This is a genomic window from Glaciecola sp. 2405UD65-10, from assembly GCF_048820975.1.
In the GTDB taxonomy this organism is placed as follows: Bacteria; Pseudomonadota; Gammaproteobacteria; order Enterobacterales; family Alteromonadaceae; genus Glaciecola.
Genome location: NZ_JBMEUF010000001.1, coordinates 2,133,846 through 2,249,188 on the forward strand (window position 1 = coordinate 2,133,846; position 115,343 = coordinate 2,249,188).

88 protein-coding genes and 2 pseudogenes (2 of these 90 cut by a window edge) are annotated in these 115,343 nt (G+C 40.4%); 37 read left to right on the forward strand and 53 right to left on the reverse strand.

Translation table 11 applies throughout. From position 1 onward, the window contains the following. Positions 1-270, forward strand: the end of a protein-coding gene (locus ACOI22_RS09570) for an acyltransferase family protein (RefSeq protein WP_420671799.1). Its footprint begins 1,017 nt before the window's first position; only the last 270 of its 1,287 coding nucleotides appear in the window; its start codon lies off the left edge, out of view; it ends in the stop codon at positions 268-270. An 85-nt stretch (positions 271-355) separates the two neighbouring features. On the opposite strand, the pseudogene ACOI22_RS09575 reads toward ACOI22_RS09570, so the two are convergent. Next, positions 356-502, reverse strand: a pseudogene (locus tag ACOI22_RS09575) (alpha/beta fold hydrolase); the annotation flags it as partial. 267 nt (positions 503-769) lie between these two features. Here ACOI22_RS09575 and ACOI22_RS09580 point away from each other — a divergent pair. Continuing rightward, positions 770-2,719 carry a putative bifunctional diguanylate cyclase/phosphodiesterase gene (locus ACOI22_RS09580; protein WP_420671800.1) on the forward strand — a complete coding sequence of 650 codons (1,950 nt, stop codon included), beginning with the start codon at positions 770-772 and terminating at the stop codon, positions 2,717-2,719. A gap of 19 nt (positions 2,720-2,738) precedes the next feature. Here ACOI22_RS09580 and ACOI22_RS09585 read toward each other — a convergent pair whose 3' ends face one another. Next, positions 2,739-2,951 (reverse strand): hypothetical protein, encoded by a 213-nt coding sequence (locus tag ACOI22_RS09585; RefSeq protein ID WP_420671801.1) that lies wholly within the window; start codon positions 2,949-2,951, stop codon positions 2,739-2,741. Positions 2,952-3,541: 590 nt separating this feature from the next. Here ACOI22_RS09585 and ACOI22_RS09590 point away from each other — a divergent pair. The 3 genes from ACOI22_RS09590 (at position 3,542) to ACOI22_RS09600 (ending at position 6,118) form a co-directional block, all read left to right on the forward strand. Further along, complete coding sequence (locus tag ACOI22_RS09590) at positions 3,542-3,688, forward strand: hypothetical protein (protein ID WP_420671802.1); 147 nt, start codon at positions 3,542-3,544, stop codon at positions 3,686-3,688. Positions 3,689-4,048: 360 nt separating this feature from the next. Continuing rightward, positions 4,049-5,275, forward strand: a complete 1,227-nt coding sequence (locus ACOI22_RS09595; protein ID WP_420671803.1) for a hypothetical protein — start codon at positions 4,049-4,051, stop codon at positions 5,273-5,275. A 93-nt stretch (positions 5,276-5,368) separates the two neighbouring features. After that, positions 5,369-6,118, forward strand: a complete 750-nt coding sequence (locus ACOI22_RS09600; RefSeq protein ID WP_420671804.1) for a hypothetical protein — start codon at positions 5,369-5,371, stop codon at positions 6,116-6,118. Between the two features lie 281 nt (positions 6,119-6,399). Here ACOI22_RS09600 and ACOI22_RS09605 read toward each other — a convergent pair whose 3' ends face one another. From ACOI22_RS09605 to ACOI22_RS09640, 8 genes are all read right to left on the reverse strand, one after another. Continuing rightward, positions 6,400-7,905: a DUF5677 domain-containing protein gene (locus ACOI22_RS09605; protein ID WP_420671805.1), complete on the reverse strand. Its 1,506-nt coding sequence runs from the start codon at positions 7,903-7,905 to the stop codon at positions 6,400-6,402. A gap of 91 nt (positions 7,906-7,996) precedes the next feature. Further along, positions 7,997-8,809, reverse strand: coding sequence for a potassium channel family protein (locus ACOI22_RS09610; RefSeq protein WP_420671806.1), 813 nt, complete (start codon positions 8,807-8,809; stop codon positions 7,997-7,999). 55 nt (positions 8,810-8,864) lie between these two features. Next, positions 8,865-11,891 carry a type I restriction endonuclease subunit R gene (locus ACOI22_RS09615; protein WP_420671807.1) on the reverse strand — a complete coding sequence of 1,009 codons (3,027 nt, stop codon included), beginning with the start codon at positions 11,889-11,891 and terminating at the stop codon, positions 8,865-8,867. 9 nt (positions 11,892-11,900) lie between these two features. Then, complete coding sequence (locus tag ACOI22_RS09620) at positions 11,901-13,046, reverse strand: DUF4268 domain-containing protein (protein ID WP_420671808.1); 1,146 nt, start codon at positions 13,044-13,046, stop codon at positions 11,901-11,903. Between the two features lie 13 nt (positions 13,047-13,059). Then, positions 13,060-14,376, reverse strand: coding sequence for a restriction endonuclease subunit S (locus ACOI22_RS09625; protein WP_420671809.1), 1,317 nt, complete (start codon positions 14,374-14,376; stop codon positions 13,060-13,062). Then, a complete protein-coding gene (locus ACOI22_RS09630) occupies positions 14,376-16,823 on the reverse strand; it encodes a type I restriction-modification system subunit M (RefSeq protein WP_420671810.1) in 2,448 nt (815 codons plus the stop codon). The genes ACOI22_RS09625 and ACOI22_RS09630 overlap by 1 nt, the downstream gene beginning before the upstream one ends. Before the next feature lie 113 nt (positions 16,824-16,936). Further along, positions 16,937-17,551 carry a hypothetical protein gene (locus ACOI22_RS09635; protein WP_420671811.1) on the reverse strand — a complete coding sequence of 205 codons (615 nt, stop codon included), beginning with the start codon at positions 17,549-17,551 and terminating at the stop codon, positions 16,937-16,939. A 276-nt stretch (positions 17,552-17,827) separates the two neighbouring features. Further along, on the reverse strand, positions 17,828-18,034 hold the full coding sequence (locus ACOI22_RS09640) for a helix-turn-helix domain-containing protein (RefSeq protein ID WP_420671812.1): 207 nt from the start codon (positions 18,032-18,034) through the stop codon (positions 17,828-17,830). 123 nt (positions 18,035-18,157) lie between these two features. Here ACOI22_RS09640 and ACOI22_RS09645 point away from each other — a divergent pair, with 123 nt between their 5' ends. The 4 genes from ACOI22_RS09645 (at position 18,158) to ACOI22_RS09660 (ending at position 22,237) form a co-directional block, all read left to right on the forward strand. Beyond that, positions 18,158-18,685: a hypothetical protein gene (locus ACOI22_RS09645; RefSeq protein ID WP_420671813.1), complete on the forward strand. Its 528-nt coding sequence runs from the start codon at positions 18,158-18,160 to the stop codon at positions 18,683-18,685. After that, on the forward strand, positions 18,676-20,067 hold the full coding sequence (locus tag ACOI22_RS09650; protein WP_420671814.1) for a DEAD/DEAH box helicase: 1,392 nt from the start codon (positions 18,676-18,678) through the stop codon (positions 20,065-20,067). The genes ACOI22_RS09645 and ACOI22_RS09650 overlap by 10 nt, the downstream gene beginning before the upstream one ends. A 173-nt stretch (positions 20,068-20,240) precedes the next feature. Further along, positions 20,241-21,197, forward strand: a complete 957-nt coding sequence (locus ACOI22_RS09655; protein WP_420671815.1) for a hypothetical protein — start codon at positions 20,241-20,243, stop codon at positions 21,195-21,197. Between the two features lie 71 nt (positions 21,198-21,268). Continuing rightward, a complete protein-coding gene (locus tag ACOI22_RS09660) occupies positions 21,269-22,237 on the forward strand; it encodes a hypothetical protein (protein ID WP_420671816.1) in 969 nt (322 codons plus the stop codon). Positions 22,238-22,437: 200 nt separating this feature from the next. Here ACOI22_RS09660 and bcp read toward each other — a convergent pair whose 3' ends face one another. From bcp to ACOI22_RS09690, 6 genes and pseudogenes are all read right to left on the reverse strand, one after another. Next, positions 22,438-22,902, reverse strand: coding sequence for a thioredoxin-dependent thiol peroxidase (bcp, locus tag ACOI22_RS09665; protein ID WP_420671817.1), 465 nt, complete (start codon positions 22,900-22,902; stop codon positions 22,438-22,440). Between the two features lie 121 nt (positions 22,903-23,023). Beyond that, positions 23,024-23,518 (reverse strand): hypothetical protein, encoded by a 495-nt coding sequence (locus ACOI22_RS09670; protein ID WP_420671818.1) that lies wholly within the window; start codon positions 23,516-23,518, stop codon positions 23,024-23,026. Beyond that, the gene (locus ACOI22_RS09675) at positions 23,518-25,719 is read right to left on the reverse strand and encodes a hypothetical protein (RefSeq protein ID WP_420671819.1); all 2,202 of its coding nucleotides are present in this window, start codon (positions 25,717-25,719) and stop codon (positions 23,518-23,520) included. Before ACOI22_RS09675 ends, ACOI22_RS09670 begins: the two co-directional genes overlap by 1 nt. Next, positions 25,716-28,100: a hypothetical protein gene (locus ACOI22_RS09680; protein ID WP_420671820.1), complete on the reverse strand. Its 2,385-nt coding sequence runs from the start codon at positions 28,098-28,100 to the stop codon at positions 25,716-25,718. Before ACOI22_RS09680 ends, ACOI22_RS09675 begins: the two co-directional genes overlap by 4 nt. Positions 28,101-28,104: 4 nt before the next feature. Next, positions 28,105-29,496: a tyrosine-type recombinase/integrase gene (locus ACOI22_RS09685; RefSeq protein ID WP_420671821.1), complete on the reverse strand. Its 1,392-nt coding sequence runs from the start codon at positions 29,494-29,496 to the stop codon at positions 28,105-28,107. 90 nt (positions 29,497-29,586) lie between these two features. After that, a pseudogene (locus tag ACOI22_RS09690) lies at positions 29,587-30,393 on the reverse strand (SMP-30/gluconolactonase/LRE family protein); the annotation flags it as partial. 480 nt (positions 30,394-30,873) lie between these two features. Here ACOI22_RS09690 and ACOI22_RS09695 point away from each other — a divergent pair. Then, the gene (locus tag ACOI22_RS09695; protein ID WP_420671822.1) at positions 30,874-31,425 is read left to right on the forward strand and encodes a prepilin-type N-terminal cleavage/methylation domain-containing protein; all 552 of its coding nucleotides are present in this window, start codon (positions 30,874-30,876) and stop codon (positions 31,423-31,425) included. A 394-nt stretch (positions 31,426-31,819) separates the two neighbouring features. Next, positions 31,820-32,992, forward strand: coding sequence for a dipeptide epimerase (locus tag ACOI22_RS09700; protein WP_420671823.1), 1,173 nt, complete (start codon positions 31,820-31,822; stop codon positions 32,990-32,992). On the opposite strand, the gene ACOI22_RS09705 is transcribed toward ACOI22_RS09700, so the two are convergent. Further along, positions 32,979-33,827: a MurR/RpiR family transcriptional regulator gene (locus tag ACOI22_RS09705; RefSeq protein ID WP_420671824.1), complete on the reverse strand. Its 849-nt coding sequence runs from the start codon at positions 33,825-33,827 to the stop codon at positions 32,979-32,981. The genes ACOI22_RS09700 and ACOI22_RS09705 overlap by 14 nt on opposite strands. A gap of 163 nt (positions 33,828-33,990) precedes the next feature. On the opposite strand from ACOI22_RS09705, the gene ACOI22_RS09710 reads away from it, so the two are divergent. From ACOI22_RS09710 to ACOI22_RS09720, 3 genes are all read left to right on the forward strand, one after another. After that, on the forward strand, positions 33,991-35,322 hold the full coding sequence (locus tag ACOI22_RS09710; RefSeq protein ID WP_420671825.1) for a M14 family zinc carboxypeptidase: 1,332 nt from the start codon (positions 33,991-33,993) through the stop codon (positions 35,320-35,322). A 372-nt stretch (positions 35,323-35,694) separates the two neighbouring features. Beyond that, the gene (locus ACOI22_RS09715; protein ID WP_420671826.1) at positions 35,695-38,724 is read left to right on the forward strand and encodes a carboxypeptidase regulatory-like domain-containing protein; all 3,030 of its coding nucleotides are present in this window, start codon (positions 35,695-35,697) and stop codon (positions 38,722-38,724) included. Positions 38,725-38,964: 240 nt separating this feature from the next. Then, a complete protein-coding gene (locus tag ACOI22_RS09720; RefSeq protein WP_420671827.1) occupies positions 38,965-39,885 on the forward strand; it encodes a patatin-like phospholipase family protein in 921 nt (306 codons plus the stop codon). A gap of 57 nt (positions 39,886-39,942) precedes the next feature. Here ACOI22_RS09720 and ACOI22_RS09725 read toward each other — a convergent pair whose 3' ends face one another. After that, entirely contained in the window at positions 39,943-40,383 is a 441-nt protein-coding gene (locus ACOI22_RS09725) for a hypothetical protein (protein WP_420671828.1), read from the reverse strand. Positions 40,384-40,596: 213 nt separating this feature from the next. Between ACOI22_RS09725 and ACOI22_RS09730 the strand changes: the two genes are divergently transcribed. Both ACOI22_RS09730 and ACOI22_RS09735 read left to right on the forward strand, forming a co-directional pair. Beyond that, positions 40,597-41,535 (forward strand): hypothetical protein, encoded by a 939-nt coding sequence (locus ACOI22_RS09730; RefSeq protein ID WP_420671829.1) that lies wholly within the window; start codon positions 40,597-40,599, stop codon positions 41,533-41,535. Positions 41,536-42,254: 719 nt separating this feature from the next. Beyond that, on the forward strand, positions 42,255-43,154 hold the full coding sequence (locus ACOI22_RS09735; protein ID WP_420671830.1) for a hypothetical protein: 900 nt from the start codon (positions 42,255-42,257) through the stop codon (positions 43,152-43,154). Positions 43,155-43,223: 69 nt separating this feature from the next. Here ACOI22_RS09735 and ACOI22_RS09740 read toward each other — a convergent pair whose 3' ends face one another. Beyond that, positions 43,224-43,412, reverse strand: a complete 189-nt coding sequence (locus ACOI22_RS09740; RefSeq protein WP_420671831.1) for a hypothetical protein — start codon at positions 43,410-43,412, stop codon at positions 43,224-43,226. Between the two features lie 380 nt (positions 43,413-43,792). Between ACOI22_RS09740 and ACOI22_RS09745 the strand changes: the two genes are divergently transcribed. After that, positions 43,793-44,857, forward strand: a complete 1,065-nt coding sequence (locus tag ACOI22_RS09745; protein WP_420671832.1) for a hypothetical protein — start codon at positions 43,793-43,795, stop codon at positions 44,855-44,857. 97 nt (positions 44,858-44,954) lie between these two features. On the opposite strand, the gene ACOI22_RS09750 is transcribed toward ACOI22_RS09745, so the two are convergent. The 12 genes from ACOI22_RS09750 to ACOI22_RS09805 all read right to left on the reverse strand — a co-directional run bounded on the left by ACOI22_RS09750 (position 44,955) and on the right by ACOI22_RS09805 (position 60,594). Continuing rightward, positions 44,955-46,217, reverse strand: coding sequence for a hypothetical protein (locus tag ACOI22_RS09750; protein WP_420671833.1), 1,263 nt, complete (start codon positions 46,215-46,217; stop codon positions 44,955-44,957). 18 nt (positions 46,218-46,235) lie between these two features. Beyond that, entirely contained in the window at positions 46,236-46,898 is a 663-nt protein-coding gene (locus ACOI22_RS09755) for a hypothetical protein (protein ID WP_420671834.1), read from the reverse strand. Positions 46,899-46,955: 57 nt separating this feature from the next. After that, positions 46,956-50,255: a type I restriction endonuclease subunit R gene (locus tag ACOI22_RS09760; protein WP_420671835.1), complete on the reverse strand. Its 3,300-nt coding sequence runs from the start codon at positions 50,253-50,255 to the stop codon at positions 46,956-46,958. Positions 50,256-50,264: 9 nt separating this feature from the next. Next, entirely contained in the window at positions 50,265-51,752 is a 1,488-nt protein-coding gene (locus tag ACOI22_RS09765; protein ID WP_420671836.1) for a hypothetical protein, read from the reverse strand. After that, positions 51,745-53,121 carry a restriction endonuclease subunit S gene (locus tag ACOI22_RS09770; protein WP_420671837.1) on the reverse strand — a complete coding sequence of 459 codons (1,377 nt, stop codon included), beginning with the start codon at positions 53,119-53,121 and terminating at the stop codon, positions 51,745-51,747. Before ACOI22_RS09770 ends, ACOI22_RS09765 begins: the two co-directional genes overlap by 8 nt. Continuing rightward, positions 53,111-54,697, reverse strand: coding sequence for a type I restriction-modification system subunit M (locus ACOI22_RS09775; RefSeq protein WP_420671838.1), 1,587 nt, complete (start codon positions 54,695-54,697; stop codon positions 53,111-53,113). The genes ACOI22_RS09770 and ACOI22_RS09775 overlap by 11 nt, the downstream gene beginning before the upstream one ends. 226 nt (positions 54,698-54,923) lie before the next feature. Continuing rightward, positions 54,924-56,765, reverse strand: a complete 1,842-nt coding sequence (glmS, locus tag ACOI22_RS09780) for a glutamine--fructose-6-phosphate transaminase (isomerizing) (RefSeq protein WP_420671839.1) — start codon at positions 56,763-56,765, stop codon at positions 54,924-54,926. A gap of 15 nt (positions 56,766-56,780) precedes the next feature. Beyond that, positions 56,781-58,145 carry a bifunctional UDP-N-acetylglucosamine diphosphorylase/glucosamine-1-phosphate N-acetyltransferase GlmU gene (gene glmU, locus ACOI22_RS09785; protein WP_420671840.1) on the reverse strand — a complete coding sequence of 455 codons (1,365 nt, stop codon included), beginning with the start codon at positions 58,143-58,145 and terminating at the stop codon, positions 56,781-56,783. Positions 58,146-58,242: 97 nt separating this feature from the next. Next, a complete protein-coding gene (locus tag ACOI22_RS09790; RefSeq protein ID WP_420671841.1) occupies positions 58,243-59,127 on the reverse strand; it encodes a DMT family transporter in 885 nt (294 codons plus the stop codon). Beyond that, positions 59,124-59,609 carry a methylated-DNA--[protein]-cysteine S-methyltransferase gene (locus ACOI22_RS09795; RefSeq protein ID WP_420671842.1) on the reverse strand — a complete coding sequence of 162 codons (486 nt, stop codon included), beginning with the start codon at positions 59,607-59,609 and terminating at the stop codon, positions 59,124-59,126. The genes ACOI22_RS09790 and ACOI22_RS09795 overlap by 4 nt, the downstream gene beginning before the upstream one ends. Further along, the gene (locus tag ACOI22_RS09800) at positions 59,609-60,418 is read right to left on the reverse strand and encodes a DNA-3-methyladenine glycosylase 2 (RefSeq protein ID WP_420671843.1); all 810 of its coding nucleotides are present in this window, start codon (positions 60,416-60,418) and stop codon (positions 59,609-59,611) included. Before ACOI22_RS09800 ends, ACOI22_RS09795 begins: the two co-directional genes overlap by 1 nt. Further along, a complete protein-coding gene (locus ACOI22_RS09805) occupies positions 60,415-60,594 on the reverse strand; it encodes an Ada metal-binding domain-containing protein (protein WP_420671844.1) in 180 nt (59 codons plus the stop codon). Before ACOI22_RS09805 ends, ACOI22_RS09800 begins: the two co-directional genes overlap by 4 nt. A gap of 188 nt (positions 60,595-60,782) precedes the next feature. Between ACOI22_RS09805 and ACOI22_RS09810 the strand changes: the two genes are divergently transcribed. Then, the gene (locus ACOI22_RS09810) at positions 60,783-61,925 is read left to right on the forward strand and encodes a serine hydrolase domain-containing protein (protein ID WP_420671845.1); all 1,143 of its coding nucleotides are present in this window, start codon (positions 60,783-60,785) and stop codon (positions 61,923-61,925) included. 76 nt (positions 61,926-62,001) lie between these two features. Next, the gene (locus ACOI22_RS09815; protein ID WP_420671846.1) at positions 62,002-63,219 is read left to right on the forward strand and encodes a GGDEF domain-containing protein; all 1,218 of its coding nucleotides are present in this window, start codon (positions 62,002-62,004) and stop codon (positions 63,217-63,219) included. 33 nt (positions 63,220-63,252) lie between these two features. On the opposite strand, the gene speA is transcribed toward ACOI22_RS09815, so the two are convergent. Continuing rightward, on the reverse strand, positions 63,253-65,196 hold the full coding sequence (speA, locus tag ACOI22_RS09820) for a biosynthetic arginine decarboxylase (protein WP_420671847.1): 1,944 nt from the start codon (positions 65,194-65,196) through the stop codon (positions 63,253-63,255). Positions 65,197-65,420: 224 nt separating this feature from the next. On the opposite strand from speA, the gene ACOI22_RS09825 reads away from it, so the two are divergent. Beyond that, positions 65,421-66,395, forward strand: a complete 975-nt coding sequence (locus ACOI22_RS09825) for a diguanylate cyclase domain-containing protein (RefSeq protein ID WP_420671848.1) — start codon at positions 65,421-65,423, stop codon at positions 66,393-66,395. Between the two features lie 13 nt (positions 66,396-66,408). Here ACOI22_RS09825 and ACOI22_RS09830 read toward each other — a convergent pair whose 3' ends face one another. The 3 genes from ACOI22_RS09830 to ACOI22_RS09840 form a co-directional block, all read right to left on the reverse strand. Next, positions 66,409-68,052 carry an L-lactate permease gene (locus ACOI22_RS09830; RefSeq protein WP_420671849.1) on the reverse strand — a complete coding sequence of 548 codons (1,644 nt, stop codon included), beginning with the start codon at positions 68,050-68,052 and terminating at the stop codon, positions 66,409-66,411. 73 nt (positions 68,053-68,125) lie between these two features. Continuing rightward, complete coding sequence (locus tag ACOI22_RS09835; protein WP_420671850.1) at positions 68,126-71,188, reverse strand: efflux RND transporter permease subunit; 3,063 nt, start codon at positions 71,186-71,188, stop codon at positions 68,126-68,128. Next, on the reverse strand, positions 71,188-72,234 hold the full coding sequence (locus ACOI22_RS09840) for an efflux RND transporter periplasmic adaptor subunit (protein WP_420671851.1): 1,047 nt from the start codon (positions 72,232-72,234) through the stop codon (positions 71,188-71,190). Before ACOI22_RS09840 ends, ACOI22_RS09835 begins: the two co-directional genes overlap by 1 nt. Before the next feature lie 139 nt (positions 72,235-72,373). Between ACOI22_RS09840 and ACOI22_RS09845 the strand changes: the two genes are divergently transcribed. After that, positions 72,374-72,949 carry a TetR/AcrR family transcriptional regulator gene (locus ACOI22_RS09845; RefSeq protein ID WP_420671852.1) on the forward strand — a complete coding sequence of 192 codons (576 nt, stop codon included), beginning with the start codon at positions 72,374-72,376 and terminating at the stop codon, positions 72,947-72,949. Positions 72,950-72,957: 8 nt separating this feature from the next. On the opposite strand, the gene ACOI22_RS09850 is transcribed toward ACOI22_RS09845, so the two are convergent. Then, positions 72,958-74,112 carry a 1-acyl-sn-glycerol-3-phosphate acyltransferase gene (locus ACOI22_RS09850; protein ID WP_420671853.1) on the reverse strand — a complete coding sequence of 385 codons (1,155 nt, stop codon included), beginning with the start codon at positions 74,110-74,112 and terminating at the stop codon, positions 72,958-72,960. 440 nt (positions 74,113-74,552) lie between these two features. Between ACOI22_RS09850 and ACOI22_RS09855 the strand changes: the two genes are divergently transcribed. After that, positions 74,553-75,788, forward strand: a complete 1,236-nt coding sequence (locus ACOI22_RS09855) for a GGDEF domain-containing protein (protein WP_420671854.1) — start codon at positions 74,553-74,555, stop codon at positions 75,786-75,788. 171 nt (positions 75,789-75,959) lie between these two features. Then, on the forward strand, positions 75,960-78,197 hold the full coding sequence (locus ACOI22_RS09860; RefSeq protein ID WP_420671855.1) for an ATPase, T2SS/T4P/T4SS family: 2,238 nt from the start codon (positions 75,960-75,962) through the stop codon (positions 78,195-78,197). Positions 78,198-78,200: 3 nt separating this feature from the next. Here the strand turns inward: ACOI22_RS09860 and ACOI22_RS09865 are convergent, their stop codons facing one another. The 5 genes from ACOI22_RS09865 to ACOI22_RS09885 all read right to left on the reverse strand — a co-directional run bounded on the left by ACOI22_RS09865 (position 78,201) and on the right by ACOI22_RS09885 (position 85,044). Then, entirely contained in the window at positions 78,201-79,133 is a 933-nt protein-coding gene (locus ACOI22_RS09865; RefSeq protein ID WP_420671856.1) for a hypothetical protein, read from the reverse strand. Positions 79,134-79,241: 108 nt separating this feature from the next. Next, positions 79,242-80,936 carry an amino acid ABC transporter ATP-binding/permease protein gene (locus ACOI22_RS09870; protein ID WP_420671857.1) on the reverse strand — a complete coding sequence of 565 codons (1,695 nt, stop codon included), beginning with the start codon at positions 80,934-80,936 and terminating at the stop codon, positions 79,242-79,244. After that, a complete protein-coding gene (cydD, locus tag ACOI22_RS09875; RefSeq protein ID WP_420671858.1) occupies positions 80,933-82,639 on the reverse strand; it encodes a thiol reductant ABC exporter subunit CydD in 1,707 nt (568 codons plus the stop codon). Before cydD ends, ACOI22_RS09870 begins: the two co-directional genes overlap by 4 nt. Positions 82,640-82,642: 3 nt before the next feature. Continuing rightward, on the reverse strand, positions 82,643-83,644 hold the full coding sequence (gene cydB, locus ACOI22_RS09880) for a cytochrome d ubiquinol oxidase subunit II (RefSeq protein ID WP_420671859.1): 1,002 nt from the start codon (positions 83,642-83,644) through the stop codon (positions 82,643-82,645). Positions 83,645-83,646: 2 nt separating this feature from the next. After that, positions 83,647-85,044, reverse strand: coding sequence for a cytochrome ubiquinol oxidase subunit I (locus ACOI22_RS09885; protein ID WP_420671860.1), 1,398 nt, complete (start codon positions 85,042-85,044; stop codon positions 83,647-83,649). Between the two features lie 481 nt (positions 85,045-85,525). Between ACOI22_RS09885 and ACOI22_RS09890 the strand changes: the two genes are divergently transcribed. The 4 genes from ACOI22_RS09890 to ACOI22_RS09905 are packed head-to-tail and all read left to right on the forward strand — an operon-like array spanning position 85,526 to position 90,428. Further along, positions 85,526-88,072 (forward strand): efflux RND transporter permease subunit, encoded by a 2,547-nt coding sequence (locus tag ACOI22_RS09890; protein ID WP_420671861.1) that lies wholly within the window; start codon positions 85,526-85,528, stop codon positions 88,070-88,072. Continuing rightward, positions 88,072-88,890, forward strand: coding sequence for an outer membrane lipoprotein-sorting protein (locus tag ACOI22_RS09895; RefSeq protein WP_420671862.1), 819 nt, complete (start codon positions 88,072-88,074; stop codon positions 88,888-88,890). The genes ACOI22_RS09890 and ACOI22_RS09895 overlap by 1 nt, the downstream gene beginning before the upstream one ends. Continuing rightward, positions 88,890-90,191 carry a hypothetical protein gene (locus tag ACOI22_RS09900; protein WP_420671863.1) on the forward strand — a complete coding sequence of 434 codons (1,302 nt, stop codon included), beginning with the start codon at positions 88,890-88,892 and terminating at the stop codon, positions 90,189-90,191. The genes ACOI22_RS09895 and ACOI22_RS09900 overlap by 1 nt, the downstream gene beginning before the upstream one ends. A gap of 27 nt (positions 90,192-90,218) precedes the next feature. Further along, positions 90,219-90,428, forward strand: coding sequence for a YgaP family membrane protein (locus ACOI22_RS09905; protein WP_420671864.1), 210 nt, complete (start codon positions 90,219-90,221; stop codon positions 90,426-90,428). Between the two features lie 18 nt (positions 90,429-90,446). On the opposite strand, the gene rutR is transcribed toward ACOI22_RS09905, so the two are convergent. Next, on the reverse strand, positions 90,447-91,118 hold the full coding sequence (rutR, locus tag ACOI22_RS09910; protein WP_420671865.1) for an HTH-type transcriptional regulator RutR: 672 nt from the start codon (positions 91,116-91,118) through the stop codon (positions 90,447-90,449). A gap of 311 nt (positions 91,119-91,429) precedes the next feature. On the opposite strand from rutR, the gene rutA reads away from it, so the two are divergent. From rutA to ACOI22_RS09945, 7 genes are all read left to right on the forward strand, one after another. Beyond that, positions 91,430-92,515, forward strand: coding sequence for a pyrimidine utilization protein A (gene rutA, locus ACOI22_RS09915; protein ID WP_420671866.1), 1,086 nt, complete (start codon positions 91,430-91,432; stop codon positions 92,513-92,515). Beyond that, on the forward strand, positions 92,515-93,240 hold the full coding sequence (rutB, locus tag ACOI22_RS09920) for a pyrimidine utilization protein B (protein ID WP_420671867.1): 726 nt from the start codon (positions 92,515-92,517) through the stop codon (positions 93,238-93,240). Before rutA ends, rutB begins: the two co-directional genes overlap by 1 nt. A gap of 50 nt (positions 93,241-93,290) precedes the next feature. Then, the gene (rutC, locus tag ACOI22_RS09925) at positions 93,291-93,674 is read left to right on the forward strand and encodes a pyrimidine utilization protein C (RefSeq protein ID WP_420671868.1); all 384 of its coding nucleotides are present in this window, start codon (positions 93,291-93,293) and stop codon (positions 93,672-93,674) included. Between the two features lie 67 nt (positions 93,675-93,741). Beyond that, positions 93,742-94,515: a pyrimidine utilization protein D gene (gene rutD, locus ACOI22_RS09930; protein WP_420671869.1), complete on the forward strand. Its 774-nt coding sequence runs from the start codon at positions 93,742-93,744 to the stop codon at positions 94,513-94,515. 35 nt (positions 94,516-94,550) lie between these two features. After that, positions 94,551-95,141 (forward strand): malonic semialdehyde reductase, encoded by a 591-nt coding sequence (locus ACOI22_RS09935; protein WP_420671870.1) that lies wholly within the window; start codon positions 94,551-94,553, stop codon positions 95,139-95,141. Between the two features lie 34 nt (positions 95,142-95,175). Continuing rightward, positions 95,176-95,694 carry a flavin reductase gene (locus ACOI22_RS09940; RefSeq protein WP_420671871.1) on the forward strand — a complete coding sequence of 173 codons (519 nt, stop codon included), beginning with the start codon at positions 95,176-95,178 and terminating at the stop codon, positions 95,692-95,694. Positions 95,695-95,856: 162 nt separating this feature from the next. Beyond that, a complete protein-coding gene (locus ACOI22_RS09945) occupies positions 95,857-97,347 on the forward strand; it encodes a CoA-acylating methylmalonate-semialdehyde dehydrogenase (protein ID WP_420671872.1) in 1,491 nt (496 codons plus the stop codon). Between the two features lie 153 nt (positions 97,348-97,500). On the opposite strand, the gene ACOI22_RS09950 is transcribed toward ACOI22_RS09945, so the two are convergent. Next, a complete protein-coding gene (locus tag ACOI22_RS09950; RefSeq protein ID WP_420671873.1) occupies positions 97,501-98,805 on the reverse strand; it encodes a sigma-54 interaction domain-containing protein in 1,305 nt (434 codons plus the stop codon). Between the two features lie 197 nt (positions 98,806-99,002). Here ACOI22_RS09950 and ACOI22_RS09955 point away from each other — a divergent pair, with 197 nt between their 5' ends. After that, complete coding sequence (locus ACOI22_RS09955) at positions 99,003-99,623, forward strand: Tll0287-like domain-containing protein (protein ID WP_420671874.1); 621 nt, start codon at positions 99,003-99,005, stop codon at positions 99,621-99,623. A gap of 11 nt (positions 99,624-99,634) precedes the next feature. On the opposite strand, the gene ACOI22_RS09960 is transcribed toward ACOI22_RS09955, so the two are convergent. From ACOI22_RS09960 to ACOI22_RS10005, 10 genes are all read right to left on the reverse strand, one after another. Continuing rightward, complete coding sequence (locus tag ACOI22_RS09960) at positions 99,635-99,802, reverse strand: hypothetical protein (RefSeq protein ID WP_420671875.1); 168 nt, start codon at positions 99,800-99,802, stop codon at positions 99,635-99,637. A gap of 288 nt (positions 99,803-100,090) precedes the next feature. After that, the gene (locus ACOI22_RS09965; RefSeq protein WP_420671876.1) at positions 100,091-101,161 is read right to left on the reverse strand and encodes an SO_0444 family Cu/Zn efflux transporter; all 1,071 of its coding nucleotides are present in this window, start codon (positions 101,159-101,161) and stop codon (positions 100,091-100,093) included. Beyond that, a complete protein-coding gene (locus tag ACOI22_RS09970) occupies positions 101,148-101,579 on the reverse strand; it encodes a MerR family transcriptional regulator (RefSeq protein WP_420671877.1) in 432 nt (143 codons plus the stop codon). The genes ACOI22_RS09965 and ACOI22_RS09970 overlap by 14 nt, the downstream gene beginning before the upstream one ends. Positions 101,580-101,649: 70 nt before the next feature. Continuing rightward, on the reverse strand, positions 101,650-105,630 hold the full coding sequence (locus ACOI22_RS09975; protein WP_420671878.1) for an EAL domain-containing protein: 3,981 nt from the start codon (positions 105,628-105,630) through the stop codon (positions 101,650-101,652). A 182-nt stretch (positions 105,631-105,812) separates the two neighbouring features. Continuing rightward, a complete protein-coding gene (locus tag ACOI22_RS09980) occupies positions 105,813-106,229 on the reverse strand; it encodes a malate synthase (protein WP_420671879.1) in 417 nt (138 codons plus the stop codon). Positions 106,230-106,739: 510 nt separating this feature from the next. After that, positions 106,740-108,314: a hypothetical protein gene (locus ACOI22_RS09985; RefSeq protein ID WP_420671880.1), complete on the reverse strand. Its 1,575-nt coding sequence runs from the start codon at positions 108,312-108,314 to the stop codon at positions 106,740-106,742. 272 nt (positions 108,315-108,586) lie between these two features. Then, positions 108,587-109,384 carry a hypothetical protein gene (locus ACOI22_RS09990; RefSeq protein ID WP_420671881.1) on the reverse strand — a complete coding sequence of 266 codons (798 nt, stop codon included), beginning with the start codon at positions 109,382-109,384 and terminating at the stop codon, positions 108,587-108,589. 430 nt (positions 109,385-109,814) lie between these two features. Further along, entirely contained in the window at positions 109,815-110,621 is an 807-nt protein-coding gene (locus ACOI22_RS09995; RefSeq protein WP_420672354.1) for a UDP-2,3-diacylglucosamine diphosphatase, read from the reverse strand. Positions 110,622-110,777: 156 nt separating this feature from the next. Next, positions 110,778-111,461 carry a CPBP family intramembrane glutamic endopeptidase gene (locus ACOI22_RS10000; RefSeq protein WP_420671882.1) on the reverse strand — a complete coding sequence of 228 codons (684 nt, stop codon included), beginning with the start codon at positions 111,459-111,461 and terminating at the stop codon, positions 110,778-110,780. Between the two features lie 89 nt (positions 111,462-111,550). Next, complete coding sequence (locus tag ACOI22_RS10005) at positions 111,551-112,318, reverse strand: exodeoxyribonuclease III (RefSeq protein WP_420671883.1); 768 nt, start codon at positions 112,316-112,318, stop codon at positions 111,551-111,553. Positions 112,319-112,645: 327 nt separating this feature from the next. Between ACOI22_RS10005 and ACOI22_RS10010 the strand changes: the two genes are divergently transcribed. Then, positions 112,646-114,715, forward strand: a complete 2,070-nt coding sequence (locus ACOI22_RS10010) for an EAL domain-containing protein (protein WP_420671884.1) — start codon at positions 112,646-112,648, stop codon at positions 114,713-114,715. A gap of 118 nt (positions 114,716-114,833) precedes the next feature. After that, on the forward strand, positions 114,834-115,343 hold the start of the coding sequence (locus tag ACOI22_RS10015) for a YHYH protein (protein WP_420671885.1). 525 nt of this gene lie beyond the right edge of the window; only the first 510 of its 1,035 coding nucleotides appear in the window; the start codon lies at positions 114,834-114,836; its stop codon lies off the right edge, out of view.

The window sequence follows — 115,343 nt, forward strand, 5'->3', positions numbered from 1 at the left end:
TTGCATCAAAGCATAATAATAGTGATAGGGTTTGTACTTTCTCAAATCGATTTAGGTCGCTTTGGATTCATAATTGAACCCGTACTAGTAACTGCAGGTACCATTTCCGGCTGCATGTTATGTTACGAAACAATTCGCCGCAGTAGTTTGCTACGCCCGTTATTCGGCATGAAGCAGGCAAAAAGCTACCCCCAGTTAGTTAGAACCTTTGGGTATACCATTGCTTTTATCATTATTTTTCCGCTAATTTTAACACTAGCCAGCTTTTAACTTGTGATGGCTCACTGGCCGTTTATTGCAATGGTATTTGCTTTACAAATATAACTATTGAGCGTAGCTAATATGCTGCGCTTAATTACTCCGTTGCCAGCGCTTGTTTAAAAACAGCTTTAAAACGCTCAAAGTCTTCGATGTGGGGAAAATGGCCCAAATTATTAAGTTCATAAAGCTCGGCATTAGGAATAAGTGAAGCGGCCTTTTTACCTAGTTGATCATAGCGCCCCCTTTGTCATCCCTCCCCCTTTGTCATTACCGCCCCTAGCTATTGCCGTCCCCTAGTTATTGCCGTCCCCTAGTTATTGCCGCCCCCCTTTGTCATTACCGCGAAGGCGGTAAACTCCCTCCATTATTAAGAATATTGATGTGACAGGCTTCGGTAGCAATATCGCAAAGAGGCTAAGGTCTTATCAATGGTGGTCGATAAGTTAAATGAAGGAGCTGAAGCGTTAAAACACCCAATCACAGGCAATTAAAACGAGCTACCTAAATAATGATTTTAAAAAACCGCAGCGTCAAAAAAGCTCTTCCTTATCTAACAATCGTATTCTTCCTATTTTCTATGCTAATGGTTTATAGTTTTTTCACCCTGAATCAAAGCAGTTATTTTCACCAACTAAACATTCGCCATTTTAAATATACCGACGAACTAAATAGCCTGATATCGGTTCCTAACAAGCTTCTGCAAACAAATCAGAATGTAAATATTGCAGATGTTCGCTCAGCAATCATTAATATTCGCCAGCAGCCAATTGAATGCTTAGCAAACATTAATCAATCAGAACGGATCATAATGCGCTGGGTTGGGACTGAATCAATTGTTGATATTTGCAAAAACGATATAGTGATGGCCAACAAAACACTCAATTTTATTGAAGTTTATGAGGCTGGTAATATTACAAAGGAAGTGTTGCAAGGCCAATTAGTGGAGGCGCTCGAGGCATTTAGAAAAAATTCAATTGACTTCGAAGCCCCTGTTGAAAAAACACTTCGCTCTATTGCAAGCATGACAATAGGCTTAATAATTTTATCTTCGTTTTGCGTCATATGCTTTGCTATTTATTTATCACGTGCTGTTTCAATTGTGCTTACTAAGCGCGAAGAGGCAATGATCGCGCTTGCTAAAAGTGAAACGCTAAACAAAGAAATGGCATACACCGATAGCTTAACTGGCTTACCCAACAGGAATCTACTTCAAGGCACAATTGACAAATCCATAGCTAAAGCAGTTCGAGGACGTTCGCAGTTTGCAGTTATGTTTATAGACCTTGACCAATTTAAAGACATTAATGACACGCTTGGCCATACAGTGGGGGATCAACTCTTAATTGAAATGGCTAACCGTATTTCTCACACACTTCGAGACAACGATACTATAGTGCGCTTTGGTGGCGACGAATTTGTAGCCGTTACAGACAACTTTGATTCAATTGAAACCATTGACCCTATTGCGCATAGAATTATAGATGCGGTAAACGTTCCAATACAATTAGGCGAACGGGAAGTGCTGATTACAGCAAGTATTGGCATTGCTTGCTATCCCCATAACGGTAGCGATACAACGTCACTCTTAAAGCACGCTGACGCTGCCATGTACCAAGCTAAAAATGCGGGCAAGAATCAGTTCCAGCCCTATGATCAACAATCAGCAAGCAAGCAGAATCGTAAATTAAATTTGGCGAATCTACTTCATAGTGCCATTGCTAATAATGAACTTAGCTTAGTGTATCAACCCGTAGTTAGGTTATCTGATGGCTGCACAGTGGGGAGTGAAGCACTTTTGCGCTGGACAACAGCTAGTGGTGAAAAAATTGGCCCCGATGAATTTATACCAATTGCGGAACATTCAGGACAAATAATTGAAATAGGTGATTGGGTAATAGAGCAAGCGTGTTTGCAATGTAAAGCTTGGCATAAAGAAGGTGCCGTTGATCACATTATGGCAATTAATGTGTCGTCGCAACAGTTGAAAGATACTAGCTTTGCTAAGCGTTTAGCTGACACATTACGCTCTTACAATTTGCCAGCTAAATGCGTACACATTGAAATTACCGAAAACATTGCCATAACCGAAGACCAAACCTGTATAGCTACGTTACACGAACTCGCGAAACTGGGTACAAAGTTATTGTTAGATGACTTTGGCACCGGATATTCATGTTTGAGTTATTTAAAAGACTTACCTTTTGATGTTTTAAAAATTGATAAAAGCTTTATGCCTGCAAACAATACTATAGCTTCAACCATTATTGCCATGGGGCACGAACTGAACATGGAAATAATAGCCGAAGGTATTGAAAGACCAGAGTGTTACCGATATTTAAAAAACTTAGATTGTCACTATGGCCAAGGCTATTTATTTCAAAAACCAGTTCCAGCCGATGAGTTTGATGTATTTAAACAGTTTAAAAACCATGAACCAGACCCGTCTCTTTGTTATTGAGGCATCAAATTGCTTATGCTCATTGTAAATTGGCTTTATTAAGCACAGCCACGTGCGGGGCGCTTAGACTGCTAATGTATAGCTTATCAGCGGTCTCTAGTACGCCAGTAGTGAGGGGGTAAGCACCACTTGGGTCTTGTAAATCAACAATCACCTTTCCTTTTTCACTTATCTTTATAACGTGCCCATAGTTAGAGGCTTTAGGACGCATAAATGCCGGCAAGCGTTGCACTACTTTTCGTAAAAAAGGAGAGTTTGATAAATTGTCTAACGAGTTAGAGCGAGGTGAAGCAAAACCAAGCCAGTAACCTCCATCTAGCGCTTTGGCTATGTGCCGCTACCCTTGGTATAAATTTATGACTAAGTTAGTTATTAATTTTTAAAAGTAACTGTATATCAATGGGTTAAGTTAATAAGTTTATAAGATCAAGTACAAATATAACAGTTGTCATAAATTTTTGTCAAATTGTGTGAATATACTAATTTGCTGCACAAGAAACTGTCATAAAAACACTGATATTGATACCACCTTGTCATTATCAAAACTTCAAAATAACGTTTTCGTTTCGATGAAAAAAGCTTGGTCACATTTTTCTATCAAACATTTTATATTGCAACTGACATTATTTCTACAGCGATTGCAATCCACTTTACTTTCAAAAAATCAGCTAATTAACAGACGTTACGGTGTTGGCTAAACACTTACTTTATGACACTGTATCTTCATATATTAGGAATCTTTGTGCTTAGTAGCCCATCTATTATGAATAATGGAAAAATGTGTCGAGTTTATGTTAATCACAAATTGATAAGAGAAGTTATATGTCTGAACAAGAAAGAGCTATATTAAAAAATGCAAGGGCTACCGCTGCTAGATCTGTCGCGCGAAAGCTGATTATGGCTGAAAGAAAGAAGAACTTTGAACAATCTCGCGATACTGATAGAGCTATCAGCAAGCAATATAAGTAATTACAAAACCAGTATAGAAAACGCTTAACAATGGTTTCTAGAAGCCCGTAAAAGAATTCGTGTAACTACTATGACTTAATATGTTTCTCGAGACGCTCTCCGAACTCGATAATAAGACGAACTAGTGCTTGACGCTAATTATGAATCGGCATCGACCATTTTTATATCGTCAACCTTCTTATTTTAGATTTATCGATTGTTCTAATAGTTGTAGTTTTAGTTGTTATTGTGCACACATCGTTTCAATACAAAAAATTTTAGAACAAAGTGACGAAAACAAGGTAAGCTATTAAAAAAAACTGTATATTTCGCGGTTACAATGAAGTATTCATAATAATCTGTTAGGCATATAAAGAGAAGATGGCACTAGATTTAGGGAAGTTACTCAAACAAAAAGCATATGCTTGTATTGAAACTAGCATAGGAGAGCTCTGTGTCTTCGGTATCAATGTGAAAGGCCAAACTGAATTACGCAAGAATCTAGATAGTACACTAGAAGATTGCATATCAGCCGACTTTATCCGAAATCTATGTGTTTATATATGCTTTCCGAAAGCCAGTTTAAAAGACAAAAAATACAAACCTGACAAGCCTATTCTCACGAACGAAGACGTGAGTAAACTAACGGAAGACGAGCTTGAGAAGATTGCTGGCATTTATATACATAATAATGAGTATTTATTTAAGAAGCTAGAGTTCACGAAAAAGAAAAACGAGAAGGGTGAAATTGTTAACCATGGAGAGTACAACGAAATAGAGCACCCAAGAAATGAACAAGAGACAAATATATCCTATCTTTACAGGCTTTCTATTCTTGAAAAAGAAAAACACAAGAAGCAAATGGAGGATATGTTAAAGTCAGTTTCGGGTATAGGCGGTTTTTCTTCTAACTTAACCGACAGCATAAAAAATACTTTTACAATGGGCGACTCTCTAAGCAAAGCGATGGAGTCAATTAGACCGATTAGCATGCCCGAATTACGCCCAATAGAACGTGAGCCATCCAATATAGATTACGCTAAAATAGAACGGGGTAAAGAAGAACGCAGGTTACAACCATTCAATGAGCTGTCAAATAGGCTGGATCAGCTTATTGAATCCTCTATCCAGACTTCTGAATTTATGATTGAAGCCAACAAAATACAAACCAGAATAGCTTCTGAGATTAAAGAATCGGGAGATCAAACTGATAAACACTCAAGAAAAAACATATTGCTGAGTGGGATCGTCATCGTGTTGACAGTAATTGGCTTGTCACTAACCGCTTTCGTTTTTATTTCTGGCAATAAATTTAATGAATATCAGCAGGAAAATCTAGAGAGTAGCGCTAAAGAAATAGTAAGCTCGTTGTCGGACATTAACGCAAATCTTGCGAACGAGGGTTCTAAAAGTCAAAACACATTAGATTTGATATCAAGGAAGTTAATTGAAATTGATAGCCAAAAGAAATTGTATGAACAATTACTTGCTCAACATAAATCATTAATAGAATCTCTAGAGAGCGCTAACTCTGAGCAGAAAGTGCAGATAATCGAGTTGCAGGGCAGAATAAAGTCGCTAGAGGAAGCTAAGAGCCAGCGTGAATAAAATAATACCTGACAAAGCGCTGCTGTCGGACAATTTTTCCGCTGCGGTCCAAAATTGGCGCGGCGTTGGGCATGACCAGGCTGTAGGAGCAGTATGCAAGTATCTCGACGAACAAAATTTTCTTTAGCTCAATTATTAACTGTTGTAGAGCGACCGATTGTAGGTGTGATTTTTGATAAGTTTGATTTAGACCCACAAGCTGTTTATTCGCCAGAAAATATCAGTGATGAAATAACTGATGCAGATGAGCAAGCTCTTTCAGATTTGATTATTGAAGTAATTCAGACTAATAAAACTCTTAGGAGTGGAGTATCTCCTAAATATAAATTTGATGAGCAATTTTTAATATTTGAAAAATCTTTATTACTTGACGGGTATTTAATCGAAGAAAAGTCAATTAAAGCTCTAGATCCTAATTTCGTTGGGTTTAAACCTATTGAAGATGCACTGATAAAAGAGATTGATAGTTCAACCTTACAAAATAAAGCCAGTGTAATACAATCAGTGAAATCATCATCTGATGATTTTATCAAAGCACAGCCAGATTATAATGGTAGTTTAACTAATATTCGTATTGCACTTGAAACACTTGTAAGAGAAATTGCATTAGAAAGAGGTTTTACTACTGCAAGAACAGGTAACACTTGGGGGCCATCATTAGGTTATCTAAAAACTAATGGTTTCATAGATCAAAAAGATGAAAGTGCTTTATCATCTGTGTTTACTTTTATTAGTAATGGCTCTCATATTCCTCTCGGTTTTAGTCAAGCGGAGTATGTTCGCCTAGGTAGGAATATGTGCACTTCGATGTGTTATTTTGTTATAAAAACGTACAATGCCTAACAAGTTGCTGCACGCGGATATATTACTTGCTACGCTCCTATTTTAACGGTGAACAAGGCATTAATTTTCGCCCGTTATGGCCTTATTTTCTGACTAAAACAGCTATATTTCTGTCGTGTCAACGGCATAAAAACTTCTATAACGGACTAAATGCAAGCGGCAAAAAATAATAAACTTTAGTATCGAGCCGGCTATCGCCGTTTTCTATTTGTTATCAAATATTAGCGCAGGATTTTTAGAGTTCTAATTATACTCTATTAACTTCGTACAGTTAGACACTTTCAACTTTTGACTTTTTGTAATTTCAACCTTGGATTGAATTTAGGATAAATACCGTCGAGTAGCTCTAAAATTTTGTTTAATAAAGATACGATATCTTCCTCCGCACCTTCTTGATATCGAGGCCCAGGTCTCGGAATACGGTGAAGCCTATGAAGAGGGTTGTAGCAAGTATCGAATACGGTATCTCTAACAGCACACCATTGCCCGTGCACGAACGACGATGGCCACGTGTAATATTTATCGTATTCATTTTTACAATTGGCTATCTGAGACATTTTGCGCAAGTCGATCTTTGCCCAGTTTCCAAGGTTAATGTTTTGAAAGTCCATATACATATCTTCATTTGCTAAACCTTCAATATGTTCCTTCTTTATATATCCAGGAGCGTTCTCTAATACTTCTGTCATTTTCAAAAGTTGAAGCTTTGCCTGTCCTGAACCATGCGTTCTATATACATCCCATAGTTTTTCATCACCCGCAACTATTAAATATTTGAATGTAATAAACACCTCTGAAAGCATGCGTAACGTAAGTTTTGCTGTAATGAGCTTACCAGATGACGCTAAACCTTCTTGCGCTAGAGTTATAGCATAAAAGCAAAACCCAAAAGAAGCATCACGCTTTGCCTGTACATGAGTTAATTTGTCAGTAGCCGCAAAATGAACTGACAATTGCCTCCACAGAGAATGTGTCTCAGAAATTGTTGTTACTACGTCATACGTTATTTCATTTTCTAGCTTTTGAGGATAACAACATTCGGTTTTTTGTTTGCATTCAGTCCAGAAATGGTTTGCCCATCTTCTTTTTCCAGAAGCATAGTCATCATCCATCATCCCATCGCCCGTATTGATTTCACCAGCACGAATTTGAGGCATAACTCGGGATATGTCACCAAAGTTTGGATACTCGAAGTATTCTTTATATTGGTCTTCATTCTGTAAATGCATTTTACCAGAATATACAATTGGCAAAATGTAAGCCCAGCGACAATCGGTGGAATGTAGCGATTGATGATCCAGAAGATTCGCTACAGCATCTGCCAAGTTCGTCCAAGAATATTCATCATTCCCACCATCACCAATATGCTCCGCCCACAAGTCTCGTCCAGGGAGGGTTTCAATGAGCAATAAGGGCCTCAAAGCGTCAGCTACTTGATCATCAATGAAAAGTGACTCAAAAAATCTTTCTTGAAGAAAGTCATCCAGATTCGAAAGGCCATAAAGACCTATTCTTGGTATATTAGAGGTCTTAATCTCAGATTTTCTAAATAATTCACCAACATGCAGGCCAATACCTCTCAAAATATCAAGTGCTTCCAATCTACCTAGCTTATTTATAAGAAGGCTAGCCCAAATCATACAAGGCAAGCGATTATTCATCCAAGAACTATAGCTAAGCTTTTGGATTTGATTAATAGGTGAAATTAAGTTTGTACCTATTTTTTTATGTGCAGCGAGGCGACCATTAAAAGGCTTTTTGCCTCTCTTTCTCTTTTTTGAGGACATCCCTGTAAATCCTATTTGAATACGCTTTTGTTAAATAACCTGTAAACGATTAGGCCAATGCAATGGGTCTTCTGAAAAAACATTAAATAACTCATAATTCATCTATTGACTCCTTTATAAAGTCCTTTTCTAGACCTCCCTCTATAACCGAGCAACTGGCCATAATCTCAAAGATCAGTCTTCCGACATACTTGCCTTGTTCGCCACTGTACATGTACGAATGCTTGTATCTTTTTGAAGCTTGCGAAACCCTTACTAATGCATCGTGTGCTACGCGATTTTCTGTCTCAACTTTGTTCAACAGATAATTTATAGTTTCTGATAAAATATCTAACTCCAAGTAAACTTCAGCAAGTACATCAGAACCTTTATCGTCTAATCTATTTTGTAATTCGTAAAAAATGGGTTTTCCTATGCCGCCGCTCGAAAATGCTGACCTAAACTTCTTAAAGTCAATCAATGAACTATTATCCCTCAGACTGAAAAGCGCCTCTACAACAACTGGATCCGAGGACCTATCAGCAACGCCTAATATTATATTTAAGAGTTGACTGCGGAAATGTTCATATTCAAGTTGTGCATGGTTCTTCGCCGCTTCAATTTGCCGCTTCATCTGAAACTGAGCAGCTTTGGAAGCTGCAGAATTCATTAACAAACCAAAAGTAAAAATTCCATATATGGTCTGTACACTAACCATGAGCTTGGTAAAGTTTGAAGTTGGGGATATATCCCCATACCCCAGTGTCGTTATTGTTACTACAGAGAAGTAAAGTGCATCGCTAAACTTGGTTATCGGCTTGCTAAACTGAGTTCCGTGGCTATGATAGAACATTGCAGCGAAAACGATTACTGCGACGTAAACTATAAATATCAAAAAGAGCCTATCGATTTTTCTTACTTTCAAATTTCTCTCCCTTCCTAAAGACTACGGTATTCCTGAAACTTGGTTGACTTGTTTATCAAAGACCAACGCTTCTCTGCATGCTCTGCGTCCAAGCCGATTTAAACGCCGAATCCCCAGCAAACAATTTATAAAGTTCCAACTCATCTTTACGTCGAGATAACATCACCTCTTTCAACATCTTCTCGAACGCTAATTCTCTATTATGAGGATCGGGGTTGTTCTCGTATTTAGCCTCAAAATCTGGATGATTCTTGATGCTCTCTGCAATATTAATAAACTTTATTTTTTGTTCTTCAGGTGTTGCACTCCACCCTTGGAACCAGCGTTCATTAAAGCTTCGTATAATTTCGTCTAATGGATCTAGTTGAGGCCCCTCATTATTGCCACCGCGCGGATTTGGATTTTGTGGGTCGAGCTCAGTTTCAGTGTCGTCCAATTCGATTGAATGGTTAAGTCGAACACGCTGCAGTCCATAAGAGCTAAGGTCAATAGACTCAAGCAATTCATCAACTGCATCAGCATTAGGATCTCTAACAATTAATTTCGGAACCAAGAATTTTAGGAACCAAAACAACTTTTCCCAAACCACTATTTCATACGGCATGATAGAAGCCATCTGACCGTATATCTTTACAAACTGTTTAGCCTGAACTTTAAAGCTTATTTTCTCTTCGTCAGTTAATTCTAATTCCACGTTAAATCGATTTGCTGCAACATCTATGATTGGGCTTAAGGCTTGTGCATCTTCATTGTCAAAGTATCGTTTTACAAAGTCTTCAACTTCATACCATTCATAAACTCCTACATCGTCCAAATGATCTTTTAACTCATGCAATACATTCACATCTGTTGCTTCTGACAGAGTTGTGGATGTATAGAATGGGTCAAAAGCAGTCTGTATATCTGCTACGCTGTTAAAAAAATCGAGAACAAATAAATCTTCAGTCTTTTTTCCTAATTTGGGCGCAGAGCGATTTAAGCGCGACAAGGCTTGTACGCATAAAACACTCGTTAATTTTTTATCTACATACATTGCACATAATTTGGGTTGGTCGAAGCCAGTAAGATATTTGTTGGCGACAATTAACAAGCGATATTCGTCTGTATCGAATTGGTCTTTTGTATCGGCCTCAGAAAAATCGTTCATTTCGGCCTCCGTATACTCGATACCATCTACTTCTTTTGAACCTGAAAAAGCGATAGCTACTTTAAAAGGGTTACCTTGGTCTTCTAGTATACGTTTAATGGCTTTGTAGTAGCGTATGGCCGTCACAATGTTTTGAGTGACTACCATTCCTTTCCCTTTGCCTCTAAGCTTCTTAGCGTTCACCACGCTGGGAATAAAGTGCTCTAGCATGATTTCAGCTTTAGTGTTTATCGTTTGCTGGCTAGTTTCGACATATGCACGTAATCTCTTTTGCGCTTTACTAGCATCAAATGCTGGGTTTTCTTGAATAGACTTTTCAATTTCGTAATAGCTTCTATACGTCGTGTAGTTGGCTATTACGTCAAGAATGAAACCTTCTTCAATAGCCTGTTTCATTGAGTAAAGGTGGAAGGGTACATAAGTACCATCCTCTTGTTTGCTGCCAAACTTTTCCAAGGTACTATTTTTAGGTGTTGCGGTGAAAGCTAGGTAGGAGGCATTCCCTCGCATTTTACGAGAACGCATGGCTTGTAATATTTTGTCTTGAGCATCCTCATATTCTTCTACCTCTGCTTTGCCCATCGCTCTATTCATATTGTCATGTGCGGAGCCCGATTGAGAACTATGAGCTTCATCAATGATGACAGCGAATCGCTTATCACTTAAATCGCCTATACCATCGATAATAAACGGAAATTTTTGGATAGTGGTAATTATAATTTTCTTGCCGTTTTCCAAAGCTGCTTTGAGTTCAGACGACTTAAATGCAGGCGCAACGATATTCTTTACTTCAGAAAACTCTTTAATATTGTCTCGTAATTGTTTGTCAAGTAAACGTCTATCCGTTACGACGATTACTGAATCAAACAATGGTATGTCAATGCCCTTGCTTCCGGGAACAGTGCTATTAAGTGGATAGGTTTCAATTAATTGATAAGCAGCCCACGTAATAGAATTAGACTTGCCAGACCCTGCGGAGTGCTGAATCAGGTAAGTATGACCCACGCCATTATTCGAAGCATGGTTGATTAGCTTTCGTACAACGTCTAATTGATGGTATCGAGGAAAAAATAGTGTGCGCTTCTTTAACTCTACTTTGTTGCTACCATCAAGGCGCACAAAATGCTGAATAATATTGGCTAAGCTTCTTTTTGAAAATACCTCTTCCCATAAGTAACTGGTTTTGTGCCCCAGCAAATTAGGAGGGTTCCCCTGACCATGATTATTCCCTCGGTTAAATGGTAAAAAATAGGTACTTTTACCAGCTAACTTTGTCGTCATGTAAACTTCATCTGTATCGACGGCCATATGCACCAAACAACGCCCAAATTGCAATAACGGCTGAGTGCTATCTCTGTCGTTTCTATACTGTTTTTGTCCATGATATCGCGCCGTCTGGCCTGTCCATGGATTTTTTAGTTCTAGCGTTATAAGAGGGATACCATTTAGAAACAAAACCATATCAATTTCTTGCAGCGGATTGGTTTGTGAATAACGAATTTGACGAGAAGAACTAAAAATATTGGATTCGAAGTTCTGTTTAACTTTGTCACTGCTGCTTGCCAATGGAGCAGGATACATCAGGTTTAAGTGAGCATCGTCTACACTCAAGCCCTTTTTAAGCAAGTGTAATACTCCATGCTTCTTGATCAAACGGTCAAACCTCTCAAGCACTTTTCGTTGCCAGTCAGAAGGGCTGTTACGTTTTAGTTTTTCAAGTTCCTCTTCCTGAGTGTTTTCAAGGAAGGTCCAAAAACACACAGTATCTAAGGCATAGTGCATATCAAAGTCAGCTGCTTTGCCTAGCGTATACAGGATATTGTTCGCATCAATGGTGACTTCCTTTACCCCTGCTGCTAAATCTTCTAAACATGTTCCAGTAAGATGTTTCTCAATTGCGGCTTCTAATGCTTGTTCGTTGGTTTGACTAACCATTAGCTATCCTCACTCAAAAGTCTCTAGTTTTAATTTTTCAGCCGCTTGTTGTAGCAGAGTCGAAAATGTATTTTCTAACCGTTTTACCTTTTCTAAGTGCCATTCAATAGATTTATCCCAGGTTTCACGATTAAAACCGTCAGTAAATTGAGAGTATTGAATTCGAGACATCTTTTTATCGTCTAGCCTCATCCACTTGAGGCTATCACCAAAATTAGATTCAATCTGTTCTTTTTGATCAAACAGAAAGTCGAAAATAAATTTGTTTTCTTCGGTGACTCTTCGCCCTATGCTTAGCTCTACACGAATTTCTTTTTGTAAAAATATCAATGTATATGGACAGCCACTAAAGCCAGAGCCGGCCGAAAGCCAATGATCTCTTCCTGCACTTACATTGTTATATAGAGAGCAATCACTCTCTTGAAAAATATCCAGTAACTGTTGCCAGTAGTCACGACGGATCTTATGTCTATTTTTAACGACTACTTCAGTATTTTTTTCTTCCGCTTCCTTCGCGTTTATTCCAATCATTAGCTCTTTTGCTTCTGGCGTGGGGATGATTTGGTCGATGTTAAGAAATAGTTGTTCACCTAAGGCATAAGGGATAACTTTAAAACACTGAATGCTTATCCCTTGGCCAATTAACCATAGAGCGGTGCTGGTAACTTCTTTTCGGAAATTGGCTGCAACCAACATTAAGCGTTGACTATTGCCAAGGTTCATCTTGGTTTCATCTAAATCAGGGGCTTCCAGGAACTCACATATTCGTGATGCCGCGTCTAAGCTGTTTTCAGTGTTTTGCTCATAACGATTTAAGTATTGCTGATATATCTCAACTATTTGAAGCTTGGTTAAACTGGCGCAATACGAGGCATATTTTAGGGCTTGCCACACTACATCGCGGCCACTGTCATCGAGTTTATTTTCGATGATTACAAGGTTCCCGTCTTTATCCAAGGCTAACAGATCGAGGCGTTCGCGGGTGTCGTCGAAGCCATCGAACTCTTTTTGAATGACCAACAGTTCTTCACCTAACGCGTCGGGTTGATAGGCTAGCCACTCTTGTAAATGCTTGCGCTCTGTAAAGCCCAATTCACCGAAGGTTTTGGTTTTTACTGGGCTGATCCGGTTGGTTTGATTATTAACTGTAAACATATGGCCTCCCTGCCTAAGCCTTAATGGGCTCTTCAACGCCAGGCACTTTGATTTTGCCTGTTACCGCGCTGTTGATGAGTGTCGTTTTGTATTCTTTTAATTTGCTGATTTGTTTAGTAAAAATATCATCTGACTGTTCTAGTTGTTTTATGTTTTCCGTAATGTGCTCCACGATTTTAATCTGTTCCTTTACTGGAGGGTATGGCACATAAATCGATCCAAATTTGTCAAAATAAAGCCTTAATCTAACATCCATTATTCCTCTTGAATGTTTTTTCAATTCCCCTGAACATTGTTTTGTTCTAAATAAATAATGGTAGAAGAACGCATCCATATCTACGCAAGGTCGGAGGATGTCATAAGCTGGGCTAGTTACACCTTCAAATTCAGAGAGCCCTATAGCGCCCATCCAAGCTAGTAGTTTATTGACAATAATGTCACCTTTCTCTACTAACCAATAGCCGTCTGTAGTCGAAGCTTTGTTACCCTTTTCCTCTAAATCTTTTCTGGGTCTCACTCCTATTGCCGAGTAAACGGAAAGTAACTCATGATTATTATTTTTTTCTGATGCGTCCATCTGCAGTTTGAATAAATGTTTTACTTTTTTCAGTTGCCAATTGAGAGGGACCTCACCTATCCAATCTAATCCCGATTTTTTCATTGGCACATTGGGATCGAGTCCTCGGGTGACGGCTTGCTGTATTATGATTTGCTTGCGCTCTTTGAGCAGTTCAATCTGTCTTTGTTTGATAGCTATAGCTTCATCGATTTGCGCGGTTTTCTTGTCGAGGAAGTTGACGATGGTGGTTTGAGTCTTAAGAGGAGGCAAAACTGCAAGCACGTCAAAAAAATCGTCAGAATATAGTCGTAAACGACTATCGATAACTCCTGTAGATCTGCGTTTAAATTCGGCCTTGTAGACTTCAGTTCGTAGAAGATAGTGAAAAAATTGTTCCGAGCAATTATCAACAAATCGATAGACTGAATATGCGGGACTAGTGATACCGTCAAAAGGGGAAACACCTAAACTACCATTCCATGCAAGCATAATATTGCTCACTAAGTCACCTTTTGTGACCTTTTTATAGCCCTCTAAGGATTCGGCATTTGTTAAAAGATCTCCAACAGCTACCTTGTCTGCTTTTTTTGTGACACCTGTATATTGAGACACAGACAAGAGTTCCTCTTGCCCTGAAACGCTTCGTTGGTTGATCTCCCTCAAAATGAATTTAAATTTTTTTAAATCCCACTCCTTTGGGATGGATTTAAGCCAATGAAGGCCAGAATCTTTGTAAGCCGTATATTTGATCATCGTTGATAATTCAGCCATTATTCTTCTCTCTGAACCTCTGACAACCCAACACCCAAGATATCTGCAATAAGCCCCTCAGCTTTTTGCTCTAAATCAATAATATCCTGAGCTACCTCATCCATTGAACGTAATGGTTTATGTTGGTAAAAATACTTATTAAAGCTGATCTCGTAACCTATTTTCGTGCTATCAAGATTGACCCAAGCTTCTGCCACATGGGGTTTCACCTCGTCGATGAAGTACTGGTGAATTTCACTAATTCGTGTGTCAGAATCTTTGTTGTAAATCAACGGCACTGACTCGGCATCGCGCAGGTCAGAGTTTGATTCGTAAGTTATAAACTCGTTGGTTTTACCTTCAATGGCGTAGTAACCAAAATCAGGGAGCTCTGCAAGCTCGCAACCTAAATGGTGAAGCAACTCATCTAGTTTTTCTGGCTTGAACTTTATGACTTTTTTGACGACTTTAACAGCGGTTTCGTCATACCAACTCACCGCAGTTAAGATTGTGGTTTTCTCACCTGAGGATAATTTAACACCATCCGTCTTCGCGAGCATTTTCAGTTCAGCGTCGACTCGCGCTTTAAAGTGATTGAAATCATCGTACTCTTCGCTATCAATTGCGTTCATTAACAAGTTTGCGGTGTTCAATAGCAGTCGTAGTTTTAACCATACTTTTGTGTCGAGCAATTTCGCTTTTGCTTTGGTATTTAGACTAATGTCATTTTCTTCACACCAGCTATAAATTTCGCTATCGATGCCTTTTAAGTAACCGGCCTCATATACAGACTCGCCATGCTCGTCGTAAATGTATTCCATGGGTTCGCGCAAGGTTTTGTCGAAGCGCAGTGGTGCAATTAACTCAGGCCTAAACTGAGCTTTACGACGATCGGGCCGTTCGATGTTGACTTTGTAATAGCCAAAATCATCATTACTAAATACTTTGGCGGCAATACCTGTTGGGTCGTTGTTGCCATCAAGTACTCGCTCTAGCGATGCTCCGTCTAAATAAGCTTGGGTAATTTCGGTGATATGCTCTGGCGCAAACTCGCAGTTTTTGTTACCCAAGTTCTTGCGAAGCTTGCGAAACAGTAAACTAGCATCTATGAGCTGTACCTTACCTTGCCGATTGCTCGGTTTATTATTGTTTAATAGCCAAATGTAGGTCGTGATACCGGTGTTATAGAACAGGTTATTGGGCAGTTGTACAATGGCTTCCAACATATCATTTTCGATAATATAGCGGCGGATGTTACTTTCACCGGAACCGGCATCGCCTGTAAACAAGCTAGAACCATTGTGAACTGATGCAATGCGAGAACCTAATGGGCTCTCACCACCTCTGGACTGAGGCACCTTCATCTTACTGACCATTTCCATCAAGAATAGTAGTTGCCCGTCGCTCGAGCGTGGTGTTGCATCCACTTTTGAACCGTTGCCCCAATAATCGTTTAACTCAACAATGAAGCGTGAATCTATTACGTCACCGCCTTCCTTGATAAATTTTAGCTCACTGCCCCAGCTTTTTCCGTAGGGCGGGTTAGAAATAGAGAAATCAAAGCGTTTGCCAGCAAATTCATCAGTAGATAGGGTTGAGCCTACTTTGATATTTTCTGGATTATTGCCCTTTATCATCATATCTGACTTACAGATAGCGTAGGTTTCGTCGTTGATTTCTTTACCGTATAAATAAATATCGCGTTTTGACCCTTCTGTTGGATACTTTTCTTCGATAAAGTTTTGCGCTTCGGTGAGCATACCACCGCTCCCGCAAGCCGGGTCGTAGCATGTAAGGGTAAGCGGTAAGTCTTGTTGTATGGCATCAAAAATAAGATGCGTCATTAATTCGATTACTTCGCGCGGTGTAAAATGCTCTCCAGCTTCTTCGTTATTTTCTTCATTAAATTTTCGGATGAGCTCTTCAAATACATAGCCCATGCCAAGGTTGCTTAAACCGTGTAATTTGTTTCCATCAGGATCTACTTTGTCGTCTGGGGTTAAGTTGATGTAGCGTGAAACAAACTTTTCTAGTACATCTAGTAAAACATCTTTGCCTGCCATGTGCCGTATTTGAGCTTTCAAATTGAAGCAGTCAATAATTTCTTTCACATTAGCACTGAAACCACTTAAGTATTCTTCAACGTTTGCTAACAGTATTTGTTGGTTATTTGTTGCAGTGCTGTGGAGGCTTTTAAGGGTCCACTTTGAGGTGTTGTAAAATACGTAACCTGATTCCTCAATCAATGGTGCGTCGTCTAGTTCGGTTGCTTGCATTTCTTCAAGCTGAAACTTAACCTCATCAAGAACGGCCTGTTTAGTTGGCTCTAACAATGTATCTAATCGGCGAAGAACTACCATGGGTAGTATCACATCGCGGTATTTGCCGCGAACGTATACATCGCGCAGACAATCGTCCGCAATTGACCAAATAAAAGAAATGAGTTTGTTGTGTGCAGCGTGGTCCATTAAGGAAAGTCCTTGTTGTTTTGTGCTTTAATTCCATGCTAATTCCACCTTAGCAAGAAATTCATCTGTAGTTAATGACTAAGAGCAATTAACTTTATGAAAATTTTATGTTTTTAGTCAAATGGATAGCTTGTGGCACTTTGTGGCACAACTATAGTTTTTGTTTGCGCATCAAAATATTGGCTATTTTCTAAGAGCGCTAAGTCTTGCCCATCACTAAACTCAACAATTAAGTCTTTCACGCCAATTCCACCTGCAATTCGATATTCGAACTCGTATTCGGTCAATATTCGGTATGGCACATTGATAATGGGTGATAGAACCTCACATTTTTCGAAAAAGTCTTTATCTTTAAAGTGATCGACCGGTTTTGCGTATATCGAAAACTCAGCCTTGATAACTTTTTTCTCTTTCCAATTTCGAAGGTGACCTGACCAAATATTAGCTCTGAGATTAGAGTTTTCATGGATTTTTGTTGCCTGCCAAACCAATATTTCAATTGAGCCATCTTCTTTAAATAGGGCAACCTCAGCTTTCTTGTCACGGAGCAACAGTTTTTTAAATCTTTTTTCATCTTCTGGTAAAAACAGCAGATCTGGCTTCTTATTTTTTTGTTCAGAAGCAGCTATTAGCCTCTCTATTACGGAATTAGGTGTATCATCAAACCCAATTGCTAAATCAGCCAATTGATTGTAAACGCTTTCCGAAACTTCAATATTTTTCTTCATACTCCGACCTTAACTATAGAGTTAACCATATATGATTAGGTTTTGATTTGGCATCACGATATCACAACTAATCATATTGTCAATCATATATGATTATATATTTGATTTTATTGTATTGGAGAAGTAAAAGAGGTTACCGAGCTGAATCAAATAAATTAAAAAATGTATGAAGAAGGAATTAGATTGAAGCCTGATTAGTATCTTACTTTGATCAGGAAGTAGATATGACTTATTGGACTACATTGATTTAAGATTTTTGCTTTAATTGCGCCTAACCTATGGCAAAAGAGAAGCTACGTCGCATCCAATAACGTCGGCAAGCTTATACAATAGTTCTAACGTTATATTTGCTTCTCCGCGCTCAACTCTTCCAACATAGCTGCGGTCTAATTTAGCGAGCAATGCTAAGCCTTCTTGCGAAAAACCTTTTGCTTTTCGCGCTGCTCGGATATTTTTGCCTACTTTTTGTGCAAGGTTGTCCATTTAGAGTCTTATTTTTAAAACCCTTAATATCCTTAGTTGCGGCCTCACTATCCACGGACTATAATCCGCATTTTGTAATTTTCCTTTAAATATCCCGAAGAACAAACAACGATAGGTTTTTGAATGCCCAAGCGAAACTATTTACCGAATACAGTTATGATGTCAGCCATTAAAGGCAGATATACTAAACCCTTTACTGTTGTCGAGATTCGTGACCAATTACAACGAGTATCAAACTTGAGCGAATGTCCGGCAGCATTAAGAAGATGGGTAAATGGACAGTTTCAGACGCTAAAAAAACATAAATACATTGAAGAAACGGTTACAGATGATGGTAAGAAATATTATTTAGCTACTGAAAAAACAGCTACTTTTAAACTTTCTAACGAAACAGCAACTGAGACCGCAGTTGATAATGACGAGGATAGCAGTACTCTTAATGCCCTTAATGAAAGACTAAAAGCTTGTAAGCTCGACCTTTTATCCTATGCTGGTGAAACAAGAGAGTATGAGGAACTGAGCCAGCAATACCCCAAACTGCGGGGCCAGCTTCAGAATAAATTTAATATTGCTCAAGAAAAAAGGATAGAAACTACAGGACGTATTCGAGCGCTTGAATCACTACTTTCGGACCGACCCGAATGGCGCTAAGAAAGTGGCAAGTTGACTGCTCAGATAAAGCTATTAGTGCTTATAATAAAGGGCAAAAACACTTTCTATGCCTAGCTACTCCTGGCGCGGGGAAAACTAGGATGGCCGCTGAGATAGCAAAGCGATTGTTGAATAGCAAAGAGATTGACTATGTGTTTTGTTTTTCACCGTCGATAACCACTTCAAAGGATATGCGATTCACACTAGAAAATGAGCTCAATGTCTCCATGATGGGCTTATTGGGATGCAAGGGAAGCTGCGTTACCTACCAGTCATTGATGTACAAAAATGCCAAGTTCTGGGATGTATTTCGTAGCCATAGGGTTTTTGCCATTTTTGACGAAATTCACCATTGCGGTGGCAATCTTGTTGAAAATGCAAATGTTTGGGCAATGCATATCCTGATGAATGTAAAGTCCCATGCGACTTTTACACTTGCGCTTTCTGGCACACCTTGGCGCTCTGATAACCGTCCTGTCACATTGTCGCATTACTCTAATGTAGATGGCGCGCTGCAATGCGACTTTGAATATGGTTTAGCTGAGGCGATAGAAGACAATGTTTGTAGGACACCAAGCGTTTCTATCATCGATAATAACAATATTGGTGTTAAAGATAGTTCAGGCACAATCACTAATTACAAGAGCATTGAAGACATATTACAGAGTGAGAGTATTTCTTATCAAAGCATTATCGAAACTGCCGAAATAATTGATTTCTGCCTTGAAAAAGCCATCGAAAAATTAACTAGTATCAGGATCAAAAATCCTACGGCAGCTGGCCTAATCGTTGCCTCCACGGTCGAGCATGCGAAAATAATCGCTAATAAATTACAGTGCATCAATGGTGATTCGGTCCAAGTAGTGTCTTACAAAAATCCTGATAGCGAGCGAGTGATCGACGAGTTCCAAACAAGTAACGCGCAATGGCTTGTGTCAGTCGGGATGGTGAGTGAAGGAACTAACTTACCGCGATTGCAAGTTTGCTGCCACCTTACGCGAATAAAAACAGAACTTCACTTCAGGCAGATCTTAGGCAGAATAGTAAGGCGCGTTGACGGACAAAAATATGAAAAAGCCCATTTGTTTGTTCCTGCCCAACCTCAGATTATAGCGTATGCAAAAAGGCTCAATGAGGATTTGCCTAACGAACGAGTGATTGTCAGTAGTGTTTTGTCTGATAAGTTTATAAGCTTTGACAAGCTTAATCCTGAATTTGGTATTAACGACGACGAGATTTTAAGGGTAGTAGATGATTCAAAACGGCAAACCGATGCAAATACATTAGGCTTAAATCAGGTTACCACACTCTTAGATAGCTTCATCGATGGTATATCTTTCAGTGGCAAGTTTACGTCTTCTGTTGTTAAAAGTGCATTTTAAGCTGCATGCTCAATGGTTGGTTTATTTTAACGTCAGAGATAACTCTACAAGTATACCAAGTGGATATTAGGTAGTAGCTCTTGGGCTAAAACTGCAGAAAATATTATGAAAGTTTAGAGAAAAAATCGTCGGAAACTATCGACAAACAACAAAGTAAAAAGGAATTGAAACTTATGTTTAGATTACAATTATTCAATATAGCTTTAGTCTTACTGGCGTTGGTTGGAATGGCCGGTTGCGGCTCAACTCCGAACAAAGTAGCCAAATACGAAGTAATTGAGCCAATAAAAGTGCACTCAACGGAAGTCTTTGAATGGAACAATGATGCATCACGCGCAGCAAACTTTGCGAAAATGGGACACAAAGCTGGATTGGGATTCGGCTTGAGGGATAAAAGCAATCCAAAAGGTAATATCCAAGGCGATACGTCGAATAAATTCCTAGATGTCGCGACAGGGTTCTTAGCGATGGACCTAGGCACCGGTTTAGCAACTGCATTTAATGAAAACCAGCGAGATAATAAAACTAGGTTTGCACCATATATGGTGGACTTTGTTGATGCTAAACAAGAAAACCTCAGCGAAGCTGAATTAGCTGAGCTTGTGATTGCTAGTTTAAAAGTAAAAATGGAACGAGCGTTGAATAAAACTGAATATGCCAAGAGCATAATTAGAGCGTACTCTGATAACAACCCTTTGGGCATGGTTACATCAAGGGTCCTATTGCAAGGCGATATTTGTATCGAAGGGACAAATTACTTGATGCCGGATTCCAGAAAAACAAGGAAAATAGGTGTTCGAAATGCTGACATGATTATCGGTTTGAACAAGTCAGCCATCGATGTTGATAAGTCCTGTGGCTTTGAGGTTGGCTCATCTATTACAGGTAAGGTAGATGGTAAATTCATCGTTGTTCATGAAATAGTCGCAAGTAATTTAAATGTATATATTGCGCAACAAATTGCAATGCATACAGATATGGCAATAATCTTTCCAGAATATCTTTCATTTCATCATGCATCAGATATGCAGGAAAAATATACCTTTAAATATGATTACACCTTTGTCACTTATAAGGGTGAACAACTTCTTTTTGATAATCGAGAAGTATCAACTGAGCCAGCTTTTTAGTTGGAAAAATAGATTAATATTTTAGGGCGGCATAAGGTTTGCCGACTACAAGCCAAAATGGATGCAAGTACATGTTAAACTTAAGAATCATATTTATAGTAGTTTTTGTCTCATTTGGAGTGACAGGCTGCGGCTCAACTCCTAGCATTACACAGCCTCTTGACGAGGTGAAACCGATATTCAACTATTCTACGAGTGTTTTTAAATGGGACCAGAGCAAATCTACAGCATTGAATATTGCTAATATGGGAAAACCTGCCGAGCTGGGGTTTGGACTTAATGATAGAAAGAATCCCTTGGAAGGAGTCCAAAGTGAATCTTCAAGTAAGTTAGGGTCCTTTGTCTCCGGCTTCTTAGCCATGGATATTGGTACTGGTATCGCGACTGCATTTAATGAGTCGCAGCGTGACGATAAAATTAGATATAACCCGTATATAGTTAGTTTTATTCCAAAACAATCGATAAATTTAGATGACAAAATTGATACGGCTAAAAAAGTAATGTCTTTAATAGAACAAGAGTTTAGCGTTGGATTGAGTAAACAGAGAGAGGTTGATGGGGGAGTAGTTGGTATCTACAGCGATAGTAACCCACTAAACTTGCTTACATCTCGACTGGTGATGCATGGAGACATCTGTAGAAAAGGTACAGACTTTTTAGCCCCTAGCAGTAATGTGGGTGTAAAGCTGAATGATAGAGATATGAGCAGTTTGCTTGGGATTAATGGGAAGCATTTAAACTACGAACTACGATGCAGTATTAATTTTACATCAGGCATAGTCGGGAGCATAGATGATTTATACATCGTGGTGCACAACGTAGCTGCTAGTAACCTTGCTTGGTATACTATGCTGCAAGTTTCTGAAAGCTCTAAATTAGCTTTTATATTTCCAGAATATTTTAACCATTTCAACGCATCTACCTATGAAAAATTCACATTTAAATTTCCATACACTTTTGTAATGTTTGACGGGAACAAGTATCTGTTTGATGCTGATGAAATATCCTCTAAGGATGTGTTGAGGCAAGGCACGAATTGAGTTTGTAGACCAACTAAACAGACACGTTAGCCACAGAATCTGTCACAGGCTCAAGAAAAACGGAACGTTATGTAGTTAATTGGGTAATCAGCCTACTACTGGTAATCACATCAATACACGTATGAGCACGAGTGAATTTTTAGTGTACTCGTGCTCATGTTTTTCAAATTGAATGGTAATTGCTCAGGGGTATTGGGCGACTATTTGCCGTTTAGGTAACTCAATACAATTTCATGGTGATTACTGGTTTTGAACTTGTTAAAGACGTGCTCTATGTTGCCTGATTCATTAATCAAAAAGCTTGTTCTCACAACGCCCATGTTCTCTTTGCCCATAAACTTTTTGAGTTGCCAAACACCGTACTTTTCACAAACTTCATGCTCTTCATCCGCCAGCAGGGAGAAATTTAGATCTTGCTTGTTGATAAAGTTAGTTAGCTTTTTTGGGGTATCAGGGCTTAATCCAAGCACAACAACGTTGTGCGCATCTAACTCAGCTTTAGTATCACGTAACCCCTGCGCCTGAACGGTGCAGCCCGGTGTTGAAGCGCGTGGATAGAAATATAGCAGCACCTTCTTTCCTTTGAGCCCTGACAGGGTCACAGCGTTATTGTCTTGATCATTTAGTGTGAAATCAGGTGCAGCTTGTCCAACTTCTATTGTCATCTGTGTAATCCTTATTTATTTAACATAGAATTATATGCATTTAATTAATGGAGTATGTAGTTACGTTTGATTCTAGATTTTGTATCGTTAGTTTTTTGTCCTAGAAAATTATCATATTAAATTAGATTTTTTTTGTGAAATCACCTTTTACGATGTTATCTGCTCTGGCGTTAACAACCTTATCCATCGCTACTTCACGCTGACTTTCATGCAGCATACCCATGATTTCCTGTACCATTTTAATATGACTTGCTGCCTGTATAGCTAACGCTTTTTCATGACTTCTAGCAAGCTCGAGATATTCCTTTTTTTTCTTGTTCGCTTGCGTCTTATTGTTTTTTAGCGCTTTCACTTCAGCTTGTAAAACTTCAATAGGTGTTTGACTTGATTCATCATTCGCAACGCGGGACACGAGTGATTTATTTTCCACCATCTTTCTAATATCTAAATGCCTACGCAGCGAACCAACCGACAAGCCAGCTTCTTTCTCTACGCTACTGGGATTGATTTTTAGCTTTCCTTCTCGAGCTTTTCTCATTAATTCTCGATTTTCCGGTTGACCAGCTAAAAGTCGCTCTAGAGCATCAATAAGCCTGTTTTTTGTTAATTGAGACATTAAGCGTGCACTCCAAAAGGTATCAACAATTCTTTTACTTCTTGCGGTAGCACAACAGGTTCATAGCTCACATCTAGATCATTCATGATGCGCTCAGCTGCCGTAATTTTAATATAAGCTTCCGACGCCGTTTGAGGCGTTAATTCGTTTTGCTCAATGTCCCATAGCATATGAATTTCAGCTTCTTTTCGTTTAGCCTCGGCAAAAACAGCATCAACTATGTAGTCGTTCTTACAATCTACACATTCTAATAGATTGACCTGTGTACGCAAACTACAACCTGTTGAGGTACAATAAATTCCCGGAGCAACGGCATGAATATGTCGCTTTTGCTCAAGGATCTGCTTTTTCCAATAGTTCAGTGAAAGCATGTCTGCATTAACCCTATCTTTAAACATGTTATTTCCAGTCTTCATCATGTTTTTTGCAAACTCTTTGCCTTTGCCGCCTGCAACACGTTCTTTGTTTGCAAGTTTTTTGAAGATGTTTAAGTAAACTTGAGCTTTTTGATCTACCCTTTCTTCATCTATAGTGTGAGCTAAGTTTTGTTTGTGCCTTCTGAGTTTTTGGAATTTACTAGCATTTTTAGCATAGTGACGAGTCATAGCCATCGAGATATGACTAAATTGTTGCTTGAGTTGAGGGAAGTCACAAAGCTCGAAACCAATGAGGTAGTAAGCAAAAGAACGGCGAAGCTGGTGTCCTGAAAATACATACTCGTCACCAATGTTGAATGAAAGATTAGGGTCAGAAACTTTTAAGTCTATGATGTCATCATTAGTAAGCTTAAGGTTCTCTTTTGTAATACTTTTAAACCAACCTGATAGATGTCTCCCTAATTCTTTTTTCTTAAGAGTTCCACAATCCTGCTTTACTGAATGGAAAAAGGAATGACTCTTGGGGTGGCGCTTTCTGAGTGGCGAATGCAGCGCTTGTAATATCTCGTATGCTTTTTTTCCGACTTCTGTTGTGACGAACTCATCTTGTTTAGACTGAGATCCTCTCACAGTCTTTGAAAGGTCAGCATGAATGATATGAATCTTTTGCCTAGATATAATTTCTGTTGTGCACCCATTTACCGTGTGCATGTGATGGATTTCATCAGCGCGCATACCGGTGCGAGACATTAAAGCCCAGAGACAACCGCCACACATACTTTTAAACAATGACTGTGCTTGTGTAAGCCCTTTTATAACTTTATTGCCAATCTGCAATGAACGCTTAGTGTGAAATCTATTTATGTATTTGGCCTTAATTGCAGGTTTATACTTTTTAAGCAGTTCAAGTGTCGAATTTTGTGATTGAGTAGTTTGCGAAAGAAAGGCTTTTTGAAAGGCTTCTTTCCTACCAGTATCTAATTCATTTGCCGTTGATAGGTACCATTGTATTTGTCCATTTTTGATCCTTGCTCTATCGCTTGCAAGGAATTTAGCATATCCTAGATAAACCACTCCATTATAGTTTGCGATGTAATCTGAAAGCCTACCAAGTTCGTTACGAATAGGGTATAGCTCATTCACCAGCTTTTCAGATTGTTGAAGCCCAATGTAGTAGAGGCGCTGCGGGATAACAGTAAATTGCTTCGGCTCATTTGGTGATAAGCCTAGACTCGAGGCAGATATTGATTGACTAAGATTGACGCTAAACGGCAGTCGTGCCTTTTCTATAAACAATTTATTTAGCGGTGCATAAGTGTGTTCGCGCTCGAAGTCCAAAGTAGTCATTCCGGATAAACACCAAGTCTCTAATTGTTCAAAACTAAGCACTTCGAAACTGTTGTGACCATCATCAATTAGGGCTTTAGCGAACTTTTTTAATCCTCGGACTGTCTTTACAATAGCCGAAAAAGAGTAATCTCTAGGAGAAAGCCACATCATAATTAATGCCAGTGCTTTTAACTGGTTTGTTACATTACGCTCCATAATCTTGCCATCAAGAAAGAAATCGAGGGTTTCGGTCTTGTAATCGCATGGATCAAAAAAAGTGTTAAGTTTACGCCAAGAATCGTTGTCGCCAACTTTACCTAATGACTCACCTGTTACTCCAAAACCAATCTCGAGCGTTTCTAAGTGCCCCCAATCTTTTGATTTAATCGCGGGCTCCAACACGTCTTTCAGATAGTTTGTATAGCTTCCGACATTACTTTGCGCATTGATTAAAGCATTTTGTTGGTTGATCTTGTACTTGGGCAGCTTAATCATGAGTCACTCCTAATTGACAGTGCTTGGCTATGATTTAAGGATAGGATGGCATGTTGTGACGTTACTCTCTGATGGCGCCCATTTTTATTGAATAATGATATTGCCGCTTCGTATACATCTGGGCTAGCAGCATCGAGAGTTGACTCGAAGGCTGCTATTTTCTCATGAACATCGTCCCGCGCTTCAGGAAATAGATTCACTGTTTCTTTTAACACATCAACGAAAGAAATAAGTTTATATATGGATTGTGTGTCATCGACAGCTTTGGCTGATTCGCATTTATAACACATGTCATATTCAGAGCAGGGGAGTTGCAGCCTCATAGCATTATTAGTCTCGCGTTGAGTACTTTTTCCATTTAGAAAGCTCTGTTGCCCATTACAATGAACGCCATTGGGGTTAGTTTTTGCTTTTTCTTGCTCTTGCTTTTTTTTCCATTCGTCATGTGTCAGCATTGCTATGCCAAGTTTGGCAGCGACTGATTTTTTCGCGAGCTCTAAATTTGCACTTGCGTCCAATTTTCCTATAACTTGTACAGCTTGAGAGAGAATAATTTTGTTTAGTCGCGGGTCACCATTTGCATAATGCTTATCAATTGTACGTAGAAGGTTTTGTAAGGTACTTTGCACTGCGATTGTGCCACCATGAGAAAAAACTTGATTGCTAGTCATCTCTCGCCAGCGGCTTGAATGGAGTGATATGTAATACTCGTTTGGTCCAAGTGACCACCCTTTAGGCCTTTGGGCACGAATGGGGCTAATACCCTCCCAATCTTTAACCGGCTGCTTACTTCCACCTCGTTTCAGCAATAACCGTTCGTATTTTTTAGATTGTTTGTCGGCTAACTCAGTAGAGAATTGTTCAATATCTTTGATTAGTCTTTTGTCCGAAGCAGGTATTAAAAAATGATTATGATCGCCATTCCTGTATTCGAATGACACTTTAATGTTGCCGTCTTTATCTATGGGTGAATATTTTAGCGGTAGCAAGATACCTTTGAGGGGAAGGTCTGTGTAGCACGATAAAATACAGTATGCACTTTCTCTAGCTCCTCTGTTTGCACCGAATTTTGAACATGGCCGCGTCACTTTACTTACGACCATTCTCCCTAGTTCGTTAATCACTTTTCCAAGCTCTATAGTGCATTGGTTCCGATAGCTGTAAAATAACTCTTGCAACCACGGCACGCAGGATAACCGGTTAGGGGATAGTAAGTTCAGATCGACACACAGGTGTTTATTCAGTTCTACCAAATTAAAAGAGCTATTTTCTTCACCATGGTCATTAATGGTGAACAGCAACGTAGATCCTTTTTCACCCCCTCCATAGAGACTTGATAGCTTCTCAAGAGTTCTAATGAACCTTACACCATCTTTCTTATCAACATCGAAGCTTTGATTGGTGAACAAAGCATCCACCTTTTTATTTGCACGCCTTTTAAAACTAGATACTTTAATGACTTTTAGTTTTTTATCTCGATCTTCAGTATGGACCTTGATTGGATGACCAATACTTCGTATATCGCTATCGTTAAGTGAGGTATAAAAGCAAACGAGGTGATATGCCGCTCCCATTACCATATTGAACGCAGAGTTTGCTCTTACTATTTTTCCATTCTTACTTGGAGTATATAACTGAATTTTGTTGGATGTGTGTATTGAAATTACTTGTTTATAGCCAGCCAAATCAATCACAACAGGTAGTTCAATCGGGAGATCAATATTGTCTTTTTTTGCAGCAATTAACTGTGGAGCTAGGGTGAAAAATAGTTCACTTAACCGAGTGACTAGAATTTCTTCTTCAGCCTCAGAGTATCCTTTAAGTGGCTGTTTTTCACAGGCAAATCCTCTGTGCTGATTCTTCCACGACTCAGCAGGTAATCCGCACCACGATAGAGCCGTACGAAGTTGTGAAGCGATAGTTCCTGCGGTACTCTCTTTTATTCCAATTTCGTCACCGTGTTCCATTTCCCAAAGCTTCTTTGATGGTCTATACATTCTAATTCGATGTCGTAATTCGCCATCATTCCCTACATATTTTAAATAACCTGCTTCCGACAAAGGAGAAATAGACATAGTGTCACAAAAGACAATAAATGCTCTTAAATTGTCGTAAGATGAAGCGATACTCCGCACTGAATTACCATTTTCGAAATATTCGTTTGCCTTTTTACAATACTTTCTTATATAGGGGGCTCGACTGCTTATTTTTCGATTATTGATGTCTGCACCAAAATACAATAGATGTGATAAATCAAGTTTTTCTACTTTTCTTTTCCGGCCATCATGAAATGGAATTGAAAGATTCAGTGGAAAAATGTCTTTTCCATTTCTAACGTGCTTAACGGTTTTAGAGTATCTAGCTAGTGGACTTTTAGACATGCATTCACCACTTGTTTATTTTGTTGTTTTTGCTTTCAGCGACACGTAGTTGCTCATCAAATTTACTCATAAACCTAATGTATTTTTCGGTTGTTGCCGTATTCGAATGACCCATCAGCGTCGCTAATTCGTCAAGCAGATAATTATAGGCAACACTTCGTTCTCTCGAGGCATGCCAAAGCCAATGAGTAGCATAAGTTGAGCGCAAGTCGTGAATACGGTAGTACCAAGTAGGATCTATTAATTGGAGACTTTTTCTCAGTGAGCCAAAATGTACTTCCAGTGTATTTGCAGTGTATGGCGAGCCTTTATTAGAAACAAATAGGTAATCAATGTTGTCCTTCTCAGGTTGAGAGCTAACAATGTCCTTTCTGCGTATTAAATTCTGTTGCCGCTGTTTACTTTCTTTGAATTGTTCTAGCTCTTCATATAGAGCGAGTGGTACTTCAACAGTTCGGGGTTTTCGATTCTTTGTGTGCGTGATGTGTATAGGAACAACATCTAGTTGACTGCAATCTTTATTACCAATAATTTGCGAAGGAAAGTGAGTAGCCTCATCAATTCTTAATCCAACTTCGATACAAAGCCTCAGCATAAGACAAATAGCCTTCGGTAACGTATCAATATGTTGATAAAACAGATCCTTATGAGTAAGTGACATTGGTTTTAATTTTTGGTGTGCCGGCGTTTGGTCACTCTTGGGAAACATTTTCATTATGTTCGATATTTCATAAACGCGCTTCGCGCCTGACCTCGTATGAGCGAGCATGTCATGCTGACTATTACCTTGATACCTTTCAATCCTGTTGAAATGAGTTAAAACATGATTATTATCATTTGTTAGGTAACCATGCCTTTGCATCCACTTATAAAAGCCGATAACAGTCCCAATGTAACTTTTCGCTGTACTAAGCGAGTAAGCCTCGTCCCCAGTAGCTCCTTGTTTAGCTCTGCAATTAGCCAATAGAAACTCAGCAAATCGCCAAGGCGCACCTTCTTCTTCATACTTCGTCAATGTTTTATAAGTTAAGTGTTCAGGAGGTATTTCATTTCCATCCTGATCAAACTGAGAATAATGAGTAGAATCTAAGTAACGAGTGAAAGCTAGTAGACCTTTGGCTATTGAACGTGTGTCCTTGACGGCTGCTTCTCCGCGCAATTTTGACACTAGGTAAAGGGATTGCGGATAAACAACATATCCATCTGGTGCAATTATAATATTCGTTGTTTTTACGCGAGATAAATAGTTTGAAGGGGAAAGATGGGGCGTGTAGGAGATTTCGCCAGATTCGGCATTGATGTCTTCTGATATCTTTACCCTCGCCAACGTATCAATATCAATCGAAAGCAACCTATAGTCATCATATATATCATTTTCATGGTGGGCTTTTATCACAAAACATTCCTATGTTTATTTCCCACATAGTATAGTTACTCTGTCATAAAAAACCATCAAGGCTTGTTGTCATTAAAAATAATCAAGGGTATTGTCAGGGAATCCAGGCAAGTTATCAATGAACACCTTCGTTGTACCAAACTTGGGGCCTGCTATAAAGTATTGTAATACCCTATAACTGCCTGTTTCATTTACTAAAACATACTGCTGATTTTCACTTATGGCCACACCATTTGCGAAGGTTAACCCATCCATAACTAACGAGGTAACTTTTGTAGCTGGGTCGTATTTAAGAAGGCGGCCATTGCCTGCATGTTCCAAAATTTCTAATAGGCTACCACTTAGCGTGCCGCCGTATTCTTTAGCGCCAAATTTAGTTGTGGCATCAGAAAAATAAATCAGCCCATTCTCTGCTATATCCACATCATCGGCGTACACAATGGGCGTTCCATCAACGCTGTTAGTTAATAGTTTGATATCTCCTAAAGGCGAAATACAAAGCAGCCCTAAGTACGCATCAGCCACAATGAGGTTGTCGTTTGCGTCAAACTCAATGCCTAATGGGCGCCCGCCTGTATTCACCCACGGCACAAACCGAGTATCATTTGGCGCTAACAACATAATATGACCAGAGTGTGTAGCGGTAGCAATAGTGCCATCACTTCGCAATGCAAAATCTTCAGGGCCAAAGTTAGGGCTACCTTTTTCGCTTTTACTTTCAGCGTTATGTTCATCACCAAGTACAATAGCACTGGCCAATGATAATCGACTATTGGTTTGATGAACGCCGCTATACCCCAAATTTTTAGGTGCATCCCATGCTTTAGGCTCAACAGGCACAGGCCAAAGCAGCAAATAGCCGGTCACAAACAACAAAGCAATTATTATAATTCGCACGCTACCACCTTACATAAAATTCAATTTTCAAAGTTCTGTACGTAGCAATAACACGTTATTGGTCATGGGTTAAATTTAAATAGATGATATATAGACATACCTCTATGCTATAAATTATGAGCGCAAGCTACCTTTCCCCTTGTCATTGCCTTTTCTCTACTGTCATTGCCGCCCCCCTTTGTCATTACCGCGAAGGCGGTAAACTCATTCGCTTTATTCGCTGTTTATACTACAAGTGTAATGTTGGAGGTTCCCACCTTCGTGGGAATGACGTGGACTTCGTGGGAATGACGTGAGCTCGTGGGAATGACGTGCACTTCGTGGAATGACGTGGACTTCGTGAGTATGACGTGAACTAGTGGCACTGCGTATCCGCTATACTTTAGGTATAATTATAAATAACTATACTTAAGTATTAATAATCTACGCCGCCTATTTTTAGGTATTGTTACACTCAATAAATATTATACGGCTTATTCGATGACATTTCCTATCGCCAAATCACCAAAGCAAGCGGGCTTTACACTTATAGAGCTTATAATAGTGATTGTTATTCTGGGTATTTTAGCAGTAACAGCAGCACCACGGTTTATTGATATACAAACCGACGCAAGAAAAGAAGTTTTACAAGGCGTAAAAGCCGCAGTGCAAAGTTCAGCAAAATTAATTTATGCAAAAGCAGTAATTGCAGGCGCTGTAAATGCGGAAAATGATACTGTTACAGTAGGAACTGACACAGTTAATATACGATACGGCTACCCAGATGCTCGGGATGTAGACGCTTTATCTAACGAATTATCAGCGCTTGAAATTAAAAAGTTTATTGATATTGATCTTGGCCCCGTAACAGGTGAAACCTTTGAATTGGAATATAACCCTTCATTTGATGCTGATGGCTTTCAAATAAAATTCACTAATAGTGTAAATGGGTTATCAGCTAACAATGTTACAACTGGCTGTTTTGTTGAATACTACAATGCTGAAAATGCCGGTGACGTACCCACCATAACAGTTGTTGATAATGCTTGTTAATAAGCTATAAATAAAGCACAAGCTACCTTTCCTACTGTCATTACCTCCCCCTTTGTCATTACCGCGAAGGCGGTAAACTCATATGCTTTATTCGCTGTTTGTACTACAAGTGTAATGTTGGAGGTTCCCACCTTCGTGGGAATGACGTGGACTTCGTGGGAATGACGTGAGCTCGTGGGAATGACGTGGGCTCGTGGAAATGACGTGGGCTCGTGGGAATGACGTAGGCTCGTGGGAATGACGTGAGCTCGTGGGAATAACGTGGGGTTGTTGAAATGACGTGGGTTGTTGAAATGACACAGTAAACGTTTCGTCTTATACTCATGCTAAGAAGCTGTAATCACAGTTATGTGTAAGCAATAGACGAGCAATATAAAATGCGTAAAGGTGAAAAATGCACAGCAAACTAAATATTATTATTCACCGTGTTGAGCTTTTATCCCTGCATGTGCCTTTGCATACGCCATTTAAAACAGCCTTGCGTGAAGTCACACATATTCATGACTTAGTGGTAAAATTATACGCTGACAATGGCATTGTTGGTTTTGGCTCAGCGCCGTCTACCCCGCAAATTACCGGGGATGATCATGCTGCTATGGTAAGCGCAATTGAATCTGAACTTGCTCCCATATTAATAGGGGCTTCTTTAGCAGATTTTGACGCAATTATTGAGCAGGTTGCCAATAATGAAAACGCTGGTAGCAATGCTAAGGCCGCTATTGATATTGCTTTATTCGACGCAAAAGCGCGTAGCGAAAAACTCCCCTTAAACACGTTTTTACAGCAGTGTTTACCTCAAGTGCAAAGCAATGCGACATTACCCACCAAGCTTGAGACTGACTACACCATTAGCGTAAATAACACCCCGCAAATGCTCGCAGATATAGACGTAGCGCTTGCTCGTGGATACCGCTGTTTAAAAATTAAAATAGGCAAGCAACCACAGGAAGACCTAGTACGCATTCGCGCAATTTGGGCCCATGTGCAACACTGCCAAGAGCGGCTTGCTCAGGCAATTGTACTCAGGCTAGACGTAAATCAAGGATGGGATGAGCAAACTAGCATACATATATTGCAAACACTTGAAGCAGAAGGCATTGAGTTTGAGCTAATAGAACAGCCCCTTATTGCCAGTGATACACAAGGCGCATCAAACATTGTTAAAGCTATAAATACCCCCATTATGGCTGACGAAAGTGCGTTTAGCTTAGCGCAGGTAAAACGCCTTCACGAACAACACGCGGCTAATATTATTAATATAAAATTAGTGAAAACCGGAGGATTGTTTAAGGCACTTCAAATTATTGACTATTGCCGTACACATAAAATAGTTTGCATGATAGGTTGCATGCTTGAGGGCAGTATTGGCGTTGCTGCCGCTGCGCATTTAGCCAGTGCGCATAGCGACGTTATTCAGCCTATTGACCTTGATGGACCTACTTTAGGCCAATATGACCCTATTGAAGGCGCAAGCATCTTTGATAACGCTGCAATTACACTCAACAAAAGTGATGGTTTAGGTATACAAGCTACACTCGTTTTGCCTAAATGGGCTAATTGTTCCTAAATTGCGAGACTACATCGCGTGATTTTTCTAGCAAAGCGCGAGAACTACTTGAAGATTGCATCAATGCTATAAAAAGAATATCAATCACTAATTCTTGGGCCGTGCGGGCAAGGATTGATGATATGCGCGTGGCCGCTTCTTCAGCAACAGAGTAAAGCCGTACCTTCGCGTTGATTGATACCGGCGTATCACCAAATTTTGTTACTGTGATCACCGGAACTTTGTTGGCATTTGCTTCGTTCACTACGTTTACGGTTTCGCGAGTTAAACCTGACTCACTTAAGGCAAATACTACATCGCGTTCATTAAGGGTAGATGCAATCGCTAACTGAGCGTGCCCGTCCACTTCTGATATGGCAACAATGCCAAGCTTTTGTAGTTTAAAAGCGAAGTCTTTGCCTACCAGTGCAGACCCACCTAAGCCAGTTATTAACACACGATTAGCTTGGCTCAACAACGATACCGCAGCCGAAATAGCATGGCGATCATTAAGGTTCTTGGTTTGACTGAGTACGGCTATTTTGCTTTGCAGCAATTTGCTTGACATAGTGTCGTAATCATCATCAATCGCAATACTGCCATGCAGTGTTTGATGATCAGTTTGTACATTGCTCATATCGTCTAAGATGGCTAGTTTGAGTGCCGGATAGCCTTTGTACTCTAATTTTTGCGCAAACTTAACCACACTGCTTTGGCTTACCCCAACCGTACTTGCAAGTTTCTGAGAGGAAAGGTCTCTTAAGGCCGTAGGCGACGATAATATATAGTTGGCAAGCTTTTCTTCGCTACTAGAAAGAGAAGGTAAAAGTGCTTTAATTTTTGAAAATACCGCCATAGTCACCTTGTAGATTGCTGTGCACTCTTTTGCACATATGCGTTTGTGTATCTTGAAGCTGAATATTTTATTCTTATTTGACTATTAATAATAGAATAATTTGCAAGAAGGTAGTTTTATTCGATATGGTTAGCAGCATCACTCGCATACTAGCATCGTTCAAATGACATCATCTATTACTGCTTTGTTACCCAATTTAAATACTTCCCACATTAGGCATAAAGATATTCAAGCACTGTTTGAGGGTTTATCCCAAAGCACGGGTGTTGAAGTCATCCATGAAGGAAATTCATTTGAAGGGCGCAGTATTAAACGCATCACTTACGGCTTTGGTCCAATTAAGATTCTGGCTTGGACACAAATGCATGGTGACGAAGCAACTGCAACGGCTGCGGTATTTGATTTGCTTGACGCACTATTAAGCAATCGTGACTCACGTTTAAGCGATGCACAAAGTTTATTTACTCTAAATATTGTCCCCATGCTTAATCCAGACGGCGCAGAATACTGTACTCGCCATAATGCTCAAGGCATTGATATGAACCGCGACGCGATGGCAAAGCAAACGCCTGAGGGCAATATACTAATGCGTTTAGTAGATGAACTAAAACCCCATGTTGCTTTTAACCTGCACGACCAATCATCTTATTACCAATGCGGGACTAACGGCACCCCTTCAACAATCGCGTTTTTGGCTCCAGCCTTTGATGTAGAAAAAAGCGTGAATGAGAGCCGCCATTTAGCCATGGCCTTGATTGGCGCCATGCAAAAGGCTGTAAACAAACATATTCCTGACTGCATTGCCCGCTATGATGATACCTTCTCACCTCGCTCATTTGGTGACCGTATTTCTGAAAAAGGCGCGGCCACTATATTAATTGAATCAGGCGCAGCCCGAAACGACCCAAACAGGCAAATTGCACGCAAAATGAATGTTGTAGCGATGTTGGAAGCTATGTTTATTTTAAAAGAGCAACATAAACATCAACTGGATATAAGCACGCTTAATAGCTTAACGCAATCATATTGGGATATTCCACAGAACTGCTCTGAAACGCTTTCTTCTTTAGTTGTGCGCAATTTGACATTTGCTGGTGAGCACTCGTATCAGGCAAGTATTAGTATTAAACAAACCGCGCGTTACTCCAATGCGTTTTTTATTGATGCCGTTGGTGACCTTGGCGTTCAAGCAGGTTTATGTGAGTTTGATGCAAGTAAGCTTCAATATGACTGCGGCGCGGTGTGCGCCATTAATGCCCCCACCGTGATCACAAACGAAAGCTATTTTCATTATTTAAAGCAAGGCGTGATTGCGTTTGAAGGAGAGCTTGAAAATCTAGATAATCAGTCAGACTACCCTGTGTTAGTCAATCAGCCTTTACCCACTAATCCACATGCCCTAACACTGCAACAAGCTGCGTATTTTTTAATGCGTAAAGGCAACAAGGTGGTTGCGGCTGTGCTTAATGGTCTACTCATAGAATTTAACGAATAAGCCCTCACTACTAAGCGTTACGTATATTATTTAAACGAATTAAGCCTTGGTGATACATGCAAGATATTGTTTTCCATTTAAAAATAAATTATTTAACATTTACCGCTAATTTTTGGAATAATTTATTATTTACATTATTGACGGGTGTGCTAAGTTGGTGTTTAAGGAATGGTTATCAACAATAGCACCAAGCATAAACACATCGAAAGTGTCATCATTTGATACAAGATTGCATTGTGTTTTTGCATAAAAAAGAGTGAATGATACTTTCCTGGCTCGTTAAAAGTAAGCCACACATGTTTGCTTCTGCGCTCTATCAATCACCATGGTAGGCAACGCGTGCCAATAATAATCAATAGGGAGAACACACTTATGACTGCCGTTATGTATTTACAAAAAACAAAAGCTGGGCGCACTTTAAAGTTGTGCTCATTCAGCGTGTTACTGCTCACACTGCTTTTATGTGCAATGAATGTATCAGCACAACAAGTGGGTGAAATTATAGGTAAGGTCACTGGGCCTGATGGCGCACCACTTGACAATGTGAGTATTCAAGCAAAAGGTGATGTATTACCTAAACCTCGTACCGCCACATCAAAGGCAAACGGTAGTTATCGCTTGCAACTGCTTCCTCCTGGTAATTATGACGTTACGTTCACCGCAGCAAGCGGCGAAACACAAACCGTAAGTGTTGCAGTATTGCTTGAGCAAAAAACACCGTTAAACATGCAATTAGGAGCAGATGACCCTGAACGCATAGTGGTATACGGAAGTAAATTAACCACTTCAACCAATGCGGCACTGGGTAATGCACTAAGTGCCGATACCCTAGCACAGCTACCCATGGCAGTAGAATATAGCTCGCTCATTCGTTTAATGCCCGGTGTACAAGTTACTTCCGACAGTGTGCGTGGCCCCAGCGCAGGTGCGAGTGGCCAAGACAACGGCTACAAATTTGACGGAGCCAATTTATCAGTGCCTTTATTTGGCATTTTAGCGTCATCGCCCTCTACCCACGATATTGCCCATGTGTCAGTTGAGCGCGGCGGTGCAAGAGCCGTAGGCTTTAATCGAAATGCCGGTGTTACGCTTAATACTGAAAGTAAATCGGGTACCGATGAGTGGAAAGGTGACGTAACCTACCGCGTACAAAAAGGTTCATGGCAAGCTGAAGACCAAGACGGTTTAAAGACAGAAGATGATATTGGCTTTGTTACCGCAGGCGTAGGTGGCCCTATTATTCCCGAGCAGCTCTATTTCTATGGTTCGTACTACACGCGTGATGATTCAAAAGAAAGCGGTAGTAATTCACGCGGCCAATTACCTGATATTACGAACGAGCGTGAAGAGTATTTCGGTAAGTTTACATGGACACCAACCGAAGACATTCTGATTAATGCAAGTTATCGTAATTCTGAGGTAACTAGTGCAAATCAAGACATTGAAGATGACAACCCGGCTTCTACAGCCGTTGATGGTATAGAAGAATTTGAAGTGATTGTGTTTGATGGCTCTTGGCTTATAAATGATGATACATCCTTAAACATTTCTTACGCCGACACCACGCAGTCTACAGGCTCATTTCCCGTAACTAACCTTGGATTTAGAGGCCAAGCTGGCGAGTCGCTAAACGTGAGCGACCTAGCATCACAAGGTTACTTTACAGTGCCATCACTTGAAACCCAAGTAGCCACTACGCCAGAAGAGCAAGCTCTGTTAGATACATATAATGCCGGCGCAGCCGCACTTATTGCAGCCTACGGGGTAAATGGTCAGGCCTTAGGGTCGGTTGGTGCAGCTGGCACCGTGAACGACAACCGATATTTAGGCAATACCTTTGAAATATCGCTAGACCACGTTATTGATACCGACACCATGACCCACGAAATTCATATTGGGTACCAAGAAGAAGAAGGTTCAGAAGAGTTATTTAGAGTATCAAATGGATGGGGAACCATAGCTTACTGGGGTGGTTTGGACAACGAAGAAGGTGTAATTGCCGCGCCTAATGGCGACCCAGTTCCTGTTGATACTGTGTATCGCGCTACCGTGCAAACCCGCGGTTTTGATGCAGGAGGTTTAACTGGCCCCTTGGTTTCATCAAGCAAATCTAAAACCATAGCCGTAAACGACACTATTTACTGGGACGACTTCATTTTTGATGTTGGATTTTTATTAAGCCAAGATGAGCTAATTGGCCAAGGCCTTCGTTCTGCTGATACAAGCTCTGGTTATGAAGAAGCTCGCGGCAACACTTATGTGATGAAAAAAGTGGGTTTTAGTGAGACTTTTCAGCCACGCTTAACAGCAACATGGGAATATAGCGATACGGCTTCAGGGTATGTGAGTTTTGCACGATACAACCCTGCGGTAAGCTCATTAGCACGCGCTGCATCGTGGGATCGTAACACTGGAGGTAGTACTACTTATGCCTATTTTGATGGCGCAGGCAACTACCTTGATTCACAAACCAATGTTTCGTCTACCGGTAAGTTATTTGCTGATGACCTAAGCCCACGAACCATGCAAGAGTTTATTATTGGCCACCAAATGCAGTGGAACAATAACTGGACTATTCGCAATCATGTTCGTTATCGCCGTAGTTGGAATTACTGGGAAGATACCAATAACAATTCACGTATTGTTTATGACGCAGAGGACTACCAAGGCCGCGTGGCTGGCCTTGCTGAGTTATATCCTAACCTTGTAGCTCGCGCCAATGCGGGTCAATTTGGCTCACCAGGCCCAAGTGAGCTTTATATTCCAGTGAATAACCTTATTGGTGAAGGTACTTATGTAATAGCCCAGCTAGCTGGCGCCTATACTAAATATTATGAGGCTAGCACCGAAATTGACTTCAAGTCTGAGAATTTCTTTAGTACAACATCTGTTGTTTGGAGTCACTATTACGGTAATTTTGACCAAGACGGTACCACCCGCTTTGATAATGACCAAGGTACGTTTATTGGCTCGTCTAATATTGCAGATAGTTGGTACGGACAACTGTGGGGTAGCTTTACCGATGGCAAAATGCGCGCCGACCGCACATGGCAAGTTAAGAGCTACGGTGCTTACCAGCTTCCTTGGGATGCATCATTGGGTTATTTAGCTTACTGGCAGTCAGGCCATACATGGGCGCATCAGTGGGCAAGTACTTACTATTTAGAGCCTCGCGGTAGTAGAAGAACCCCTAGCCATTGGCAGTTAGATGTAAACTATACGCAAGACTTTGAATTCTTAAACGATTACAGCTTACAGCTACGTTTAGATGTGTTTAATGTATTTGATAAGCAAACTGGCTATAACCCTGAGCCGCGTTACAGCAACGAGGACTTAGGCGAGTACAGAAGTTATGAAAACCCTCGCCGTATTCAAGCAACTGTATCGTTAAAATTCTTTTAAAGCGTTAGCAGTTAACATTTAAAAGGCTCGGCTTTGAATGAAGCGGAGCCTTTTTTTTTGAACACAACATTCACCTTCCTTTTCAGATAATAAATAAGCTATCAGTATATGTAACAAACAATGCATAAGTACTAAGCGCTAACGAATTTTTTCAATCAACAGCATCGGTTTTGCTTATTGGACACAGTATTAATAGCCTGTAATTATTGAGCAGTGTTAAAAGTCAAAGAGCCCTTGTAGATGAAAAATGTTCCCAATACAGCAAAAATAAACCCTGAACTCGCCCTTGTTGTTGAAGGTGGCGGGCAAAAAGGTGTTTTTACCGCTGGCATATTTGATATGTGGCTTATGGCGGGGTTTAACCCCTTCGGAATTTTGCTAGGTACATCTGCAGGGGCTCAAAATTTAGCAAGTTATATTAGTGGTCAGCAAGGGTATGCATACTCATTAATAAGCATGTTAACTAAACTCAATACCTTCTTCTCACCTTGGCGCATGTTGAGAAGAAAGAACGTAATGGATTTGGATTGGTACTTTAAGCAAACGCAAGAAAAGCTATTCTACTTTGATGAACACAAAGCAATGGCGAATTCTCAAAATCGAATAGTGCGGTTTTCAGCGTCCAATCCTACATTGTTTGAAACAACTATGATGGATCCTAATGTTGAGGGCTGGCTTGAATCACTCAAATACTCCAGTGCAATTCCGTATTTGTATCAGTCAAGCTCATTGGTTGATGGCGGCGTTACTGCACCATTGCCGGTGCAACAGGCACATGACTTGGGAGCTAAAACTATTCTTACAATTAGAACTAGAGCGCTTAAGCAAGAAGAGGGAAACAAATATATGCAGAGAATTAAACCTTTTGTATGCTTTCAAGGCCGATGCCCTCGCATAGTTAATATTGCTAGCCGCCATGATTTAGCTTATGAGGAGGCTAATTTATTTATTAGCCGCCCCCCAAGCGGCGTTAGAGTAATGGAACTACGTCCACAACGTAAACTACTCACTAAAACCCTTGGTAGTACGCAAGCTGAAATGATAGCTGATTACAAACATGGACTGTTTATAGGGGCTGAATTTTTACGTCAGCATGGCATTTCTGTTTATAGCGAAAGTGAGCTTAAGTGCTCTAAAACCGTTAGTGAAATGGTTGCTTAAAGGATAGTGTAACGGCCTAATTCGCTCTGACACTTTGTTAGGCACTTTTTACATTTCTTAACTCATATTGCATTGGGAACCTTGCAAATCATCACAAACGATATCGTCATAGCCGTTAATAGTGACTTGGAAATCAGCAGAGGCATCTTTTATTTTATGAGCTTCGTCAGACATGTCCGACAGTTGAGAAAGATATTTTTCATAAGTGTTAACAGAGAAACCTTGAAACATTTGATCCATCTTTATCGAATCAAATCGATGGTTACCATCTGCATCTTGATAATCTGTTAAATCTGATACCACTCCGTCATCACCGACACCTGTAGAAGCGGTGTTATCCAAACCTGGCAATGTAAAACTCTTGATGGCCAATGCGCCATCCCATTGAGCTTTATTGATAGCCTCAATACGCGCTTGTTGCTCAGCTTCGGTGAATGTTGCCGTTTCGGGGAGTGCTTGTTGTTGAGCAAAGGCTGTAGATGACAAAAAGGGAGTCATTATAAAGTTGCTTAAAATAACAAAAATAAGGGTGTAACCTAATGATTGTCAAAACGTCTTATATGTCATGCATTTTAATCTTTTGCTAATACTGATCCTCTATTTGTATTAAATTGCACAATAAATTTGAAATATTTTGGAATTATTCATAAAGTGGCACTTTAGCTCGTTGTTTATACAATGATGCTTAAATAACGCATTAAGGAAATAGATATGCAACGCGTATTTTTCATTATCTTGGCTACACTTTTAATTAGCGCTTGTGGCAGCACAAAGAAAGAAATAAAAGCCCCCACTCAGACGGTAAATAACGGGATTGCTAAAATGGTGCATTTTGGCATTTTAGATGCGGAACTAGCTGATATGATGGCGCTCAAAGCTGATAAAGCAAAAGTTAATCAAAACAATGTGGTCAAAGACAGTGCATTAAGCGCCTTGACTGATGAAGGTAATCTAGTAACAGGTTACATGCTTTCCAGTGTGCTGGGTGCGGGTTTGAGCTTAAGTGATTTCTTATCGCCAAGTAATATTTTGCTGTCAGGTTTTTCTGGCTCCAAACGTAAAACGCCTTCTTACGACATTCGAACCTTTTTTGCAGAAATTGAACTGTCTTGCGACGAGCAATGTGCAGTAGATCAGATTAAAGAATTTGTAAAAGAGGTTTATGCGAGGTTTGCGGAAAAAGCCGGCCTACCTGATGATAAAATCATAAGAGTGGTTGAAAAAAAATATTTAAGTGCATCCAGAGGTTATTTCGTTGAAACCGAATCAGGGAAAATGATAAGAACGCTTATAATTGGGCTACCTGAAAAATTTAATCACAAAGGAAAAACTTATTATGGTAGCAATCCCACACTTGAAAAATATTCCGGAAAAAATACCGCAGGATGGGAATTTAGTGAATACGCAGATATAACGGACATAGGTTTTGCGGCATTGATTGAGGCCAGTGAAGATTTTCCTTATATGTTTACATATCACGATAAAAAAAGTTTTAGAAACAATAGTGATGGATTGACTAGACCCAAAGGATGCAGAGGTAATTTTATCATTCAAGGTGGCAAGCTAGAACTGATGTATCAAATGTTCGGTTGCCATGCATTTGCTAGTGAAAAGTGGTTACCCAAAGACAGGGTGATTGTATATCAATAGCGTTTTATATAATGAAGGGATATGACTCAATAGGAATCCCTCATGTCTCGAATAACTCTTTTTTTTATAATTTTATGTGTAACATTCACCGCTTCAAGTAAAGAGCCAGCAAATAATTTAAACACGTTTGTGACCTCCTTGGGTATCATGATGATAATCTCTAGTATTGTAGCTTACAGCAGCCTTCGTACGTAAGTCACAGCATCACAACAAAAAAAACAACCCTAAACTTGCTAACAAAGAAGATGTGCAATCTGGCAAGCCTTATCATGCGGGTTGCATGACATGGGCTCTACGCCAGGTTACTAGCGAGTGAGAACGAGTATTCAATATCGACATTAGTGAATGCGAGATATACCAAAAGTACAGTGTGAGTATCATCGCTTGCATCATAGATTCGACGCCATTAAATGGTGCGAGCTTTTGCATTCCAACTACCTATTCTCTGAAGAAACGAAACTGATTTTGAATTAGGCAAAAGCGTGATATCTCATTTAATAACGCGGAGTTAGGCTAGTAATTACTCCTACCGTTTTTGTAGTTGTTTATGATCACTTCGACCATTGGCCCAGTAAAGCTTATAGAAAAGACAAAACGCCTATGGTGATCGCCCCGATATTTTCGGGTCACGTTTGAACCCATTTTATAAAGAATTTTAGTTGAAATAATGCATACGATAACACTATACTAAAGTTCAATTTATTGTAAATGGAACGACAATGGTAGTAGGTCAAGTCAGGCAATTTATAAAAGAAACTGGACTGCCGATAGTCGTTATTGACGAGATCACGAAAACTGAGTGCAGGATTTTTTATGTTGAATCGGGTGTGTTTTGTAACGTCTTACGTAAAACGCTTGCATCAGAAAGCGTCATACCGACACGGAGATTCGCGAACCGCATTGCTGTGGAAAAATACGAAAAAGCGCGGCTTGCGCATTTAACAAAAGAATTAGAAAAAACAAACTTAACCATTGCACAACAAGTAGAAGAGTCAAGCAACATTCAACACTTACCAAGGGCTTTATCAACTAAAGAAAAAATCGTTACAATTGCTGCTGCACTCATATTATTTATCGTTTTTCAATTCAACCCTGCCTTATTTATCGATAAAGAGCAGTCGAATACGTCGAACAATTCAAATTCAGTCTTAGCAACTCCAAGTATAGATGGAACACCAAGCACCCGGAATCAAGTGTACTCAGAAGTCTTTATCGAGACCGAAGTACATGAAAGAATTAGGCGTCTGGAGAAAAACAGCAAACCAATTGTTTTAATAAAAATGGAAGGGGGATATTTTTTTAGCCCTTTTCTTGATAAATCCCACACCTTTCACCCAGGCTTTTTTGCGACTGAAAAACAAATAACTGACGCACTCAGAAACATCTCGCCTAGAAAAACTTTAAGGAAAGAGAGGCATGGATTTGCATTCGTTTCTACAATTCCTTCTGTAAGTGATAATCTCTACAAACAAAATGAAAATTTAAAATACCAATGTGCAGAAAACGGCTCTTGCTTTAACGATATCAGTAAGTTAACCGGCAACCATAAAACAATTCATGTTGAGGGTTACTATCGGTCTGATGGAACCTATGTTAGAGGTCACTACCGGGGGAATTAGACAGTTTAGTATGTCATGCACTAGGTTTAGGATATATAATTTTAGATCTAGCACATGGATTCATTTAGTTTATGTTTTAGCTTTTACGTACAGAGCGCCAACATCACTTTGGCTGATTTCTACCAAGGTACCTTTTGGCAAGATTTTTTCTGACTGCATCTGCAGAGAAACACCTGAAAAATCAAAATTTGCGCCCTGTAAATAAACATTAAGATCGTCAGGCAAGATGAACCTGTGTCCTACTAAATCATTATTCACTGGTTTCGGCTTTTTGTTACCTTGCAATCGGAAAAGTGGTTTGTATAACAGTACGAAGTACAAGGCCCTAGCACGGCTACGCTTAACGAAATGTTAATTACGCTTACTAGTAGAATCCCAATGGCCATAAACGCACTTTTTGTCACTTCGCTCAAGCTGATGAAAAACGGTTACTCGTTACATGCAGGGGCCTCCGCTAATGCCGATAAGCTAGAGAAGTTAAAAACGTTATGCAGCGTAAATCAGTCCAACTTTTTTGCCGCACTCTCAGTGGTACAGTGTCGGATGCAAATTAACAATTTACTTTAACAAAGCTTATTGATTAGTGTAGCAATAGCTATTATTGTTTATTACACATTTATATAAGCTTTGAGCTACTTTTGCCATCATTGCCTGCACTTGATATTAAAACCAACATAAATCACTCCCCTCACGTTATTATATTAGGTGCTGGTGCAAGTATTGCCTCGACAATTCGGAATCCCGAAAAATATGGTCGACTTCTACCTAGTATGCAAAATTTGGTTGAGACATTAGATTTAGAGCCAATAATAAAGCGACATGGTTTGAACTATCAAAGCCAGAATTTCGAGGCGTTTTATGATCAATTATCACAAAGCGGACAGCATCCTGAACTGTTAGATGAGATTGAATCAGAAATTAGCGGCTACTTTGCAGGTCTAAAATTGCCGGATGAAGCAACGATCTACGATTACCTTGTTTTAAGTTTGCGAAAAAAAGACATCATTGCTACTTTTAATTGGGATCCATTTTTAGCCCAAGCGTTTGCTCGAAATCAAGATGTTGTTGGATATGAACGCATGCCGAAAATGGCATATCTTCATGGAAATGTGGCGGTTGGGGTCTGTTATAATTGCAACACTATGGGGTGGCGTTTTAATGGTTGTACAAGGTGTAATAAAGATTTCAGTTCTTCAAAATTACTTTATCCAGTAGCTAAAAAAAACTACACCGATGATTCATTTATCAAGAGTGAATGGGAGCATTTAAGATTACATATGCAGAAAGCATATATGGTGACCGTGTTTGGTTATTCTGCACCTAAAACGGATGCAGAAGCCAGACAGTTACTATTGGATGAATGGGTGAATAACCCTGTTCGTGATCTCGCTGAGATTGAAGTTTTGGATATTATGGCTACTAGTAACCGTTCAGCATTAGAGTCAAACTGGAAAGAGTTTTTTGTTCGCAATCACTATTGCCTATTTGACACCTTTTTTAAGTCAGAGCTATCTTCAAGTCCTCGCCGTAGTTGCGATGCCTTTGCGATGGCCACTTTGCAACAACAACCATGGAAAACTAATAAGTTCCCAGATGACCTGTCTCTTAAACAGTTGCAAAATTGGGTTAAACCTTTAATAGAGGAAGAAAAAGTAGGAAGTTTTTCTGGAAAAACGTGTGAAGAATTGAAGGTTTCAAAATAGCGTGCCAACTATCATACGATTAATTTTTGTTATGCAGTGATAAAAAATAAGAAGAACCAGACTTTTGCTAAAATATTCTTAATACTACAGAAAAGATTCAAGTATCAGGTTCACTAACAAGAAGATTATGTCCTCGAAATTTTGCTAGAGAGACTTTCTTCCAGTACGACTTTGTATTCTTGAAAAACTCGTTCGCTTGCTCACCAACTAACTTCTGCTCATATAAAAAAGGCGATAATAATTGCTTAACGATGCAATTCTCGAACTCGTCCGTATAACTAATGTTCCACCTATGTTCTTCAGAGTTTGAGGCGCCTTCTGAACTAGTATTCTCATCAAGGGTAATTTTAGAAATAAACTCAAGATCAAACGAGCATCGATACACTAGCGTGATAGCCGATTGCTCATAAGTGAGCGTTACCGTAAGGTTGTATTCGGTTATAGTAGGCGACCAATTGGCACAAAAACCGACTTGGACAGCCCTTTTGCCCAGCCATACAGCCTCTTTTCGAAAAACACTGTCACAAATGTAAGTTATTCTTGTTTTACCTATTCGTGCCCATCCAATTTTGGCTGTTTCCATGTCTATTAGGAGGTATCGATTTTGAGTTGAAAGCATTACTTCAGCTATACCGATTGTCCAATGACAAAAGCTATGTAAAGAATCGCTTGGAACAAGAGAGTATGTATATGTGTCATTCCACTCACCGTAATTTGTAAGGTGCTCGACACTCGCATAGATGAAGCTTGATGATTCTAAGGCTCGCGCGTTTCGGCGCATTGCAGAAAGCCGTTCTTTTAATACTATATTTTTTCGCTGTTTAGAATTCGCAGCAAGTAGCGTCTCGATATTTTCTACAGAGCGCTTGAGTTTCTCAAATTCTGTAACATATGGGGCGATTAGTTCTTCCATATCTTCAATCATTTCCAAGGTAATTTCTTCTGCGTCTTCTGTCCACGCGGAAACAGCTTCATACCCATAACTAATAAAGCGCTCCTCATCGGAGCAAAACGTTGCTTCTCTGCTAGAAGCTCCTTTGTTGGTTAAATTCTGGCTTCCTACACTAATAAAGTCCTCTGTCAACATAACTTTGGCATGCAGACTTTCGACGCTAAATAGAGAGCACCCTTTTCTCAGTAGCTTTTTTAATGTTGCTAAAGAACTGGCTTTACAAACAAAACTTTCTGCGTCAAAACAGGTGTAGACAGTGCAGTTCGTCCCAATATTACTTAAGAGTACAGTCTCTGCTGTACTGGAGGTTATATAAGGCGAAAGAAAAATGACCTTATTCGATACTTCAGTCTCTTTTTTCCAACGCCGAGAAACATTTCGAAAATAAAGGTTATTCTTAATATTCACAATGATTGTCCCATCAATTCACGAATGATCAACTACTGGGTAGCAGGGCTCTCCCCAAAGCTCACGGTAATTATCCATCATGATTTTTATTATCATCGGCATCACATTTTTCATAATCGTTGTCGCATCCCTTACCTGATCTCGATTAACGCCACTGTTCCAAGTTGCACCACCGTGTAAAATTTGATTTCTAAGAGTATATAAACGAGAGAAGATGATGGATAAAACAACCGAAGTTTGCTTGTGTCCTAATGCTTTAGATGCGAAGGCGTTTGCCGCTTTGAATTCGGCTCGCCACTCATCATCACCTATCTTGTGGTTCTGATAATCCCAAAATGGCTGAAAAATATATTTATTTTTAAGCAACACTCGGATACTGTTTGCGAACTGCAGCCAAAGAAAATTTGAAAGATTTTTGTCTGTGTCGAGCTCACACAATCGCTCAATAAAATTTCGGAAAGTTTCTTGCTCAGTAATCCGGCGGTTAATATTTATTTCGTTAGCATATGCTGCGTTAAACGCGATCCATAAGTAAATAAATTGCGAATCTAAATCGTTTTCCGCCTGTTCGGATTTTTCTAACCAGCTTAACGCTCGGTGAACTCTTAAACCTAAATTTGAAGAGTAATTCTCTCGGTCTAAACGCTGTTGTTGCTTTAGTGTTTCGAAAGATAACTTCATATTTCACAATTCCTTTTTAGAATACTTGCCTACACCAAACTTACAATAGGTATTCGCTTATGAATCAGCCAACCTATTCTTCTTAAAATTCTCAGCCTGCGCAAATATCTCTTGATACACCTCGTCTCGGCTTACTGGCGGGTATTTAAACTTGGCTAGTAACATTATAAGGTCAACTTTTAGCTCTGCTTTGATATCGTCGCGCTGACTCCAGTCGGTGTATTTTGCTTTGTCGTCTACTACTTCTTTTACTGCTCTAGCGAGCTCTAATAACTGATCTTCGGGGTAGTTGAAGTCGTATTTTGCTGCCAAGCGTTTTAGGATGTCGTAAAAGGCTTTTTCTTCAAAGCTGATGTCTAGGTCGTCGTGTGCGCCGTACTCCTCGCGCAAGTCGTCCATCATTTTTATCAGCTCATCTGAAAAGTCTTCTAGTACGCCACTTACCAGCACATCGTCTTCTTTGCGTTCGTTGTATTTATCCACTAATGCTTTAAAGCGCTGACTAAAGTCGGTGCCTTGCGCTAAGTTGACCTTTTTCATATCGCCTATGGCTTTTACCAGCAGTTTTTGCAACATCATGATCTTGGTATTGGGTTGCTTCATTTTGCTGATTTTGTTGATGTAGTCTTCATCAAAAATGTCTATCTCGCCTTGGGAGTCATCCATTTTCAAGATTTCTTCTACACCATCACTTTTTAGCGCTTCGGCAATCATTTCACGAACCTGTGCGTTCATCTGGGCGGTGTCTGGGGCTTCACCTTTGGTTAGCTTGTATATGATCGAGCGAACAGCCAGGTAAAAATGAATTGTGTCCCGCTCTAATTGGCTTAGCTTTTCGCTACCACAGCAGATGTCATAGGCGGCCTTTAAACGTTTGACTAGCGCCATAAAGCGCTTTTCGCGCTTACCTAGTTGTAAAATAAATTCAGAGGCATGATTCAAGCAATTAAGCTGAGCAAGTGGCTCGCCCGTAAAGTAGCTTGTGGAGTCAAAGGTATGAAACACATCTGCAATTAAAGCCAAATGGTCTTTAACTGTTATCACCGATTGATTGATGTCTTCAAAGTTGGTTTCGTCGGTTTTACTAAACTGCGCCAACGCTTTGTTCATGGCTGATTTAATGCCGATATAATCCACCACTAAGCCTTTGTGTTTACCTGCAAACTTGCGATTTACCCGCGAGATAGTTTGAATAAGGTTGTGCTTTTGAAGGGGCTTGTCGATGTAGATGGTATCTAAAAACGGCACATCAAAGCCTGTAAGCCACATATCCACTACTATGGCAATCTTAAAGTTAGAGTGCTCAATCTTAAATTGCCTGTCTAACTCTTTGCGATAGTCTTTGCTGCCAAGTAGGTCAAACATTTCCTGTGGATCGTCTTTACCCCGGGTGATCACCAGCTTTACTTGCTCTATTGGCATACCCAACTTGCCTGCTTTGATAGCAAGGGCTTTTTCATCAGCAGATAGTTTGTTGGCGTGCTCTGACTCTTTTACTTCAAACCACTCTGGGCGCAGCGCTTTTATCTCTAAATACAAGGCATAGGCAATGTCGCGAGAGCTACACACAAACATGGCTTTACCACAAATGGTGGTGCTTTCGTCAATACGAGTTTCATAATGCTTCACAAAATCTGCCGCTAGCGCCCGTAAACGATCCGGGTCGCCCAATATGGAATTCATTTTGGTGGTAGCTTTTTTGCTTTCTTCTATTTGGTGTTCGTTACTGCCGTCTTGCTCACATTTTTTGTAATAGGCTTCGATTTCATCCAGCTTGCTACTATTAAGCACTACTTTGGCGGCGCGGCCTTCATATACTATGCGCACAGTAATTTCGTCTTTCACCGATTCAGTCATAGTGTAGCTATCAACTACTTGGCCAAACACGTCCAAAGTCGCGTCTATGGGTGTTCCCGTAAAGCCCACATAAGTGGCATTGGGTAGTGAGTCATGCAAATACTTGGCAAAGCCATAGGTACGTTTTACGCCTTGTTCAGTGATACGTAGTTTTTGATCTAAGTTGATTTGGCTGCGATGGGCTTCGTCCGAGATACAAATAACATTGCTACGTTTGGTTAATAATTGGGTATCTTCGGTAAATTTATGAATGGTAGTTAAAAACACCCCACCGCTGTTGCGGCCTTTCAGTAACTGGCGCAACTCAGCGCGGCTTTCCACGCTCACAATATGATCATCACCAATATAGGTTTTTGCATTGGCAAATTGATTGGCTAGCTGGTCGTCTAAGTCGGTACGGTCCGTCACTAACACAATGGTCGGGCTTTCAAACTCCACGCTTTTCATCAACAAGCGTGATAAAAACTGCATGGTAAAACTTTTACCACAGCCAGTAGCACCAAAATAAGTACCACCTTTACCGTCACGTTTTTCATCATCAGCACCCGCCACACCTGCTGGTAATTTACGCTGTTTTTTAATGTTCTCAAATAACTTTCTGGCCGCGTAATACTGAGGATAACGGCAGGTGATCTTAACCTCACCTTTGGTTTTGTCCGGAAAGTAAATAAAGTTACGTAAAACATCACACAAACGGCTTTTATCAAATAGCCCCTGCAACATAGTATGCAGCGAGTTAATGCCCTCTTCAGCCATAGGCTCGTTGCCAGTAACTTTGCGCCACGCATAATAAAAATCATAACCCGCAAACACAGTACCCATTTTGTTATTCACACCATCACTGATAACGCACAGCGCATTAAACACAAACAACTGAGGAATATCACGGCGATACCGAGTAGTTAGCTGTACATAGGCATCATGGATACTGGCCTGCTCTTCGCGTATGGCGCTTTTAAATTCAAATACCACCACTGGCAAACCATTAATATAGATAATGCCATCAGGAATACGCTTAGGGTAATCGGGGTTCAAACTATCGATTTCGAGCTGATTCACTATTTTATAGATATTGTTATCACTATAACCGGGGCTAACCTCTTGTACTTGGCCACCCACAACAACCTCAGCCGACTGTAAGGCACTGCGAACACCATCGTAATCAATTAGTTGAATGTACAAGTCTTTCTTGGAAGGTTGGCCAGCCACAGCTTCGCGCTTTAATACAAAGCCATCACTTAACCACTTACAAAAGGTTTTATTGCTCTCGTATAAATCACTAGCAGGTAGGGTTTCGAGCTGTTTAACTATGCTTTCAACTTCGCAAGTCGTAATGTCATCTTTAGCGTATTTGGTACGTAAATACTGACGAAGATCATCTGTAAGTAAAACCTCGTCACCACAAATACGAACCAACTGACCACCAGTAACATGAGGATAGCCCAGATCAGTTAAGAGTTGGATAATGGCGAGTTCGAGTTTTTCTTCCGTGAATTTCACTTACAAATCCTATTTGTTAAAAACACTTTTGATTTTTTCCAGCTGAGTGGCTGATTTTTCTAGCGCCTCATGAGCAGGTGTATTGTCACCATGTCTTTTATCAAGAGTGGCTGAAGAATTCGATGACACTGCCTCTATTGCAGCGCCCAAGAGCTGTTCCAACAACTCTTCTTTTCTTCCATCTTGGAGCTCATCTATTTGTCGCTTGAAGTTCTGATATGATTTCGAGATGGCCTCTTTATGAGCATACTCTTGCTGCAACCTTTGTGCTTCACTGCGTCTTTTTGATGCAAAAATTGCTAACCATAAAACAGGTAATATAACGGGAAGTTTATGACTCAAATTGCTCAATAAGTTCTTGAGATCAGTGATATCGATAAATTTGATCACTTCATTCTCAGTCCAGAAACTATCCACTGTAGACACAAATGCTGTGACCACAAGAAGGCCTATTGATACGTAGAACAAAATTGAATTGAATTTTATAGGCTTCATAAAAGAGTCTTTCATTTCTTTAAAAGCTGAGGCTAATCCAGCGCTAGTTGCACCTGGCAGTAATTGTTCAATCTGTTCATTAAGTGCTTTATATCTGGTTTCTTGTTGGTTCTTGAAATTATCTAAAGCATCTTGCCGTTGTTTTAATTCTGCTTTCAATCCTCCGTTTAAATTTCCTTCTTTATCTTCAAGCCCCATAACATCGTTATAAAAGAGTTTTAGCTCTCCCAAGTCCTCTTGTACTTCGTGTAGTAATTCTTCAATTTTTGAGGCATTTTTCTGAGAAGAGGATTTAGCTACTTCTATTTTACTAGCAATAGAGGTGCTTCCACTTTCGATTAACTCTCCATAATAGTCAGAAATCTGCAAATGATGGCGTTCAAGCGTTTCAACCATCTCATTTATTTTCTCAGCGATGGCCTCATTTTCATCTGTACCTTCAAAATATTTTTTTCGTAGTTCATCAATAACATCATCGGTATTTTTTAATTTTTCAAACAGTTCATTGAATTCTATCTTTTGATCTCTTAAATCGACTGCTATCGCCTTAAATTCGCGCTCATATTCTAAAGCATCATCTTTAAAACCTTGTAAGCCGTCTCTGATTGATTTTTGGTACTCTTTATAGGCCAATGTAGCTGCCTTTGCAGCATCACTTTCGCTTACCACATAAGGTCTGATGTAAGTTAAAAGGTTGTCAGCATTTGCGTTTGCATTTGTTATATGGCCTATGTTTCTATTGCTTTTATAGTTGTGTAGCTCATTAATACATTGCTGACACTGATTTTGGAAGTTCTGCCATATAGATGTTGGGACTAGCTCAGGGTCACAAGCGTCTATCAGATTGCTTATGAATCTGATAACTTTTTTAAACCTTGCCATCTCTTCTAGGTCAGTCGTTATACTTTCATCATCGACCTTTAATTCGCTTAACGTTTCCTTAATATTCTGCCAATACTTTTGAAATCCGTGTTGTTTGAATTCTTGATGCCATCTAGCCATTTTCAATATCCTTATTTACTAGTAGTTCACCTGAAATTAATTTTGGCAACAATATATCTCGAAGCTGAACTAGTGAATTACTTTCTTTAACGCGATTTGAATTAGCAATGTAAAAATCCCTGACTAATCTTGAATAAAATTCTCTGATTTGGACTGGTGGAACGACAACCCCCCAATTCATAATTGCCTTTTTATCTCCTCTAGGCATTTTTGAGCCTTTAGCAGTTGTCATCATGAAGTCAAAAAAACTGTCCTGAGAAAGAAGATTCATTAAATAGGATTCAGTTCTTGGTTCGATTGACTGAAATCCAAGCACGTCATTAGAGCGCCCACCGTTTCTATTAGCTAACCATATTTTCTTAAAGTAGGGTCTGATATTTGATATTAAAACATCGCCAGTTTTAAAAGAAGGCGCAGTTTTCAATTGCGGAATAGATGAAGCCTCAGTTACACCTTGCTTATAAGGGAGCATATTTTCTGTTGAGATGTAATTTTCTAGAGTTAGTTCTGCTCCATCAATTCTGCTGGTTGAGTATTCCGCTATTGAAGCCAGCACATCACTAATCCAACCTTTCGGAATCCAGCCTTGGATGCCGAGGGTGTTGTCGCCGCAGTGTTCGAATTCGCTGGGGAATAGGCGTTGGGTGGCTGCGGGGAGGGGTTGGATGTTGGGGTTTTGTTGTTGCAGGGCGTGGGCTTTTTTGCGTATCTCGACGCGATGTTGCAGTGCGGCGGGTATTTTACTGCCTGCTGCAAGGGCGTTGTCGATAACTGGGTCAAAATCCACAAACCAGCTTTTAAAAAGCGCCTGCGCCATTTGTTCGAGGGTTTGGTTGGTTTGTTGGTTTAACTCAATACGATCTTCAATCGCTGATAGAATTTCTACGATTTTCTTCTGCGCTTCAACTGGAGGCTCAGGAACCATAAATTTTGGAATGTCAGCGCATTTCAGACTTTCAAATATTGCACCCGGATTTAAGTATTTTGCAACTTCACCCCACCACTCTTTGCTTTTCACAACATAACGCAAGTATTCGGGAAATAATCTATCTCCCTTCGGCCTCAACAGGACTAAATTCTGACCTAGAGCAAACCTCCGGTTCTTTGGAACATAAACAGTTTCACCTGAGTTACATCGCCTTGAAAGGATAACATCCCCATAAGTTGGATTGGCTTTACGAGTCCATTTAACAAAATCTTCTTCAGAGATTAACCTAGGTTTTGCATCAAAATTAATACGTCCACTATCCATCTGAGGGATGCCAATATAAGGAATGCCCATTTCAACAGCCTTTGGGGTTTTATGGTCGCAATCGATTAACTCGACTCCTAGTTCTTTGAGTGAAGCTTTTTTGTATTTACTTCCCATAACCCATCACCTCTAGGTTCTGGGTTATGATTTTATCTAACTCCTGCCCTTCAGCCATTTGCTTAAACAAAATTTGGCTGAGTTCAGCCATCTTATTTTCAAAAGGAACACCATCATCTGCAATATCGGCGGCACCAACATAGCGTCCCGGGGTAAGAACATAGTCGTTGGCTTTAATATCGTCGAGAGATGCTGATTTACAGTAGCCAGCCATATCTTTGTATGCGCCGTCTTTCTCTTGATTGGGAGAACGCCATGCATGGTAAGTTTGGGCGATATGAGCAATGTCGTCGGTGGTTAGTTCTTTATTCGTGCGGCTTATCATGCTGCCCATTTCGCGGGCATCGATAAACAAGGTTTCTCCTTGGCGGTTGCGTCTTTTAGCAAAATCTTCGCTGGCATCCACTGCCTTCTTGTTTTTGCTAATAAACCATAAACAGACTGGGATTTGGGTGGTGTAGAACAACTGGCCGGGCAAGGCAATCATGCAATCGACTAAGTCTTTATCGATGATTTTTTTACGAATTTCGCCTTCACCGCTGGTATTCGAACTCATTGAGCCATTTGCCAATACAAAACCAGCCGTGCCGTGCTCGCTAAGTTTTGAGATCATATGCATGATCCACGCATAGTTAGCATTGCCTGTAGGCGGCACATCAAACCCTGCCCAGCGCGGGTCGTCAACCAACTCATTTTCACCGCGCCACTGCTTTTGATTAAAGGGTGGATTCGCCATAATGAAATCGGCTTTAAGATCGGGGTGTTGGTCTTTGAAAAAACTATCTCCTGCTACTTCGCCCAAATTAGCTGAAATACCGCGCACCGCTAGGTTCATCTTAGCCAGCTTATAAGTGGTGTTGGTGTATTCTTGCCCGTAAATGGAAATGTCTTTTTTATTGCCTTTGTGACTGTCGATAAATTTGAGCGACTGCACAAACATCCCGCCACTTCCACAACAGGGATCGTAGATTTTGCCTTTATAAGGCTCAATCATTTCAGCTATTAAGCTAACAACAGATTTAGGGGTATAGAATTCGCCCCCGCCTTTACCTTCATTTGCAGCAAACTTACCTAAAAAGTATTCATACACTCGGCCAACTAAGTCTTCTTCACTCATGTGGCATTCGTTAGCGGCGGTGTCGATGTTATTAATAGTATCAATCAACGAGGCCAACTTGTTGGTAACTAAACCCAAACGGGTAAAGTAATTGTCGGGCAATGCGCCTTTGAGTGAGGGGTTGTTCTTTTCTACCGTATGCAAAGCAGAATCAACTTTTAGCGCAATATCATCTTGCTTCATGTGCTTTTGAATATAAGACCAACGGGCTTGTTCAGGTAAAAAAAACACATTGTCTTTAGTGTAAAACTCGGTTTGCTCTACATAGTCACCCATACCTTGATCAATCAAGCTTTTGCGTTGTGCTTCAAATTTGTCGCTGATGAATTTTAAGAAGATGAGACTGAGTACTACGTGTTTGTACTCAGAAGATTCAACGCTACCGCGCAGTTTGTTGGCGGTATCCCATAAATGTTGTTCAAAACTGGTAGTTGATGATGCATTCGTGTTTTTAGCCATATACTTCCATACTCCATGAGCAAATCAAGTTACTCAATTTCTTATTATTTTAACTAATAATCCTTTTAAGCATTATTCCACTATTTTAGTGATTTGAGCAACCATACCGATTAAAAGACAAAACCCGCAGAACTGCGGGTTAATGTTATTTGCTTAGTTTCAAACTTTAATGTCTAGTTTCAAACTTTAATACACTCACACAAACTGTCTAAACGCCACCTAAAACCTACTCCACCGTCACCGATTTAGCCAAGTTTCTTGGCTGGTCTACATCCGTTCCTTTAATCAGCGCAACATAGTAAGACAAAAGCTGAAGCGGAATGGTGTAAACAATAGGAGCTACCGACTCGTAAGTATGTGGCACTTGCACAACACGCATGGTTTCGTCGCTTTCAAATTCCGCTTCTTGATCAGCAAATACGTACATAATGCCGCCGCGAGCGCGAACTTCTTCTACGTTAGATTTAAGCTTTTCAAGTAGCTCATTGTTAGGAGCCACTACTATTACCGGCATATCGGCATCAATTAAGGCCAATGGACCATGTTTAAGCTCACCCGATGCATAGGCCTCGGCATGTATGTATGAAATTTCTTTAAGCTTAAGCGCACCTTCCATAGCAATAGGATATTGGTCACCACGGCCTAAGAACAAGCTGTGATGCTTGTCTGAAAACTCTTCAGCCAAGTCTTCAATTTCTGACGCTAAGCTTAAGGTTTCTTCAAGCTTGGCAGGCAAGGTCACTAGCGCATTGCAAATGCTTAAGTTAGTTTCTTCACTCATGTTATTGTGCTTACCTATGGCAAGAGTCAACATAAGTAAGGCCGCTAATTGGGTAGTAAAGGCTTTGGTTGAGGCTACGCCTATTTCAGCGCCTGCGCGCGTTAAAAAGCTAATAGCTGACTCACGCACTAATGACGAACCATCTACGTTGCATATGCTCAAGCTTGACATATACCCGCTTTCTTTCGCCAGTTTTAATGCCGCTAGGGTATCAGCGGTTTCGCCTGACTGCGAAATAGTAACTAGCAAGCTATTTGCCGGCACAAATGATTTGCGGTATCTAAACTCAGATGCAATTTCTACATCACATTGTACATTTGCGTACTGTTCTAGCCAGTATTTAGCAGTAACACCGGCGTGATAGCTAGTCCCGCATGCAATAATTTTTACGTATTTGGTTTTAGCGAAAATGTCATCGGCGTTTTCGTTGCTGCTTTGGCCAAAAATACCATCTTCTAAGCCATCGGCCGTAATGCGGCCTTTAAGCGCATTGCGTAATACATGCGGTTGCTCGTATATTTCTTTAAGCATGTAGTGGCGGTATCCGGCTTTATCACCGGCATCGTGCTCTACGTTTGATTCAACAATTTCACGCTCTACTTTTTCGCCTGTACTATCAATAATAGTTACGCTGGTGCGTGTAATTTCAGCTACGTCACCTTCTTCTAAAAATATGAAGCGGCGAGTAACGGGTAGCAATGCCATTTGATCAGACGCTAAAAAGTTTTCGCCTATGCCTAAGCCAATCACCAAAGGGCTTCCTGAGCGAGCCACTACTAATTTGTTCGGCGTAGTTTTATCCATCACTACTGTACCGTAAGCGCCTTCAAAGGTTTTCACCGCTTGTTGAACGGCACTTAGCAAATCATCAGTAGTTTGCATAATTAAGGCTATGCTGTGGGCAATGGTTTCGGTGTCGGTATCTGAATTAAAGGTATAGCCTTTGGCTTTTAGCATTTCGCGTAAAGGCTTATGGTTTTCAATAATCCCGTTATGCACCACGGCAAAACGGCCCTCACTGGCATGCGGATGAGCATTTGCTTCGGTTACTCCGCCATGAGTTGCCCAGCGGGTGTGCGCAATGCCGGTAGTACCTTTGCCGTTATTGTCGTCAATGGCATCTGCTAGCGCTTGAACTTTACCAATGCGTCGCACTACTGATAATGCATCGTTATTTATTAAGGCTACACCGGCAGAATCGTAACCACGATACTCCAAGCGCTTTAGGCCCTCTAACAATATTTGTACCACGTTGCGCTCAGCAACTGCTCCTACAATTCCGCACATAAGCGTTTTAAATCCTTAGTTCTTTTTGCTTGGCTTTTGCCAACCAGTAATATTTCGTTGTTTAGCACGGGCTATGGCTAAATCTTCGGCCGCAACTGATTTAGTAATAGTACTGCCAGCGCCTATAGTAGCGCCCGCTGCTATTGATACAGGTGCCACCAATGATGAATTTGAACCTACAAACACACCGTCACCAATTTCCGTTTTAAATTTGTTTACGCCATCGTAATTACAGGTAATAGTACCTGCACCAATGTTGGCGCCCTCGCCTATGCTCGCATCACCTATGTAGCTTAAATGATTTACTTTTGAGCCTTTGCCAATTACCGCTTTTTTAATTTCAACAAAGTTACCTACTTTGGCACCTTGCTGTAAATTTGCGCCCGGGCGTAAACGCGCATAAGGCCCTACGGTACAATCAGCTTCTACTACAGCATCTTCAATTTGCGAATATGCTTCTATGCGAGTGTTATCGGCAATTTTACAGTTTCTTAAAATACAATTAGCGCCAATGTGTACGTTATTACCAAGGTCTACATCACCTTCAATAATTACATTTACATCAATAAATACGTCTTCGCCGTGGCGTAACTTGCCGCGTACATCAAAGCGCTGCGGATCAGCTAGTGATACACCGGCCATTAAAAATTCATTTGCTTGGCGTACTTGAAATGCACGCTCTAAAGAAGCTAACTGAGCGCGATTATTTACGCCCTCTACTTCCCTATGCCATTGTGGCTGAGCCGAAGAAATACGTTTACCTTCCTTAGCCGCCATTTCAATTACATCGGTTAAATAATATTCGTTTTGCGCGTTATCGCTTGATAAATTACCCAACCAACGCTTCAAATCAGCACCTTGCATTACCATCATGCCGGTGTTTATTTCTTGAATTAGGCGCTGCTCATCAGTGGCATCTTTATGCTCAACAATAGCCGTTATATTGTTCGTGTTATCGCGCACTATGCGCCCCATGCCTGTAGGGTCTTCTAAATCAACCGTTAGCAAGGCAAGGTCAGCATCGGCTTTTGCGGCCACTAAGGCTTGTAAAGTAGATGAAGAAATTAGGGGGGCGTCTCCCACTAGAATAAGCACGTCGTCAGTATCGGAAATATTATCTACGGCTTGCATTACCGCGTGGCCAGTGCCTAACTGCTCAGCTTGCAAACACCAGTTTAATGTGTGCTTGCTCAATGCGTCTTGAAGCATATCGCCGCCATGGCCGTATACTAAATTTACCGTGTCACAACCTAGGCTGCGAACATTATCAATAATATGTTCAACCATAGGTTTATGTGCAATTTTGTGAAGAACTTTAGGAAGCTTTGATTTCATTCTAGTGCCTTTCCCTGCGGCTAGAATGATTACTGATAACGCCATTTTTCATCCTCGAAAATAAAAACAGCGCTAGTGTACAAAACACAGCCGTAAATGTCAGTATTTTTTACACCGCACTAAAGCAGCATAAGTACTAAAACTATACGCGCTTTTTATACCGAATAAAGCGCTCTACCACATTGGTGGCTAGCATTACGCCCAGTAAAATTAAGCCTCCGCCTAGTAAGGTGAGCTCTGATAAGGTTTCGTTCATTATAATATAGCCCCAAACTATACCAAAAAGAGGGACTAAGTAGCCTACCGTCATAGCTCTTGGTGCACCTACTTTGGCAATTAAGTCAAAGTACAGTACATAAGCTAAGCCTGTGCATACAAAAGCCAAAATAAGCGCGCTGGTAATTGCTTGAGGGCTAGGCAGGCTAGTTGGCATATCTATTAAGGCCAAGGGCAGCAAAGCAAGTGCGCTAAATAACTGGCTACCACCCGCCAAAGCAAATGCGTTTACGTTTGACAACTTACTGCGTAAATATGCGGCCGCAATTCCATAGCAAAAGGTAGCTAGCAGAATGGCTAATATGGGAATTAAAGAAGTATCGCCTTCAGTATTTTGTTCATAACTAATTAGTACCACCCCGAAAAAACCGAGCAATACGCCAAACAGCCCTAACTTGCCAATCGACTCTTTTAAATACAAATACGCAATTAGCACCCCAAACATGGGCGCCGTAGCATTCAAAATAGCCGCTAAGCCAGCCTGTATGTGCAATAAGCCATAATTAAACAAACAAAAAGGGATCACGGTATTTAGCAAACCCACTATGAGCAAATGATGCCAATGAGTGAACAAAACTGCATGCGAGCGCTTTAAAAAGACTAAAGGAAGCAGAAGTAAACTGGCACCAAGCGCCCTAATTTCCACCAAGGTAAAGATACCGAATTCAGGCGCGGCATATTTTATAAGTATAAACGAAGCGCCCCAAATAGCGCCTAAAAACAGAAGTTCAAAAAAGTCGATTGCTTTCAAATGGCTTGCTCTAATGACAATAAGAAGGTTTTTCTAGACAAGCCACCAGCATACCCTGTAAGGCTGCCGTTAGCACCAATTATACGATGGCATGGAATAATTATGGCAATAGGATTTTTGCCGTTTGCTGCGCCTACGGCTCGGCAGGCTTTGGGTTTATTTAATGCGCTAGCCACATCTAAGTAACTGGCGGTTTTCCCGTAGCCAACGTTTAACAATTGTTGCCACACACTCTGCTGAAATTGAGTTCCCTCAGGGTCCAAGGGTAAATCAAATTGTTGCCGCGTTTGCGCAATATACTCAAGTAGCTGCTTACTTGCCTCTTGGGTAATGGCGTTTTCGTTTATATTAGGCTTTTGCTTGTCATGCTCCTCAAACACCACTTTTACTATAGCGCGTTGGTTTGCATATATATTTAGGTTACCCACCGGCGTGTTAATAGCAGAGGCATATAACTGCGTTTCATTGAGTTGCGAACCCATTAAGCCATACTCCATAAGTTAAGGGTTAAATAACTGCGCCAAGGTGCAGCTAACTCAGGCTGCAAAGGCCTACCTAGCGCATTAAACTTAGCCACTTGCTGCTTTATGATCAAATCAGAATCTAGCCAAATATTACTATTACCTGTTGCACGTAAATCAACATAATTAACAGACCAAGGGCCAATGCCTTTTATGGCAAGCAAATCATCTGCACTGAAGGTACTGCCTTCTAAGTCAGTAAAATAACATGCTACATCTATTAAGGTTTGCCTGCGCTTTGCCGGCATTTTTAAAAACATTAAGTCACTATTTGCCAGCAATTTGGGGCTAGGAAACGCGCTTTGCTCATGTTGCGCAAAATGTGTAAATAGCTGGTTCACTTTGGTGACCGCAGCCCCTACTGATACTTGCTGCCCTAAAATGGCTCGGCATATTGCCTCAAAGGGGCTTGCCACCCCTGGCACACGTAAGCCTTCTACACATTCTTCGTCTTTTAAGCCTGTAGCTATAAGCGCTTGGGAAATAAGCTCAGGGCTGGCATCTAAGTCAAACATGCGCTTTATTGTACTAATCACTTCAAGGGTATGCTCACTGTGTATAGCATTGAAAATAAGCTTAAACCCAAACTTCTCAGCTATGTGCAGCATAGTTATGCGCACTTCAACTTCGTTTATTAATAGCGTTTTATGTATTTCGTTTTCACCTACGTACTCATTGCCCATTATGCAGCGTTTTGCAAAAAACATCCGCACTTGTTGCCAGTTATAAGGAGGGCGATAACTCAAAAATACTTTCACGTTTTTATTCATATATCTAGAGCTTCCTGTGCGCTTGCAGCATAGCTCACGTTTTTCTCAAGCGGCATGCGTACTTTGCACGTATTACGGCAAAATATTTTAGTGGTATGTACTAAAATAAAAAACAAACCGTCAAACCTTGGGTCACGGCTTAATCTTGCTTGTTGGCATTCGTGTGCTGTTAACATGGGCGATTCTATTTATACATTTAACAGCATACTAACCCAGCCAATAAAAATAACACGTTGTTTTCGGAACTCATATTTACAATGCAATACTGAAAATTAATTTTAAAAAAGCTACACTACTGCCAGTTCCAAAATATAGGTTGTCGCACAATATGCATGATGCGTTGCCCATCATGCTGAGCAGTAATATGAAAAATATAATAATAAAAACTTATTGCACTTTTATTTGCCTGTTATGCAGTGCTGGCTTCAGCGCCTTTGCACAAAGCAGCGCTAGTCCTAGCTCACAAGCTTGGGTTCAAGACTATGCAAAAAAAGTAGCCAGTGAAGCCAAAAAAAATAATATTCCTGGCGTTGCCATTGTTGTAGTACAAAAAGGAAAACCCGCTTTTTTTAGCTATTACGGAGTAACCGAACGCCGCGGGCAAAAAGTCAATCAAGACACCTTGTTTAGGCTGGCCTCGGTATCAAAAACGTTTACCGCAACACTTGTGGCAAAGCACAATTTTATGCAAACCCTCAATTGGCAAACTCCCTTATCTAAATTAATGCCAAGTTACACCCTAGACAACTACCAAGATAGCCCTATATTACTGCGCCATTTAATTGGTCAATCAGCCGGCTTCATGCCAAACGCTTACGACAATTTAATTGAAGCAGACTATGCCCGCCCTCGCGTGTTAAATGAGCTTGGCAAACTTGATAGCATTTGCAAACCGGGCTATTGCTACACTTATCAAAACGCACTATTTGGCATACTGGAAGAATATTTTCAGTCAAAAAATAGCTCTTATGCACAAGAGCTGCAATCACATTTATTTTCCCCTTTAAAGATGAAATCGAGTGTGGGTAAAGAAGCGCTCGAGGCTTCAAGTAATTGGGCGAAACCTCACGCAGCCATAGCGCGTAAAAAATGGCGCAAAGTGCGCGTTAAAGATAGCTACTATCAATTTGCACCGGCCGCAGGTATCAATGCCAGCATAAAAGATATGGAAATATGGCTTCGCGCCATGTTGTTAGAATACCCTGACGTAGTAAACGCACAAATGGTTGGTCAAATGACCCAAGCACGCGTTGAAACTCGCAACGAGTTGCGCCGCAAAGAGTGGCGTAAAAACCTTCGCTCGGCGCATTATGGCTTAGGTTGGCGAATATATAACTATGGTGGCATTGAGCTCAACTACCACGGTGGTTGGGTACAGGGCTACCGCGCCGATGTGGCATTTTCACCTACCTTAAACACGGGGGTGGCTATTTTAATGAATGCAGAAAGTAACCTAATTAACACCATTAGTGCACAATTTTGGGAAGCCGCTTTAGCTAATCAATAAACGTTAATTTCTGCGTAAGCCAGCCGATAACAATACATGAGTTATTCAAAGCCTGCTTCAAAGGAAATATACAAGTATGCCGCAAATTAATGCGACACAACACTTGGCACATAAGGGCGAAAAACACAAAAGCATAGCTGAAAAAAGTAAGCTAGATATTGTTAATTTGTTATATGCCCAGTCAACACGTGTAGCAATTGGCCACGTAATTTGTGCTGCTTTCATTGCGGCTTGGTTCTACGCGGTTGCCTCTGGTACTACGTTAACTATTTGGGTGTTATCAATCGTCGCGTATTCATGTGCGAGATTATTTTTAAAGTCACTATTCATTCGTTATCACAACCCTAACAATACGCATTTGTGGATAAGAGCTTGGGTTCTATTATCATCCTCACTGGCCTGTGTTTATTCCCTTGGCTTTATTTGTGTTACGCCATTAGAACAATCAGAATATATAGTGGCCGCGGGAATGGCTGTTACCGCGCTCACCGCTGCGTCAGCCATAGGATATGGTGCAAGCCGAGTTGCTACGCTGGGCTTTTTTGTGCCATGCGTAGTGCCTATCATCATATATTTTGGTATTTACGGTGGCAAAACAGGCTTCATGATGGCCATGTATTTAGCCTTTTATTCAATGGTAGTGTTGGCCATGCTCAAACCAATGAATGCTGCGTTTAAAAAATCTATTGTATTGAATTACCAACGCGAAATTGAAATAGAAAAAAGAAAACTCATTGAGCGTCAATTAAAAGAAATATCAAGGCGTGATGGCTTAACAGGTTTGTTTAATCGCCGTTATTTTGATGAACGCTTAGAAGCTGAAATTGGCCGAGCGCACCGAAATCATACGCCTTTATGCTTGTTGATGTTTGATATAGATTTTTTTAAAGAATATAACGATGAATACGGCCACGTAGCAGGTGATAACAGCCTTATTACTGTGGCTAATTTAGTAGAAGAGTTAACATCAAGGCAAGGTGATTTAGTTGCGCGATACGGCGGCGAGGAATTTGCTATTATTTTACCGAACATTGACCTACATGGCGCAGTGGCCTTTGCCGACAAACTACAATTACATATTCAAGACAGCCAACTACCGCATAAAGCCAGTAAATTAGATGCCTTTAAATACATCACCGTTAGTATTGGCGTAACCAACCTTATGCCGTTTACTAAAGTCCCTGCTAGCCAACTAATTGAAACCGCTGACAAAGCCCTTTACAAGGCCAAACAGGCCGGCAGGAATTGCGTTCATTACATAGAAAACTGTGGTATGAGCCAAACCCAAAGCTAAGGCAAGGGGTTTGGCCTTGCGTGCAAATTACGCTTAATCAGCAGTGCGTAAATAGGTGTAACCGGCTAGGCAATCTTCGTAAAAGTCAGTCCATTTTACGCCTTCCCGTGGCGGGATTTTGCCAGCAGCGACTTCTTTATCAATGCTCCGTTTTACATCTATGGCCATTGCCGAGGGGTGATATTGCATAATGCTGAGTACCTGCTCAACAGTAGTACCTTTTATCACTTCTTCAATGTAGAAATCTTCTGGGTCATCATCATGACTAAAAATGTGGACCTCATTCAATCGGCCAAACAAATTGTGCATGTCCCCCATTACATCTTGGTACGCCCCAGTTAAGAACATACCCAAGTAGCATTTTTCGTTTTCACTAAAGGCCGGTAAAGGGATGATATCTGAAACCGCGTGGTCAACTACAAATTGGTCAATTTTGCCGTCACTGTCACAGGTTATATCTACCAATGAGCAATTTTTCACTGGTTTTTTATTTAAACCAACTAAAGGAGTAACGGGTAGCAACTGCCCTATTGCCCAGCTATCAACGGCTGATTGGAAAATAGAGAAGTTACATAAATACTGCGACGACAAAGAATAGTCTAAGCCTTGTAAGTCTTCAGGAATGAAATCAGCATCTTTATAAGCAGCCTGTACAAAACGCATAATTTGCCAATATAAGGTTTCAATTTTCCCCATTTCAACCAAGCTAATCACGCGTAGCTTAAAGGCTTGTGAAGCTTGCTCTTTCCACTGTGATGCGTCATTAAATGCCTCTTGTAAATTAGTAGAGTCACTTAAATGATTGTGAATTTCACGCATGTTTTTAAGCAATATATGTTCATTTTCGGTGGCTGAGGTGTCAATGTCAGCGCCTTCTGGCTTTATTTCACCTACCACTTCTGTAACCACACAACTGTGATGCGCGGTGATTGCCCTGCCGCTTTCAGTCACTATATTAGGATGCGGTACATTTTCTAAATCACACATTTCACGCAGGCCGTATACTACATCGGCCACATATTCACGTAAGCTGTAGTTACGCGAAGAATCATTTGTTGACTGGCTACCATCGTAGTCAATGCCCAAACCACCGCCTACATCAACATATTCCATGTTAAATCCAAGCTTATGCAGTTCAGCATAAATACGCGCACTTTCGTTCACAGCATCTTTAATGGCGCGAATATCAGGTAGCTGGCTACCAATATGGAAGTGCAGCAGCTTTAAGGTATGCTTTAAGCCTTCTGCTTCTAACAATTGCGCTGCTTTAATAACTTCAGCTATGGTGAGTCCAAACTTAGCGCGCTCACCACTAGAACCCTGCCAGCGCCCTTGCCCTTTAGACTGCATCTTACTGCGCAATCCTACAATGGGCTCTATACCTAGCTCTTTACTCACGCGTATTAGCATAACCAGTTCGCTAAACTTCTCAATTACCACCACTACTTTGCGGCCTAGCTTGCGCCCCATTAGCGCTAGGCGAATAAACTCTTCGTCTTTATAGCCGTTTAGTATGGTAAGGGAATTTTCGTTAGTGTTATATGCCAATACAGCCAAAAGCTCAGGCTTTGAACCTGCTTCAAGGCCAAAATCGTAAGGTGCGCCTGCATCAACAATTTCTTCAACCACTTCACGCATTTGGTTCACTTTAATAGGATAAACGCCATTATATTGGCCTTTATATTTAGCCTCAGCTATTACCTCGTTAAAGGTTTCATTAAGTGTAATGACTTGCGAACGCAATACGTCGTGAAAACGAATCACTACTGGAAATTGGATTTTTTCCTGACGGATTTCGGCAATAATGGCCTCAAAGTCAATTTTCACATTGGGTTTGTTATGATCAGGCAATACTTTTACATTCCCGTTGTCACCAATGGTAAAATAACCACCGCCCCAACTTGAAACCCCATAGGTGCGCTCTGCATCTTCAATAGTCCAGCTTGAAGCTTGTGCTTTACTCTTGCTGTTTGGCATATGTTGTGTGAACCTTTACTAAGCGTAAATTTAGAATAATATAAAAACTTATTATATCTGCGATAAACCACTGTGTGAATTGATATTACCCGCTATTGAAATATTCTTTTCGTCATAAAGCTTGATAATTTAAGGTGAATTTACTGCACCAAGCCATTGTATTAGTTGTAAAGCGTGTTATAAATAACCACTACAGAAGCGCTTAGCGAGGGAACATGGAAGCAATGGGATTATCTAATTTAGATACACAGCAACAAAGTCCCTACCGAGTCATGGTAGTTGACGACAACGAAATGGAATTAAAGCTCTATGCAAATGGCCTTGCAAAGTACTTCACCATGGTATTTGCAAACTCCGCCACTCAAGCTTGGGACTTACTTAATCGCCACCCACTACCCGATGCTATTATTCTAGATATTATGATGCCCAACGAAGATGGCCTCGCAATATGTGAACGTTTGAAAGAAAACCAATTAACTCGCGATATTCCTGTAATCTTTATTTCGGCGCTAACCGGCCCATCAATAAAAGCACAGGCGTTTGAAATTGGCGGCGCCGACTTTATTACCAAACCCCCTATGGTGACCGAACTCATAGCTCGAATTAAGCGCCACGTGGCGATATATCATAAAACCAAGCGCCTAGAGTCGCTTATTTACATTGACCCGCTTACTCATCTTCCTAATGCCAGTAAGTTTCGAGAAGTACTGAGCCAAGAGTGGTCAAGGTGTGCGCGTTATTGGCACCATTTATCATTACTGCTTATTCGTATTGACAAAATAGAACAATTTAAAGCTGACCACGGTGACGAAGAATATTTTAGCTTAGTGGCCAGTATTGCTGATGACCTTAGTAACTTTGGCGGGCGCCCTGGCGATATATTCGCATCATTAGGCAATGATGTATTCGGCTTGTTACTGTCAGACTGCAGCACTGAGGGCGCAATGATTAAAGCTAAACAGGTAATGGATCATTTTAAACACCCCAACTTTGTGGTAAATAAGAATATTAGCGCACGGCAAGTTGGTTGCACCATAGGCCTTGCAGTTGCAGCGCCTGCTGGCGGTGGCAGAGCCGAAGAGTTGTTTCAGCTTGCTGATGACCTGCTGTTTGAATCACACCAGCATGGCATTGGGCAAATTTATAGTAACCAAGAAATTTTAGGCGTTGATAGCACCGGCAGCAACCCAAGCCTGTAAGGCTACATTTGCCTTATAGAAAAAACAGGCTTGCTACTGCGCCACTTAGTAATACATAGGCTAGCATAGGCCCTATTGTCATTCGAATGATTTGCCCTTCTTTTCCAACCAAATTAACCACTGACGCCGCAGCAACAACATTTACTACACAAATCATATTGCCGGCGTTTGCACCTAGCATTTGTAAGGCAAGTATAGTTACTGGATCACTTGACGTTTGCAGGGCTGCACTTTGTTGCAAGCTTGCAAACATCATATTAGAAAACGTAGCTGAACCCGCTATAAAACTGCCTAAAGCACCAACAAAGGGAGCTACAAAAGGCCAGGCGTTGTCAAAAGTTGCAACAGCAAGATTTGCGAGCTCTAAAGGCATAGAGCTTAAGCCAGCTTGATTTACGCCCGAGTTAATGAAAATACGCACCATAGGCACTGATGCGCCAAGTGCCACAATGGTAGGTAACAACGAGGCCGCTGAACTTTTCCAAACACCTAGCGCCTTCTTAACAGGCAGTTTGTGTAAAAATACACTCAATATTGCCACTGTCGCAAATAAAGTACCGGGTAAATATAAGGGTTGCAGGCTAGCGCTTATACCCGTATCAAGGATGTCATTAACATTGATGCTAATACTGGTAAGCCAAGCCTTAAAAGGTAAGGTAGTTAAACGTGTTAATATAAGTAACGCGGCAACAAACAAATATGGTAACCATGCTATAAATAAACTGATATTCGAAGCTTTCTGTACTGGCAAGGTGTGCTCACCACTTTCAATGTGGTCGTAGTTTATTTCCACATTAGAAGCATCAGCGCTTTGCTGAGGCGCAAAGTCCCAAGGCGTTTTAGCTTGCAAGAACCCCACTTTCACCGCTGTTATGACTATAGCTAAGCCTATTACACCACCAAAAATGGAGGGAAATTCGGGCCCGAATAAAACAGCGACGCCATATGCAGGCAAGGTAAATGCAACCCCCCCAAATAGAGCAAAAGGCCATAAGCGCAGGCCATCTTTGAATGAGCGAGTGTGGCCAAAATACCGCGTGAGAATGCAAATCATGAGCAAAGGAAGGAAGCTACCAACAAATATATCAATGCTTACCGTTCGTATGGCAACGTCAATTACAAAGGCACTTGAGGCATCAGGCAAGCCTTGGGCAATACCTACCAAAACGGGGGTGCCCACCGCGCCAAATGATACCGCTGAGCTATCGGCTATAAGGGCAATTACTACGGCCGCTAAAGGCGGAAATCCTAAGGCTAAAAGAAGGGGAGCCGCTATTGCGGCAGGCGTACCAAAACCAGAAGCCCCCTCTAGAAAAGAGCCAAACAACCAAGCAATAATTATGGCTTGAACGCGCCGGTCAGGTGATACTTTTGTAAATGCAGCGCGAATAACGTCAATGGCACCACTGGCCTCTAAGGTGCGCAGTAATACAATTGCTCCGAATACAATAATGGCTATACCAAGCGCGATTATCCACCCTTCAATAACCGACGCCCCAATATAATGACTAGGCACTTCCCATATCCACCAAGCCATAAGCGAAGTAATAATAAGCGCCAACAACATTGCGCGATTGGCGGGTAAGCGCATTATGACCAAAAACAGCAATACCGCAAGCACCGGCATTGAAGCAGTTAAAGCTTGTATAAGCGTCATAAAAATCCTTAATGCAGGGTGTGAAAAGCTAAGGCTTGATACAACACTTAGCTTCGTTTAGTTACCTCAAGTATTAAGTAGGCTGTTTAACTGCGTCTTCTTTGTTGTATCGAATTCCAAAAAACAAGCTATAGAACACAGGGACCGCAATAAGCGTTAGCAAAGTAGCAAAGGCTAAGCCGCCCATAATAGTGACCGACATATCAGCAAAGAATGGGTCAAACAGTAAAGGCATTACCCCTAAAATAGTAGTCACGGCGGCAAGTGAAACGGGCCTTAAACGGCTCACACTGGCTTCAATCAAACCTTGTAATGGGGGTTTGCCTTCTTCAATCTGTAAGTCTATTTCTTCCAATAATACAATCGCGTTTTTAATTAACATGCCGAACAAACTTAAGAAGCCAAGTAAAGACATAAACCCAAAGGGCATGTCAGCGCCTAGCAAACCAGCAACCACACCTACTACCGCCATTGGCACAACTAACCACACAATTAAAGGTTGGCGTACACGGCCAAAAAGAACCACCGATATAAGAAACATAACTAAGAAACCTAAAGGTAAGCCTTTTCCAAGCGCTTCTTGTGCGTCATTAGCAGATTCGTACTCACCACCATATTCTAAGGAATACCCCTGCGGTAATTCAATACTCTCCATAGCTGCTTTTACTCGAGCAAATGCAGCCCCTGCGGTTTCGTCAAAGCCAGGCTCTGCCGACACCGTAATAGTTCTTACTCGGTCTCGTCGCTGAATCAGTAATTCTTCGCTATTGTAAGCAATGTTACTTGATACCTGCTGAAAAGGAATATATCGGCGTTGGCTACTACTCCAAACCACGCTATTTTTCATGTCTTCAATATCTGGCGAATCAGGCTGGCGGCTTTTTGCAATAATAGGGTACAAATAATCACCTGATTGCAACTGGCCAATACGTAAGCCACTTGTAGCAAACTGAATAGCTTGCGAGAAATCTAAACGTGACACCCCCGCCAAGCCAGCGGTTATTTCATCGTACTGCGGCGTTAAAATAAAGCCTTTGTCACGCCAATCATCACGTACGTTGCCTATTTGCCCGTCATCAATATATATATTTTTTGCTTGGCGAGCTAAATCTCGAAGGATAAGTGGGTCAGGGCCCGAAAAACGTACCTGTAACTTAGCTGCTGCCGAAGGCCCAAACTCCATTACTTTTGCATAAAAGCGCCCTTCAGGGTCTACCGCAGCGAGCTTTTCTGATAAAGCTTCCGTGACTTGCGCAATGTCTTTAGCATCATTCACGCGCACAAAGAACAAACCATAACTTTCATTGGGCATTTCAGGGCCATATAACAGAGTGAACCGTTCAGCACCACGCCCCACAAAGCTTGCGACTGAACTAACATTTTCGTTTGCTAAAATAAGCTGTTCACCCTCTATCATTTTCGCTTCGGTAGTTCGAATATCGCGGTCTTGTGGGCTCCAATAGTTAATGAAGAAAACCGGCGCATTGGATGGCGGGAAGAAACCTTGTTTAATTAAACCGAAGCTAGCATAGGCAGTAATGGTAATTAAAATAAGAAACGCTAAGCTTACCCACCTAAAACGTAAGGCTTGCGACAATAAGACTAAGTATCCTCTAGCAAGTATTGAGGGCTTTTCGTTCTCTGTATTGCCATCACCCACTTTGTATAAATACTTGCCCATTAACGGCGTTAAGGTGACCGCAAAAACCCAACTCAGTAATAAAGAAATTAAGACTACGGCAAACAAGGAAAATAAGAATTCGCCTGTTGCGTCATCAGAAAGGCCAATGCCTGAGAAGGCCATAATTCCAATCACGGTAGCACCTAACAAAGGCCATTGAGTTCGTTTTACAATAAAGCTGGCTGCTTCAAGCGCTGACTTCCCCTTCGCCATGCGCAGCATCATGCCCTCAGCCACTACAATTGCGTTATCTACCAACATTCCCATGGCAATTACCATTGCGCCTAGGGAAATACGTTGCAAACGCAAGTCATACAGCCACATAAATAACACGGTACCTAATACAGTAATAAGTAAGGTTACTCCTACTACCACGCCTGAACGCCACCCCATAAATACACATAAGGCTAGGGTTACTACAAGCACCGATACTTCTAAATTAACAATAAACCCGTCTACGGCTTCTTTTACAATTTTGGCTTGATCGTATAGGCGGTCAACCTTAATACCCACCGGCAAGGTACTCATGATCTCATCTATTTTGGCATTAACTTTATTACCCACATCTACAATGTTTACATCAAATTTGGCCGACACCGCAAAAGTGATGGCATCTTTTCCATTGTAACGCATCACACTTGAGGGAATTTCCACTGGTTGAATAGACAACTCAGCTATATCTTTAAGTTTAATAGATGCGTTGTTTCCCGGTAGTACAATAGATAAATTGCCAATCTCTTGAATTCTATTCGTTGAATCTGCTAAAGAGATGCGCGCTTGCTTGCCATCAACAAGTAAGCGACCGCCTGTAAAAGGGCGTAAATTGTTATCAAGCAACTGAGCAATATCTGGAAACGATAAACCTAGGCCTGCTATTTGGTATGTATCAAAAGTGGCAACAATTTCTTCTTCTAAAATGCCGTTTACATCAACTTTAGCTACGCCATCAATAGTTAAGAGCTCGCGGCGTATTATGCGTGCAAATTCGCGAATTTGATGAGGGGAAAAGTCTGGGGCTGTTAAGGCATAGTACAAACCATATACATCACCAAAATCATCTATCACATTGGGTGCTGTGGTACCTAAAGGTAATGAGGGCGCTAGGTCGCTCAAACGCTTTCGTAGCTCATCCCATATTTGCGGAAGTTCGTCAGTATCGAAATTAGGTAATACTTCGACTCGAATTTGTGAAACGCCTGGCTTATTTGTTGATTTAAGCATTTTCAGCTGGGGCATTTTTTGCAGTGCTATTTCAATTTGTTCGGTGAGTTCTTTTTCGACTTTTTCAGCGCTTGCACCTGGGTAATAAGTCAAAATCATTGATTCTTTAATAGTGAACGCTGGGTCTTCTAATCGGCCAATACTTTCAAGAGCAACCAAACCACCTACAATGCACACTAGGGCTAGTAACCAAATATTTACCGGCTTGCTTAATGAATAACGTGCTATATCCATTACTGTTCTGCCTTATATTCTCTTACTTTAATACCCTCACGCATGTAACTTACACCCGCGGCAACCACCTTTTCACCTTCTTGTAAGCCTTGTGAAATAATGGCGTAATCAGCATGAATTCCGCTTACTTTGACTTCTCGTTTATTAACTACTTGAGCTTGTTCGTCAAATACCCAAACAGCAAAGCCACTTTTATCATCACCGAATACCGCAGCCATAGGCACAGCTGCTACTTGCCCGCGGCCGTTGCCTGCTCGCACGGTAACCATTGCTCTTGAGCCTGGGATCAACTGAGTTTCATGCGCATTATCAATTGCGAAAGTGACATTATATGTTTGCGTGATAGGGTCTGGCGTGGTTTCGTGTTCAACGTAGTGAATATTATACGACTCATCTTCTAAGCCAATAATTCGAGCAACTGCTTGTATATCTCTATTACCATTATTAATAGTCATAACGCGTTCTGGTACATCAAAGGAAAAGTAAAGGCTAGAGCGGTCTTGCAGCGTTGCAATAGAGCTACCCACTTGCACAAAACTGTTGTTTTCAACGTAGCGGTCTGACACAACACCATCAAAAGGAGCGGTAATGGTGGTGTAGCTTAAGTCTTGTTTTGCATTGTTTAGGTCAAGTAATGTGGTTTCATACTGGGTTTTAGCATTATCAAATTGGCTATGCGATACACCGCCCGTTTTATATAGGGCTTCAATTCGGTTTAAATCATTAGTTGCTAATTCATGGCGCACTTGGCGATCTTTTACGCGGCGCTCGTAGGGGGCTGGGTCAATTTGCGCTAATTTCTGCCCTTTACTTACCTTTTTCCCTTTAACCAAATTAATATCAATTAACCTTCCCGACACTTCAAAGCGCAGCTCAACGTTCTTCACTGCCGATACAACCGCGGGAAACTCATACACTTCATTGATTTGCTTTTTCGTGGCTGCAAACGTTTGAATAACTAATGGCTGTTGCTCTGTAGCAGACTCTTTAGTGTCTGAACAACTTTGAAGTATTACAAGCAGGCCAAGCAGGAACCACTGTTTCATTTATTTCTCCGAGAGGTGTTTGTGTAGAGTAAAGCTAATTCGCAATGTTAACACATTAACTAAATGTGTAAATCTTTATTGTAAGCTGATTTACAGTGGGCTACACTACTGCGCATGTTAAAAACTTATGAAGAATTTGATGTTAAAAAGTACTCAGAAAATATTTGAAACGGCAAGGGCATGCTTTTTCCAACATGGCTATACTGCTTCGAGTATTGCCATGATTAGTCGCTATGCAAATATTTCAAGGGTAACAATCCACAAACAATTTTCTTCTAAGGAAATTTTATTTAGAGCCTTTATACAAAATTTCTTGTTTGAGAAAGATTCTGAAATTATTGATTACGTTAACGAGCAAGGGCCTTTTTGGCAAGATACTTATCACTTTTTGTCGCATAGATGCACTGAAATGTTTGATGAAATCCCAAGTACGCTCATTAAATCAGATTTGATTCATGCAGGTCACACTTTGTGCGAAGACCTTATAAATGAAGAGCGAAGTAAAACACGTTTGGCTATACAAACTAGGTTGTCACAAGCCATTGAGGCTAAGCAAATTAGTTTAGATGCTGTGAATTTAGGCCCTGGTGAATTTGCCAAAAATATTCAACAAATTGGTGAAAGCTTGATGCTGTCTAACGAAGAAATTGACACTCGAGAAGTCATTAAAACCACATTTCGCTTATACGAAACTGCGACCCTTCCAAAATCTTAAGGGGAACTTTACTGATTCGCCTTACGCTCATTCATGCGTAAGCGCTTAAGCGGGTTAGCATACATTTGTAAAAGCTTCGTCTTTTCAGCGCCAGTTAAGTTGCGTAAACGTGCTAATAAATAATCTTTTGCACGTTTTTGACCCTGCTCGTCAAGCGTACTAGAGTAGTTACCGTTTGGCTCTTCAAGTAGCTTACAGGCCACTTCAGCCGTAGGGTAAATTTTATAGCCTAATAATATCTCTTCATCTATTTTAGAGACTACGTCTTCTACAGCCTTATTGTTTTCGGTAATTTCCTTACCAAAGTGGATATGCACTTGCCCTTTGTTACCTACAATCCCATTTACAATACTCCGCATATCTTCGTTATCAGGTTTGTTGTATTCGCCATTTTGCTCAGCCAGCACCAATTCTTTGGCTTTGCTTATATCGCATGGGTCAAACTCGTATGATATGGCAACAGGCACTACGCGCAGCTCATTAATGTATTGTTGAACGCTTTTATCTTTAGGCTTATTCAACAAGAGCATTGAGATAATGGCAGGGTTAGTGCAATCCATACCGTCTTTCGCTCGCCCTTCTTTTTGCGCTATCCACACATGTTGGTGATCATGCCTTAATGAATGATGCATATACTCACTTAGCAATTTTGCGGCGTGTAACTTAGCGCGGCGGCCTTCAACTGAGCGCTGCACCACAAAACACTTATTCAAGCGCATTAGGTCAGCTACCCATTCTTTATGCAGAAGGTTGTCACCCACGGCAGCTCTAACAGTATTTTGGCCTTGTAAATGAAGCGCCCAATTTACGTAGGCTGAATCAAGCACTATGTCGCGATGATTTGAAATAAACAAACACGGCTTTGACAAATCTAAGTCATTTAATCCACTAATGGTAAAAGATGTATTGGTAGTTTCAATTATATGCGCCAAATAGGGCTGCAGTAACATTTGAAAATCTTGTAAGGTTTTTACGCGTCTTATCTTAAATAAAATGGCCATTTGTAATAAGCGGCCAATAAAAGCTTTGCTAAACGAAGGCCAGGCAGCAAAACGAAACTCAACTAGGGTATTGATAAAAGAACTATTTTTAACGAGTTTGTTTAAAACATGGGGTAATTCGGCGTCGTCATACGGCTTAATATCATCGAACTTTGATGTCATAAAATCTGGCAAACCTTCACAACAGGATTAAGAAATGGAAAAAAGTAAAAAATATCATAAACCTTAACGCTACAACTAAGCCGCAGAAAAAACCACTTTATTACAACAACCCCAGTGCCTTAGTTTTATGCTGCCTTTCGAAATATGAGTATCAGCAACATTAAAATCTAATATTAATCAATGATATAAATATAATCTATAGATAATTCTTTTAGTAATGTGTGTGTTTTATACACATTTAATACAGCACCTCAGTTGATTAAAAAAAGTACAGCTTTGGTGTTTGTTATTAAAGCGCATAATTTGGTATGAAATTTCAAAACTTTAGACCCATAGTAATGCTCTATATTTCACATTAGCCAAGCTGTGGTCAAATTTCATTCAACATCAACATTTTACACAGTGGATTTAAAACGACATAACCAAAAGAGAAAGAACTCGTGATTAACGACGTAAAAAGACAATGTGACAAACTGATTATAAATAGCTTATTTAAATATTCGTTTGCAAATATTGCCGTACAACTATTCAGTGGTGCGCTTTTGTTGTTTATGTCGTGGCAAAATGTGAGCTCTGATGCGCTCATAAATGCAGGCCTACTCATTACTTGTTCTTTGCTAGTGAGTATGTTGTATCAAACTAAATTTTTGCGTAAGCAAAACGAAGCGAAATTTGACCATGTTAAGTGGGAGTCAATTTATACCTTAAATGCAATACTAATTAGCGCAATATTTGCAGGCTCATATGCATATTTAATTTTAAGCAGTAGCATTTCTATTTACGCAGTTTCTTTTGTGCTTGGCATGCACTGCGCATGTTTAGCTATGATATCGGTGTGTTCTAAAAAAGCATTATTAGGTGTTACTTTGCCCCTTACCGTGCCAAACATTGCCGCATTCCTGTATTTGTACCTTACACAAGGCACTGCAGCGGCTTTATCTAGCGCAATTGCTTTAACTTTGTACACCGCAGTATTAATTACTATTGGTTTTAAGCTTTACGCATCCATCCGTGCCCACGTGCAGCTAATTGTTCAACATAATGAGCAGGAAGAACTCAGCGCTAAATACCTAGAAAAGATAAAGCAAACCACTATAGAAGATCATGAAACCGACGTGTTCAATCGTCGCTTCTTTGACTTAACCATAAATCAGGAAGTGCGCCGTGCAAAACGCGCCGGCACTAGTTTTAGTATTATTATTCTTAAGCTTGATTTTTACGAAGAATGCTTAGCTGAGCACGGCGCTGAAAAACTTAGCAGGTGTGTGCAAAGTATTGCGAAAACATTAGCAAATGCAACCTTGCGTGGTGGTGAATATGTAACGCGATTTGAAGATAACAAATTTGCATTTACGCTGCCCAACGTAACCAGTGAGCACGCTTATGCCTTTAGCTCTAAGCTGCTTGATTTAATTAGTGCCAGTAACATAGAACACATATTTGGTATTAATAAAGATAAAAGTGATTTACCCATTAGCTTTGGGATCACAGAATTTAAGCCGGGCAATATTATTGACGTAGATGAAATTATTGAACAAGCGTCAAGCGCGCTTTTGCAAGCAAAAGAAAATAAGGCTAGCCCCATTGCTGTGTTCGATGCTTCAAAAGCGGGTACTGCCATAACTAATTCCCATTCAAAGCCGGTTTTAGTGAGTAGTAAAACTGACGTAGCCTAGTACTTATTTAGTTTGCCTCTTCTACTAAAATACCTTGGTACTAAATTTGCTTACCAAACTGAGCCAACGGTTTTGGGCGGTAAAAAGTGTCAAAAATTCATATAGCTATGATTTTATCACTGCTTATTGCCTTGCTCAGATTTCATATTACAAAAGGAAGGTATAAACGCCATGTTTAACCAACAACTGCGCGAAAATTTGATCAGCACCTTACAGAAAATAGTGCAGCAGTACGCAAACCTTGCACAAGCTTACGAACACATAGAGCCCTTCATTCTAGATTCATTTAATGTGCAGCGTGTGTCACTTTTCCAGCGCCGTTCGCATCATCGCGATTTGGTAGCTCGCTATAAAACGGGCAGTGAATTACGCGAATTTCGGGTACCGGTGAATACGCAATCTATTGCTGGCTATGTGGCTATGGCGCAACACTCAATATTGGTGAACAATCCCTATGACGAAGATGCCCTTAGAGCCATCCATTATAAATTAAAATTTGAAAAGCGATACGATCGCCTAACCCGTGTTAAAACAGATAACATTCTTGCTGTACCCATTAAGTATAATGATGTTCTACTGGGCGTTTTTGAGGTCATTAATAAAGAGCATGGCGCCTTTAATGATGACGATATGGCTCTTGCTGAACAAGTGGCTAGCATTCTAGCCCATGCTTACAAGTATGAACTTGGCGGCACCGCCCGTCCCTTTGACTACTTAGTTCATAAAGGCCTTGTTGACAAAAAAGTACTTAGCAATGTGTCTAAAAACGCAAGTATTAAGCACTTGGCTTTCATACTGAATAGTGAGCATCAAATAGCTGAAAAATCAATTAGTGAAGCTCTATCAATTTACTATCAAGTACCGGCAATTGAATTTTTACCGGCTGAATTTCATGTATCTCCCCATGATTCAAAATTGAATCCCTCATACTTAAAGCGAAACTTAGTGGTAATTGTTCGCGATGCTAACGAGCAAGCCATTGTGCTTATGTTTGAGCCAAATAATTCAACCCTATTAATGGAAATTGAAAACGCACTTGGTAGTGACAACTACCAATTAGCTTTCGCTTTACCCTCGCATATATTGCAATACTTAGGGGATATAAAAGACAGTCCAAGTGGCGCTCGTAAGTTTGACGACATCATTGGCGAGATTAGCACTTCGGTTGTTGTAAAAGAAGAAAAGAAAACCGAAAGTATTGCAGAAAATGAACCGGCTATTGTGCGCTTGGTTACCAGCATTTTAGAAGAAGCTGTGCGCATTAATGCCTCAGATATACATATAGATCCTGAGCCCGATAGCCCTACTCTTGTTAGGATGCGAGTGGATGGCCTAGTACGGGATATTAACCAAGTACCTGAATCGCATCACGGTGCTGTGGTCTCAAGAATTAAAATTTTGGCAGGTTTAAATATTGCTGAAAAACGCCTTCCACAAGATGGTAAATTAATATTTTCGCACAAAGGCCAAGCTATTGATGTGCGTGTTGCCACCATACCCACGGTAGTTGGCGAAGGCTTAGTTATGCGTATTTTGGTAAGCGGCGATGCTATGTCGCTACACAAAATAAATTTAGCCCCACAAAACCTCAACCGCTTAGAAAGTATGCTTTCTGTTCCCCACGGCATTTTGTTGGTGGTTGGCCCTACAGGTTCGGGCAAAACCACTACCTTACATGCCGCATTGGGGCGCTTAAACACGCCTGATAAGAAGATTTGGACCATTGAGGACCCTGTTGAAATTAAGCAGTATCGATTGCAGCAAGTACAAGTAAATCCAAAAATTGGCTTCACTTTTGCCAATGCTTTGCGCGCATTTTTACGAGCCGATCCTGACGTAATCTTAGTAGGCGAAATGCGTGATCAAGAAACCGCAGGAGCGGCTATTGAGGCCTCATTAACAGGGCACTTGGTATTATCCACCTTACATACCAATTCAGCGCCTGAAACCATTACACGTTTACTTGACTTGGGTATGGACCCCGTTAATTTCTCAGACGCTTGTATTGGTATTTTAGCCCAGCGCTTAGTTCGGGTCTTGTGTATGAACTGCAAAGAAAAGCATGCGCCCAACGAAGTCGAAATGGATTTTATTAGACGCCAATATGGGGAAGAGTATTTTGACGAGGTTAAAATATCTGACAACCTACATTTATATAAAGCAGTAGGCTGTAAAGAGTGTGATGATACCGGCTACAAGGGCCGAACTGGCGTGCATGAGCTACTCACTATGACCCCACAATTACGTAGCTTAGTATATAAGAAAGCGTCTGCGGAACAAATTAAACAGCAGAGTATGCATGACGGTATGCGCACCTTAGCGCAAGATGCAATTTTGAAGGTCATTCACGGTGATATTGATATTATTCAAGCGCAAATTATTAGTGGCTACGGGGATCAAGATCTTTAATCCCTAGCGCTCTTTTTGCGTTCGACCCACCTGTTTGGGCATAGGTCGCTTTTCTACTTCATCAAGCTTGATAGAGTATGCATTGCCACCTATTCCCTTAAACGCCTCATCGGTGAACACAATGGTGTTGTCATCAAAAAAGGTAATCGCTTCCTTTTGCGTCACAATGCCTAAGTCAATACGTGATACATCGCCTGAGAAAAAGTTATCACCCTCAAAATTTTCGAATAGCCAGATACTGGTTGAATCAAGTAAGGCTAATTTTTCACGGTTCGGGCTAAGCGCTGCAGACGTTATCCAGCACAACTTTTCCATCGTAGTACAGGTTTTGAATGAACCTATTAGCTGTGCATCAAAATTGGCCGCGTGATCGCCTACCTTGTATAAATTGGTGATACCATCAAAAGGCTCAGTTCTATTTTTGGTAAACAAGTACAAATGGCGCTTATACGACACAAAAGCTTCTAAGTCATAATTACGATCACCGGGTTTAACTGGGCGGTCGGTAAGTTCTGGATAGTTAAATTTTATAATTTCTGCTTCTGTTGTCTCACCTTTAATATCAATTGGGTTTTCAATTTTATAAATGGTGAGCCAGCGTCTTTTGTTATCATTATTGCCAAAGTCGCCCAAAAAGAAATGACCAAACGTATTTTGCGTCATATCTTCCCAGTCAATGTTCTTTGCATTAGTGACTAAAATCTCTTTGGCAATTGAGCCATCTTTATTAATTTGGTAAAGCTTTGGATCGTCACCGCTGTCATTAATTGCCCATAAGCGTTGGCGCTTATCAAACTCTATGCCTGATATTTCATGTAATTTAGGGTCAAAACTTATGTCTTTTTTGCTGTATAGCGTATGAATTGATACGCCAATAAGAATAGCTAGAACGAGGAAAACGGCTACTGTTAAGCCGATAATGCTTTGTTTCACCATGAAAAATTAATGAATCCTTAAATAATAGTGGCGCAATTATGTATGATACGCCAAGGTAACTAAAGACTTTTGTATATAAAAAGGGAAACTAGTCGTTTTTTAAACTCTTCAATTTAAAGATATGCTCGTGAGTTTACTGCTCATATTTGTTGCTGTATTACTTGCAGGCACATTAAGCAAGTATTCAGGGGTATGGTGGCTTAATAACAACACCATTTTATTTGACAGCCAAGTTTGCATACTAAGCCATATTCGTTTTGACATTTCTTCATCTAGGCCATTAAAGGGTTCGTCTAAAATAATAATGGGGGAGTCTCGAAGGAGCAGGCGCGCCAAGCAAATACGCCGAGCTTGCCCGCCCGAAACGTTCGCGCCCATTTCACCTAACCAAGTATTTAGGCCCTCTGGCAGCTTATTAGCCCATTGCTCAAGCTCAACTATTTTTAACACTCGCCACAGATCTTTTTCTGACACATCGCTAATTCCAAGGGCAAGATTGTAGCCTAGGGAGCCTGCTAGCAAAGTATTTGCTTGCTCTAAATATGAAATGCGCGAATACCAATCTATGGAACTTAGGTGACTCAGCTCAATAGATTGGTTCAGTAAAACGTAATTGTCACTTTCGTTTAACGGGCTTTCATACTTGCCCATGTCTATTATGAACTTAGCTATACTCGATTTTCCGCTACCAGAATGCCCAGTTACATTAACAATTTGCTGGGGCAGAAGCGTAAACTGCAGACCATTATGCTGACTACTCAAAATTTGTGGGTGCCCTTTAATGTGCACATCTAAAGATTGCGTATCATGCTCAATTTTATGGTTGGGCATTGGCGTTTCATGCAGCAAGCTATTAAGCCTAGCCACTGCAAATTCGGTTTGCCCCCACGAACTAAATTGTGACGGGATACCTTGGAGCAATTCGGTCATTGCCATGAACATCATAACAAGTAGCAATGCAAAGGGCCCCGTTATTAATCCCATATTAGCGCTGTACATACCAAGCACTATTAGGCTAACGGTTACAAGGCCTAAGGCCGAATCTACTATTAATTGGATATTCGCCACTTTCTTATTTAGTGATTTTTGTACCGCGTAAAAGCTTGCCATGCTTTGCGTTAATTTTTGCTCATGGTGTAGCATCATATTAAACGCCTGCAACTCAAGAGCTCCACTTAAGTGCTCTATTAAGTTTTCACGGCAATCACTTAACAAGGCGCTTGTTTTGTAGGCGTGTACCTTAGTAAGTTTAACCGTAGCAAAAATACTCGCGCACAGAAAAACGAGCATAACTATACCAAGTACAATGGCCAGCTCTAAATAGAAAAAACCGACAAAAAACGTGACACTTAATATAAGTAAGAATATGGCGATAGGGACAATTGTGTAGCGCAGTAAAATGGCATCTAAAGCATCTAAATCGGCTGTAAGTTTTGCTAACCATTCGCTGTCATTTGTGCTGCGTAAGCTTGCATTTGACATGCCCGTCATTGAACTGAACAAGGTTAAACGAAATACTGAGATTAAACGCAATATAGAATCATGATTATATAAGCGCTCAGCATACCTTGAAACGGTTCTGCTTAAAGCAAAAAAACGAATGCCCGAGCCCGGCATGTACATATCAAACATTATACTAATACCGGCGGCAATACTTATTCCAGCTAACGCCGTGGCACTAATAAACCAGCCTGACAACATCAGTAATGCGGCACCAGAAAATAGGGTAGCAAATGACCACAACACCCCAAAAACTAGTCGAGAACCTAATTTGCGTCTAACAAGCAAAAACCAATTTTTCACAGCGTTTCTCCTGAGGGAGGGCTGATGACAATATTTTTGTCAGCCATACTTATAAGCAGCGGGTCATGGCTGGCTATTATTACTAGCGCCTTATTACGTAACAGGCCTATGGCATTAATTATGTATTGTTTGCTAGTGTCATCTAGTTTTGCAGTAGGCTCATCTAGCAATATTATTGGCGCAGGATTTAGCATAACCCTTGCTATGGCAATGCGCTGCATTTGCCCGCCTGACAATCCCTTCCCATGCTCACCAATGAGCGTGTTAACACTCAAACGCTGTAAGTCTAGCTCTTTGGCTAGGCCTAACTGGCTTAACACTGCATACATTTGGCTTTCACTAGCTTTAGGTGCTAATGCGCTTAAGTTCTCATAAATAGAAGCGTTTTTGATCCAGGCTTGTTGGGGCAAAAATGCAATGCTCGCCCCCGTTTTTGAGGGGATATTAATATTGCCGCTAAGAGGCGGTAAAAACCCGGCAATGGTATTTAACAAAGTGCTTTTGCCTGCGCCTGAAGGGCCCGATACCACAAGCAATGTTCCGCTCATAGCTGATAAACTAATTGGCTCGCACAAGGGAGCTTCAGGCGTAAAACCCAGCACTAAATTAGTAAGCGCCAATTGATTATTGCTTGGTTCTGAACTTCTATACGCTTTATTTTGCTTGGGCTTGGTTTGTTTTAAAACATCTTCTTGACCCAAAGTAATAACTAAATTATTAGCGGCACCTAAAGCCGATGCTCTGTCATGATAAAATTGTGAAAGCATGCGCATAGGCATAAAAAACTCAGGCGCTAGTATCAAAATAGCTAAGCCTGAAAACAAAGTTAAACTATTGGCAGGGCCCCATGTTATTGCCCCGTATAACGAAAATCCTATATAAATAGCTAAAGCAGCTATAGCAACGCTAGTGAAAAACTCTAAAACTGTGGAAGAAAGAAACGCGAGCTTTAAGGTTTTCATCACAAGCTTTCTGTACAAATTACTATTTTGCGCCACTTCGTCATGCACACTTTGCTCGGCCCCCAAAAGCTTAATAGTAGGTAGGTTAGCCACTCTATCTAGAAAGTGTCCGGCAAGACGCTGGCGAGCAAGCGAATATCGTTGATTTAGCGCCTCAGCTCCCATCCCCACTAAAATCATAAATAGCGGAATTAAAGGAGCTGAAATAAGTAATAGTAAAGCACATAGCCAGTTTAAATATGCCACCACACTCAGAATAATTAATGGAGAAATAATAGCCAAAGCTTGCTGTGGCCAATATCGTGAAAAGTAGGCGTCCATTGCTTCTACTTCATCTACATATTGCGTAGCGAAAACGCCATTTGAGGTGTTTTTGAGGGTAAGCGGACTGGTATTTCGCCAAAATTGTTGTAAACCTTGGCGAATGTTGTTTCGAATATTTTGACTTGCTTTTTGAGCACTTAAACTTTGTGCTCTATTAAAAATGGGGCGAAGGATTACGCATACTAGCAAGTACACTATACTCAAGTTTTGCGAACTTATGGCAAGCCCTTCAACTAAAATATTATGTGCAATGTGTGAAAACAAAAGCCATTGGATAAGCATTAATATGGTTGAAATAGTACCCGCGGCTATCGCTAGCCTAAGCCTGCTAGCTTCTTGTTTTGCGAAGCTTTTTAAAAAGTCACGGCCAGAGGCTGTATTAATAGCATCTGGCCGTTTAGCATTACTCGCTACCATTATTTAGTGATATCCACCTTCTTTCACTTTTCCTCTAAATACCCAATAAGTCCAGCTTGTGTACGCCAGTACAATGGGAATAACAAACAGAAAACCAATCAGAAGAAACAATTGTGAATTGTGCGAGGAAGCCGCATCCCAAATAGTAAAATTAGGCGGAACAATGTATGGCCATTTGCTTACAAGTAAACCTAAATAACTAAACAAGAATATACCCATGGTTGCCACGAACGGCATGCCATCTTGCTTCTTTTTGACAGATCGCATTACTATCACCGCGCACGCTAATGATAAGGCTGGAAGTATCCATATCAGACTAAGGTTATCAAACCATCTGTCCATTACGCTTTGGTCAATAAACGGAGTGTAGATGCACACAATGGTAAACACTACCAATAAAGCAGCAAGCAACTTAGGCGTTAATTTATATGCCCACTCTTGCAACTCCCCTTCTGTTTTCATTATTAACCACGTGCTGCCCAGCAGCGCATATCCCGCCACTAGTCCTAAACCAGTAATAACAGTAAAGGGCGTTAGCCAATCTAATGGGCCGCCTGAATAGACAAAACCTGTTGTTTCAAAGCCTTGGATATACGCACCTACTACTGCACCTTGTGCAAATGCGGCCACCGTTGAACCACCGGCAAAGGCCCAATTCCATAAATACTTAGAAGTTTTCGCTTTAAATCTAAATTCAAAAGCAACCCCTCTAAAAATAAGTCCAGCAAGCAGTAAAAATACACCAATATACAGAGCTGGTAAAAATACCGCGTACACTAAAGGAAATGCAGCTAGCAAGCCTGCACCCCCCAATACTAACCATGTTTCGTTTCCATCCCATACTGGGGCAACTGAATTCATCATGGTATCTCGGGCTTTTTCATTTGGCGCAAATGGAAACAATATTCCTTGGCCTAAGTCAAACCCATCCATTAGCACGTACATCATTATGCCAAAGCCAATAATAACAGCCCAAATTAACGTTAAATCAAGCGTATGTTCCATGATTATTCCTCCCCATCAATGGCAACGTGTGCTGCAGAGAACGGTCTTGCTGGACGTTCAACTTCTGACATTTCATGTGGTTTATTGGCTTTTTCAATCCCGCCCTTAAACACTTTGAGTAAGTAATACACGCCGGCGCTAAATACCAGTGCGTATACAATGATGTAGCCTATTAAAGTAAATAATGCCATGCCGCCAGTTATAGAGGGCGTTAAGCCTTGCGCATGAGTCATTTGCCCGTAAATTAACCACGGTGCACGCCCTGCTTCGGTTACAATCCAACCTGATAGCACCGCCAAAAATGGGCTAATACTCATAAAGCGCAAACCTTGTAAAAAAGCGTTTGATTGATAATACCGACCCCCTTTGCGCAGCACTAATCCCCAAAGTCCAAACGCTATCATTAACAAGCCCATTAACACCATAACTCTAAATGACCAAAACACAGTAAACACCGGAGGCTGCTCTTCAATTGGTACATCTTTTAAACCGGGCACTTCCCCTTCCCAGTCATGGGTTAGCACATAGCTAGCTAAGCCTGGGATCTTAAGTTCAAAATGATTTTTTTGGGCTTCTTTGTCAGGGATTGCGAACAATAGTAGAGGTACGCCATTACCCGTGTCCCAGTTACCTTCCATAGCAGCCACTTTAATAGGTTGGTGTTTTAGCGTATTTAAGCCATGAAAATCACCCACTAAAGCTTGTATGGGAGCAAGAATTAGTAAAAACCATAAAGCCACTGATAATGCTTTGCGGTTGGCTTCAAATTCTCTTTTTTGTAGAACAAACCAGGCACTTACACCCGCTACTACGCACGAGGCTGTTAAAAATGATGCCAAAGCCATATGCGCGAATCTATAACCAAATGACGGCGTAAATAAAGATTCAGTCCAAGAGGTAACGTAGTACATACCGTTTACTAGCTCTAAGCCCTGCGGTGTTTGCATAAGGGAGTTAGCCGCTAATATCCAAAATGAGGATATAAAGGTACCCGTTGCTACCATTATTGCTGCGAATAAATGCACGCCTTGGGGAACCTTTTCACGACCAAACAACAACACGCCTAAAAAGGCGGCTTCTAAAAAGAACGCAGTAACTACCTCATAACTTAAAACGGGGCCTAAAAAATTGGCGGTTGCGTATGAGAAGTTACTCCAGTTTGTGCCAAACTGAAATGACATAACAATGCCCGACACAACGCCTATACCAAAAACAACCGCAAAAACTTGTATCCAAAATTTAGATAGTTTTTGCCAAATTGGGTTTTGCGTTTTGAAATGCAAGGCTTCAAACCCAGCTATTGTGCTAGCAAGCCCAATTGTGAAAACCGGGAAAATAGCATGGAAGCAAACAACAAATGCGAATTGAATGCGCGAGAGTACTAGGGGATCTAATTCCATCTTATTACCTATATTAAATTGACTTATTTCTGCTAAGAGAAGGCCAAACATTTGTGAGCACTTTGCTCAGTTAATGCATAAAAACGCAGCTACTAAATACGCCTTTTTGTATACATTTGCACAAATCGATCCATTCTTTGCGTTCGCTGTTTGCGAAAAAGCGTTAAAGTTTTAGCGCCCAATAAAAACCATGTTAAAACAATGCTTTAACTTAAAATTCATGCTTGCCTTATTTCACATTAACGCAAAAAGTTGCTTGAAATAAGCGCTTAATGTTAGCGAAACACCAAGATTTTATAGCTCTCTTCACTACTGCTTCGCCATATTTGACAGCAAATTTGTCATGATTGTCGTAATTAAGTTTAGGTAATCACAAAAAATTAAACTTTAGTATAGTTAATTTATCTATATATTCAATTGTTCATTGCATGGTTCGTTTTTTGCTTACTCAGTTAAAACCTATAAATAGATATTTATTTTAATGAACAATACCGCTCAGAAACTAGTCCATTTTTGCACCCAAAAGCCTAAGTTGGTGTATGGATTTTTGCTTGTTATTACTCTGCTGTTTTGCGCTCAAATCCCGCGCATTCAGATAGATACCGACCCAGAGAACATGCTTGATGCAGAGCATCCTGCACGCGTGTTTCATAACGAGGTAAAAACCCGCTTTGCCATGCATGATGCAATAGTGGTTGGCGTAGTCAATGAAAGCGATGCAAGCGGTGTGTTCACTCCCAGCACTCTAACTGACATTTATGTCATTACTGAGTCAATAATGGCAATTGACGGTGTAATTTCAGCCGATTTAATGTCTATATCAACGGTTGATAATATTACCCAAAGTGAGCCCGGCACCATTCGTTTCGAATGGATGATGTCTGCGCCTCCAAGTAGTGAGGCTCAAAGTGAAACAATTAAGGAAAACCTTGCTCGTTTACCGCTACTGCAAGATACTCTTGCATCGAGTAATGGCAAAGCGGCGGCCATATACGTTCCCATAAAAGATAAGAATGAAAGCTACAATATTGCAGAACAAATTCGCAGTAAAATAGACCAGCTAGAAGGCGCATCGAATTGGTATATTACCGGTTTACCTGTTGCAGAAGACCAGTTTGGCGTGGAAATGTTTATTCAAATGGGAATTTCAGCGCCACTTGCAGGCTTAACCATCTTTATGCTTCTATTTCTATTTTTTAGAAACATCCCACTTATTATTGCCCCCATGGTAGTTGCTATGGCAACCGTACTCATCACTATGGGGGCCTTAATAGGATTAGGGTTTACTGTGCATATAATGTCATCAATGATTGCAATATTTTTAATGCCAATTGCAGTGGTTGATTCAGTGCATATATTGTCAGAGTTTAGTGACCGTCATAAACCAGGTAGAGATTTAAAAGACACCATTGAAGAAGTGGTAGGACATTTATTCACCCCAATGTTGTATACCTCAATTACCTCATCTATTGGGTTTTATTCCTTAATGCTAACACCGATTCCGCCGGTACAAATATTCGGTGCGTTTGTAGGCACTGGAATATTACTCGCATTTTTAACCACCATTATATTTATGCCGGCTTATTTATCTCGTATGAATGAATCGTCACTTCAAAAGCTGCAAAGTGTGATGCATTCTCAGCACGGTGGCAGTAAAATTGCTGCCATTGCTAAAAGCTTAGGGGCCTTCGCTTTAAAATTCAGAGTGTTACTGGTGCTTAGTTTCGCTGCTGTTTTCGCTGTATCGGTTTGGGGTATTACGCAAATTCAAATAAACGATAACCCTGTTAGGTGGTTTAAACAAAACCATGAAATTCGCGTGGCTGACAAAGTCTTAAACGAGAATTTTGCCGGCACTTATGATGCCTACATTGTGCTAAGTTCAAATAAGGCGCTTGTGCCAATTGCTGATTTACTCGCTCAGGGCCAACCAAGCTCTCTAACAACATGGGTAAGTAACACCCAACAAGCATTAACGGGGCAACCGGTAAACGAGCAGTATCAACAATTGCTGTTGGATATTGATGATAAACTATTTTCAGATGTAAGTGATGAAGAACTGAGTTATTTAGAAGGCTTACTTGGCCAAGCCGAAACTGCGCTGAGCCAGTCAAAGGTGTTTCAATCACCTGAATTACTTGCTTATATTGAACAACTGCAAAATCACTTACAAGCTTCGGGTTTAGTTGGAAAATCCAACTCCCTAAGCGACGTCACGAAAGTGGTCAACCGCGAATTGCGCTCGGGCATGCAAGGCGATTACACTATTCCACATTCAAATGCCGCAGTTGCCCAAACTTTGTTGCAGTATCAGTCATCTCATCGCCCTAATGACCTATGGCATTTTGTTACACCTAACTTTCAACAAACCTTGGTGTGGCTGCAGCTAACCTCGGGCGACAACCAAGATATGAGCCAAGTCATTGCTTTGGTTAATGACTTTACTGAAACAAACCCACTGCCCAATGATATAAAACTGGGCTGGGCCGGAAAAGCCTACTTAAACGTAGTGTGGCAAGACAACATGGTTGCTGGCATGCTTGATAGCTTAGTAAGTGCCTTTGTTATTGTATTTATTATGATGGTGGTGTTATTTCGCTCACTTATTTTTGGCTTGTTAGCCATGCTTCCGCTCACCATTACTATTACCTTTATATATGGCTTAATAGGCATAATTGGCAAAGACTATGACATGCCCATAGCCGTACTTTCAGCCCTTACATTGGGGTTGTCGGTTGACTTTGCCATTCACTTTTTAGAACGCACACGAGAAGTGCATAAACAAACCAAAAACTTAAAGCAAACCTTTGCCATAATGTTTGATGAGCCTGCCACCGCAATTACTCGAAATGCGTTGGTAATTGCTTTAGGCTTTACACCCTTACTATTCGCACCTTTAGTCCCCTACATCACAGTGGGCATATTTTTAGCCAGTATTATGGCTATTTCTGCCTTGGTCACCTTGCTCATTCTCCCATCGGTTATCACAATGGGCGAAGGCATTATATTTAAAAAAGTGAAGGAATAATGATGAAAGCTACAATTAAACATTTGGTGGTATGCAGCCTGTTGGCAACAAGCTTTCTAATTAGCGCCGCAGTTAACGATAACAATGAAGCAATTGATATAAATGCACTTATCAAAAGTTCTGAAAAGGCCGCTTACTATGCCGGTAAAGATGGCAGTTCAAGCGCTAGAATGATGATAGTAGATAGCCAAGGACGCAAGCAGCAGCGCCAGTTCACAATACTGCGCCGCGATATAAGTGACAACGGCGATCAACAAATGATGGTGTTCTTTTCGCGCCCCTCAGACGTAAAAGACACCGTTTTTAGAGTCGAAAAGCATGTTGATACATCAGTAGATGATGACCGCTGGTTGTACTTGCCTGCACTTGATTTAGTTAAACGCATTTCTGCAGGTGATAAACGCACTTCGTTTGTGGGTTCTCACTTTTTTTACGAAGATGTGTCTGGCCGCGCTATTTTAGAAGATAACTTTGTTTTGCATGATGAAACTAGCGATGTGTATATGCTCAAAGCCACACCTAAAGATCCAAGTTCAGTAGAATTTGAGCATTATATTGTGAGTATTAATAAAGAAACCAAATTACCAATGCTCATTGATTTTTTTAATAAAGGCGGCAACAACTATCGAAGAGTAGAAGCCGTGCAAGTTAATAATATACAAGGCTACCCTACGGTAGTGCGCTCTAAAGTAAGTGATTTGACCTCAGGTGCATACACCCTTATGGAGTTTCGCAATGTTAAATATGATCTTGGCCTAGATGACGGAGTGTTCACCGAGCGCAGTCTGCGCAATCCTCCTCAGCAATGGTTGAACTAATGAAGCGTTTTGGGTGTTTGTTATTGGCAATGTTGGCTGCGTTTGTAGTCGCACCCGCTGCACTTGCTCAAGAAGATGAGTGGGATATGGGCGAGTGGGAAGAGGAAGAGTCCAAAAGTTACACCATTAGCGGTTTCTTAGAAGCGTCTTTAGGCCAACGTATTAATGCTGATATTGCTATAGGCTCGCGTACCAGTTTGGGTGATTTGCGCGGCCAAATTCAATTTGATAAAAGCTTTGCACAATCGCGGGTGAGTTTATCAGCTGATTTTTATTACGATGGCGTATTAGATCAGAGCAAAGCACAATTGCGCGAGCTTGCATGGCAAGGTAATTTATCGTGGCTAGGTGATTGGGGCAATAACATTGATGCAAAACTAGGCCAACAGGTATTAACATGGGGCACGGGTGACTATCTGTTTTTAAATGATATGTTTGCCAAAGATTATCAATCGTTCTTCGCCGGCAGAGATGATGAATATTTAAAGGCTCCCTCGATGTCGGCTAAATTTTCAGGCTTTTACGACTGGGCCAATATTGACCTTGTTATTACCCCTAAATTTACCCCTGACATCTACATAAATGGGGATTATTTCTCGTTTTTTTCCCCTATTGCAGAACAAAATATAGCCCCAGGCTTTGAGGTAAACTCCCCTGAAAAGCCTAGTTCAGCTGAATATGCTTTACGCGTTTACAAAACCATTCGCTCTACCGAGTATGCGTTTTATGCCTACAAAGGTTTTCAGAAGTCACCAAACGCAACCACTGCAATAGGATTGCCTTATTTTTCGGCCTTAAATGTTTACGGCGCGAGCCTCAGAACGCCTTTTGCTAAAGGTTTATTGAACGCTGAATTTGCTTTCTATGATTCTAAAGACGATAGCGATGGAAACAAGCCCCTTATTCCGAATAGCCAAAGCCGCTGGTTAGTGGGCTACGAACAAGAGCTTATCAAAAACCTTACCGGTAGTGCTCAGTTTTACCTAGAGCGTACTTTAGACTATAGCGCGTTAACTCAAGCAAGCCCTGCAAGGCAATTTGAGCCTGCCCACAATCGAGTGGTACTTACCCAGCGATTGCATTACCGAGCCTTGCAACAAACTTTAAATATAAATTTGTTTAATTTCTATTCCACCAGTGACCATGATGGCTATTTAAAATTTAGCGCTGATTACAGCCCTCAAGATACTTGGCGCTTAACTGGCGGCATGAATATATTCTACGGTGAAGATGCACATACTTTTTACAATCAATTTCAAGACGCGAGCAATGTATTTGTTCGCTTTAGGTATTTTTATTAGTTAGTTATAAATGAAAGGAAGTGAGTTATGTCAGCAGAAAGAGCGTTAACGGCTTTTGCCGGTTTTATGGTGTTATTGTCAGTTGCCTTAACAGTATGGGTTCATCCAAACTTTGTTTGGTTAACCGTATTTGTTGGCGCGAATTTGTTTCAACAAAGCTTTACTGGATTTTGCCCGGCGACTATTGTTCTGCGCAAAGTATTTGGTTTTAAAACTGAGAAAGAATTGGCTGCGTAAAACCTACGGTCACCATCATTACTGCGAAGGCTGCACACCTTGCAGTATGATGTTTTGTAAGTTGTTAAGCGTACTCTTAAAAAAAGCTGGGTCATCTAGACTGTTGTTTGTGATAGATTCAATTTGAATACGAAAGTCCGCATAATGTTGGGTAGTAGACCAAATAGTGAAAATTAAATGGTATGGGTCTACGGGTGCTATTTTACCGGCCTTAATCCATGCATTAATAACCATCGCTTTTGAATCAACCAACTCTTTTAGTGGTAATTTTAGCTGTTCTTCTAGTAAAGGCGCACCGTGAAGCATTTCCATGCAAAACAATCTAGATTCAGCAGGGTGATCCCTTGATAATTCTAACTTAACTCTAATGTAGTCTTTAATCGTTTCTACAGCGTCTTGCTCTTCATTAAAGCTTGCCAATGGGGCTAACCAAACCTGCAACAATTGCTGCATGACTTCTATGTAGAGTTGTTCTTTACTCTTAAAATAATAAAGTAAGTTAGTTTTAGACACCTTGGCCAAGGCAGCTATTTTCTCAACTCTGGTACCTTTTACACCATGGCGAGAAAATAATTCTAGCGCCGCTTTCATTATTGCACTCTTTTTATCTAACTTTGCTTGGCTACGTTTAGTGCCGCTGTTTAGTGTTTGTGATGGCCTTGTGTTGCCTGATGTTATTTTTGATGACAAGGTAAATGAATCCTTAAATGACTAGCTTAGAATTCTAATACCCCTGCCTAAAATAATCTAGGTTTTCTCCAGCGCATCTTTTTTGTGCGTAGCTGCACGAATATTACGCAATAACTTGGACCATTTGGTCCACTTAACACAACGCCTTTAATGTATCTCACTGTTTAATATGGCTTTTTACCATCTGGTCTAATTTATGCTAAGCCATGCTTATTGTTTAACAACTAAGCAATTTTATACGCGTCGGCTTACTACTTACAAAATATGTTAGTTGCACGTAATAAAAATAATTAAAAATAAGTGAGGCAATCATGGACGTAGGCGTATTTATTCCAATTGGTAACAATGGCTGGTTAATTTCAAAGACTTCTCCTCAATACAAACCTAGTTTTGATATGAATAAAGAGGTAGTGCAAAAAGCAGAGCAGTACGATATGGACTTTGCTTTATCTATGATCAAGTTAAGAGGGTTTGGGGGCGATACTGAATTTTGGGATTATAACCTAGAGTCTTTTACCCTTATGGCAGGGCTGGCGGCAGTTACTTCAAAAATTAAGCTATATGCAACAGCAGCCACGTTAGTGATGCCACCTGCGATTGTTGCACGCATGGCAGCTACTATAGATTCTATTTCTCATGGCCGTTTTGGTGTAAATCTCATTACCGGTTGGCAACGTCCGGAGTATTCCCAAATGGGAATGTGGCCTGGCGATGAATTTTTCTCTAGTCGCTATGGTTATTTGGGTGAGTACATAAAAGTATGTAAAGAACTTTGGGAAACCGGAAGCAGTGATTTCAAAGGCGAGCATTTCCAAATGGATGATTGCCGTATGAAGCCGATGCCAGAATCCAAAATTCCTATTATTTGTGCAGGGCAGAGTGACGCTGGCATGGCTTTCTCAGCTGAACATGCTGACTACAATTTCTGTTTTGGTAAAGGTGTAAATACGCCAACTGCATTTGCACCTACGGCAGAGCGTTTAAAAGTAGTCGCTGACGAAAAAGGTAGAAAAGTGGGTTCGGTGGTATTGATTATGGTTATTGCTGACGACACTGACGAAAAGGCTATGGAGAAATGGCAAATGTATAAGGACGGTAAAGACCAATCAGCCTTAGATTGGATGACGCAGCAAGGCGCGATGGATAAAAAGTCAGGCAAAGATACTAATATTCGAGACATGACTGACCCAACATCTGCGGTTAATTTAAATATGGGTACATTAGTGGGTTCTTATGCCTCGGTTGCCGCCATGTTAGATGAAATAGATACGGTGCCAGGATGCGAGGGTGTGTTGTTAACCTTTGATGATTTCATTCAAGGTATGGATGATTATGGCCAAAAGATCCAACCACTTATGAAATCTCGCCAACATATTAAAACAGCGGTAGTTGCATAATGTCTGATATTACAGAATTCTCCGTTGCCGGTTACTGTACCGGCAACAATGCCAATGAAGTTGTATTACCTGCAAAGCCAGAACCTTTGGCACTGAACACAACAGAAACCGCCTTAATTGTAGTTGATATGCAAAATGCATATGCCAGTAAAAATGGGTATTTGGATAAAGCTGGATTTGATATCTCAAGTACGGGCCCTGTTATTACCCAAACCGCTAAGGCGATAGCCGCTGCCAGAAAAGCGAATATGCCAATTGTATTTTTTCAAAATGGTTGGGATAACAAATACGCGGAAGCCGGCGGCCCTGGCTCTCCAAATTGGTATAAATCGAACGCCTTAAAAACTATGCGTAAAAACCCAGAACTAATGGGTACGCTATTAGCTAAAGGCACGTGGGACTATGAGCTGGTTGATGAGTTAAGCCCTCAAGAAGGGGATATTGTTATTCCTAAAACGCGATATAGCGGATTTTTTAATACTAACTTAGATAGCATGATGCGCAGCCGTGGCATTCGAAACTTAGTATTTACAGGTATTGCGACTAACGTGTGTGTGGAATCAACCTTACGAGATGGGTTTTTCTTAGAGTATTTTGGCGTTGTATTAGCTGATGCCACCTATCAAGCTGGCTCAAATGTAATTCAAGAATCAGCGCTGTTTAATATTGCCACCTTTTTTGGCTGGGTGTCTAGTGTTGATGAATTTTGTGAAGTGCTGGCGTAAATAACACTAGCAAATAATTACCATAAAAACTAAATGTAAGGAAATTAAGCATGAGTAAAAAAGCAATTATACCACCAGGCACTAGTACTCCTATTGCTCCTTTTGTACCTGGCTCTATGGCAGATAATATTTTGTATGTATCAGGCACTTTAGCCTTTGATAAAGACAACAATATTGTTCACGTTGGAGATGCCGAGGCGCAAACTCGTTACATTTTAGAAACCATTAAAAGTGTAGTTGAAGCTGCTGGTGGCACTATGGATGACATAACGTTTAACACGATCATGATCACCAATTGGGACGACTACCCAGCATTGAACAAAGTGTATGCCGAGTATTTTCCTGGTGAAAAACCCGCTCGCTATTGCATTCAGTGTGGCTTAGTTAAACCTGAAGCGCTCGTAGAAATAGCAAGTATTGCTCATATAGGCTAATGCATTTGACTAAGTGTGCTGTGCAAGCAAAGCGTTACTAACACTGCAGGTAAAATAAGGTATTAAGATGTATTTTGAAATACTGGGGTCTGAGCTTCCAGATGCAACAACTATTGTTTTAAGCTCTGGATTAGGGGGCTCTGCTCATTTTTGGAAAGCTCAACTGCCTGCCTTAACAAGCAGTTATAGAGTAATAGTATATGACCAAAATGGGACAGGCCGAAGCCCTGCAGATTTACCTAGCGGGTACTCTATTCAATCTATGGCAACAGAATTGCTTGCGTTATTAGATAGTATAGAGGTAAAGCACTGCCATTTTGTTGGTCATGCACTGGGCGGGCTAGTAGGCTTACAAATTGCTGTGCAAAGGCCTGCATTGCTCACGAGTTTAGTGCTAATAAACGCATGGAGTAGCCCAAATGAGCATAGCTTGCGTTGTTTTAGAGTAAGAAAGTCCTTATTAGATAACAGCCCGCCGCAAATGTATTTACAGGCGCAAGCTTTGTTTTTGTATCCACCTGATTGGATTATGAATAACATCGATATGCTCGAAGAAGAAGAGCAACACATGTTAGCGTCTTTCCCTAACAAACAGAATTTACTAGCAAGGATTCATGCTTTAAGCGAATTTGATATAGAAGCAAGTTTAGCAACCGTTACTACGCCAACCTTAGTGTTTGCCAATAAAGACGATATGTTAGTGCCTTGGCAAAGATCTGAAGTGCTTGCGGGCTTGTTACCCAATGCCGAGCTGGCAATTTACGAATATGGTGGGCATGCTAGCACCGTGACTACGCCAACTGTATTTAACGAAAAACTGCTCGCATTTTTAAGCACTTAACTTTTAATTTTTTACACAATTTTTGGACATTATTCATGACAACACCTTTAAGCGACGCTGCACTTTCACAGCTTTTTTACGATGCCCACACGCACTCAAATTGGCAAGATAAGCCTATTCCTGAAGCCTTAATAGAGCAACTATACGACATGGTTAAATTAGGCTCTACGTCAGCAAATTGTAGCCCTGCTCGCTTTGTATTTGTGATGTCTGAAGAAGGTAAAGAAAAGCTAAAGCCATCTATATCTAGCGGTAATTTAGATAAAACCATGACAGCGCCGTGTACCGTCATTGTGGCCTATGATGAAGAGTTTTATGAGGAGCTCCCTACTTTGTTTCCTTACGCTGACGCTAAAAGTTGGTTTACAGGTAGTCCAGAAGCGGCATATGAAACCGCCATGCGAAACAGTTCATTGCAGGGCGCTTATTTAATAAGTGCTGCGCGCGCTTTAGGCCTAGATTGCGGTGCCATGAGTGGATTTAACCCCCAATTATTAAATGACACTTTTTTCCCAAACAGTACATGGAAGGTTAACTTTTTAATTAACCTTGGCTATGGCGACAAAGAAAAAGTCCACAAACGCTTACCTCGCTTAGCCTTTGAGCAAGCTTGTAAAATCGTTTAATACAAACATATTTAGGCTAGGAGATTCAGCAACCATGAGTGCATTAAAAGAAGTGACATTAGATAACACAAAGCAGTGTGTTTCATCAGAAGATTTTAAACAGGGTATGTCGGCCTTGCCTGGCACAGTGAATATTGTGACTACCGGTTCAGAACAAAACAAAGCGGGCTTTACCGCTACAGCCGTGTGCAGTGTAAGTGACAACCCACCCACGCTATTGGTGTGCTTAAACCGCGGAGCATCGGTGTATAAAGCCTTTGAAAACGCTAAAAGTTTAGTGATAAACACCTTAGATGCCGGGCAAGACAATTTATCAAACATATTTGGCGGAAAAGCCGTGATGCCTGAGCGTTTTACACAGGGCACTTGGGGAACATTAGTTACCGGTGCGCCAGTGCTAGAGGAGTCAGCAGTATCGTTTGATTGCAATATTGTAGAAATGAAAAGCGTTGCCACCCACGATGTGATTATTTGCGAAGTGGTAGGCATTAAGCAAAAAGAGCAGGCTGGCGCGTTAGTTTATTATCAAAGAGCGTATCACCATTTAGGCTAAACCCAGTTAAAAAAGTAACAGAGTTACTTTTATTCAAGAAATTAACGGCAGTTGATATATAAAACTAGCACTGCCGATAACTATTCGTTTTATAAATAAAACTATTCAGCGTGCCGCAAGCTATATTGTTGTAGCTGGCATTGCTGTGTTTGAGGAAAAGATATGAGAACAATTGGACATTATATTAACGGCCACATTGTAGAGCCCGAAGGGCGAACCCAAGATGTAACGAACCCCGCAACGGGCAAGGTGGAAAAGCAAGTACTGCTGGCCTCAAGCCAAACTGTTCAAGAAGCAATCGAAACTGCACAAGCGGCTTTTCCTGCATGGCGAAATACGCCTGTTTTAAAACGCGCTAGAGTAATGTTTAAATTTAAACAGTTGCTAGAGGATAATGCCGAGCATATTGCAGAATTAATTGGCCAAGAACATGGCAAAATTAGCCATGATGCGGCTGGCGAGATTCAAAGAGGCATTGAGAATGTTGAGTTTGCCTGCGGTGCTCCGCAACTGTTAAAAGGCGAGCATAGTAAAAACGTTGGCCCTAATATTGATTCATGGAGTGAGTTTCAGCCCTTAGGCGTAGTTACAGGGATTACCCCTTTTAACTTTCCTGCTATGGTGCCGCTATGGATGTTTCCGCTAGCCATTGCATGCGGCAACACTTTTGTTCTTAAACCTTCTGAACGGGCACCTAGCTCAACCTTGTTTATAGCACAATTATTAAAAGAAGCCGGCTTGCCAGACGGCGTAATGAACGTGGTAAATGGTGACAAAGAGGCCGTAGACGAATTATTAACAAACCCCACCGTAAAGGCCGTTAGCTTCGTTGGCTCTACGCCCATAGCTGAATATATTTACACTACGGCTAATGCAGCCGGTAAACGATGCCAAGCGCTTGGCGGCGCTAAAAATCACGCTATTGTTATGCCTGATGCCGACATGGATAACGCGGTTAACCAATTATTAGGTGCAGCATTTGGATCATCAGGGGAGCGTTGTATGGCGCTATCGGTAGTGGTGGCCGTGGGTGAAAAAGCAGGTGATACCCTAGTAAGCAAAATGCAACAAGCCATGACGTATTTGAAAGTAGGCGCTTATACCGACGCAAGTAATGATTTTGGCCCGCTAATTAGTTGCCAGCACAGAGATAAGGTTAGCGCGTATTTAGCAAGCGCTGAGCAACAAGGTGCCAAAATAGTAGTTGATGGCCGTGAAGCTAAAGTGAAGGGCTTTGATAATGGCTTTTTTATAGGCGCCACCTTAATAGATGGTGTTACTCCCGATATGGATAGCTACAAGGCCGAAATATTTGGCCCGGTCTTACAAGTTATTCGCGTAGATACCATGCAGCAAGCCATGCAACTTATTGACGATCATGAGTATGGAAACGGTACCTGTATCTTTACTCGTGATGGTGAGGCCGCTCGCTACTTTTCAGATAATATTCAAGTGGGTATGGTGGGAATTAACGTGCCTCTGCCTGTGCCTGTGGCGTATCATAGCTTTGGCGGTTGGAAGCGTTCACTGTTTGGTGATTTACATGCCTATGGCCCTGATGGCGTTAAGTTTTACACTAAACGTAAAACTATTACCCAAAGATGGCCATCAAGTGGTATACGCGAAGGAGTAAGCTTCGCCTTTCCTAGCTAGGTCAAAATATTAAGAATACGGTAACAGCCTCTCACATTCACGCAATGCTGCGTGAATAAATAAAACCTCATCATCCTCGAAAAATCGAGGGTGATGAGCAATCATATACACTCAGTTTACGAGCTCAGTCCACAACATATCAATAACGCCATGTTATTCATATTTCAAACCGTATTTTTGTAGCTTCCTATAAAGTGTGCGAGTACTTACATCAAGTTTCTCAGCTAATTCATCAATGGTGTGTTTAGGGTCAATGCACAGATTCGTTAAGTAGCGCTTTTCTAACTCATCTAAGGAAACTAAGGTTTCTGGTAAATTCGAAACATTATTTACAGCACCTTTCACTTTTGTTTGTTCAGGCAAGTCATTCAGTTCAATTATGTCTTCGTCAGCCAGTAACACCGATTGCTCCACAATACTTTTCAATTCTCGAATATTGCCTGGAAATGAGTATTCGCAAAGGTGCTTCATAGCTGCCTTCGAGAACTTTTTATACTTCATTTCGCTCCCTTGCAAAAAGTGATTGGCTAAAGCTGGAATATCATCTTGGCGCTCACTTAAAGATGGCAATGAAATAGGGAAACCGGCAATGCGATAATATAAGTCTTTTCTAAACAAACCCTGCTCTACTAAGTTCAGTAAGTTTTTATGACTGGCACAAATTAAGCGAAAATCTGCTTTTTTTAGTTTTGTCCCGCCTACCGTTCGATAACACTGGGTTTCAATTAGGCGCAGCAGTTTTACCTGCATACTTAAGGTAACGTCAGCAATTTCATCAAAGAAAACGGTGCCACCTTGAGCCTCTTCTATCAAACCTTTTTTATTTTGCACCGCCCCTGTGAACGAGCCTTTCTCGTGACCAAACAATTCTGACTCAAATAAGTTTTCATTAAGCCCCGTGCATTCAATTACAACAAAGGGCTTTTTGCTTCGTCTACTTGCATCATGCAAAGCCTTAGCAACTAATTCCTTACCTGTTCCAGTTTCACCATGTAATAAAACTGAGATTTCGGCTTTGGCGGCTCGATTAATTTTAGTTAACATGTTTTTGAAAGGCACAGAAGTGCCAAGCATTTTGTTTTTTTCTGATTCAACAGAAGCAAAATTTATTTTATCGAGTATCTCTAAAAAACCGGTGGTAATACCATTTTCGTCTTTCACTGGTTTCATTAAAATATCACAATACGTTTTACCAAAATCTGTATTGTGAACATGCATAACACTGCTCGCTCGCTGGGTACTTTGACACGCTTGAATAGGGCACTGCTCACCATGCTGATCACAAGGTTTAGAATGCCCATGTGAAATTTCATAGCAGCGGCTGTTACCTACCCTCACCTCATTTTCGTAAGTATCTCGGTATGCGTCGTTCACTGCTAGTATTACGTACTGTGTATTGATAAATATTGCAGGTTTATCAATAGAATTAATCATTGATTGCACAATGGAAATGTTCATTTTACTACCTAAGCCGCGCTGACAATTATGACCTAATGATTGACAAATTTGGCAGCATTTACAAGGCAAACTTTACTATCATTCATTTATTTAAAAAATTTTCTAACCAAATCAGATATTTAATCCTTCAGCAGGATGGCACAACTCTTGATTACTCCACATATGTATATGCAAAAATTCAACGCTAGGAATAAACCATGAAAGCACTAATTACTGTAATTATCATCACTAGTTTTAGTCTCAGTTTCACAAGCGGCAGTACCGCCCAAACTCAAGTTCAAAGCAACACCCTTGATGCAAACAGTAGATCCGAAGGTGAGTTAAACAGTCAGAGTATTAATTCGCTGGAAATGCAAGCTAACGAAAAAATTAAGCAATTCTCTGGGCAATTGAAAACAGTACTTGTAGGCGCTATTCAAGCAGAAGGATTTGCTAGTGCGGTTAAGGTGTGTAAAGAACAAGCGCCTGAAATAGCCAAGAGCGTATCAAAAGATGGGTGGACGCTCGCTAGAACCAGTTTAAAAACGCGAAACGCTGCAAACAAACCCGATGCATGGGAACAGGAAAAATTACAAGATTTTGATAAAAAATTTAAAGAAGGTGTATCACCTAATCAATTGTCAGCCATTGATGTAAATGAAAATCGCTTTCGCTATATGAAAGCTATTCCCACCGGCCAAGTTTGCTTGGCGTGCCATGGAAGCAATGTAGAGCCATCACTTAAAGCTACGACAGATAAAAACTACCCGAATGATAAAGCGATTGGATATACACTTGAAGATATACGTGGTGCGTTTACTCTACGCAAGTCGCTCTAAGTAAAGGGGGATTACCTTGCAAGCTCAGGATATAGCTCATCAAACTCTTCAGGGCTTAGACCCGTTGTGAGCTCTATTAAATCATCGATGTATTCATCATGAGCCGCATTACGAGTGAGTATTGCAGCCTTTGAAGAAGTAGCCATGTTGTTTGTTTGTGTTAGGTTAAATTGATTCATTATATTACCTACTAATTAAGTGTTTGATACTTATACTTTGCAAGTATCAAACCTTTCTGATAAAAAATAAAAACACCTATAAATCAAAGGCTTTAATGCAGCCCTCAACATAAATCTTAAGCAGTTATGAACATTTTACATAGTGGGTATGAACATAGGGCTCATTCTCCCTAACTACCAGCCCATTACAATATCAACAGCTGACCATACGAGTAATTACATTCAAAAGCACAAAAGCCTGTACAAAAATAATACAGCTTGCGTCACCCAATTACAACTTTCTAACATCTATCCGTTTTTAGTTTCTGCCTTTAGGAGACTTTTTAACTGCTTTAGCATTTGCCAAACAAGTAAAGCAGCTAGAATAACAGCGCCTAACTGATGCACAATGCTTAGCATATCTGAGTGCTCGCCATGAACTAAATCTAAACTAAAGGAGAATTGATCAAATAAAGCATCTACCACAAACCCTGATAAGAGTGCTGAGCCAATTAGCGCCACCAAGTAGATACCTAATTCACGAGCACCTAGTTCATTTTTAATGATCATTAGGGTAGCAATGTTGGTTGCAGGGCCCGTTAACATAAATACGAGCGCTGCACCGGGTGATACGCCTGCCATTATTAGCCCCACGGCAATTGGTGTTGATGCGGTTGCACAAATGTACATAGGAATAGAAATTACCACCATTAACAGCATGGCAACGGGCCCTGTTCCATAGCTTGCCATCCAGTCGGCGGGTACATAGGTAAGGACTAATGCCGCAAAAAATAGCCCAATAAGTAGCCATTTCATAAAATCTACTAATAACTGACCAAAGCCGTATGCAAAGACGTTTTTTAAGCCACTTATAAAGCTTGGTTTGTTTGCCTCTGGATTTCCAGCGCTACAGCTACTCGATGCATGGCAACAACTGCTCTTGCTGGCCTGGTTACTTTCGTGCTTATGGATGTCATTTGCTTCTGGCTGCCCCCACAAAGCAATACTCAAACCAGTTACCACGGCCGAGAAAATTGCAGCAATTGGACGGGCTATAGTCATAGGGAGCCCCATTAAAGCATATGTAATCCCAATAGAATCCAGCCCCGTTTCAGGCGTAGACACCAAAAAGCTTGCTGTACTTGCCTTGCTGGCGCCGTTTCTTCGTATTCCCATGGCTACGGGTATAACTGAGCACGAACATAAGGGTAAAGGGGCGCCTATAATTGCAGCGGTAAACACTGAATTATTTGACCCCAAGGTATTTTCGATCCATTTGTTGGGCAACCATTGATGAATTAGGCCTGCAATAAACATCCCTAACAATAAATATGGCGCTGATTCAATGAACAGCAAAACAAAATTATTAGCCAGTTGCATGCTCAGGCTCCTTTGTGTTTTGAGTGTTTTCTAGTTGGCTGATAATGGAACAAAATTGAGCGCTTTCAGTCCCCCCGCAGCATTTATCGTTAAGCTGTTTGAGCACCTGTTTTAATTCACTTAGGCGTTTTATTTGCTGATGTACTTCATCCACTTTCTTTTGGGTAATTGCTTTTGCTTCTGCGCAAGTGTGTTGGTCTTTTGCATCTTTAATATTTATAAGCGCCGCAGTATCCTCTAAGCTGAAGCCGCTTTCTTTGCAGCGCTTGATGAAATGCGCGGTAGCTAAATCATCACTATTGTATATTCGATAGTTGTTTTCAATACTTTTTTGCGGCACCAATAAACCAAGCTTTTCGTAGTATCTGAGCGTATGTGCAGATAAATTCGTCGCTTTCGCTAGTTGACTAATTTTCATATGTTAAAGCCCTCATGTTGGAACATTAAAGTGTATACCAACAGTATACACCTTAGAGTCAACTCTAAGGTCAACGGTAATTTAATAAAAACTTTGTTGCAGCGTTCGAATCAAGGGGTTCTGAAAAAAAAGAACCTTGTCCCAGTAAGCAATCAAAATCATTTAATATCTTTTGCTGCTGATTAGTTTCAATTCCTTCTGCTACTATATGAACATTTAAACTATGCGCTAAAGAGATAATGGCGCTGACAATTTCAATGGCATTTTGGTTATCTAATGTGTTGTCAGTAAGAGCGCTTACGAACATACGATCTATTTTTAAGAACTGTACCGGTAGTTGACCAAGGTACGCTAATGATGAATAGCCAGTCCCAAAATCATCTATAGCAAAATCAATACTGCAGGTATGTAATTCATTGAGTACTCTTTTAACCTCGGTAGTGTTTTCCATTAGCGCCGATTCAGTTATTTCTAATTTTAAATATTTTCCATCAATATGATGTGAGGCCAAGGCTTCCTTAACAATATCTACGAGACCAACATCACTAAGTTGCTTAGCTGATAAATTTACAGCCATACTAATTTTATGTGTTATGTTTGCGTCGTTTTGCCATATTTTTAATTGCTTTAATGCTTTGTTTAACACCCATTCACCAATTTGCAAAATAAACCCCGACTCTTCCGCTAATGAAATAAATCGTTCGGGTGAAATAAGACCTTTGCTAGGATGCTGCCAGCGCGCTAAGGCCTCAAAGCCTTCAACTCTTCTTGTTTTTAGATTGACAATGGGTTGATACACAACAAAAAACTCTTCATTTTCTAGGCCTTTGAGCATGTCTGTTTCTAGCTCAATGGTTTCAAGCATATCTTCTCGCATGTTTTCATCAAATAATTGACATAATCCACGGCCTGTTTCTTTAGCTTTGTACATCGCAATATCAGCATCACGTAATACTTCTTCGGTAAGCGTATATCGATAGTCGCAAATAACTATGCCAATACTCATCATAAAAGGCACAGTAGCGTTTTCTACGCTAAGAGGTGACTCAAAAGCACTAATGACTTTATTACCAAACAGCAACATTTTTGCCTCGGTAATATCCCCCTCTACCACTACGATAAACTCATCGCCGCCTAAACGAACAGCTTGGCAGCACTCATGCAACAGTATTTGTAAACGTTGTGCAGCCTCTATAAGCACCTTGTCGCCGAAAGAATGACCTCTGGAATCGTTTATATACTTAAATTTATCTCCATCTAAAAACATTAGTGCAAATGTGAATGCTGAATTGTTTTGGCATTTTTGTAGTAAGTCTTGAAGATGTTTAATTAACCATTGACGATTAGGTAAATTGGTTAGGGGATCGTGAAAAGCCATATGAAACATTTTAGCCTCTGCGATTCTTCGCTCCTCCACTTCTATCGATAATTCAGCGGTACGTTTTTCAACGCGCTGTTCTAATTCAACATTCAATTGTTGAGCTACTTTACTGGCTTTGGCTAATTCACTGTTTACCTTATTCAAGACTTCTGTTTTTTCATTAACCATTTGAGTCAAAATATCACGTCGTCTTTTTGACTTATCTGATTGCCATTTAATGCAACTCAAAACAAACAGAATAAAAAGAAAACGTGCCCACCACGTTTCCCACCAAGGTTTGTTGATTATGAGTGAGATACTTCTATCTTGATTATTCCAAACACCATCATTGTTCGAACCTTTTACTAAGAATGTATATTCACCTGAATCTAAGTTGGTATAGCGGGCGCGGCGTCTGCTGCTGTCTACTGTTGTGTAAGTGTCTTCTAAGCCATCTAAGCGGTATTGATACGAGTTGTTTTCAGGAGAAATGAAATTAAGCGCTGCAAATTCAAATGTAATATCCCGTTGGCCATAATCTAATCGAATTTCTTTAGACACACCAATCGACTTTTCTAAAATAGAATCCTCACCAATGGATACTGGTTGCTGAAACAGCTCAACTGATGTGATAACTACATCAGGCACTTGTTCATTTCGCCTTGTGTTACTTGGGTTAAATACTGAAATTCCACCAGCGCTACCAAAATACAAATCGCCGTTTTTGGCGCTCAAATGCGAAAAACGATTAAATTGCATGCCAGCAATCCCGTCACCAAGATCAAACACTTTGAACGACTCAGTGTGGGGGGTAAATCGATTTAATCCGGCTCGTGTACCAATCCAAATATCGCCGTTAGAGTCTTGCTCAAGCGACACTACAAAATTGTCACTTAAACCGTCTTTTTTCGTGTATTGCTTGGTAAATTTTGTTTCTGGCTCAAAATACGTTAAGCCTTGCGAGGTCGCTAACCACAAATGTCCGTTTGTGTCGGTTAACACATCATAGATGGTGCCATACGTATCATCACTTAAATAATACGTAAATTCTCTTTTAGCCACATCTAGCTTTTCTAAGCCATTAACTCCCGCAAGCCAATATGTACCATCTGAAGAAGCTTCAAAATCATTTATTGCTGAATTTTGAATGCCGGTTGAGCTGTCTATATCTGAACTAAAGTAAGACTCAAAAATACCTGTGAGAGGATCATAAATTTGCAAGCCTAGCGTCCACACACTTAGTAATAACCTGCCATCTGGTAGCACTTCTATTCGAAAAATATTGTTGTTGGCTAGACCAGTCTTCCCGCTATTGTCTTTATTTTTGGTAATACGTGTGAATTTATCTGTTCGAGTGTTGAGGAGATTAAGCCCGCCAGCCCAGGTGCCTACCCATATTTGACCTAATTTATCTTCGGCCATTGATATAACCGAGTCACTGCTGATACTGTGAGGATTATCTGGATCATGCCTGTAGTGTTTAAATACCCCCGTTTGAGGGTTATATCTGTCGAGACCACCGCCGTCTGTGGCAATAAAAATATCACCCGAGGAATGTTCATGTATGTCTAAGACATTGTTTAGGGACAAGCCATTTTCATCACCATCCGATTGTACAATTTTATTGAATCTGTCTAACGTTTTTGACATACGCCTAACGCCAAAAGTATTCAGTGGGATCCACAATGACTGCTGATTATCTTCAAAAATATTATAAATTGTAGCGGGAGGGAACTTATCATTCTGGTTTCGTGAAGAGGCAAAGTGGCTAAATTGGTGGGTGAACAAATTATATCTATAGAGCCCACTTTTTCCCGTGCCAAACCAGATGGCACCATCGCTATCTTGGAAAACACTCCAAATATCGTCATTTACTAAACGTATATTTTCGTAAGGGGACGGGTATGAATAATTGGCGCTAAATTGCTTAATTGAATCTGAGTTTGGATCATAAAGCAGTATACCTTGGTTAGTAGCTGCCCATAAATTACCTTGATTATCAATTAGCGCTTGGCGAATCGTTTCATTGCCTAGCTCAAAATTGGGAGGAAGCGATAGTTGTTCAAGGTGTAAATTTTGCGTATTAAGCTTAAATAAGCCATTACCTGAAGCTATCCATAAACACGGGTTGTTTTTGTCGGCAATAATACTGCGAACATCAAATCGCGCGGTTTCTTCTAAATGTATTTCATGGACAATATCACCTTTGACTGGGTCAATTGCTTGAATTCCGACTTTGTCTCCCCCGAACCATATTAGGCCCTTCGGGCCCTCTGCCAAAGTTCGAATAATGCTCCCTTTGGTAACGTCATACACCGTAAATGTTTCAGTTTCTTCGTGATACAAGCTGATGTTTTTGTTGCCCGCAAACCACAAATTACCATTGTTATCTTCAATAATATCGAAGACAAAATTACTGCCTAAGCTGCGTGGATTAGCTGGGTCATGGTTAAAATGTTGAAACTTATAACCATCGTATTTTCGAATGCCGTTGTCAGTACCTATCCATATGAAGCCTCGTTTATCTTGAACGGAAACATAAACTTCATCGCCAATACTCTCAGACTCTAAGTATATATTGTGGATACTATATGACAGTTCATCAGCCTGAGAGGGTTGCTCTGAAAAGGCTGCCCTTGTTACTACTAAGACAAACAATATCAGTAATATTGCTATTTTATTTTTTATCATTCAAGAGCCGAGCTTACTACTATAAACCATACTTTCGCATAGTATGAGGGCTCACTGCAATAGTACTTTTTTTGTACTAATAAGGATTTTTAGTTAAACACTCAGGATTATAAAAGTAAGCACCCACATAACAAATTGAATCACACCGAAAGCGTTCTCGCCTTTCAGTGTGTTCTTACTAGTTATACTTCGTAGTCATCACCCGCGGGGGTTGCAAATGTTTTCTCTTCAGGAAAGCTTAAACGAACATCTTGTCCTGTAGGAGCTTGCGCATCTTTGCTAATTATCATTTCTACGTGCACATTATCTTGCTTTAACAAAATAGCAGCAGGCGCATCGCTGTGACCTAAAAACCCTACGAACTGTTGGCTTTTCTCTAAGCCACAATGGCTTCCGTCAGCAAAAAAGGCCATGATGTGACGAAAATAAACAACATATTGTTTAACGTCTTTATGCGAACCATTTTGTAATGGAAAGTGCTTATCAAGTACATCAGATGCATTCTGCTGGTCCATATTTACAGCAAACATGACCTGCTCAGCTGCAAACGATTGAGTTTGAATATTGCGGCGATTAATTTCTGCGATTGGCATGTTCATAATGTATTCTCCAATGTATCTTGTATTTAGTTACTTGCTACTCTTAAAAACTTTTATTAAAGCTTTCATAATTTTCTTTTCGCAATTAGGTTTGCTACTTCGATGGTTAAAGCATAACGCAAAAAATTATAGAATTTCACAAAGAAAATTACACATAGTAAATTTTACAAATTGTGAAAAATTTGTGATAGGTGTAAATGTTTTGAATTACACCTTGGCGACAACAAACATTGAGATTAAAACCAAATGAAATCTATATATATTTCATACTATTAGCGCTTGTTTTAAAAATAAAAGAAGCGTAAAAGTAAAACGGGTTCTGCGAATGATATTTGTGAAATAAGGCGTAAAGGTGATATTAGCTGTGTGAAATTTTGCCTGAGTTTTTGTGTAATAGAAAAAATCAGCATATTTTTTGATGACATTTCCAGTGTAATTAACACATAAAAAGCCCCCAGTTAGCGCAAAAGTGCAGCTGTCACACGGGGTAATAAATAGCTTTAATTTTCCTTATACTCCATATTCGCATGAAGCTACTTCTACAAGTTTTGTATACATTTTAGAAATCTGTTCATGAGTGTCTAAGTTTTCGATAAAGTGCACCGACAGGGTGTTTTGCCATTGCTTCAGAAGCTCGGGGTCTTCTTTAAGTGCGATTGCAAAATCAAAATACGACTGCCATGTACTTTGTCTAAGTTCATCTGGAACCACTGCACTAATGTGACCGTGATCTCGAGTTACTATGGGCAAATCGTTTATGATGGCCGTTTGCGAACTTGTACCTCCACCTTGACGAAGAGGGTTGAGATAAACGTCGGCCATTTTACTAACTCTTGGCAAGTCTCCTTGAAACCCCAATTGAATTAGTCGGCCCGATTCTATTAGTTTTTCTGAAAAATAATCTTTTAATACTAGATCTTGTGTGCCGGCAAAGGCAATGACACTATCTGGTGCATGGTCTAAAATTCTCTCACAAATGATAATAAACTCAGAGCACAACTCCTTTTTCAAACGTGTACCTACAACTAAGTACACAAATTTGTCTTCTGCAATTGAATACTCTTGTTTATTAACAACTCCTTCTTCTTTACCTGCAGGTGTGACTAGCATCGATTCCAATAAAAAATTTTGTTTATGCCCAAAGTTTTCTGTAATTTTTTGATGTTCGGTTGTGAACAAGTGCTTAGGTACAAAATAGGCGTCTGAGTGCGCAAAAGGTACAACACCACCGGTAGTTGCAAACAATGAGGGGAACAGTCCGTATATAGCTTCTTGTATTAGCGAGTTTTCACCATGGGAAATAACGGCGTCTATGCCAAATTGCTCTAGGGTGTTAAGAATCGTTGCTATTTTGCCTGTAGTAAGAGGACCAGGATCAAAGCTAATAATGCGCACATCTTTTTGCTTAAACTGCATATAGTCCACTTTTTTTATCTGACCACCTTTTAGCTCTTTATTAGCGTGAGACGTGAGCGGTTCTAATAAACCTAGCTCGTTGGTGTAAGTTAAACTATTGGTGTTAAAAACATAAGTTGTACAACCAAAACTGTGGTCTAGGTTAAGTGAAATATTAAATGCTTCTCGAGTGGGTGCATGCCCCATGCTCAGTATTTGCGGTGCGATAATAGCAATATTTTTCACGCTACTTACCTGCTTTTTACGCCTTACACCCAATGCATCTAGGCTTGCATTACAACGACTACTGGTTCTTGCATGGTGTTTTCTAAGTTGCTCGGTGACTTTATTAGAAAGCTTATGGCCGGTAAAAGAGCGGTTTATAATGCTCCAAAACAGCTCGTTATGTATATTGGGCGGTAAAGTATTGCCGACAAATTCAAATAACAACTCTAAAAACTTAGATTCATTTAATAAATCAAATAACAAAAAATATAAGGGTACTGGATTGTCGTGGGGTAAAGTTGTGTTTAGCAGAGCCTCCGACAAAGCTTTCTTTTCAGCGCTAGAAGCCTTATGTGTTATCTCTTTGAACAGGCCAATGTATTGTTTGTCTGCTTCTTGGATTACAGTATTACTGAACAAACCATTGATAATTTGCAAAGATTTATTGATCATTTCTGAGGACATGTAAGCACTCTTGGTAATTTAACATTGCTAATCTTTTTAAGACTAAGCAAATTACACACCAATACGGTTTATGTACTTGAATATGTATAAAAGAAGCTAAAGGCGTTCGTAAACCCTATCGTTGTTTACAAACACCTTAAAATAAGTGTTTGCGGAAAGAACGAGGTAGATAGTAGACGGTCTATTTTAAGAAGGCCAATAACAGGCATTTTTTGCCTTTTAAATGTAGGTGAACATTCTGACATGGCTGACTTAAGCTCAGTTATGAGCTTTTAAATATGGCGATATCTGTGGCTTTGTCGTATTTCTTTGACTAAATAAATCAACAAAATAATAAACGGAAAAAAACCTAGTGCCAGAGGCAAAAGTGACGCATTAAACCAATCAGGGAATAAACCTGCCTGCCCGAAGAAGAATGAACCACTTGCTATGAAAAATGAAAAACACATACGCCATAAATGCCGAATCGTCCGTTGAGTGTTAGTGAGCGTTTTACCGATAAGCACTCGCAAATCACCAATAAAGGCTAGAGAACCCGCAACCACAAATAACATAAACGCTTGGGGTGGTGAATCATCAATAGTGCCAGTAGGGCTATTACTCGCTAGATAGATGAAAAATACGCCAAGCAAAGTAATCGTAAGTGCAACAACTATTCCTAATTTTTCACCAATGCCAGCACGAAAGTTACGACGTTGAGCTGCCGAAACACCGCTGGTTAAAAGATATAATGCCAAAACTCCCGCTACAAAGTTGGTTCTTTGCCCCATCTCTAAAAAAGGTGCAACACAAGCTCCAATTGAGTAGCAAATAAACATTGCTATATAAAATATTTTACCTGCCTTACGATGAAGGGCTTTTCCTTTTGGTGCCAGACTCGCTGCAGTGCCTGCGAGCATACCTATAAAACCCCCGCTAATATGCGCATACAACAGCAAAGCAGCACCCCAATGGAATATTAGGTTAACGTCTTTGTCTAGTTGAATCGTCTCAGCCAAAGCTTGGTTAATTTGAAGTAAAAAAAGGCAGAGTACCCCGGCAGGAATTATGACTATGTTTTTATAATGCAATATTTGAAATCTCGGTTGTTTAATTTTTAAATGAGCTACTTAGAGCGAGGTCATGAAATTAAAACAAGTATTGCATTAAAAAATATAGAAATGTACTTACTGATTTGCTGAAATTGTAACAGAGTTTATATCACCGGCTTTTTATGCCGAAATAGTGAGCCTAGCGGGTTCCACTTGCAGTTGTATTTAGCTCGTTAAAATACCGACCCGCCGCGATTAATTCAAACGTATAACGTCCTTAAGCTATAACTTTTGAAAGTTAATAAAAACTTCTATGTCCGCTAACCTACCCATGTCTGCACAAAATTATCAAACTACATTAAGTGATACCAATATATGCTCAACGCCAAATTCTTATTTGAAATTAAGGCACATATTGGGAGGTCACCGCCTTCGCGGTGATGACGTGTATGATATTATCGCCTGACAATTAAGCTACCTTTGGTGCAGACGCTGTACCCTGTTTGGGTTTAATGGCCGATACAGTTGACTCTTTTGAATAATCTATCCAATCAAGTAAAATCATTTCACCGCTAGCATCTTCAACAAGTACTGAGCAGTTTTCAATCCAGTCACCATCATTAATGTAATGCATGCCGTCTACATAGTCAGATTCTGGATGGTGAATGTGCCCACAAATAACGCCGTCTAGCTGTAGTACTTTTGCGCGTTTGCATGTCGCTTTTTTGTAGCGAGCTATAGCGGCATTGGCGCCATTTATACGCTTTTTAATATAACCAGCCAATGACCAATATTGGCCATTACGCAGTTGCTTAAAGTAGTTGTACCAACGGTTTGCAAATAAAAGTAAGTCGTAGCCTTTATCCCCAATCCAGGCATGAAATTTACCTAAGGTTACGTCACCATCACATTGGTCACCATGCATCACCAAGTACTGTTTATGCTGCGCAGTTACATGCACACACTGGCGCGTAATTTCAATATTACCAAACTGCATACCCGAATATTTTTGCAAAGGCGCATCATGGTTCCCAGGTAAAAATATGACTTGAGTGTTTGTGTGGCTAATTTTCATCAGCTTGTGCATCACTTCATTATGGCTTTCAGGCCACATAAACTGGCGGCTCATTGACCACATATCTACTATATCGCCCACCAAGTAGAGTTTGTCGCAGGTCATATTGTTTAGAAAATGGAGGAGGAAATCGGCTTTGCAGTCTTTGTTTCCTAAATGAGTGTCTGAAATAAATACGCTGCGAAAATGCGGTTTTGAAATCATAATCTGCCCAAGTTCTGTGGTGTTAGATAACAGCTTTACTTGGGCTCACACAATGGAGTGATTACATGACAATCACTTTACGATTTAGTGAATCTACAATGACAATGATATGACGATTTTATGTACAAGTTTTAGCAGCGAACGGCAATGACTCTAAATCATTGAAGAGGTAAAATAACTACCTAAGCCCAAGGTGAATACCCACGCACCCCAAAAGCTGTGCTCTAGCGCAACCAAAATAGTGGAGCGTGACTGTGCGTATGTTTTGCTAAATACATATCCAGCTGCCATAGATAAAATGACCGCCACCCAATTTGCGTAAAATAGATGAGCGAAACCAAAGGCAACACTACTTAGCAATACTCTATGCTTTTTGCGTGGAATAATGTGCTTGTAGCGATGAAACAAAAAAGTACGAAAGATGAGCTCTTGCGGCAATGCTGAAAAAAGCGGGTACACAATTAACAATAATAGCCATGTTTCCAGTTCAAACTTGGGCAAGTAGAAAAGTTGCTCTGGATCAAGCCAATAAAAGACACCCGTAGTAAACACCATTAGCGCAAAAAATTGAAATACTACCGGCTTAATTAACTTCTTAAACCCTTTTTTATTCCATAAACGAAATCGTTTAAATTTATGGTCTTTTAACAATACCCACATGCAAGCCGCGCTGCCAAACACCATAAGGGGCAGTAACACAAAGTGCATGTATTCACGCACAAAGTAAAACCCGCAAGGTAGTAAAAAAAACAACAAAAACAACTCGGTCCAGCGCTCTCTATTTGCCACTAAAACAGGTTTACTTTCAAGCTCAGATGTTTGTTGAATTAAATGCATGGTGTAATTAGGCTAAATAACATAAAAAGAAGGACTAACTATGTTATCTGCCATAAGTCTTAAAACTCTACTTTCAATTTACAACACGTTTAAGATAACGTTAATTCAACCGATACTGGGCAATGATCAGATCCCAAAATATCAGTGTAAATATGCGCGTCACTTACCATAGGCGCCATTTCCTTAGATGCCAAGAAGTAGTCAATCCGCCAGCCTACGTTTCTTTGACGAGCGCCTGCACGGTAACTCCACCAGCTATATGTTGCTTGATCAGGATAGTGCATTCTAAAAGTATCAATAAAACCTGCCTTGCTTAAGTTATCAATACCATCAATTTCTTGCTGCATGTAGCCAGCACTTTTGTTGTAATTTGGTTTTGGGCGCGCTAAGTCAATATCTTTATGTGCTACGTTTAAGTCTCCACATACCAGTACTGGCTTTTTTTCTTCAAGTTTTTGAACATGAGCTAAAAATGCCGCATCCCACTCTTGCCTGTAGGAAAGTCTCTTTAATTCACTGCCTGAGTTGGGCGTATACACGGTGACTAAAATAAATTGCTCAAACTCAGCCGCAATAACACGTCCTTCTTGATCATGCTCTTCAATGCCTAATCCATATTGCACCGATATAGGTTGTTGCTTACTTAAAATGGCAGTGCCTGAATAGCCCTTTTTAACCGCAGAATGAGACACCAAATGAAAGCCTTCAATATTGCCTATGGCCTCTGCCACTTGATCGCATTGTGCTTTGGTTTCTTGAAAACACATTATATCTGCAGCCATGGTTTCAAATGAGTGCGCAAATTCTTTCTTTAATACGGCACGAATGCCGTTCACGTTCCAAGATACTACTCGCATCTACAGTCCTTCTAATCTTTTCTAATAATATTGGTAATTGTAGCAATTTAAGGAGAACAAAGAAGTACTCTTATTCGATTAATTTGTTAATCGGAAAACGTGTATCGCTTAGGAGCGCGAAGCGATTACAGACTTACTTAGCTTTAACCAAGTCAAAACGTAATAATGTATAAATTTTAACATTTTGGTCCTTCATTGATATAAAAATGAGCGCTTTGCAGAAAAAATATGCAAAAAGCATGCTTTTAGCAGTATAAACTTACGCCGCAATTGTATAGTATTTAAACACGCCATACTTGCAGTATACGGATATATAAGCCTGACTATATGAGAAAGCTTAGTAAAAACCCACTTGCTATTGGTAACCTTGTAGACGAAGCTATTCATAGTTTGTTCGATTCTGTGGAAGCTTTGTCGGTACAAGGCTATAACGAAGATAGACAAGTAATTTATTGGAATAAGGGCAGCGAAGTACTTTATGGCTTTAGTAAGCTTGAAGCTATGGGCAGAAAGCTTGAAGACCTTATAATCCCTAGGTATATGCGCGAGAGTGTTATAAACGCGCACTCAAATTGGCTACGCCATAATATTGAAATTCCTGCCGCTGAAATTACCTTGCATGATAATCGTCAAAAAGACGTTAACGTATTTTCAAACCACGTTATGTTTGCAAACCAATACAGAACGAAACAAATGTACTGTATTGATATAAACCTAGCAGAAATAAAACAAGCTCAAGCACAAGTTACCTTAAAAGATAATATTATTGAGACGGTGTTTGAAGCCATTCCTGACTTATTCTTCTTATTAAAAGAAGACGCAACCATTATTGATTATCGTGCCAGTAATGATAAAAAGCTCAATTTTGCGCCACAGCAATTTGTAGGGAGGCTTATGACCAGCGTCCTTCCTAGTGAAGCAATTGCTCCATTCAACGAATGTATTGAGCAGGTAATAACACGTGGTGGAGTATCACAATTTAATTATGCGGTAAATTTATTAGAAGGTGTATCGCATTTTGAAGCACGATTGAGCTACCTAAAAGATAATCAACAAGTGGTTGTGATTATTAGAGATATAACTGAGCAGCATGAAAGCGCTCAAATCATTCGCAAACACGCATACTATGATGCCCTTACCTCTTTGCCTAATCGCTTTTTGTCATTAGACCGCTTGGAACACATGATAGAAGAATCAAAACGGACGCGAAGTAAAACGGCAGTCCTCTTTCTAGATTTAGATGATTTTAAAAAGGTAAATGATTCTTTAGGACACGAGGTGGGTGACAAACTACTTATTGAGGCGAGCAAACGGCTAAGCTGTGCCATTCGTAAAGAAGATACTGTAGGACGCCTGGGCGGCGATGAATTTATTGTATTACTGCACCATATTATTGATGAAGCGAATGCCATGGATATTGTGACGCACCTATTACATATTTTTACTGAACCATTTCATATAGATAATCGTGAGTTAATACTTACTCTCAGCATAGGGATTGCTATATGCCCTGAAAATGGGAAGAACGCATCAGATTTGCTTAGAAATGCTGATACCGCCATGTACCAAGCGAAAGCAAATGGTCGCAACACCTATTCATTCTTTACTGATGAAATGAACGTCATAATGCTTCGACGCTTTGAAATTGAAGAGCAAATGCATTTGGCTCTTGAGCGCAATGAATTCACTTTGTATTTTCAGCCCAAAATTGACTTAAAAAATCGAAAAGTTATGGGGGCAGAGGCATTATTAAGGTGGGTAAACCCAAAACTAGGAGTACTTGAGCCCGATGAGTTTATTCCTATTGCAGAACAAACTGGATTGATTGTACCTATTGGTGAGTTTGCAATTAACAAGGCCCTTGAAGTACTTAATAAATGGCAACTGCGTTATGCTACTACTTTTACAATGGCAATTAATTTATCACCTCGGCAATTTAGGCATAAAAGCTTCTTAGATACATTAAAACATAACATTTCAACGCTTGAGCTAGACCCTAAATTAATAGAGTTTGAAATAACTGAAGGCGTACTCATGATGGGCAAGTCGTATATTGATGAAGCCTTAAATGAGCTTCGTGAAATTGGCGTAAAATTGTCTATGGATGATTTTGGAACAGGCTATTCATCTTTAAGTTACTTACGCCACTATGCGTTTGATGTCATTAAAATAGACCAAACTTTTGTTAAAGGCTTACCGCATAATAAAGCCGATTGCGACCTAGTTAAGGCCACTATTGCAATGGCAAATAGTTTAGGCCTAAGCGTTGTAGCCGAGGGGATTGAAACGCTTCAGCAGCTAACCGCACTAGAAAAGTTTTCATGTGACTTTGCCCAAGGGTTTTATTTTAGCGAACCCTTAAGTGAGTGTGACTTACTTGCATTTGATAAGTTTTAGCAGACTTGTTAATGCATACTTCAAAATTCATCTTATTTGCACATTTAATGTCAACTACATAAGCTAAACTTGTAGCATGATATTTCTACCTTATTTTGATAAAGCGAAAAGGTTAATTATGAAAACCGCAAGTTGTAATATAGCGTTAGCTCTTTTGATATCACTTGGCCTAAGTGCTTGCCAACAAGCTGAGAAGACTGAATCTGAAATTAAACCAAGTCTACCGACAGGGCTTGATCTTTCCATGTTTGTTGAAGGTGCATTTTCTAAAACACCCGAAATAGTAAACTGTACAACCGATGCCGGTACTAAAACAAAGTGCTACAAACTAACCACAACCGGCGCACCCGCACAGCGCCAACCCGGTCCGTTTTGTCCGCGTACAACAAGTGATGGCGCCGACAAAGGTGGTGCATGGTTTAGTAAAGAAGGTAGCGGTGATTTAGTTGATATTACGGGTGAGTTCATCATGAAACTTGATGAATATTATGATGATGAAAAGTGGATGGTATATGATGTGCAAACAAATAAAGTGCGCTACACCGCTACCAAAGAAGCCTGCCTAGGAGCCGCCAAACCTGATGTTGAAGAACAATACATGCAAAATTGTATTGAGTGCGAACTAGAT

What these genes read in the sequence shown, in the direction of transcription:
- ACOI22_RS09580 (WP_420671800.1), top strand. Translation starts at nt 770, where the DNA reads ATGATTTTAAAAAACCGCAGCGTCAAAAAAGCTCTTCCTTATCTAACA.
- ACOI22_RS09590 (WP_420671802.1), top strand. Translation starts at nt 3,542, where the DNA reads ATGTCTGAACAAGAAAGAGCTATATTAAAAAATGCAAGGGCTACCGCT.
- ACOI22_RS09595 (WP_420671803.1), top strand. Translation starts at nt 4,049, where the DNA reads ATGGCACTAGATTTAGGGAAGTTACTCAAACAAAAAGCATATGCTTGT.
- ACOI22_RS09600 (WP_420671804.1), top strand. Translation starts at nt 5,369, where the DNA reads ATGCAAGTATCTCGACGAACAAAATTTTCTTTAGCTCAATTATTAACT.
- ACOI22_RS09605 (WP_420671805.1), bottom strand. Translation starts at nt 7,905, where the DNA reads ATGTCCTCAAAAAAGAGAAAGAGAGGCAAAAAGCCTTTTAATGGTCGC.
- ACOI22_RS09615 (WP_420671807.1), bottom strand. Translation starts at nt 11,891, where the DNA reads ATGGTTAGTCAAACCAACGAACAAGCATTAGAAGCCGCAATTGAGAAA.
- ACOI22_RS09620 (WP_420671808.1), bottom strand. Translation starts at nt 13,046, where the DNA reads ATGTTTACAGTTAATAATCAAACCAACCGGATCAGCCCAGTAAAAACC.
- ACOI22_RS09625 (WP_420671809.1), bottom strand. Translation starts at nt 14,376, where the DNA reads ATGGCTGAATTATCAACGATGATCAAATATACGGCTTACAAAGATTCT.
- ACOI22_RS09630 (WP_420671810.1), bottom strand. Translation starts at nt 16,823, where the DNA reads ATGGACCACGCTGCACACAACAAACTCATTTCTTTTATTTGGTCAATT.
- ACOI22_RS09635 (WP_420671811.1), bottom strand. Translation starts at nt 17,551, where the DNA reads ATGAAGAAAAATATTGAAGTTTCGGAAAGCGTTTACAATCAATTGGCT.
- ACOI22_RS09640 (WP_420671812.1), bottom strand. Translation starts at nt 18,034, where the DNA reads ATGGACAACCTTGCACAAAAAGTAGGCAAAAATATCCGAGCAGCGCGA.
- ACOI22_RS09645 (WP_420671813.1), top strand. Translation starts at nt 18,158, where the DNA reads ATGCCCAAGCGAAACTATTTACCGAATACAGTTATGATGTCAGCCATT.
- ACOI22_RS09650 (WP_420671814.1), top strand. Translation starts at nt 18,676, where the DNA reads ATGGCGCTAAGAAAGTGGCAAGTTGACTGCTCAGATAAAGCTATTAGT.
- ACOI22_RS09655 (WP_420671815.1), top strand. Translation starts at nt 20,241, where the DNA reads ATGTTTAGATTACAATTATTCAATATAGCTTTAGTCTTACTGGCGTTG.
- ACOI22_RS09660 (WP_420671816.1), top strand. Translation starts at nt 21,269, where the DNA reads ATGTTAAACTTAAGAATCATATTTATAGTAGTTTTTGTCTCATTTGGA.
- bcp (WP_420671817.1), bottom strand. Translation starts at nt 22,902, where the DNA reads ATGACAATAGAAGTTGGACAAGCTGCACCTGATTTCACACTAAATGAT.
- ACOI22_RS09670 (WP_420671818.1), bottom strand. Translation starts at nt 23,518, where the DNA reads ATGTCTCAATTAACAAAAAACAGGCTTATTGATGCTCTAGAGCGACTT.
- ACOI22_RS09675 (WP_420671819.1), bottom strand. Translation starts at nt 25,719, where the DNA reads ATGATTAAGCTGCCCAAGTACAAGATCAACCAACAAAATGCTTTAATC.
- ACOI22_RS09680 (WP_420671820.1), bottom strand. Translation starts at nt 28,100, where the DNA reads ATGTCTAAAAGTCCACTAGCTAGATACTCTAAAACCGTTAAGCACGTT.
- ACOI22_RS09695 (WP_420671822.1), top strand. Translation starts at nt 30,874, where the DNA reads ATGACATTTCCTATCGCCAAATCACCAAAGCAAGCGGGCTTTACACTT.
- ACOI22_RS09700 (WP_420671823.1), top strand. Translation starts at nt 31,820, where the DNA reads ATGCACAGCAAACTAAATATTATTATTCACCGTGTTGAGCTTTTATCC.
- ACOI22_RS09705 (WP_420671824.1), bottom strand. Translation starts at nt 33,827, where the DNA reads ATGGCGGTATTTTCAAAAATTAAAGCACTTTTACCTTCTCTTTCTAGT.
- ACOI22_RS09710 (WP_420671825.1), top strand. Translation starts at nt 33,991, where the DNA reads ATGACATCATCTATTACTGCTTTGTTACCCAATTTAAATACTTCCCAC.
- ACOI22_RS09715 (WP_420671826.1), top strand. Translation starts at nt 35,695, where the DNA reads ATGACTGCCGTTATGTATTTACAAAAAACAAAAGCTGGGCGCACTTTA.
- ACOI22_RS09720 (WP_420671827.1), top strand. Translation starts at nt 38,965, where the DNA reads ATGAAAAATGTTCCCAATACAGCAAAAATAAACCCTGAACTCGCCCTT.
- ACOI22_RS09725 (WP_420671828.1), bottom strand. Translation starts at nt 40,383, where the DNA reads ATGACTCCCTTTTTGTCATCTACAGCCTTTGCTCAACAACAAGCACTC.
- ACOI22_RS09730 (WP_420671829.1), top strand. Translation starts at nt 40,597, where the DNA reads ATGCAACGCGTATTTTTCATTATCTTGGCTACACTTTTAATTAGCGCT.
- ACOI22_RS09735 (WP_420671830.1), top strand. Translation starts at nt 42,255, where the DNA reads ATGGTAGTAGGTCAAGTCAGGCAATTTATAAAAGAAACTGGACTGCCG.
- ACOI22_RS09755 (WP_420671834.1), bottom strand. Translation starts at nt 46,898, where the DNA reads ATGAAGTTATCTTTCGAAACACTAAAGCAACAACAGCGTTTAGACCGA.
- ACOI22_RS09765 (WP_420671836.1), bottom strand. Translation starts at nt 51,752, where the DNA reads ATGGCTAGATGGCATCAAGAATTCAAACAACACGGATTTCAAAAGTAT.
- ACOI22_RS09770 (WP_420671837.1), bottom strand. Translation starts at nt 53,121, where the DNA reads ATGGGAAGTAAATACAAAAAAGCTTCACTCAAAGAACTAGGAGTCGAG.
- ACOI22_RS09775 (WP_420671838.1), bottom strand. Translation starts at nt 54,697, where the DNA reads ATGGCTAAAAACACGAATGCATCATCAACTACCAGTTTTGAACAACAT.
- glmS (WP_420671839.1), bottom strand. Translation starts at nt 56,765, where the DNA reads ATGTGCGGAATTGTAGGAGCAGTTGCTGAGCGCAACGTGGTACAAATA.
- glmU (WP_420671840.1), bottom strand. Translation starts at nt 58,145, where the DNA reads ATGGCGTTATCAGTAATCATTCTAGCCGCAGGGAAAGGCACTAGAATG.
- ACOI22_RS09795 (WP_420671842.1), bottom strand. Translation starts at nt 59,609, where the DNA reads ATGGGTTCGCAACTCAATGAAACGCAGTTATATGCCTCTGCTATTAAC.
- ACOI22_RS09800 (WP_420671843.1), bottom strand. Translation starts at nt 60,418, where the DNA reads ATGAATAAAAACGTGAAAGTATTTTTGAGTTATCGCCCTCCTTATAAC.
- ACOI22_RS09805 (WP_420671844.1), bottom strand. Translation starts at nt 60,594, where the DNA reads ATGTTAACAGCACACGAATGCCAACAAGCAAGATTAAGCCGTGACCCA.
- ACOI22_RS09810 (WP_420671845.1), top strand. Translation starts at nt 60,783, where the DNA reads ATGAAAAATATAATAATAAAAACTTATTGCACTTTTATTTGCCTGTTA.
- ACOI22_RS09815 (WP_420671846.1), top strand. Translation starts at nt 62,002, where the DNA reads ATGCCGCAAATTAATGCGACACAACACTTGGCACATAAGGGCGAAAAA.
- speA (WP_420671847.1), bottom strand. Translation starts at nt 65,196, where the DNA reads ATGCCAAACAGCAAGAGTAAAGCACAAGCTTCAAGCTGGACTATTGAA.
- ACOI22_RS09825 (WP_420671848.1), top strand. Translation starts at nt 65,421, where the DNA reads ATGGGATTATCTAATTTAGATACACAGCAACAAAGTCCCTACCGAGTC.
- ACOI22_RS09830 (WP_420671849.1), bottom strand. Translation starts at nt 68,052, where the DNA reads ATGACGCTTATACAAGCTTTAACTGCTTCAATGCCGGTGCTTGCGGTA.
- ACOI22_RS09835 (WP_420671850.1), bottom strand. Translation starts at nt 71,188, where the DNA reads ATGGATATAGCACGTTATTCATTAAGCAAGCCGGTAAATATTTGGTTA.
- ACOI22_RS09840 (WP_420671851.1), bottom strand. Translation starts at nt 72,234, where the DNA reads ATGAAACAGTGGTTCCTGCTTGGCCTGCTTGTAATACTTCAAAGTTGT.
- ACOI22_RS09845 (WP_420671852.1), top strand. Translation starts at nt 72,374, where the DNA reads ATGTTAAAAAGTACTCAGAAAATATTTGAAACGGCAAGGGCATGCTTT.
- ACOI22_RS09850 (WP_420671853.1), bottom strand. Translation starts at nt 74,112, where the DNA reads ATGACATCAAAGTTCGATGATATTAAGCCGTATGACGACGCCGAATTA.
- ACOI22_RS09860 (WP_420671855.1), top strand. Translation starts at nt 75,960, where the DNA reads ATGTTTAACCAACAACTGCGCGAAAATTTGATCAGCACCTTACAGAAA.
- ACOI22_RS09865 (WP_420671856.1), bottom strand. Translation starts at nt 79,133, where the DNA reads ATGGTGAAACAAAGCATTATCGGCTTAACAGTAGCCGTTTTCCTCGTT.
- cydD (WP_420671858.1), bottom strand. Translation starts at nt 82,639, where the DNA reads ATGGTAGCGAGTAATGCTAAACGGCCAGATGCTATTAATACAGCCTCT.
- cydB (WP_420671859.1), bottom strand. Translation starts at nt 83,644, where the DNA reads ATGGAACATACGCTTGATTTAACGTTAATTTGGGCTGTTATTATTGGC.
- ACOI22_RS09885 (WP_420671860.1), bottom strand. Translation starts at nt 85,044, where the DNA reads ATGGAATTAGATCCCCTAGTACTCTCGCGCATTCAATTCGCATTTGTT.
- ACOI22_RS09890 (WP_420671861.1), top strand. Translation starts at nt 85,526, where the DNA reads ATGAACAATACCGCTCAGAAACTAGTCCATTTTTGCACCCAAAAGCCT.
- ACOI22_RS09895 (WP_420671862.1), top strand. Translation starts at nt 88,072, where the DNA reads ATGATGAAAGCTACAATTAAACATTTGGTGGTATGCAGCCTGTTGGCA.
- ACOI22_RS09900 (WP_420671863.1), top strand. Translation starts at nt 88,890, where the DNA reads ATGAAGCGTTTTGGGTGTTTGTTATTGGCAATGTTGGCTGCGTTTGTA.
- ACOI22_RS09905 (WP_420671864.1), top strand. Translation starts at nt 90,219, where the DNA reads ATGTCAGCAGAAAGAGCGTTAACGGCTTTTGCCGGTTTTATGGTGTTA.
- rutA (WP_420671866.1), top strand. Translation starts at nt 91,430, where the DNA reads ATGGACGTAGGCGTATTTATTCCAATTGGTAACAATGGCTGGTTAATT.
- rutB (WP_420671867.1), top strand. Translation starts at nt 92,515, where the DNA reads ATGTCTGATATTACAGAATTCTCCGTTGCCGGTTACTGTACCGGCAAC.
- rutC (WP_420671868.1), top strand. Translation starts at nt 93,291, where the DNA reads ATGAGTAAAAAAGCAATTATACCACCAGGCACTAGTACTCCTATTGCT.
- rutD (WP_420671869.1), top strand. Translation starts at nt 93,742, where the DNA reads ATGTATTTTGAAATACTGGGGTCTGAGCTTCCAGATGCAACAACTATT.
- ACOI22_RS09935 (WP_420671870.1), top strand. Translation starts at nt 94,551, where the DNA reads ATGACAACACCTTTAAGCGACGCTGCACTTTCACAGCTTTTTTACGAT.
- ACOI22_RS09940 (WP_420671871.1), top strand. Translation starts at nt 95,176, where the DNA reads ATGAGTGCATTAAAAGAAGTGACATTAGATAACACAAAGCAGTGTGTT.
- ACOI22_RS09945 (WP_420671872.1), top strand. Translation starts at nt 95,857, where the DNA reads ATGAGAACAATTGGACATTATATTAACGGCCACATTGTAGAGCCCGAA.
- ACOI22_RS09950 (WP_420671873.1), bottom strand. Translation starts at nt 98,805, where the DNA reads ATGAACATTTCCATTGTGCAATCAATGATTAATTCTATTGATAAACCT.
- ACOI22_RS09955 (WP_420671874.1), top strand. Translation starts at nt 99,003, where the DNA reads ATGAAAGCACTAATTACTGTAATTATCATCACTAGTTTTAGTCTCAGT.
- ACOI22_RS09960 (WP_420671875.1), bottom strand. Translation starts at nt 99,802, where the DNA reads ATGAATCAATTTAACCTAACACAAACAAACAACATGGCTACTTCTTCA.
- ACOI22_RS09965 (WP_420671876.1), bottom strand. Translation starts at nt 101,161, where the DNA reads ATGCAACTGGCTAATAATTTTGTTTTGCTGTTCATTGAATCAGCGCCA.
- ACOI22_RS09970 (WP_420671877.1), bottom strand. Translation starts at nt 101,579, where the DNA reads ATGAAAATTAGTCAACTAGCGAAAGCGACGAATTTATCTGCACATACG.
- ACOI22_RS09975 (WP_420671878.1), bottom strand. Translation starts at nt 105,630, where the DNA reads ATGATAAAAAATAAAATAGCAATATTACTGATATTGTTTGTCTTAGTA.
- ACOI22_RS09980 (WP_420671879.1), bottom strand. Translation starts at nt 106,229, where the DNA reads ATGAACATGCCAATCGCAGAAATTAATCGCCGCAATATTCAAACTCAA.
- ACOI22_RS09985 (WP_420671880.1), bottom strand. Translation starts at nt 108,314, where the DNA reads ATGTCCTCAGAAATGATCAATAAATCTTTGCAAATTATCAATGGTTTG.
- ACOI22_RS10000 (WP_420671882.1), bottom strand. Translation starts at nt 111,461, where the DNA reads ATGCATTTAATTCAACAAACATCTGAGCTTGAAAGTAAACCTGTTTTA.
- ACOI22_RS10005 (WP_420671883.1), bottom strand. Translation starts at nt 112,318, where the DNA reads ATGCGAGTAGTATCTTGGAACGTGAACGGCATTCGTGCCGTATTAAAG.
- ACOI22_RS10010 (WP_420671884.1), top strand. Translation starts at nt 112,646, where the DNA reads ATGAGAAAGCTTAGTAAAAACCCACTTGCTATTGGTAACCTTGTAGAC.